The 112,506-nt window shown below is 55.3% G+C and carries 117 protein-coding genes and 1 tRNA gene (1 of these 118 only partly in view); 61 read left to right on the plus strand and 57 right to left on the minus strand.

Annotation, left to right across the window (positions count from 1 at the left end; genetic code table 11):
* Positions 1–127: 127 nt before the first annotated feature.
* From ABJ205_RS09585 to ABJ205_RS09595, 3 genes are all read left to right on the plus strand, one after another.
* Entirely contained in the window at positions 128–1,267 is a 1,140-nt protein-coding gene (locus ABJ205_RS09585) for an acyl-CoA dehydrogenase family protein (protein WP_348160088.1), read from the plus strand.
* Between the two features lie 71 nt (positions 1,268–1,338).
* Positions 1,339–2,118 carry a PH domain-containing protein gene (locus ABJ205_RS09590; RefSeq protein WP_348160087.1) on the plus strand — a complete coding sequence of 260 codons (780 nt, stop codon included), beginning with the start codon at positions 1,339–1,341 and terminating at the stop codon, positions 2,116–2,118.
* Positions 2,115–3,731 carry a PH domain-containing protein gene (locus tag ABJ205_RS09595; RefSeq protein ID WP_348160085.1) on the plus strand — a complete coding sequence of 539 codons (1,617 nt, stop codon included), beginning with the start codon at positions 2,115–2,117 and terminating at the stop codon, positions 3,729–3,731. Before ABJ205_RS09590 ends, ABJ205_RS09595 begins: the two co-directional genes overlap by 4 nt.
* Here ABJ205_RS09595 and ABJ205_RS09600 read toward each other — a convergent pair.
* Complete coding sequence (locus tag ABJ205_RS09600) at positions 3,728–4,033, minus strand: GNAT family N-acetyltransferase (protein ID WP_348160083.1); 306 nt, start codon at positions 4,031–4,033, stop codon at positions 3,728–3,730. The two genes, ABJ205_RS09595 and ABJ205_RS09600, sit on opposite strands and share 4 nt — an antisense overlap.
* 63 nt (positions 4,034–4,096) lie before the next feature.
* On the opposite strand from ABJ205_RS09600, the gene ABJ205_RS09605 reads away from it, so the two are divergent.
* Together ABJ205_RS09605 and ABJ205_RS09610 are read left to right on the plus strand one after the other, a co-directional pair.
* A complete protein-coding gene (locus ABJ205_RS09605; protein ID WP_348160082.1) occupies positions 4,097–5,116 on the plus strand; it encodes a beta-eliminating lyase-related protein in 1,020 nt (339 codons plus the stop codon).
* 10 nt (positions 5,117–5,126) lie between these two features.
* On the plus strand, positions 5,127–6,047 hold the full coding sequence (locus ABJ205_RS09610) for a DMT family transporter (RefSeq protein WP_348160080.1): 921 nt from the start codon (positions 5,127–5,129) through the stop codon (positions 6,045–6,047).
* Here the strand turns inward: ABJ205_RS09610 and ABJ205_RS09615 are convergent.
* A complete protein-coding gene (locus ABJ205_RS09615; RefSeq protein ID WP_348160078.1) occupies positions 6,030–6,824 on the minus strand; it encodes an SDR family NAD(P)-dependent oxidoreductase in 795 nt (264 codons plus the stop codon). The genes ABJ205_RS09610 and ABJ205_RS09615 overlap by 18 nt on opposite strands.
* Positions 6,825–6,877: 53 nt before the next feature.
* On the opposite strand from ABJ205_RS09615, the gene pepN reads away from it, so the two are divergent.
* The 8 genes from pepN to ABJ205_RS09655 all read left to right on the plus strand — a co-directional run bounded on the left by pepN (position 6,878) and on the right by ABJ205_RS09655 (position 16,439).
* Positions 6,878–9,514 (plus strand): aminopeptidase N, encoded by a 2,637-nt coding sequence (gene pepN / locus ABJ205_RS09620; RefSeq protein ID WP_348160076.1) that lies wholly within the window; start codon positions 6,878–6,880, stop codon positions 9,512–9,514.
* Positions 9,507–10,277 carry a peptidoglycan editing factor PgeF gene (gene pgeF / locus ABJ205_RS09625; protein WP_348160075.1) on the plus strand — a complete coding sequence of 257 codons (771 nt, stop codon included), beginning with the start codon at positions 9,507–9,509 and terminating at the stop codon, positions 10,275–10,277. The genes pepN and pgeF overlap by 8 nt, the downstream gene beginning before the upstream one ends.
* Positions 10,278–10,513: 236 nt before the next feature.
* Entirely contained in the window at positions 10,514–11,080 is a 567-nt protein-coding gene (gene petA, locus ABJ205_RS09630; protein WP_348160073.1) for a ubiquinol-cytochrome c reductase iron-sulfur subunit, read from the plus strand.
* A gap of 58 nt (positions 11,081–11,138) precedes the next feature.
* Positions 11,139–12,440, plus strand: a complete 1,302-nt coding sequence (locus tag ABJ205_RS09635) for a cytochrome b/b6 (RefSeq protein WP_348160071.1) — start codon at positions 11,139–11,141, stop codon at positions 12,438–12,440.
* Between the two features lie 39 nt (positions 12,441–12,479).
* Positions 12,480–13,352: a cytochrome c1 gene (locus ABJ205_RS09640; RefSeq protein WP_348160070.1), complete on the plus strand. Its 873-nt coding sequence runs from the start codon at positions 12,480–12,482 to the stop codon at positions 13,350–13,352.
* 90 nt (positions 13,353–13,442) lie between these two features.
* Positions 13,443–13,994: an adenine phosphoribosyltransferase gene (locus tag ABJ205_RS09645; RefSeq protein ID WP_348160068.1), complete on the plus strand. Its 552-nt coding sequence runs from the start codon at positions 13,443–13,445 to the stop codon at positions 13,992–13,994.
* Positions 13,995–14,133: 139 nt separating this feature from the next.
* Positions 14,134–15,855, plus strand: a complete 1,722-nt coding sequence (locus ABJ205_RS09650) for a sodium:proton antiporter (RefSeq protein WP_348160066.1) — start codon at positions 14,134–14,136, stop codon at positions 15,853–15,855.
* Positions 15,852–16,439: an OmpA family protein gene (locus ABJ205_RS09655; RefSeq protein ID WP_348160065.1), complete on the plus strand. Its 588-nt coding sequence runs from the start codon at positions 15,852–15,854 to the stop codon at positions 16,437–16,439. The genes ABJ205_RS09650 and ABJ205_RS09655 overlap by 4 nt, the downstream gene beginning before the upstream one ends.
* Here ABJ205_RS09655 and ABJ205_RS09660 read toward each other — a convergent pair.
* From ABJ205_RS09660 to panC, 16 genes are all read right to left on the minus strand, one after another.
* Positions 16,416–17,165, minus strand: coding sequence for a 3'(2'),5'-bisphosphate nucleotidase CysQ (locus tag ABJ205_RS09660; protein ID WP_348510050.1), 750 nt, complete (start codon positions 17,163–17,165; stop codon positions 16,416–16,418). The genes ABJ205_RS09655 and ABJ205_RS09660 overlap by 24 nt on opposite strands.
* Positions 17,162–19,078, minus strand: a complete 1,917-nt coding sequence (cysN, locus tag ABJ205_RS09665) for a sulfate adenylyltransferase subunit CysN (RefSeq protein ID WP_348160061.1) — start codon at positions 19,076–19,078, stop codon at positions 17,162–17,164. The genes ABJ205_RS09660 and cysN overlap by 4 nt, the downstream gene beginning before the upstream one ends.
* Positions 19,078–19,989 carry a sulfate adenylyltransferase subunit CysD gene (gene cysD / locus ABJ205_RS09670; RefSeq protein ID WP_348160060.1) on the minus strand — a complete coding sequence of 304 codons (912 nt, stop codon included), beginning with the start codon at positions 19,987–19,989 and terminating at the stop codon, positions 19,078–19,080. Before cysD ends, cysN begins: the two co-directional genes overlap by 1 nt.
* A gap of 192 nt (positions 19,990–20,181) precedes the next feature.
* The gene (locus ABJ205_RS09675) at positions 20,182–20,556 is read right to left on the minus strand and encodes a zf-HC2 domain-containing protein (RefSeq protein ID WP_348160059.1); all 375 of its coding nucleotides are present in this window, start codon (positions 20,554–20,556) and stop codon (positions 20,182–20,184) included.
* A gap of 66 nt (positions 20,557–20,622) precedes the next feature.
* Positions 20,623–21,228, minus strand: a complete 606-nt coding sequence (locus ABJ205_RS09680) for an RNA polymerase sigma factor (protein ID WP_348160057.1) — start codon at positions 21,226–21,228, stop codon at positions 20,623–20,625.
* 83 nt (positions 21,229–21,311) lie between these two features.
* Positions 21,312–21,713, minus strand: coding sequence for a hypothetical protein (locus ABJ205_RS09685; protein ID WP_348160055.1), 402 nt, complete (start codon positions 21,711–21,713; stop codon positions 21,312–21,314).
* Positions 21,697–23,328: a CRTAC1 family protein gene (locus ABJ205_RS09690; RefSeq protein WP_348160053.1), complete on the minus strand. Its 1,632-nt coding sequence runs from the start codon at positions 23,326–23,328 to the stop codon at positions 21,697–21,699. Before ABJ205_RS09690 ends, ABJ205_RS09685 begins: the two co-directional genes overlap by 17 nt.
* Positions 23,321–23,998, minus strand: coding sequence for a DUF6796 family protein (locus ABJ205_RS09695; RefSeq protein WP_348160051.1), 678 nt, complete (start codon positions 23,996–23,998; stop codon positions 23,321–23,323). Before ABJ205_RS09695 ends, ABJ205_RS09690 begins: the two co-directional genes overlap by 8 nt.
* Before the next feature lie 60 nt (positions 23,999–24,058).
* Positions 24,059–24,742 carry a hypothetical protein gene (locus ABJ205_RS09700; RefSeq protein WP_348160050.1) on the minus strand — a complete coding sequence of 228 codons (684 nt, stop codon included), beginning with the start codon at positions 24,740–24,742 and terminating at the stop codon, positions 24,059–24,061.
* A 1-nt stretch (position 24,743) separates the two neighbouring features.
* Positions 24,744–25,592, minus strand: a complete 849-nt coding sequence (locus ABJ205_RS09705) for a hypothetical protein (RefSeq protein WP_348160048.1) — start codon at positions 25,590–25,592, stop codon at positions 24,744–24,746.
* Between the two features lie 18 nt (positions 25,593–25,610).
* Positions 25,611–27,590, minus strand: a complete 1,980-nt coding sequence (locus tag ABJ205_RS09710) for a thiamine pyrophosphate-dependent enzyme (RefSeq protein ID WP_348160046.1) — start codon at positions 27,588–27,590, stop codon at positions 25,611–25,613.
* A 2-nt stretch (positions 27,591–27,592) separates the two neighbouring features.
* A complete protein-coding gene (locus tag ABJ205_RS09715) occupies positions 27,593–29,206 on the minus strand; it encodes a glutamate synthase-related protein (protein ID WP_348160044.1) in 1,614 nt (537 codons plus the stop codon).
* Positions 29,199–30,494: a cation:proton antiporter gene (locus ABJ205_RS09720; RefSeq protein WP_348160042.1), complete on the minus strand. Its 1,296-nt coding sequence runs from the start codon at positions 30,492–30,494 to the stop codon at positions 29,199–29,201. Before ABJ205_RS09720 ends, ABJ205_RS09715 begins: the two co-directional genes overlap by 8 nt.
* 325 nt (positions 30,495–30,819) lie before the next feature.
* Positions 30,820–30,893, minus strand: a tRNA-Gly gene (locus ABJ205_RS09725).
* A gap of 43 nt (positions 30,894–30,936) precedes the next feature.
* Positions 30,937–31,977: a DUF475 domain-containing protein gene (locus ABJ205_RS09730; RefSeq protein WP_348160041.1), complete on the minus strand. Its 1,041-nt coding sequence runs from the start codon at positions 31,975–31,977 to the stop codon at positions 30,937–30,939.
* Between the two features lie 24 nt (positions 31,978–32,001).
* Positions 32,002–32,859 carry a pantoate--beta-alanine ligase gene (gene panC / locus ABJ205_RS09735; protein WP_348160039.1) on the minus strand — a complete coding sequence of 286 codons (858 nt, stop codon included), beginning with the start codon at positions 32,857–32,859 and terminating at the stop codon, positions 32,002–32,004.
* Between the two features lie 135 nt (positions 32,860–32,994).
* Between panC and ABJ205_RS09740 the strand changes: the two genes are divergently transcribed.
* The 5 genes from ABJ205_RS09740 (at position 32,995) to ABJ205_RS09760 (ending at position 39,224) form a co-directional block, all read left to right on the plus strand.
* Positions 32,995–33,819: a division plane positioning ATPase MipZ gene (locus ABJ205_RS09740; RefSeq protein WP_348160037.1), complete on the plus strand. Its 825-nt coding sequence runs from the start codon at positions 32,995–32,997 to the stop codon at positions 33,817–33,819.
* A 3-nt stretch (positions 33,820–33,822) separates the two neighbouring features.
* Positions 33,823–34,155 (plus strand): molecular chaperone DnaJ, encoded by a 333-nt coding sequence (locus ABJ205_RS09745; RefSeq protein WP_348160036.1) that lies wholly within the window; start codon positions 33,823–33,825, stop codon positions 34,153–34,155.
* Positions 34,156–34,291: 136 nt separating this feature from the next.
* A complete protein-coding gene (locus tag ABJ205_RS09750) occupies positions 34,292–35,728 on the plus strand; it encodes a phosphomannomutase/phosphoglucomutase (protein WP_348160035.1) in 1,437 nt (478 codons plus the stop codon).
* A 194-nt stretch (positions 35,729–35,922) separates the two neighbouring features.
* Complete coding sequence (locus tag ABJ205_RS09755; protein ID WP_348160033.1) at positions 35,923–36,744, plus strand: DUF2059 domain-containing protein; 822 nt, start codon at positions 35,923–35,925, stop codon at positions 36,742–36,744.
* Positions 36,744–39,224 (plus strand): ligase-associated DNA damage response DEXH box helicase, encoded by a 2,481-nt coding sequence (locus tag ABJ205_RS09760; RefSeq protein WP_348160031.1) that lies wholly within the window; start codon positions 36,744–36,746, stop codon positions 39,222–39,224. Before ABJ205_RS09755 ends, ABJ205_RS09760 begins: the two co-directional genes overlap by 1 nt.
* Positions 39,225–39,417: 193 nt before the next feature.
* On the opposite strand, the gene ABJ205_RS09765 is transcribed toward ABJ205_RS09760, so the two are convergent.
* The 6 genes from ABJ205_RS09765 to ABJ205_RS09790 all read right to left on the minus strand — a co-directional run bounded on the left by ABJ205_RS09765 (position 39,418) and on the right by ABJ205_RS09790 (position 42,881).
* Entirely contained in the window at positions 39,418–39,591 is a 174-nt protein-coding gene (locus ABJ205_RS09765) for a hypothetical protein (RefSeq protein WP_348160029.1), read from the minus strand.
* A gap of 28 nt (positions 39,592–39,619) precedes the next feature.
* Positions 39,620–40,000: a biopolymer transporter ExbD gene (locus tag ABJ205_RS09770; protein ID WP_348160027.1), complete on the minus strand. Its 381-nt coding sequence runs from the start codon at positions 39,998–40,000 to the stop codon at positions 39,620–39,622.
* 239 nt (positions 40,001–40,239) lie between these two features.
* Positions 40,240–40,671, minus strand: coding sequence for a biopolymer transporter ExbD (locus tag ABJ205_RS09775; RefSeq protein ID WP_348160025.1), 432 nt, complete (start codon positions 40,669–40,671; stop codon positions 40,240–40,242).
* Positions 40,672–40,709: 38 nt separating this feature from the next.
* Positions 40,710–41,246, minus strand: a complete 537-nt coding sequence (locus ABJ205_RS09780) for a biopolymer transporter ExbD (protein WP_348160024.1) — start codon at positions 41,244–41,246, stop codon at positions 40,710–40,712.
* A 132-nt stretch (positions 41,247–41,378) separates the two neighbouring features.
* Positions 41,379–42,140 carry a MotA/TolQ/ExbB proton channel family protein gene (locus tag ABJ205_RS09785; RefSeq protein WP_348160022.1) on the minus strand — a complete coding sequence of 254 codons (762 nt, stop codon included), beginning with the start codon at positions 42,138–42,140 and terminating at the stop codon, positions 41,379–41,381.
* Positions 42,141–42,215: 75 nt separating this feature from the next.
* A complete protein-coding gene (locus ABJ205_RS09790; protein WP_348160020.1) occupies positions 42,216–42,881 on the minus strand; it encodes a TonB family protein in 666 nt (221 codons plus the stop codon).
* Positions 42,882–43,380: 499 nt separating this feature from the next.
* On the opposite strand from ABJ205_RS09790, the gene ABJ205_RS09795 reads away from it, so the two are divergent.
* Both ABJ205_RS09795 and ABJ205_RS09800 read left to right on the plus strand, forming a co-directional pair.
* Entirely contained in the window at positions 43,381–44,217 is an 837-nt protein-coding gene (locus ABJ205_RS09795; RefSeq protein WP_348160018.1) for a hypothetical protein, read from the plus strand.
* A gap of 101 nt (positions 44,218–44,318) precedes the next feature.
* Positions 44,319–45,626, plus strand: a complete 1,308-nt coding sequence (locus tag ABJ205_RS09800; RefSeq protein ID WP_348160116.1) for a homoserine dehydrogenase — start codon at positions 44,319–44,321, stop codon at positions 45,624–45,626.
* An 18-nt stretch (positions 45,627–45,644) separates the two neighbouring features.
* Here ABJ205_RS09800 and ABJ205_RS09805 read toward each other — a convergent pair whose 3' ends face one another.
* Complete coding sequence (locus ABJ205_RS09805) at positions 45,645–46,148, minus strand: hypothetical protein (RefSeq protein ID WP_348160016.1); 504 nt, start codon at positions 46,146–46,148, stop codon at positions 45,645–45,647.
* Entirely contained in the window at positions 46,145–46,816 is a 672-nt protein-coding gene (locus tag ABJ205_RS09810) for a hypothetical protein (protein ID WP_348160015.1), read from the minus strand. Before ABJ205_RS09810 ends, ABJ205_RS09805 begins: the two co-directional genes overlap by 4 nt.
* Positions 46,817–46,946: 130 nt before the next feature.
* Here ABJ205_RS09810 and glpX point away from each other — a divergent pair, with 130 nt between their 5' ends.
* The 4 genes from glpX (at position 46,947) to ABJ205_RS09830 (ending at position 50,739) form a co-directional block, all read left to right on the plus strand.
* On the plus strand, positions 46,947–47,912 hold the full coding sequence (gene glpX, locus ABJ205_RS09815; protein ID WP_348160114.1) for a class II fructose-bisphosphatase: 966 nt from the start codon (positions 46,947–46,949) through the stop codon (positions 47,910–47,912).
* Positions 47,913–48,075: 163 nt separating this feature from the next.
* The gene (locus ABJ205_RS09820; RefSeq protein WP_348160014.1) at positions 48,076–48,708 is read left to right on the plus strand and encodes a hypothetical protein; all 633 of its coding nucleotides are present in this window, start codon (positions 48,076–48,078) and stop codon (positions 48,706–48,708) included.
* Positions 48,709–48,816: 108 nt separating this feature from the next.
* The gene (locus tag ABJ205_RS09825; RefSeq protein WP_348160013.1) at positions 48,817–49,752 is read left to right on the plus strand and encodes a ribose-phosphate pyrophosphokinase; all 936 of its coding nucleotides are present in this window, start codon (positions 48,817–48,819) and stop codon (positions 49,750–49,752) included.
* 108 nt (positions 49,753–49,860) lie between these two features.
* The gene (locus tag ABJ205_RS09830) at positions 49,861–50,739 is read left to right on the plus strand and encodes an inositol monophosphatase family protein (protein ID WP_348158960.1); all 879 of its coding nucleotides are present in this window, start codon (positions 49,861–49,863) and stop codon (positions 50,737–50,739) included.
* A gap of 126 nt (positions 50,740–50,865) precedes the next feature.
* On the opposite strand, the gene ABJ205_RS09835 is transcribed toward ABJ205_RS09830, so the two are convergent.
* On the minus strand, positions 50,866–51,759 hold the full coding sequence (locus tag ABJ205_RS09835; RefSeq protein ID WP_348158962.1) for a hypothetical protein: 894 nt from the start codon (positions 51,757–51,759) through the stop codon (positions 50,866–50,868).
* 337 nt (positions 51,760–52,096) lie between these two features.
* On the opposite strand from ABJ205_RS09835, the gene ABJ205_RS09840 reads away from it, so the two are divergent.
* The 14 genes from ABJ205_RS09840 (at position 52,097) to ABJ205_RS09905 (ending at position 65,623) form a co-directional block, all read left to right on the plus strand.
* A complete protein-coding gene (locus tag ABJ205_RS09840) occupies positions 52,097–52,528 on the plus strand; it encodes a gamma-glutamylcyclotransferase family protein (protein WP_348158964.1) in 432 nt (143 codons plus the stop codon).
* A 290-nt stretch (positions 52,529–52,818) separates the two neighbouring features.
* Positions 52,819–53,022: a 50S ribosomal protein L35 gene (rpmI, locus tag ABJ205_RS09845; RefSeq protein ID WP_348158966.1), complete on the plus strand. Its 204-nt coding sequence runs from the start codon at positions 52,819–52,821 to the stop codon at positions 53,020–53,022.
* 22 nt (positions 53,023–53,044) lie between these two features.
* The gene (rplT, locus tag ABJ205_RS09850) at positions 53,045–53,404 is read left to right on the plus strand and encodes a 50S ribosomal protein L20 (protein WP_348158968.1); all 360 of its coding nucleotides are present in this window, start codon (positions 53,045–53,047) and stop codon (positions 53,402–53,404) included.
* A 198-nt stretch (positions 53,405–53,602) separates the two neighbouring features.
* Positions 53,603–54,538 (plus strand): AraC family transcriptional regulator, encoded by a 936-nt coding sequence (locus ABJ205_RS09855; protein WP_348158970.1) that lies wholly within the window; start codon positions 53,603–53,605, stop codon positions 54,536–54,538.
* A 14-nt stretch (positions 54,539–54,552) separates the two neighbouring features.
* The gene (locus tag ABJ205_RS09860) at positions 54,553–55,443 is read left to right on the plus strand and encodes a helix-turn-helix domain-containing protein (RefSeq protein ID WP_348158972.1); all 891 of its coding nucleotides are present in this window, start codon (positions 54,553–54,555) and stop codon (positions 55,441–55,443) included.
* Positions 55,444–55,521: 78 nt separating this feature from the next.
* The gene (pheS, locus tag ABJ205_RS09865) at positions 55,522–56,622 is read left to right on the plus strand and encodes a phenylalanine--tRNA ligase subunit alpha (protein ID WP_348158974.1); all 1,101 of its coding nucleotides are present in this window, start codon (positions 55,522–55,524) and stop codon (positions 56,620–56,622) included.
* A complete protein-coding gene (gene pheT, locus ABJ205_RS09870; protein ID WP_348158976.1) occupies positions 56,619–59,018 on the plus strand; it encodes a phenylalanine--tRNA ligase subunit beta in 2,400 nt (799 codons plus the stop codon). The genes pheS and pheT overlap by 4 nt, the downstream gene beginning before the upstream one ends.
* Before the next feature lie 20 nt (positions 59,019–59,038).
* Positions 59,039–60,559 carry a peptide chain release factor 3 gene (locus ABJ205_RS09875; RefSeq protein WP_348158977.1) on the plus strand — a complete coding sequence of 507 codons (1,521 nt, stop codon included), beginning with the start codon at positions 59,039–59,041 and terminating at the stop codon, positions 60,557–60,559.
* Between the two features lie 76 nt (positions 60,560–60,635).
* A complete protein-coding gene (locus ABJ205_RS09880) occupies positions 60,636–61,796 on the plus strand; it encodes a caspase family protein (protein WP_348158979.1) in 1,161 nt (386 codons plus the stop codon).
* A gap of 81 nt (positions 61,797–61,877) precedes the next feature.
* Positions 61,878–62,747, plus strand: a complete 870-nt coding sequence (locus ABJ205_RS09885) for an alpha/beta hydrolase (RefSeq protein ID WP_348158981.1) — start codon at positions 61,878–61,880, stop codon at positions 62,745–62,747.
* Positions 62,744–63,109 carry a GFA family protein gene (locus ABJ205_RS09890; protein ID WP_348158983.1) on the plus strand — a complete coding sequence of 122 codons (366 nt, stop codon included), beginning with the start codon at positions 62,744–62,746 and terminating at the stop codon, positions 63,107–63,109. The genes ABJ205_RS09885 and ABJ205_RS09890 overlap by 4 nt, the downstream gene beginning before the upstream one ends.
* Entirely contained in the window at positions 63,109–63,681 is a 573-nt protein-coding gene (locus ABJ205_RS09895; RefSeq protein ID WP_348158985.1) for a pyridoxamine 5'-phosphate oxidase family protein, read from the plus strand. Before ABJ205_RS09890 ends, ABJ205_RS09895 begins: the two co-directional genes overlap by 1 nt.
* Positions 63,682–63,925: 244 nt before the next feature.
* Positions 63,926–64,264 (plus strand): P-II family nitrogen regulator, encoded by a 339-nt coding sequence (locus ABJ205_RS09900; protein WP_348158987.1) that lies wholly within the window; start codon positions 63,926–63,928, stop codon positions 64,262–64,264.
* A gap of 18 nt (positions 64,265–64,282) precedes the next feature.
* The gene (locus tag ABJ205_RS09905) at positions 64,283–65,623 is read left to right on the plus strand and encodes an ammonium transporter (protein WP_348158989.1); all 1,341 of its coding nucleotides are present in this window, start codon (positions 64,283–64,285) and stop codon (positions 65,621–65,623) included.
* A gap of 148 nt (positions 65,624–65,771) precedes the next feature.
* Here the strand turns inward: ABJ205_RS09905 and ABJ205_RS09910 are convergent, their stop codons facing one another.
* Genes ABJ205_RS09910 through ABJ205_RS09925 form a run of 4 tightly spaced genes read right to left on the minus strand, consistent with a single transcriptional unit; the run spans position 65,772 to position 69,238 of the window.
* Positions 65,772–67,361 carry a GMC family oxidoreductase N-terminal domain-containing protein gene (locus ABJ205_RS09910; RefSeq protein WP_348158991.1) on the minus strand — a complete coding sequence of 530 codons (1,590 nt, stop codon included), beginning with the start codon at positions 67,359–67,361 and terminating at the stop codon, positions 65,772–65,774.
* Positions 67,362–67,371: 10 nt separating this feature from the next.
* Complete coding sequence (locus ABJ205_RS09915) at positions 67,372–68,358, minus strand: sterol desaturase family protein (protein ID WP_348158993.1); 987 nt, start codon at positions 68,356–68,358, stop codon at positions 67,372–67,374.
* A gap of 12 nt (positions 68,359–68,370) precedes the next feature.
* On the minus strand, positions 68,371–68,769 hold the full coding sequence (locus ABJ205_RS09920; RefSeq protein WP_348158995.1) for a hypothetical protein: 399 nt from the start codon (positions 68,767–68,769) through the stop codon (positions 68,371–68,373).
* Positions 68,770–68,806: 37 nt separating this feature from the next.
* Complete coding sequence (locus ABJ205_RS09925; RefSeq protein ID WP_348158996.1) at positions 68,807–69,238, minus strand: TIGR01244 family sulfur transferase; 432 nt, start codon at positions 69,236–69,238, stop codon at positions 68,807–68,809.
* Positions 69,239–69,530: 292 nt separating this feature from the next.
* Here ABJ205_RS09925 and ABJ205_RS09930 point away from each other — a divergent pair, with 292 nt between their 5' ends.
* The 7 genes from ABJ205_RS09930 (at position 69,531) to ABJ205_RS09960 (ending at position 76,485) form a co-directional block, all read left to right on the plus strand.
* Positions 69,531–70,307, plus strand: a complete 777-nt coding sequence (locus ABJ205_RS09930; RefSeq protein ID WP_348158997.1) for a cold-shock protein — start codon at positions 69,531–69,533, stop codon at positions 70,305–70,307.
* Between the two features lie 126 nt (positions 70,308–70,433).
* Complete coding sequence (locus tag ABJ205_RS09935; protein ID WP_348158999.1) at positions 70,434–71,630, plus strand: aspartate aminotransferase family protein; 1,197 nt, start codon at positions 70,434–70,436, stop codon at positions 71,628–71,630.
* Between the two features lie 4 nt (positions 71,631–71,634).
* Complete coding sequence (gene argF, locus ABJ205_RS09940) at positions 71,635–72,561, plus strand: ornithine carbamoyltransferase (RefSeq protein WP_348159001.1); 927 nt, start codon at positions 71,635–71,637, stop codon at positions 72,559–72,561.
* A 69-nt stretch (positions 72,562–72,630) separates the two neighbouring features.
* Positions 72,631–73,527 carry an Hsp33 family molecular chaperone HslO gene (locus ABJ205_RS09945; RefSeq protein ID WP_348159003.1) on the plus strand — a complete coding sequence of 299 codons (897 nt, stop codon included), beginning with the start codon at positions 72,631–72,633 and terminating at the stop codon, positions 73,525–73,527.
* Between the two features lie 85 nt (positions 73,528–73,612).
* Complete coding sequence (locus ABJ205_RS09950) at positions 73,613–74,026, plus strand: hypothetical protein (protein WP_348159005.1); 414 nt, start codon at positions 73,613–73,615, stop codon at positions 74,024–74,026.
* 58 nt (positions 74,027–74,084) lie between these two features.
* Positions 74,085–74,768, plus strand: coding sequence for a 7-cyano-7-deazaguanine synthase QueC (gene queC / locus ABJ205_RS09955; RefSeq protein ID WP_348159007.1), 684 nt, complete (start codon positions 74,085–74,087; stop codon positions 74,766–74,768).
* Positions 74,769–74,820: 52 nt separating this feature from the next.
* Positions 74,821–76,485: an MFS transporter gene (locus ABJ205_RS09960; RefSeq protein ID WP_348159009.1), complete on the plus strand. Its 1,665-nt coding sequence runs from the start codon at positions 74,821–74,823 to the stop codon at positions 76,483–76,485.
* A 267-nt stretch (positions 76,486–76,752) separates the two neighbouring features.
* Here the strand turns inward: ABJ205_RS09960 and ABJ205_RS09965 are convergent, their stop codons facing one another.
* The 18 genes from ABJ205_RS09965 to ABJ205_RS10050 form a co-directional block, all read right to left on the minus strand.
* Entirely contained in the window at positions 76,753–77,889 is a 1,137-nt protein-coding gene (locus ABJ205_RS09965) for an OmpA family protein (RefSeq protein WP_348159010.1), read from the minus strand.
* A gap of 172 nt (positions 77,890–78,061) precedes the next feature.
* Positions 78,062–78,529, minus strand: coding sequence for a DUF2793 domain-containing protein (locus ABJ205_RS09970; RefSeq protein WP_348159012.1), 468 nt, complete (start codon positions 78,527–78,529; stop codon positions 78,062–78,064).
* Positions 78,530–78,547: 18 nt separating this feature from the next.
* Positions 78,548–80,725 carry a phage tail protein gene (locus ABJ205_RS09975; RefSeq protein ID WP_348159013.1) on the minus strand — a complete coding sequence of 726 codons (2,178 nt, stop codon included), beginning with the start codon at positions 80,723–80,725 and terminating at the stop codon, positions 78,548–78,550.
* Positions 80,726–80,746: 21 nt separating this feature from the next.
* Positions 80,747–81,160 carry an NlpC/P60 family protein gene (locus ABJ205_RS09980; protein ID WP_348159015.1) on the minus strand — a complete coding sequence of 138 codons (414 nt, stop codon included), beginning with the start codon at positions 81,158–81,160 and terminating at the stop codon, positions 80,747–80,749.
* Positions 81,157–81,975, minus strand: coding sequence for a DUF2163 domain-containing protein (locus ABJ205_RS09985; protein WP_348159017.1), 819 nt, complete (start codon positions 81,973–81,975; stop codon positions 81,157–81,159). The genes ABJ205_RS09980 and ABJ205_RS09985 overlap by 4 nt, the downstream gene beginning before the upstream one ends.
* On the minus strand, positions 81,972–84,293 hold the full coding sequence (locus ABJ205_RS09990) for a DUF2460 domain-containing protein (protein WP_348159019.1): 2,322 nt from the start codon (positions 84,291–84,293) through the stop codon (positions 81,972–81,974). Before ABJ205_RS09990 ends, ABJ205_RS09985 begins: the two co-directional genes overlap by 4 nt.
* 18 nt (positions 84,294–84,311) lie before the next feature.
* Positions 84,312–84,896 (minus strand): tail tape measure protein, encoded by a 585-nt coding sequence (locus ABJ205_RS09995; protein ID WP_348159020.1) that lies wholly within the window; start codon positions 84,894–84,896, stop codon positions 84,312–84,314.
* The gene (locus ABJ205_RS10000) at positions 84,889–85,098 is read right to left on the minus strand and encodes a phage tail assembly chaperone (RefSeq protein ID WP_348159022.1); all 210 of its coding nucleotides are present in this window, start codon (positions 85,096–85,098) and stop codon (positions 84,889–84,891) included. Before ABJ205_RS10000 ends, ABJ205_RS09995 begins: the two co-directional genes overlap by 8 nt.
* Positions 85,095–85,409 carry a gene transfer agent family protein gene (locus ABJ205_RS10005; RefSeq protein WP_348159023.1) on the minus strand — a complete coding sequence of 105 codons (315 nt, stop codon included), beginning with the start codon at positions 85,407–85,409 and terminating at the stop codon, positions 85,095–85,097. Before ABJ205_RS10005 ends, ABJ205_RS10000 begins: the two co-directional genes overlap by 4 nt.
* Positions 85,406–85,813, minus strand: coding sequence for a phage tail protein (locus ABJ205_RS10010; protein WP_348159024.1), 408 nt, complete (start codon positions 85,811–85,813; stop codon positions 85,406–85,408). Before ABJ205_RS10010 ends, ABJ205_RS10005 begins: the two co-directional genes overlap by 4 nt.
* Positions 85,814–85,836: 23 nt before the next feature.
* The gene (locus ABJ205_RS10015) at positions 85,837–86,229 is read right to left on the minus strand and encodes a DUF3168 domain-containing protein (RefSeq protein ID WP_348159026.1); all 393 of its coding nucleotides are present in this window, start codon (positions 86,227–86,229) and stop codon (positions 85,837–85,839) included.
* A 165-nt stretch (positions 86,230–86,394) separates the two neighbouring features.
* Positions 86,395–86,955, minus strand: coding sequence for a hypothetical protein (locus tag ABJ205_RS10020; RefSeq protein ID WP_348159028.1), 561 nt, complete (start codon positions 86,953–86,955; stop codon positions 86,395–86,397).
* A gap of 174 nt (positions 86,956–87,129) precedes the next feature.
* Positions 87,130–88,290, minus strand: coding sequence for a phage major capsid protein (locus ABJ205_RS10025; protein WP_348159029.1), 1,161 nt, complete (start codon positions 88,288–88,290; stop codon positions 87,130–87,132).
* 76 nt (positions 88,291–88,366) lie between these two features.
* A complete protein-coding gene (locus tag ABJ205_RS10030) occupies positions 88,367–88,786 on the minus strand; it encodes an HK97 family phage prohead protease (protein ID WP_348159031.1) in 420 nt (139 codons plus the stop codon).
* Positions 88,786–89,091 carry a DUF6127 family protein gene (locus ABJ205_RS10035; protein ID WP_348159033.1) on the minus strand — a complete coding sequence of 102 codons (306 nt, stop codon included), beginning with the start codon at positions 89,089–89,091 and terminating at the stop codon, positions 88,786–88,788. The genes ABJ205_RS10030 and ABJ205_RS10035 overlap by 1 nt, the downstream gene beginning before the upstream one ends.
* Positions 89,088–90,245, minus strand: a complete 1,158-nt coding sequence (locus tag ABJ205_RS10040; RefSeq protein ID WP_348159034.1) for a phage portal protein — start codon at positions 90,243–90,245, stop codon at positions 89,088–89,090. The genes ABJ205_RS10035 and ABJ205_RS10040 overlap by 4 nt, the downstream gene beginning before the upstream one ends.
* Before the next feature lie 27 nt (positions 90,246–90,272).
* Positions 90,273–91,598, minus strand: coding sequence for a terminase family protein (locus tag ABJ205_RS10045; protein WP_348159035.1), 1,326 nt, complete (start codon positions 91,596–91,598; stop codon positions 90,273–90,275).
* The gene (locus ABJ205_RS10050) at positions 91,595–92,116 is read right to left on the minus strand and encodes a hypothetical protein (protein WP_348159036.1); all 522 of its coding nucleotides are present in this window, start codon (positions 92,114–92,116) and stop codon (positions 91,595–91,597) included. The genes ABJ205_RS10045 and ABJ205_RS10050 overlap by 4 nt, the downstream gene beginning before the upstream one ends.
* 219 nt (positions 92,117–92,335) lie before the next feature.
* Here ABJ205_RS10050 and ABJ205_RS10055 point away from each other — a divergent pair, with 219 nt between their 5' ends.
* Positions 92,336–92,980: a DedA family protein gene (locus ABJ205_RS10055; protein WP_348159038.1), complete on the plus strand. Its 645-nt coding sequence runs from the start codon at positions 92,336–92,338 to the stop codon at positions 92,978–92,980.
* Between the two features lie 156 nt (positions 92,981–93,136).
* Here ABJ205_RS10055 and ABJ205_RS10060 read toward each other — a convergent pair whose 3' ends face one another.
* Together ABJ205_RS10060 and ABJ205_RS10065 are read right to left on the minus strand one after the other, a co-directional pair.
* Positions 93,137–94,369, minus strand: a complete 1,233-nt coding sequence (locus ABJ205_RS10060) for an aminotransferase class I/II-fold pyridoxal phosphate-dependent enzyme (RefSeq protein WP_348159040.1) — start codon at positions 94,367–94,369, stop codon at positions 93,137–93,139.
* 12 nt (positions 94,370–94,381) lie between these two features.
* Positions 94,382–94,624, minus strand: a complete 243-nt coding sequence (locus tag ABJ205_RS10065; protein ID WP_348159041.1) for an acyl carrier protein — start codon at positions 94,622–94,624, stop codon at positions 94,382–94,384.
* Positions 94,625–94,763: 139 nt separating this feature from the next.
* Here ABJ205_RS10065 and ABJ205_RS10070 point away from each other — a divergent pair, with 139 nt between their 5' ends.
* Positions 94,764–95,345: a Pycsar system effector family protein gene (locus ABJ205_RS10070; protein WP_348159043.1), complete on the plus strand. Its 582-nt coding sequence runs from the start codon at positions 94,764–94,766 to the stop codon at positions 95,343–95,345.
* Here the strand turns inward: ABJ205_RS10070 and ABJ205_RS10075 are convergent.
* The gene (locus ABJ205_RS10075; protein ID WP_348159044.1) at positions 95,342–95,710 is read right to left on the minus strand and encodes a response regulator; all 369 of its coding nucleotides are present in this window, start codon (positions 95,708–95,710) and stop codon (positions 95,342–95,344) included. The two genes, ABJ205_RS10070 and ABJ205_RS10075, sit on opposite strands and share 4 nt — an antisense overlap.
* Positions 95,711–95,786: 76 nt before the next feature.
* Between ABJ205_RS10075 and ABJ205_RS10080 the strand changes: the two genes are divergently transcribed.
* From ABJ205_RS10080 to ABJ205_RS10100, 5 genes are read left to right on the plus strand one after another with little or no spacing between them, the layout of a single operon-like run.
* Complete coding sequence (locus ABJ205_RS10080) at positions 95,787–96,065, plus strand: DUF3572 domain-containing protein (RefSeq protein WP_348159046.1); 279 nt, start codon at positions 95,787–95,789, stop codon at positions 96,063–96,065.
* A complete protein-coding gene (locus tag ABJ205_RS10085; protein ID WP_348159048.1) occupies positions 96,065–96,685 on the plus strand; it encodes an HAD family hydrolase in 621 nt (206 codons plus the stop codon). Before ABJ205_RS10080 ends, ABJ205_RS10085 begins: the two co-directional genes overlap by 1 nt.
* A 4-nt stretch (positions 96,686–96,689) precedes the next feature.
* Positions 96,690–97,145: a RidA family protein gene (locus ABJ205_RS10090; protein ID WP_348159050.1), complete on the plus strand. Its 456-nt coding sequence runs from the start codon at positions 96,690–96,692 to the stop codon at positions 97,143–97,145.
* Positions 97,146–97,157: 12 nt separating this feature from the next.
* A complete protein-coding gene (locus ABJ205_RS10095; RefSeq protein ID WP_348159051.1) occupies positions 97,158–97,886 on the plus strand; it encodes a glycerophosphodiester phosphodiesterase family protein in 729 nt (242 codons plus the stop codon).
* On the plus strand, positions 97,883–99,019 hold the full coding sequence (locus tag ABJ205_RS10100) for a GNAT family N-acetyltransferase (protein ID WP_348159052.1): 1,137 nt from the start codon (positions 97,883–97,885) through the stop codon (positions 99,017–99,019). Before ABJ205_RS10095 ends, ABJ205_RS10100 begins: the two co-directional genes overlap by 4 nt.
* Positions 99,020–99,034: 15 nt before the next feature.
* Here ABJ205_RS10100 and ABJ205_RS10105 read toward each other — a convergent pair whose 3' ends face one another.
* On the minus strand, positions 99,035–99,361 hold the full coding sequence (locus ABJ205_RS10105) for a hypothetical protein (protein ID WP_348159054.1): 327 nt from the start codon (positions 99,359–99,361) through the stop codon (positions 99,035–99,037).
* Positions 99,362–99,679: 318 nt separating this feature from the next.
* Here ABJ205_RS10105 and dksA point away from each other — a divergent pair, with 318 nt between their 5' ends.
* The 4 genes from dksA (at position 99,680) to ABJ205_RS10125 (ending at position 102,810) form a co-directional block, all read left to right on the plus strand.
* A complete protein-coding gene (dksA, locus tag ABJ205_RS10110) occupies positions 99,680–100,138 on the plus strand; it encodes an RNA polymerase-binding protein DksA (RefSeq protein ID WP_348159056.1) in 459 nt (152 codons plus the stop codon).
* Positions 100,139–100,360: 222 nt separating this feature from the next.
* Positions 100,361–100,744: a PilZ domain-containing protein gene (locus ABJ205_RS10115; protein WP_348159058.1), complete on the plus strand. Its 384-nt coding sequence runs from the start codon at positions 100,361–100,363 to the stop codon at positions 100,742–100,744.
* A 92-nt stretch (positions 100,745–100,836) separates the two neighbouring features.
* Positions 100,837–102,306: a peptide ABC transporter substrate-binding protein gene (locus ABJ205_RS10120; protein ID WP_348159060.1), complete on the plus strand. Its 1,470-nt coding sequence runs from the start codon at positions 100,837–100,839 to the stop codon at positions 102,304–102,306.
* 18 nt (positions 102,307–102,324) lie between these two features.
* Positions 102,325–102,810 (plus strand): DUF4112 domain-containing protein, encoded by a 486-nt coding sequence (locus ABJ205_RS10125; protein ID WP_348159061.1) that lies wholly within the window; start codon positions 102,325–102,327, stop codon positions 102,808–102,810.
* Between the two features lie 153 nt (positions 102,811–102,963).
* Here ABJ205_RS10125 and ABJ205_RS10130 read toward each other — a convergent pair whose 3' ends face one another.
* Positions 102,964–103,572 (minus strand): HNH endonuclease, encoded by a 609-nt coding sequence (locus ABJ205_RS10130; RefSeq protein ID WP_348159063.1) that lies wholly within the window; start codon positions 103,570–103,572, stop codon positions 102,964–102,966.
* 138 nt (positions 103,573–103,710) lie between these two features.
* Between ABJ205_RS10130 and gluQRS the strand changes: the two genes are divergently transcribed.
* The 4 genes from gluQRS to ABJ205_RS10150 all read left to right on the plus strand — a co-directional run bounded on the left by gluQRS (position 103,711) and on the right by ABJ205_RS10150 (position 106,349).
* Complete coding sequence (gene gluQRS / locus ABJ205_RS10135) at positions 103,711–104,541, plus strand: tRNA glutamyl-Q(34) synthetase GluQRS (RefSeq protein ID WP_348159065.1); 831 nt, start codon at positions 103,711–103,713, stop codon at positions 104,539–104,541.
* Between the two features lie 25 nt (positions 104,542–104,566).
* Entirely contained in the window at positions 104,567–104,806 is a 240-nt protein-coding gene (locus ABJ205_RS10140; protein WP_348159067.1) for a hypothetical protein, read from the plus strand.
* A 12-nt stretch (positions 104,807–104,818) separates the two neighbouring features.
* On the plus strand, positions 104,819–105,394 hold the full coding sequence (locus ABJ205_RS10145) for a cob(I)yrinic acid a,c-diamide adenosyltransferase (RefSeq protein WP_348159069.1): 576 nt from the start codon (positions 104,819–104,821) through the stop codon (positions 105,392–105,394).
* An 85-nt stretch (positions 105,395–105,479) separates the two neighbouring features.
* Positions 105,480–106,349, plus strand: a complete 870-nt coding sequence (locus ABJ205_RS10150) for a 3-hydroxyacyl-CoA dehydrogenase NAD-binding domain-containing protein (RefSeq protein WP_348159071.1) — start codon at positions 105,480–105,482, stop codon at positions 106,347–106,349.
* 12 nt (positions 106,350–106,361) lie between these two features.
* On the opposite strand, the gene ABJ205_RS10155 is transcribed toward ABJ205_RS10150, so the two are convergent.
* Together ABJ205_RS10155 and mutS are read right to left on the minus strand one after the other, a co-directional pair.
* Positions 106,362–106,814, minus strand: a complete 453-nt coding sequence (locus tag ABJ205_RS10155) for a hypothetical protein (protein WP_348159073.1) — start codon at positions 106,812–106,814, stop codon at positions 106,362–106,364.
* 58 nt (positions 106,815–106,872) lie between these two features.
* Entirely contained in the window at positions 106,873–109,473 is a 2,601-nt protein-coding gene (mutS, locus tag ABJ205_RS10160) for a DNA mismatch repair protein MutS (protein ID WP_348159204.1), read from the minus strand.
* A gap of 224 nt (positions 109,474–109,697) precedes the next feature.
* Here mutS and ABJ205_RS10165 point away from each other — a divergent pair, with 224 nt between their 5' ends.
* Positions 109,698–111,959: an NADP-dependent malic enzyme gene (locus ABJ205_RS10165; protein WP_348159074.1), complete on the plus strand. Its 2,262-nt coding sequence runs from the start codon at positions 109,698–109,700 to the stop codon at positions 111,957–111,959.
* Positions 111,960–112,038: 79 nt separating this feature from the next.
* Here the strand turns inward: ABJ205_RS10165 and ABJ205_RS10170 are convergent, their stop codons facing one another.
* Positions 112,039–112,506, minus strand: partial view of a tRNA (guanine(46)-N(7))-methyltransferase TrmB gene (locus ABJ205_RS10170; protein WP_348159076.1) — the 3' portion only. The gene runs 237 nt beyond the window's last position; 468 of the gene's 705 nt are visible here — the last part of the coding sequence; the start codon falls outside the window, past its right edge; it ends in the stop codon at positions 112,039–112,041.

Raw genomic sequence — 112,506 nt, forward strand, 5'->3', positions numbered from 1 at the left:
TACAACGCTCGCGCCAGACCTTACCAAATTGAGGTCTTTGCAGAACGGCTCCTTGCCGATACCAAGCGCCCACACATCCAGTTCAAGAGGTGCCGCCATCAATTTCGAACTTCCCGAAGAGTACCAAATGCTCGAAGACCTTGTGCAAAGGTTCGTGCGCGATGAATTGATGCCTCTGGAAGCAGGCGTGTTGGAGCGCGATGCCAATGGCCAAGGCGGATATATCACGGCGGAAGAAAAGGCGCGTCTTGATACAGTTTCCAAAGACATGGGTTTATGGGCTCTTGATGCGCCGGAAGAAGTTGGCGGCATGGGATTGCCCCATGTGGCTCTCGTCGGCGTCAATATCGCCATGGGCAGCACAGTAGCGAAGTATAATTTGCCACCTGACAGCCCGAACCTTAAAATGCTTGCCGGCTATGTGAATGAACAGCAGCGCAAGGCCTATCTCGAACCGCATGTGAACGAAGGCACCTTGTCGGCGATCGGGATTTCAGAACCCGGTGCGGGCGCTGATCCATCGGGCATGACGACCAAGGCTGTGCTCAAGGGTGATAAGTGGATCATCAACGGCCGCAAGATCTGGATTACTTCGGCGAAAGAGGCGGACTTCACCATCCTGCTTGCCAGGACCGATCCAGAGGCAAAGGGTTCAGGCGGTATGTCATGTTTCCTCGTCGACCGCGACGCACCCGGCTTTAATGTAGTGAAGCAGGTTCCAATGCTGGGCGGCGAATACACTTACGAAGTCGCATTGGAAGATTGCGAGGTCGAAGATTGGAAGCTGCTGGGCAGTGAGGGTGAGGGTTTTGCGCCAATGCAATTGCGTCTCGGCACGCGGCGGATGCAGATGGCGGCATGGTGCATAGGAGCCGCGGAACGCGCGCTTTCCATTATGACGGAACACGCCCCGCAGCGTGTGACTTTTGGTCAGCCTTTGTCATCGCGCCAAGCGGTGCAGTGGTGGGTGGCCGATGCGAAAATGAAAATCCATGCAGCGCGCCTCATGGCCTATGACTGCGCATGGAAATTGGATGAAGGGCGCGATGTGCGTTCTGAAATTTCAATGATCAAAGTCTATTGCAGCGAGATGGCGCAGGAAGTGATCGACAACGCTATGCAATGCCTTGGCGGAATGGGCGTGACGAAAGAAATGCCGCTCCATATCCTTGCTGGGCGCGTTCGCAATATGCGCATTTATGATGGGCCATCAGAGGTTCACCGAATGGTGATTGCGCGCAATTCCATGGATGTTCCCCGGCGATAAATGCGCGCTATTCGCATACGGCGCGAGTTTGTGCTTGCGTCTAAGCGATGCTCTATCGCAAACTCTAGAGTATGAGTGATCGGGATCATGAGGGCCAGTCAGGCAAGAACGGTATCGGGGAGGGCAAGCAGGCCTCAGACCCGGCGCCTGCAAAAGGGCCGGGCGGTGCATCCGCCAGTCAATTGTTTGGCCATAAGGCCGGTGCAAAGCCATGGGAATCCGTGCAGCAAAATGCAGGATCTGCGGATGCAAACCGCCGTGTTCCCACAATATCAGCGCCCTATCCGCGTGACGCCCAATATGCGCCGCGCCCCATAGACCAGACGGCGACTTCTGATGAGCAATCGGCTCCCACCATCTTTGGCGAAGTCGATGACGAAGAAGAGCTCACCAAGCTGCACCCCAATTACAAGCTGTTGATGCGCATTGGCGCGGTATTCATCGGCTTTGTGATCCTGGTCGTAGGCCTTTCGATTGATGGGGCGATGCAAGCGGAAGAAGTTCCGGTTCCCTTTGGGGTTCTGACAGGCGTTGCGACCTTGCTCGCGCTGTTCGTTATCATCCGCATTCCTTTGGCTCGTTACAACGCGCGCGGCTATCAGATCAGCCTCGACCGGCTTCGGGTGGTGCGCGGCATTATGTGGCGAGCAGATACGATCGTGCCCTTTGGCCGCATTCAACACATTGACGTCGACCAAGGCCCGGTTGAACGTGCGTTGGGTATTGCGACTATGACTTTGCACACTGCGGGGAGCCATAACGCCTCGGTCAGCCTTCCGGGCCTTGGCCATGAGCTGGCGGTGCAAATGCGCGAAGAGATTCGCGGTTACATCAAGCGCGAGAGCATGTGAGCGACGTGCCTGAAGCAGGATCAGAGGCATTTCCAGATGTTGGGCCAGGGTCGGATGTTGAGTTAGCGGAGGCCCCCGATGCCGGGTCAAAGCCGCGCAATACTGATTCAAAGACGGTCCTCGTAGGGATGCTGTCGAGCGCGCAAAACGCGATCCTTCCTACTGCGGCAATCACTTTTGGTACCGCCGGGACAGGCCTTCTGGTCGCGATCCCCATCGCTGCGCTGATTGTCGCAGTTGGAACCTTCTTTTCCTACATCAATTGGAAGCGGCTCACCTATACGATTGGCGAGGCCGATATCCGCGTTGAAAGCGGGGTGTTGAGCCGGTCTGCACGCTCGGTCCCCTATGAGCGTATTCAGGACGTCAGCCTCGAACAAAAATTGATCCCGCGCCTGTTCGGTCTTGTCGCGGTCAAGTTTGAAACGGGTGCCGGCGGTGGTGAGGATTTGAGCCTCACTTATCTTGCCGAAGAAACCGGTGAGGAACTGCGGCGATTGGTTCGTGAACGCCGTGACAGTCAGGATGTAGCCGCTGTGCAATCTACTGGCGCCGCCGCAGGGGCAGCAGCAAGCATTGATTCTTCGGACAAAGCGGCGCCTCTCTTCACTATGGGACCAAAGAGGCTGTTCACATTCGGCCTATTTGAATTCTCGCTCGCGGTCTTCGCCGTGCTGGCAGGTCTCGCCCAATATGCAGACAGCTTCTTTGGCTTCGAATTTTGGGAGGTTGATGTATGGCGGGGGCTTATGACGGACTATGCTCCCGACATCGGAGCATTTGACCGCACCGCGCAGATCTTAGGCGTTATTTTAAGTCTTATTGGCCTATTTCTTGTGGGATCCTTTACCGGAATGGTCCGAGTATTCGCGCGCGAATGGGGCTTCTTGCTAGAGCGCACGGCGAGGGGGTTCCGCCGTCGCCGGGGTTTGTTCACAAAGACCGATGTAGTGATGCCTATTCACCGTGTTCAGGGCATCAAAATTGGAACTCGCCTGATCCGGTATCGCTTTGGTTGGCATTCTTTGAGTTTTGTAAGTTTGGCGCAGGATATGGGCGCATCGAGCCATGTGGTGGCCCCTTTTGCCAAGCTTGATGAGATTGCGCCTATTGCAGAGGCTGCGGGCTTCACATTGCCAGATGAAGAAACCGATTGGCGCCGCGCTTCGGAGAAATTCCTGTTTGATAGCGCCGTGCGAGATGCACTCTTTTTCCTTGTGCCAGCCATGCTGGGCGGGTTGGCGGCGAGCATTTATGCGCCCGAATGGACCTATTTTGTGGTGGGGGCATTGACGGTGCTTGCCGGTGTTTCTGCAATGCTCAACGTATTGGCTTGGCGCTATCAACGCCACGCGTTGGATGCTTCGCAAATTGTGTCCGCACGCGGTGTACTCTCCCCGCGCAGTCAAATTGCGACCCGGCTAAAACTGCACTCGGTTGAAATCTTGCAAGGCCCTATCGCACGTTTGCGTGGCTATGCAACGGTGCACCTTGGTCAGGCGGGCGGAACCTTCGCTGTTCCCGGTGTGCCGCTTGAAAGAGCCCGTGAAGTGCGCCGCAAAGTGTTGAAGACGATTGTCGCAACCGATTTTTCGCAGCTCGAAACCGCTTAAGCGCGTAACTCTGCCCAATCAGGGTTTTTATCGAACTTTTTGGCGACATACCAACATTGCGGAACGATTTTGAAGCCATGCTTGCGGGCATCAGCGATGAGGGCTTTGACCAAATGCGCCGCTACCCCGCGCCCTCCGATTTCCTTTGGTACAATCGTGTGCGTTGCGACCCGCACGCCTTCACCGCGTGGTTCCCATTCGAGATGGCCCGTGGCAATTTGCCCTTCGAGCTTGGCAATGTATTTTCCGCCTTTCCCGAAGGTACGATGCGTGATTGTAATTTCGTTTTCATTGTCGTTCAAAGAGCTGTCCCTTCCTGTCCATGATGCTAGACATGTTGGCCAAGCACATTAGAGGCGTGTTCTATGCCTCATCTCATGCCCTTCCTCTCTGACAATGCCGCGCCCGTCCACCCCCAAGTGTGGGAGGCGATGCGTGCCGCTGACAATGCCGATAACCCTTATGACGGCGATACGCTTTCCGCTCAGCTTGATGAGCGGTTCAGCGATCTGTTTGGCCGCGAATGTGCGGCGCTTTGGACGGCAACTGGCACTTCGGCCAATTGTCTGGCGCTCGCGACGATGGTCCAGCCCCACGGCGGGGTTGTGTGCCATGAAGAAGCGCATATCGAGGTTGACGAATGCGGCGCGCCGGGGTTCTATCTCCACGGCGCGAAATTGATGCTGTGCGGTGGGCAAAGCGCCAAGCTGACGCCCGAAGGCATTTCCGCGTTGATCGACCCGATCCGCGATGATGTGCACCAAGTTCAACCGCACGCTATCGCGATCACACAGGCGAGCGAATATGGTTGCTCTTATTCGAGTGAGGAGCTTACAGCGCTCAGAAAATTTGCATCGGCACGCGGCCTTGGCCTGCATATGGACGGTGCGCGATTTGCCAATGCGGCGGCCTTTTTGGATGGCTCCGCTTCTACTGCGGCGCGCGGTGCATCTTTGGGTGTCGACAGTCTTGCCTTTGGTTTTATCAAGAACGGAGGGATGAGCGCGGAGGCTGTTGTCTTGTTCGATCCGGGCCAAGCCGATCTGGTCAAATATCGCCGCAAACGCGCTGGTCATTTGCAGTGCAAGGGGCGGTATCTCGCGGCGCAAATCCTCGCGATGCTGGACGGCGATCTATGGCTTGCCAATGCAGCCCATGCCAATGCGGCAGCACAAGACATTGCAAGCGGGTGCGGCAGTCGCTTGATGCATCCGGTTGAGGCAAATGAACTGTTCGTGCAGCTCTCCTCTGGCGAACGAGAGGCCTTGAGAGCACAAGAATTCGCATTCTACGATTGGGGTGATGATGCGGCGCGCTTTGTGACTGCATGGGACACGCGTGAAGACCATGCGCAGGCCCTTGGAAAGGCAATTGCAGGGTTGTGAGTGCTTTTAAATGAGTTCTGAAAACCCATCCATGCTCAGCCTTCGGGTGCTAATCCCCTTCGTGCTAACCGGTACGATTTGGGGCTCGACTTGGTTCATCATCACCGGCCAGATCGACGGTGTTCCTGCGGCTTGGTCTGTATTTTACCGGTTTGCACTTGCGACCCCGGCTTTATTCTTGGTCGCGTTCTTGATGAAGCGACGATTGCGGTTGACGCGGCCAGAACACATGCTCGCAATCCTTGTTGGCCTGTTCCAATTTAGCGGCAACTTCCTCTTCGTCTATCACGCCGAGCTATATGTGACGTCCGGCATTGTGGCGTTGATGTTTGGCTTGATGATGGTGCCCAACGCTCTGTTTGCGCGGTTCTTTTTAGGTGAGCGGGTGCCGGCTGGTTTTATGATTGGAAGCCTCGTTGCGATTGTCGGCGTATCGTTCTTGTTGTTCCATGAATGGGATGCCAATCCGGACGCAGGCGTTATCGGGGGCAATGTGGGCCTTGGCATTGCGCTGGCTATGCTCGGCATATTGTCGGCTTCTATTGCCAATGTGATCCAAGCCAACCCCACCGGGCGGGCGGTTCCGATGGTAAGCTTGCTAGCGTGGGCGATGCTTTATGGCACGATATTCGATCTTGGGTTTGCATGGATAACAGCTGGCCCGCCGCCTTTGCCGACGGATGCATCTTATTGGGGGGGGATTGTCTATCTTGCGTTTATTGGATCGGTAATCACCTTCCCGCTGCACTATAATCTCGTGCGAGAGATTGGTGCGGGCAAGACGGCCTATAATGCTATCCTAACGATCTCGGTCGCAATGGCGGTTTCCACCGTATTTGAAGGCTATGGTTGGACTGGTCTAACTATCGCAGGGATGGGTTTGGCGGTTGCCGGCATGGTTATTGCGCTTCGCTCACGACAGGTTCGCTAGCCCTTCAACATAGGTTGGATAGGCGGGCTTCCATCCAAGTAGCCGCTTGGCCTTGCCGTTGGCGACCCGTCTGTTTTCGGCATAGAATCCGCGCGCCATCTCTGACAAATCCGCTTCTTCGAGCGTTTCAAGCTTTGGTGGATCGACCCCCAAAAGGGCGCAGGCATACTCGGTCACCGCATTGCCGCTGGCGGGGAAATCATCGCCTAGATTGTATGCACCCTTTGGAGCATTTCCCGTTAAAGCGGCCACCACGCCGCCGACGATATCATCGACATGGACGCGGCTGAAAACCTGTCCCGGCATGTCAATCCGGCGAGCTTTGCCTGTTTTCACCCGGTCCAACGCGCTGCGCCCTGGGCCGTAAATACCCGGCAAGCGGAACACCCGCGCACCCAGCTTCACCCACAAGGCATCCGCTTCGGCCCTTGCATTTCTGCGGCCCGCGCCCGTTTCGGCGATGGTTGGTGTGCTTTCATCCACCCACGCGCCTTTCTGGTCGCCGTAAACGCCGGTCGAGGAAAGATAACCGTACCAAGCTTTACCAAACCTGTGTCCATAGCGATCGAGCACTGGGTCAAACCCGCTTGCCCGGTCAGGTGGGACCGATGAGATCACATGGCTGGCGCGGCCGAGCACCCCCAACACCGTCGTACGGTCGGCAAAATCGATCGTGCCGCCGCTCCCTGTTGCCTCCACACTCCATCCAAGCGCCTCAGCTGAAGCGGCGATGCGTTTGGCGGTGTAGCCAAGCCCAAAGATCAACAAATGCGGCATGTTGGGCGCTGTGCCGCTGGACGCGGGCGCAAATCAACCTAAATCTTGTGCTTATGGATATTGCTCACGACTCGATTGCCGCCAACGATACCCCTGCAACACCGGCAGAGCCGCCGTTGATCCGGCGAGAGGATTACACGCCTTTTGCCTGGAATGTGCCGGAGACAAATCTGTCCTTCATTCTCGACCTGAAAGCGACGCAGGTGGTCGCGACCCTTCGTGTTGAGCGCAACTTGGATGCGGAAGCCTCTGACACAATCAGACTGAATGGTGATGGCCTGAGTGTTGACCTTGTAAGGGTCGACGGAGAAGCCGTGACCAATTGGACCATGGAGGCGAGCGATCTTGTGTTGCCGCTTTCCGGCGAGGCGCATACGGTCGAAATCACGACCACCAATGACCCCAGCGCTAACACCACGCTGATGGGGCTCTACGCCTCAAACGGCATGTTGTGCACCCAGTGCGAGGCCGAGGGCTTTCGGCGGATCACCTTCTTCCCTGATCGCCCCGATGTGCTCTCCACGTACAGAGTGCGGATGGAAGGCGACAAGGCCGCGTTTCCTATCCTTTTGTGCAACGGCAATAGCGAGGCGACTGGCGATCTGTCTGAAGGCCGTCATTTTGCTGAATGGTATGACCCCTGGCCCAAGCCATCCTATTTGTTTGCGCTGGTCGCAGGCGATCTCGTCGCAAAAAGCGGCCCCTTTACGACCATGTCTGGCCGCGAGGTGGAGTGCAATATCTGGGTGCGTGCGCAGGATTTGGATCGGACGACCCATGCTCTTGAATCCCTTCATAACTCGATGAAATGGGACGAGGAGGTCTTTGGCCGCGAATATGATCTCGATCTTTACAACATCGTCGCCGTCTCCGATTTCAACATGGGGGCGATGGAGAATAAAGGGCTCAACGTCTTCAACACGAAATATGTGCTCGCGGATGCTGATACGGCGACCGATGCCGATTTTGACGGCGTCGAAGGCGTGATCGCGCATGAATATTTCCACAATTGGTCGGGCAATCGGATTACCTGCCGCGATTGGTTTCAGCTTTCATTGAAAGAAGGCTTCACCGTTCTGCGTGATCAACTGTTTAGCCAGGATATGCGCGGTCAAGCGGTCAAACGGATCGAGGATGTGCGTATCTTGCGGGCTGCGCAATTCCCCGAGGACGCCGGGCCATTGGCGCATCCCATTCGCCCGGACAGCTACCGTGAAATCTCGAACTTTTACACTGCGACCGTCTATAACAAAGGCGCCGAAGTTATTCGCATGATGCGCAGTATGGCTGGACCCGAACGGTTCCGGGCAGGCACCGATCTTTACTTTGACCGGCACGATGGAGAGGCGGCGACCTGTGAGGATTTTGTCAAAGCGATCGAAGATGGTGCAGGGCTCGATCTTGAGCAATTCCGCCTTTGGTATAGCCAAGCCGGCACGCCTCGTATCGAAATGAGCGAGCGGGTAGAGGGCGGCGAATTGGTGCTCACTCTCAAGCAGGTGCTACCGGCGACACCTGGTCAAACTGTGAAGAGCCCCATGGTGATCCCTTTGCGTGTGGCTGTACACGACCGGGAAAGTTCAAAGATTGGGAGCGAGCAAACAATCGTTTTCTCAAAGGAAGAGGCCGACTTCCGCCTCCCTTTGATCGGTGCCAGCCCAGTGGTTTCGATCAATCGCGGCTATACTGCGCCTGTGATAGTTGAGCGTTCGCTGGACCGGGATGCACTGATGTTCCTTGCGGCGCACGATGATGATCCATTTGCACGGTATGAAGCCATGCAAGAGCTGGCCGTTGAGGTTTTGATTGCCGAAGCAACTGGCGAGGTGAATGAGGCTGGGCGTGAGGCCGTCGTTCAGGCAATGGGAGCGGTGATCACAGACGCGCAGCTAGACGATTCCATGCGCGGTGAATTGATGATTTTGCCAAGTGAAAGCTACTTATTTGAAGCGATGGCGACCGGCGATCGAAAGGCCGATCCGGGCGCGATCCATGACAGCCGCGAAGCATTGAAGGCGGCGATTGGTGACAATCTATCTCAAGATTTGCAGAGCGTTTATGAGCGCTGCGCGAAAGTGCCATTTGCCGAACCCGCCGGCGTGGGCGCGCGAAAGGTCAAGACGTTGACGCTTGGCTATATTGCAGCGACCAATGCAGAAAAAGCAGCTGAACTCGCGTCACGCCAGTTCGACACCTGCGACAATATGACCGACCGGCAGGGCGCGTTGATGACACTAACCAGTCTTGAGCATCCGGTACGCGAGGAACGGCTGGCCTCTTTCTACCAACATTATTGTGGCAATGACCTCGTCATCGACAAATGGTTCACGCTTCAAGCGCTTTCATTGCACCCTAATGTGCTTGCGCATGTTGAGGCGCTGGCGAAACACCCTGATTTCACCATGAATAACCCCAACCGCGTCCGCTCGCTTTACATGGCACTCGCGGGCAATCCGAGCGCCTTTCACGCTGCTGATGGTGCAGGTTATCGCATGATTGCCGATTGCATCATCGCGCTTGACCCGATCAATCCTCAGACCGCCGCGCGCTTTGTGCCAGCGCTTGGCCGTTGGCGGCGGATTGAACCGGGCAGGGCAGCGCTTATGAAGGCGCAGCTTGAGCGGATTGCGGCGCAAGACAACCTGTCCCGGGATACTTTTGAGCAGGTTAATCGGAGCCTTGATGGCTGAACACACCTTCTCGATTGAACGCGCCGCGATACTGGAGGGCGTACCTCACGGTTTCTTTGGCTCATGCTCAGGTGTGCACCAATTTGGCTTTGGCGGTCCGGGTGATGCAGAGGATATCCGCGCACTTAGAAATGCAGCTGCTGGGGCTATTCTCCCCGGAGCGCCGCTACAAACACCCCAGCAAGTGCATTCGCCCGAAGTTATCACACTCAGCCAGCCGCCCAGTAAGAAATGGCCGGATCATGCGACCGATCGTCCGGTCGCAGATGCGTTGGTGACAGATCGGACAGATGTGGTGATCGGGATTGTTACTGCGGATTGCGGGCCAGTGCTCTTTGCTGACCGCGGGGCAGGCGTTGTCGGCGCTGCCCATGCCGGATGGCGCGGTGCACATGGCGGGGTTTTGGAGAGCACTTTAAAGGCGATGGAAGGCTTGGGGGCCGAGCGCGCAAATATCGTAGCCGTTCTGGGCCCTATGATCGCTCAATCAAGTTATGAAGTGGATGCAGAATTCTGCGCCGAGTTTGGCCCTGCTGATGCGCTTCATTTTAAGGCGGCTGGGGTGCGCGAGGGAGCGGAGCGTTGGCAGTTTGATTTGCCGGGCTATATCCTTAAATGCCTGCGCCAATCGGGATTGACCACAATATCGGTGCTTGGCCGAGACACCCATCACGAATCGGATAGTTACTATTCCTATCGCCGAGCGGTGCAAAACGGCGCGCCCGACTATGGGCGACAATTAAGCGCGATTGCCGTGGGTTAGGGCACCGCATATGCCGGAGGGTTGCACGTAGTGGAACCATAAGTGTTTAAAACGGGATTGGCTTTATTCACAAAGGCACTATAGGGGCGCCATCCGTGGAACTGAAAATTCATTTCCAACGTTATGGTGCCGCGGGTAATGGGATAGTTTGCGCAAGCTGCGCAGTCCGTTAAGGTAAAATGAAAACCGCGCTGGGTCATCGCCTTTCTGCGGTTAAAAGAGCAGGGTATCGAATAATGGCTTCGACTGCAGATAATGTGACCGCCGGAGAAGGTGCCGAAGAAGGCGTACGTCGCCGCGACTGGATTCACATTGCCGCTGTAAGCACCGCAGGTGTTGGTGGTGCATCCGTTCTCTTTCCTTTGGTGAGCCAAATGGCTCCGACTGCTGATGTGCTCGCGGCGTCTACGACCGATGTGGACGTTTCGTCGCTTGAGCCAGGCCAGTCGATCAAAGGGGTGTTCCGCGATCAACCACTCTTCGTTAAGCGTATGACCGCAGAAGAGCTGGCAGAGATGCAAGAGGTTGATATCGCCAACCTTCGCGATGCTGAAACACTTCAACAGCGTTTGGGCGATGGCAACACGGAATTCCTGGTTCAACTTGGCGTTTGCACACACTTGGGCTGTGTGCCGCTTGGCGCTGGTGAGGGCGAGGACAAGGGCGAATTCAACGGATATTTCTGCCCGTGTCACGGTTCACACTACGACGCCGCTGGCCGTATCCGCAAAGGCCCTGCGCCAACCAATCTGGTTGTGCCGGAATTTGCATTCCCCACTGAGAACGTCATCCGCGTCGGATAACTTATCGTAATTCACTTCAGCATTTCGTCTTACAGCTGAGAATGAGCAAGAGAGCATTATGAGCTTCGCCTGGGCAAACTCTTACGAACCGAAAAACCCATTCATGGTTTGGATGGATGAAAAACTCCCGCTCCCGCGTTTGGTCTACAACGCGGTTGGTGCTGGCTATCCGGTTCCGCGTAACTTGAACTACATGTGGAATTTCGGTGTACTCGCCGGGTTCTTCCTGATGTTCCAGATTGTCACTGGTATCATCCTTGCGATGCATTATGCGGCAAACGCCGATGTGGCCTTTGCTCAAGTCGAGCACATTATGCGCAATGTGAACTACGGTTGGCTCATGAAATATGCTCACGCCAACGGCGCGAGCTTCTTCTTTATGGTGATATACCTCCATATCTTCCGCGGTTTCTATTACTCCTCATATAAAGCGCCGCGTGAGATGATCTGGTTGCTGGGTGTGGTTATCTTCCTGCTTATGATGGCGACCGCCTTCATGGGTTACGTTCTTCCGTGGGGCCAGATGAGCTTCTGGGGCGCGAAAGTGATCACCGGCCTGTTTGGCGCTATTCCGTTTGTCGGTGAACCGCTGCAGGTTTGGTTGGTTGGCGGTTATGCGCCGAACAACTCAACGTTGAACCGTTTCTTCTCGCTGCACTTCTTGCTGCCGTTTGTGATCCTTGGTGCAGTTATCCTGCACATCTGGGCGCTTCACATTCCGGGTTCGTCAAATCCGACCGGCGTTGAAGTGAAGAAAGAAAGCGACACGGTTCCATTCCACCCATATTACACCGCCAAAGACGGCTGGTTCTTGGGCCTGGTTCTGACGCTCTTCGCCGTTATCGTATTCTTTGCGCCAAATGTTATGGGCCATGCGGAAAACTGGATCGAGGCGAACCCGCTTTCGACCCCAGCGCTGATTGTTCCAGAGTGGTACTTCTATCCCTTCTACGCGATCCTTCGTGCATTCACGGGCGATCTCACCATTCCGTTTACCGGCATCATTCTGATCGAAGCTAAGCTGCTTGGCGTTATCGCGATGTTTGGTTCGATCCTCTTGTGGTTCTTCCTGCCATGGCTCGATAAGAGCCCAGTGCGTTCTGGTTCGTATCGCCCGATGTTCCGGATCTTCTTCTGGATCTTCGTGGTTGATATGGCTGCGCTGTTCTATCTTGGCGGTGCGAAGGCAGAAGAGCCTTACATCGTGATGAGCCAGATCGCGACGGCTTGGTACTTCCTACACTTCTTGGTGATCTTGCCGATCGTCAGTCAGATCGAAGTGCCAAAGGCGCTGCCCTTCTCGATTACCGAGGCTGTCCTTGGCAAAAAAGACGAGCCGGCTGCAGAGCCTGCTGAGTAAACCTGTTTAACTGACCCGATAACGAGAAAGAGTTAGGTCATGACCATTCGACTTGGAGCCATCTTGTTCGGCCTCGGCCTCACAGCAGTTTTGCTGCTGTGGTCGCTTGTTCCCGGTGTTGGGATTCTCGCAACCGACGGCTTTCCGGAGAAGCCCGACTATTACGCTTTTCAGGAAAAGAACATCGCCCCCGAGGGCGGTTTCTCGTTCGAAGGGCCGTTGGGCAAGTGGGATTACCAGCAGCTGCAACGCGGCTATCAGGTATATAAGGAGGTCTGCTCGGCCTGTCACAGTCTGAAGTTCGTTGCCTTCCGCAATTTGCAGGAGCTCGGCTACACTGAGGCGGAAGTTCGCAAAGAAGCTTCTGAGTGGCAGGTTCCTGGCATTGATCCCAAGGATGGATCAGCGATTTCGCGCCCTGGCCTTCCAACCGATATGTTCCCAAATCCCTATGCGAACGATGTCGAAGCGCGCGCGTTCAACAACAACGCCATTCCGCCTGATCTTTCGCTCATCACTAAGGCGCGCGGAGACGGCGTGCACTATGTCTACTCGCTGATGCAGGGTTACAATGAGGTCGATCCAGAAGATCAGGCCAAGTCTCCTGACTTTGAGACGCCAGATGGCCTCTATTTCAACGAGTATTTCTACAACATCAATATCGCCATGGCGCCGCAGCTTCCCAACGATCGGGTGACTTATTCTGACGGCACTGCGGCTACGACTGAACAAATGTCGCAGGACATCGCCGCATTCTTGACCTGGGCTGGCGAACCGTCACTTATCAAGCGCAAGCAAACCGGCTTGTTTGTGATTGGCTTCCTGCTGTTTGCGACCTTCCTTGGCTTTATGTCTTACAAGACAATCTGGGCCTCGAAGAAGCCGAAAAAAGGTGCAGTAGACCTCGTCTAATCGCCTTTTGATTGAATTTGAGAACGCCTCATCATCCCAAACCTTGGATGGTGGGGCGTTCTCGTTTACCCGCACCTTCTGGAGCCTATGATGAGCACTCCGCCACTTTCGCCTGACGCTCTCAAAGCGCTCGTGCGCACCGTTCCAGATTTTCCCGAGCCCGGCATTCAGTTTCGCGACATCACGACATTGATCGGTGATGGCGATGGGCTTGCCTCAAGCATCCATCATCTGGCGGAGTTGGCCCGTGCAAAAGGTGCACAGAAAATCGCTGGCATGGAGGCCCGCGGTTTCATTTTCGGAGCGGCGGTTGCGGTTCAACTGGGCATTGGTTTTGTCCCCGTGCGCAAACCTGGCAAGTTACCGGTCAAAACAATCGGGATTGATTATGCGCTCGAATACGGCACCGACCGGCTTGAAATAGACCCTGCTGCGGTCGCGCAAGGTGAACGTGTTGTTATGGTCGATGACTTGATCGCAACGGGAGGCACGGCCATCGCGAGCGCCAAGCTGCTGCGCGAGGCGGGCGCCGCAATCGAAGACGCCCTATTTGTGATCGACCTTCCAGACCTTGGCGGGGCAGATCGTTTGCGCGCCGCCGGTGTTAACGTTTGCGCTCTTATGGACTTCGAAGGCGACTAACCCTCCAACAGCCCTGCACCCTGAAAGGTTCTGAACTATCTCCCTCGAAAACCAAGCCATTACAATTGCAGCTGTCGGTGCACTTGGCATCGGCGCGCAATGGGCCGCTTGGCGTACGGGCTGGCCCGCGATTGTCCTTATGTTGGCCGCTGGCTTTATCGCTGGCCCGATAACCGGAATCATCGACCCAGAAGCAGCCTTTGGAGAATTGCTCGATCCGATGATCAGCATTGGGGTCGCGCTTATCCTGTTCGAAGGCGGGCTTAGTCTTGATCTGCGCGAACTCCGGCATTCGGGCAGAGCAGTATGGCGCCTAGCGACCGTTGGAGTGGTGGTGGGTTGGGCGCTCGGCGCGCTCGCAGGTTATTTTGTCGCCGGACTTGTTTGGCCGGTCGCGGTACTCTTTGGCGGCATCCTGATCGTCACTGGGCCAACGGTTGTGATCCCATTGCTTCGTCAAGCCAACATCCAAACGCGGCCCAACTCAATCCTCAAATGGGAAGGGATCGTAAACGATCCGACCGGCGCGCTGTGCGCGGTAACCGCCTATGAGTACTTTCGCCGCCTCAATGAGTTTCCCGACGCAAGCGTCTTTGATGTGGCGCCGCCTCTGGTTATCGCCGCCGTTCTTGCCGGGCTCATCGGCTATGCCGCGGCGCGGCTTATTGCATGGCTTTTCCCGCGCGGCGCAGTTCCAGAGTTCCTTAAAGTCCCGGTGCTCTTCATCACGGTGATCAGCGTCTTTGTCCTCACCAATCAGATCGAACATGAAGTTGGGCTTGTAGCCGTCACGGTTATGGGTGTGACCCTTGCCAATCGCGAAGTGTCCGGAATGCGAGCGATCCACCCATTCAAAGAGAACATCGCGGTTCTCCTTGTCTCGGGTATTTTCATCCTGCTGGCTGCGTCGCTGCGCTGGGAGGAGCTTACTTATCTTCAAACAAGCTGGCGGCCATGGGCTTTTCTCGCAGCGCTCCTGCTTTTGGTGCGTCCTATCACAGTTCTGGTCAGCCTTTTGGGTACCAATATCCCGTGGAATGAACGCCTCTTTGTCGCTTGGATTGCGCCGCGCGGCATTGTCCTCGTCGCGATTTCTGGTCTTTTTGCGCTGCGCCTGGATGATCTTGGCATTGCGGGTGGGCAAATCCTCATCGGCCTTAGCTTTGCTGTGGTTGTGAGCACTGTCATCGCTCACGGTTTTAGCGTCAATTTCGTCGCTCGGTTGTTGAAGGTAAAGGGCGATACAAGGCCGGGCCTACTAATCGTTGGCGCAACCGCTTGGACCATTGAGCTCGCGAAGGAGTTGCAGGCCGTCGGGACGCCGGTGCTCATCGTTGATCAAAGTTGGCAGCGATTGGGACGTGCTCGCCTTGAAGGGTTGCCTACCTATCATGGTGAAATCCTCAACGAGGCGACCGAGCACAATCTCGATCTCTCTCCTTTTCAAGTGCTGGTCGCAGCCACTGAGAATGAGGCGTACAATGCGCTGGTTTGCAACGAATTCGCCCATGAGATCGGGCGCGATATGGTCTATCAACTGGGCGAAAATCAAGGCAAAGAAAGCCGCCATGCACTGCCTGAAAGCATCAGGGGCCGCGCTCTGTTTGAAGATGGCTTTGGTGTTGATGAGGTGAATGACCGCATTCACGATGGTTGGGTCTTCAAAAAGACGAAATTGTCCGACGAATTTGATTTCGACGCTGCCCGTGAAAAGCTGTCGGATGATGCCAGCCTGCTGCTCATCGTTCGTAAAAACGGCACCTTACGCTTCTTCACCCACGCCGTGCGCCCTGAACCGCGCGCGGGCGATATCGTCATTTCCTACACTCCGCCAAAGATACCTGGAAAGGTCAGCTCATGAGCCTCAGATACGCATCGCCGCTTTTTCTCGTCCTGGGTCTAATACTGGCCGGCTGCGGTTCACCAAACGAAGCGCCTGAGACGTCTGTTGAGGCGCCCGCTGTTGGCGAAATCCCCGACGAAGAACCCGTCTCAATCCTACGGCCTGATGTGGAGGCTGAAACGAAGATCGACGATGAGAAACCCGCTGAGAGCTTTATGGCGACCATTGGATTTCCAGATGGCGGAGCCGAACTTGATGCGGACGCTCTGGCGACGCTTGAGCAGGTGATTGGCTCTGAACAATTCGCGAGTTCGGCCGCAATCGTCCTGCGCACGCACTCTGACAGCGCAGGAAGTGATGCCGTGAACGAACGTGCTTCGCAGGCGCGCGGGCTGGCTGTTGCGGAATGGCTGATCGCCGCAGGCGCCGAACCTCGCCGTATTGATGTGATTGTTTTTGGAGAGCAAAATCCGGCTGAGTCTAATGCTCTGCCCGATGGTTCTCCTAACGAAGATGGCCGTGCTGCCAATCGCCGGGTCGAGGTTGAAATTCTGGCCTCTGCTGCCGGTTCAGAACCCTCAGAGCCCAGCGACGAGAGCTAACACTTCCTCTGCATATTCCGGGCGGCAGATAAGCAGGTCGGGCAGATAGGTGTCCGTTTGGTTATAACGGATCGGCGATCCATCAATCCGCGAGCAATGCAGGCCGTGGGCCTGTGCCACGGCAACCGGAGCGCAGCTGTCCCATTCATATTGCCCGCCTGAGTGGAGGTAGATTTCCGCCTCTCCGCGCACGACTGCCATCGCCTTGGCGCCCGCAGACCCCATACCGACAAGCTCGCCGCCCATTGCCTCTGAAACGGCGACAGCCTCTTTTGCAGGGCGCGTGCGGCTGACAAGGAAACGGCGTTTGGCGGGGCTTTTGGTCAGGGGGGGTACGGCATCGGTGTGAAGGACAATTCCGCCATCAAGCCCGGGCAAAGCCACCGCGCCTGTGGTCGCCGCGCCGTCAATCGCAAGGCCCACATGCACCGCCCAATCTTCGCGCTGCTCGCCATATTCGCGGGTGCCATCGACCGGATCAACAATCCACACACGCGATTGATCGAGGCGCGCGGCATTGTCCTTTTCCTCTTCGGAAAGGAGCCCATCCTCGGGCCGAGCAGAGCGCAGCGCATTGCACAAGAACGCATTCGCCGTCTCATCGCCCGCTTTGCCAAGCGCCTTGCCTTCGAACACGCCGCTTGTGCGCACTTCGAGAAGAATGCGCCCTGCGGCCTGCGCCAGATGTGCGGCCAGTTCCGCGTCGGTGAGAGAAGCTATACTCATTTCAGAGGAAGTATCTGCGCAATGATGTGCTGGGCAGCCTCTTCGACGCTCATATCCACGGTGTTGACGCGAATTTCGGGCGTCTCGGGCGCTTCATAAGGGCTGTCGATCCCGGTGAAGTTCTTAAGCTCGCCAGAACGTGCCTTTTTATAAAGCCCCTTCACATCGCGCGCTTCGGCCACATCAAGCGGCGTATCGACGAAAATCTCGATAAATTCGCCTTCAGGCAGCATTTCGCGAACCATCTGCCGCTCTGCCCTGAAAGGCGAGATGAAGGCGGTGAGCACGATAAGCCCTGCATCAGCCATAAGCTTTGCAACCTCACCAATGCGGCGGATGTTTTCAATCCGGTCGGTTTCGGTAAAGCCCAAATCCTTGTTGAGGCCGTGGCGCACATTATCGCCATCAAGCAGGAAAGTGTGCCGGTTCATCAAGGAAAGCTGCTTTTCGACTTCATTGGCAATCGTCGATTTGCCCGATCCCGAAAGGCCAGTGAACCAAAGGATGCGCGGTTTCTGGTTCTTCAGCCCCGCATGATCGTCGCGGGTAATCGTGGTCGCTTGCCAATGGACGTTTTGTGCGCGGCGCAAGCTGAAATTGAGCATGCCCGCACCAACGGTTGCGTTGGTGAATTTGTCGATCAGGATGAACCCGCCCAGCGAACGCGAGGCGTCGTAAGGTTCAAATACGACCGGTTTGTCCGTCGCCAATTCCACTTCGCCGATGGCGTTGAGGCCAAGCGTCTTTGCCGCCAAGTGATCGAGCGAGTTTACGTCGATCTCAAACTTGGGGCTTTGCACTGTCGCGGTGACGGTTTGTGAGCCGAGTTTTAGCCAATAACCGCGCCCCGGTTTCAAAGCTTCTTCGTCGAGCCACACAAGCTTTGCGCAAAATTGGTCAGAGGCTTCTGGCGGATTGTCAGCGGCAGTGATCACATCGCCTCGGCTGCAATCGACCTCATCTGCGAGAGTAAGCGTAACCGATTGGCCTGCGACTGCTTCATCAAGGTCTCCATCGAAGGTGGCGATGGTTTTGATGGTGCTGGTCTTGCCCGAAGGCACCACGCGCACCGTATCGCCGGGCTTGATCGTGCCGCCCGCGACTTGTCCTGCAAACCCGCGGAAATCGAGGTTCGGGCGGTTCACCCATTGGACCGGCATGCGGAAAGATGCATCTTGCGCTGCCGTGCTTGAAAGCTCGACCGTCTCAAGGTGGTCTATCAATGCTGGACCGGAATACCACGGCGTGTTGGCCGAAGGTGCAGAAGTGATGTTGTCGCCTTTGAACCCGGAAATGGGGATGGGCGTGAATGCCTCAATCCCAACCTCTTTGGCAAAAGCGGTGTAGTCAGCGACAATCGCGTCGAAGGTCTCAGCCGCGTAATCGACAAGATCCATCTTATTCACCGCCAACACCACATGTTTGATGCCAAGAAGGTGCACAAGGAAAGAGTGCCGCCGCGTTTGTTGAAGCACGCCCTTGCGCGCATCGATCAAGATGACGGCGAGGTCAGCCGTGGAGGCGCCTGTCACCATATTGCGGGTATATTGTTCATGTCCCGGCGTATCGGCGACGATGAACTTGCGCTTTTCCGTCGTGAAGAAGCGGTAAGCGACATCGATGGTGATGCCCTGTTCGCGCTCTGCTGCAAGTCCATCAACGAGAAGGGCAAAGTCGATCTCTTGGCCCTGTGTCCCGTGCTTGGCGCTGTCTGCTTCAAGGCTCGCGAGTTGATCTTCAAAGATCATTTTGGAATCGTACAAAAGCCGCCCGATCAGGGTCGATTTGCCGTCATCCACGCTGCCGCAGGTGATAAAGCGCAAGAGGCTCTTGTTCTGGTGGGTTTCCAGATAGGCGCCAATGTCCTCGGCGATCAGAGAATCTGTTTCGTAGGCTGGGTGCGACTTTTCCATCAGAAATACCCCTCCTGCTTCTTCTTCTCCATGCCGGCACCGCCTGCATCCTTGTCGATCACGCGGCCCTGCCGCTCGCTTGTGGAGGTCAGCAGGGTCTCTTGTACCACTTCGGAAAGGGTTGATGCGGTGCTTTCAACCGCGCCCGTCAGTGGGAAACAGCCAAGCGTGCGGAACCGCACCGATTTCATGGTGATCTCAGGCTTTTTGCCCATCACCTTTTCCAGCCGGTCGATGTCGTCCGCCATAAACAACCCGCCTTCCCACTCAAACGTGGGGCGTGTCGCAGCGAAATAGAGCGGTACGATCTCGATATTTTCAGCCATGATATATTGCCAGATATCAAGCTCTGTCCAATTCGACAGTGGGAAGACGCGGATGCTCTCACCCTTGTTTTTCTTGGCGTTATAAAGGTTCCAAAGCTCGGGGCGCTGATCTTTGGGGTTCCAACTGTGCGAGGCGGTGCGGAAGGAGAAAACACGCTCTTTCGCGCGGCTTTTTTCTTCATCCCGGCGGGCTCCGCCAAAGGCAGCGTCAAAACCATAATGGTCGAGCGCTTGCTTCAGCCCTTGGGTCTTCCACATATCGGTGTGCAGCGGCCCGTGATCGAACGGATTGATACCGCGTTCGGCCGCCTCTTCATTGTGCCACACAAGCAGCTTCATGCCGGTCTTCTCGGTGACTGCATCGCGCAGCTTGTACATCTCCTGGAACTTCCAGGTGGTGTCCACATGCAGCAGCGGGAAGGGCGGGGGCGCAGGGTAGAACGCCTTGCGCGCCAAATGCAGCATCACTGCACTGTCCTTGCCGACCGAATACATCATGACCGGGTTTTCCGCTTCAGACGCGACTTCGCGCATGATGTGGATGCTCTCGGCCTCAAGCCGCTGGAGATGGGTAAGCGTTGTCATGGATGCGCAGCTAAGCCGAAGCCGGCTCCAAGCAAAACTAGAAAAGCTATTGCTAAGCAAATTTTTGGAGCGGGTAAGGGGAACAGAGTGTTAGAGTTAGTTGACGGGCTGCGGACGGACTGTCCGGTTTGAAAGGGGTGAAGTCGAATAGTCGACGTTCAGCTTTCGACCCAATTGCGGACGTTAAATCAGTTAAGCCCTGTAGATGGTGACATCCAAAATGGCGTCTATTAGCTGTTGGGGCGCACGGTCAAAGAGGTGGTCCTTCTCGTCCTCTGCGCACACGGCTTGTCCCATCTTTATGGTTTTCACATAGGCCGCCAAACTCGTTCGGCAGAAAGGGCAGACCGCCATGTGATGGTCGAACAGCTTGAGCTGCTTTTCGGTCAATCTACCTTCGACATAATCCGCCAGAAAGTCCTCGAACTCGCGGCAGGTTATTTGGCCGGGCAGGTATTTCAGCATCGCCCCGCCCATCGCCTGAACGACCTTCCTGCTAAAGGGGCGGCGTAATACCGCTCGGAACATTCGGCATCTGGGCGACACTTGGTGAGAATGATCATGCATGGCTGAATCCTCCCTGTTGATCGAAATGCGTTTCACGTGCGCGAGCTATCGAGATGAGCGGCGCCATCACAGGATATCATCCAGCGTTTTGGGGCTCATCGTCGGCAGGAGTTGCTTCTTCAGCTCGCTGCGCCCGCGGTGCAGGCGGGTGCGCACTGCGCTCTCGCTGATCGCCAAAGCCTCAGCCGTTTCACGAGTCGAGTAACCTTCGATGTCGCGCAACAGCAAAACTGCCCGATAACTGTCAGGTAACTCCGCGATAGCGACCCTAACAATGCTCGAGACCTCTCTCTGTGAAACCACCGCTTCAACCGGGTCATTTGCGATTGAAACGGGGCCAACGAGCAAGCCATCGCGATCAAATTCAGGGATGAAATGATCTAGAGACTGCTCATCGGACTGAGCGCTCTTGCGCAGCTTCATCAACGCTTGACTGACGACAATACTCCGTATCCATGAGCGTAGGGATGATCGCTCTTCGAAGTCCCCAATCTTGCGGAACACCAGCAGAAACGATTCTTGAACGCAATCGGCTGCAGTGGCTTCAGACTTGGTATATCGCTTGGCCAGTTGCAGCATCCAGCCAGCGTTCTCTTCGACGAGCGCCTTGAATGCCTGCCTCTCGCCAGACACCAATCGCGCGACGAATTGGGTTTCATTCTTGTTCGGCATTAGCGGGGACTTAGACCTGGGGCAGGTGAGTTAATTAATCGATGCATCAGAGCGGCACAGCTAGCAACCTACTGGTCACATTACTATCCTGCCGGAAACCTTGGCGCGCGAAAAACCGATACCCAACCGAGCATGCCTAGCGAGGCTGCAACCGCTAAAGAGATGTAGCACTTGGGAATACCGTTTGCAGTTTGCGGGCAAACCGGATCAACAGACAGCAGTTCGAACGATGCTCCTAATGCTGCCAACGCAAAAACCGGTATCCATCCTAGCAGAAGCATCGTTTTTTGCTTCGTGATCCCGGCCCATACGATTGCTGCATATCCAGCCAACACGACGAAGCAAGCCGGTATGGAACCAAGCTCGGGGCAAGTCTCTTCGCCAAAGAGGTGCTGGTAGGAAATTTCTCCTGCAGACCAAGCTCCGAGCAGCGCCAAAAGTACCAGCGCCGCTTGGGCAAGCTTTCGACTACTCGCCTGCAACATTAGGCACGCTTCTGAAATCAGCTATGCCGGTTTCGAAAGGACCATCTGCTTGCGTGTCGTCACCTGCCAAATAGTCGATTTCAATACTAGCGGCTTGCTGGTCTCCCAGACCGAATATCAGGATAGGTGAACTGTCTGAAGATAGCCCTTCGCCGCGTATGAACCATTTGCTCCTGATCTCACCATTCGTGAGAGTGACACTGACCTTGGCGCCGATGCTCTCGATACGATTATCAAGAATGACTTTCAGGCCATTCCCCGAACCAGGCTTGGAAAGAAACGCCTGTGATCGACCTGCAATGTTGACGTGCACAAAATCAGGCCTGCCATCTCCGTTGAAGTCGGCAGTGATCGGCGAGATTGAATAACGGCGATTGGATACACCGGCTTGTTCTCCGACAGCAGCGAATTCCCCATCCCGATTTTGGATCAGAAAACGTCCCGGCGCCCGCAAGAACGCAAATTTGTGGAACGGTAGGCCAACATAATTTTCCGATACGATCAGATCTTCACGCCCATCGAGATTCATATCCTCGAATACTGCCCCCCAGCTGAACTCGTAATCAGCGACTTTCGCCTCTGCTGCCTGATCGGAGAACTGAAAACCGCCGTCATTGCGGAAGAGCATCCACTTCCAATGCGTGGTTTGATCATCGGTGGTGTCGCCTCGGATCAGGAAATTCGGCGGCGTGCTCCCGACGTTCGAAAAGAAGAAGTCGACGCTGCCACTATTGTCGTAATCGCCAACTGCAATGCCCATCGGATAGCTATTAAAGTCGCTGTTTGGATTGGGCATATTGGTGAAGGTCAGATCGCCATTGTTCTTCCAAGTCCGCACCTGACCTGTATCGTGAACAACAACGAGATCCTCAAAGCTATCCTCGTCAACATCAGCGAAGATGCCGAAGAATGTGTTGTGCTGGAATTCCAGTCCGCTTTCTTTGGTGATGTTTACGAAGCTGTTGTCCCCATTGTTGAGGAACATTTGGCTGGTTCCGCCGTAGTTTGGCCGGTTGAAGATATTCTGCCCTTCGACGAGATCTTTGCGGATGTAACCACCAACGTACATGTCGAAATGGCCGTCTCTATTGATGTCAGCCACACCGATCCCCAGAGGTGTGGTGTCTTCGGGCATGGTTGCATCGAGCAGTGTGTTTGAGAATGTTCCGCCATCATTCAGATGGAGCCAGATCCCGTCCGTTCTAGCGACCAAAAGATCGTCATCGCCGTCCTTATCGACGTCTAGCACGATAGAGCCGTGGCTGGCTTCTCCATCAGCCTTCGAAAGGCCGGTGCCCGCAACGGCAACAAACTCGCCTTCCTCGAAACGGAAAAAACCGTCTTGCTGGCTACGGCTGCCGCCGAGAAACAGCTCCTCGGTTCCGTCTCCATCGATGTCTATTACTCCACTGGCCGCGAAGGGCAGTGTGATGCTGTTATCATGCGCTTGATCATAGGGGACGTCGATTGCGGTGTAGGTCGGGATGTCGACACCATCAGTGGAAACATCATAGTCGATTTGCGTATCCAGTCTTTGCATGATCACGACCACCAGCATCAGCATGACGATCAATCCAAGAATGCCAAACAGGCCGAGTTTTAGAGCTCTAAGCATCAGTAGGTTCCTTCGTATCGGTGCGTAGGCGGTGGACGTGGAAAAGGGAAAGCGCAAAGAAAATTGCAAACCCAATATTGAGGGCGATTGGCATCATGAACTTGCCGATGTCGGGCACGGCCAACCAAACTGCAAAGCTGAACAAGAGCAGGATGATCGGATTGAAGAACGCCATCCACTTCGGATAATCGCTGCGACCGCTGGCAGTTAGCCAGATGTAGATGATCGAGATCGCCAATATCCCGAAGCGCGTGACATTGAGCAGCGATTCATAACGCAGATCATACAGAGCCACCAAGTGACCCAGATCAGCGTATTGCGGAGCATTTACGATTGCACTGATCGAGGCGCGTGAACCCATCCAAACGCCGCCAAGAGCACAACCATATGCCATCACGATGAACAGAATGAACGCCCAGCGGTGATTGGCTGACCGGAGCATCAAATAGATATGATAGGCACCAACAGCATATAGCGGCGCGCCCAATACCCCGATGAAGTGGCCCCAGTTCGAACGGGTTTCGGAGATGCCCTCAAAGAAGGCCAGCCCGTCAGTAAATCTGGCCTGAGGATCAAAATGAAGCAAGAATTCACCAGTGCCGGTAATCACCGCGGCCAACAAACCTACTACCCCAGTAAGCCAGCGAATTTGCTGATCAGAAATGTCCATGTTCGCCTATTTCCTATCATCCAAGGTCCGTTCCTCCAATTGCTTCAAGCGTTCCAATGGTCAAGCCAAAGCTATGATTTTCTCCGAAAAGGACCGATGATCGGCCACTGAAGCAAAACAGATCACCGTCTCGTTGGGCCCAATGCGTGTCTCATGCTGATCAATATCACCTAGGCGGTGCTCCAAACCCATAACCGCCATAATCGAAATGCTTCTCAGATCGCCGAGCAAGTCATAGGCAGAAATGTCGTTCCTTCCTCGATATACATGCGCGGCAACGCAATGATCCGGCCCCAATGCCAGCAAGACATCAAAGTGCTCGACCTTCGCGCTCATGAAATAGCGGAGCACGCGCGCTGCTGCGCCGCACAACAACCGATCAAGCGTTTTGCTGAGCATGAAGAGAGCGATCACTGCAATCGTCGCAGCCATTTGCGCCACTTGTAGCAGCAATCTGTCGGTATCACCTACCGAATCCGCCAGCGCGACAATAATCGTCGAAGCAACCGAGACGAGACCCAAATTCCCTAAGACCATCAAGGCGACAACGACTTTGCGCCGTATAGGAAAATTGACGATCGCTTCAGATTCTGTGGTTGTGAACCCCGCGCCGGTTAGGGCCGAGATGCTCTGAAACCTCGCGACGTGGTCGGGCAATCCAGTGAGCCTCAAGACTACCGATGCAATTCGGACAATGACCAGCGAGCCCGCCAGCAAGATCAATAGAGCCAGTGCCGCAGTCAAATCAATCGGCCCATTGCGCGTCGAACGCTGTTCTGAAGCCGTAGTTTATGAAGTCAGATGTGCTCCCCGCAACGAAACCTGTGGCCTGCAAGCTGGTAGCGGTTGCGACCAAACCGACATATCCGTCAACATGCCAATAGCCGGGAGACGTTGGTTCCGGCAGAGAAGCTTTGTCGAGATGCGGCCATGGATTGATGTAGAAATAAGGTTCGTCGTGGCCTTCATCGCCTGGCGACATTCCTACACCGATGCCTCGCGCCGTTTCTGGATCGCCTTCTTCAAGCGCAACATAAGTTGCGATGTCGAAATGGTGAGGCCAGCAGCGCACCGGGCTGGGCCCGGGCTTTCGACCTGCCTCAGCTGCGGCCAATGCTTCCAGAACACTTGCTGCAAGGTTGAACCACTCGCCGACGGCCCTCAATTGTTCAGCTGCGTCAACTGTATCGTAAGTTGAGATCGTGGCGACATCATCTGGAAGATCGTAGGGAATTGTTGCGGCCGAGGCTGCGCTCAGACCGAGGGAGAGGGCCGTTTGATCGGTCCATTCTTCAGCTTGAGCGACCGTCTTGCCATGGAGCAACAACTCTTCAACCGGCTCACCGTCTTTTAGGGCAATAAGCGCAAGCGGCGAAAATTTCAAAGCCATCACGACATCACCGATAGCGTGAGTCCGCAATCCGCCAATTGCCTGATCCCAGCCTAGGTTCGAGTGACTGTCGTCCGGCTTAGCTTCGATGTTCGCGCGTGCCAGCCCGGTGAGATGTTGTGCTGCACGGTGTGTCAGTGCCCGCGCATGTGAAAGCTCGGAAGGTTGCAATTCCTGCAGCAGTTTCGAGTTCGCATTGGTCATTTCGTTGAAGTTCCTACGTTAGATAAGTTCTGCGTCAGCCATCACTTCGACCAAAGCTGGTCCCTCGACAGTGAGTGCTGCCTGCAATGCATCGCGAAGTTGGTCGCTTTTCGTCACTCGTTGGCCATGCCCGCCGCACAATTTGGCGAAGGCTGCGAAAGACGGGTTGTGCAGTTCGGTTTCCCAAACCAGCCATTCGCCTGCTTTTTGCTCTTTGGTGATCTTACCCAATTGGCCATTATGCAGCAGCACGTGGGTTATATCCATTCCGTGCTTCACTGCAGTAGTGAAATCCATCGGATATTGGCCGAAGCCACCATCACCCGAGATTGAGATGACTTTGCGCCCCCTGAACGCCTCGAAGTCTTGCGTGGCTGCCCAGGCTCCCATCGCGGCCGGGAAACCGAACCCGATTGATCCAAGGTAACCGGACATCAAAACGCGCTGCGTCCCCTTGGTCTCAAAATAACGGCCAAAGCTGTAGGTGTTGTTGCCGACATCAACGGCTATGATTGCGTCTTCCGGTGCAAACTCGCTGAGAGCTGCGAAGATGGAGGCGCTATGGACGCCGCTATCAGCCTCCTCCGAAATACGGCGGGTTTTCTCATCGCGCCACATTCCCCAGCGGTCCGCCAGTTCGGTAATCTGATCGACGGCATCGCGAGCACGCTCAACGCTAGATGAAATTGCTTCACAAAATGCTCCGATCTCTCCCCAAACCGGCAGCTCAACAGCATGAAACTTGCCCAATTGTGATCGATCGAAATCGACCTGAATTATCGGTTTGGATGGTTCGATCCCCGTGTGATTTGCGAAGGAAGACCCCAATGCCAAAATTAAATCAGCTTCGTTCATGAACCAACTGGCGATTGGCGTTCCCGAACGCCCCAGCACACCGCCTGCGTTGGGATGTGTGTCGGGGATCAAGCCCTTGGCTTTGAAAGTCGTCATAACGGGAGCGCCCAAGCGTTCGGCCAAGGCGATGATCTGCTCACGTGCGCCATGTGCGCCGTGGCCGACGATGATTATTGGACGTTTCGCTGCGTTGATAAGTTTTACTGCCGCTGCCTGATCTGCTCCGTCCGGGATGACAGAGCTTCCTCCCATGCGCCCTAGAGGCGTCTTAGCCGGGACTTCGCTTGGCAACGTCTGTACATCGTCAGGGAAAATTAGGTGCGACACGTGTTGATGATCAAGCGCATTTTTGCAGGCTAGCGACATCAGTTCACCATGCTTCGATGTTGGTAAAACTGTTTGTGAGAAATGTGCGACTGCATCGAACGCTGCTGCCAGATCGATGTCCTGGAAGGCTCCCGGCCCGAACACTTGTGTTTGAACCTGGCCGGTCAATGCTAGCACTGGCGCTCGGTCGACATGCGCATCCCATAGGCCGGTGAGAAGGTTGGTCGCTCCAGGTCCGGCAATGGTCAAGCAAGCTGCCGGCTGGCCGGTCAATTTGCCATAGGCGGAGGCGGCAAAGGCACCCGCGCCCTCGTGGCGAATACCAATATAGCCAATTTCGCCATCCATTGCGCGCAGTCGCAGCGCATCGGACAGGCCAAGGTTGCTATGGCCAACCATGCCGAAGACGCGTTTGACGCCCCAATTCACCATCGTTTCTGCCATTTCATCGGTGACTGTGCGCTCATGCGGTGGCTCTGGCTCAAGCCCGACAGAGATTTCACCGTCTTCGATCTTGATCGGATAGATTTCCTGACCAGAATCCTCATGACCGCCCGGCGACCTGCCGGTCAGCGGATCAAAGTCCCATCCGTGCCATGGGCAGCGGATCCAGCATTTCCCATCCACGCCCTTTTCGATGGAGCCCTCTCCGAGCGGTCCGTTCTGGTGCGGACAGTGATTGTCCATTGCAGAGAACTGACCGTCGAAATGCGATAGGCAGATCGAAGTTGTACGAGCAGTAACAGTTTTGACGCGGCCTTCGGGCAGTTCATTGACCCGAGCAACTTTGATCCAGTCTAGCTTTTCTTCAGCCATGATCAGTTCACTCCGCCAAAGCTGACGCCGGACAGTTTCGCCATATCGGGCTTCCAGGTGGTCAGATCGTCAATGTTGAATTTACTAAGATGGTCGTGACCACATGCACGTGCCATCACCTCCATCAGGCCGACACTGGCCTCAAAGAAATTGCGCAGCTGTGCGGCTGAACTATTCGCAAGCAGGCGATTTTCCAGATGAGGCTTCTGCGTGGCAATCCCGACCGGGCAATTGTTGGTATGGCACGCTCGCATCGCCACGCAGCCAATTGCCTGCATCGCAGCGTTGGAAACGGCAATGGCGTCGGCGCCCATCGCCATCGCTTTGACGAAATCCACCGGTTTGCGGAGGCCGCCGGTGATTACCAGCGTGATGTCTTTGCGGCCGAGGCTATCGAGATGCCGCCGCGCTCTCGCCAGAGCGGGAATGGTTGGCACCGAGATATTATCCCGGAAAATGACCGGAGCAGCGCCGGTGCCGCCGCCGCGCCCGTCGAGGATGATGTAGTCGACGCCAACAGCCAGTGCGGCATCGATATCCTTTTCGATATGTTGTGCAGAAAGTTTGTAGCCAATTGGAATTCCACCTGTCCGCTCACGAACTTCGTCGGCAAATTCCTTGATCTGGCTAACCTCGGTCCATTCCGGGAAGCGGGGCGGCGAAACGGCCGCTTCGCCTTCATTTAACCCGCGTACCTCGGCGATTTTCCCCTGCACTTTGTTGCCGGGCAGGTGCCCGCCAGTGCCGGTCTTCGCGCCTTGTCCGCCCTTGAAATGAAACGCCTGTACACGGTCCAGCTTATCCCAAGAAAAGCCAAATCGCGCCGATGCGAGCTCATAAAAATAGCGACTGTTTTCCGACTGCTCGTCCGGTAACATCCCGCCTTCGCCCGAGCAGATGCCGGTCCCAGCCATCTCAGCACCGCGCGCAAGCGCGACTTTGGCTGTCTCCGACAATGCGCCAAAGCTCATATCCGAAACGAAAAGAGGGATTTTGAGCTTCAATGGCTTTTTCGCATTCGGGCCGATTACGACCTCGGTACCAACGCCGTCTTCATCGAGAAGTGGCGGCTTGTGCAGCTGGGCTGTAAGCAGTTGGATGTCGTCCCAAGTTGGCAGCTCATCGCGCGGCACGCCCATCGATGTCATTGCACCATGATGCCCAACCTTGGACAAGCCTTCGCGAGCATATTGCTGGATCAGCCCATTATGAGGCTCTTCAGCGGTCCCATGACTGGTGTCGGCATATTGGCCAAGATAGGCATCGCGGTCGAAGGGTTGCGGATTGGTATCGTGCCAGGCGGCGACTTCGGCTTCGTCGACTAGCACATTACCATCTGCCACTCTCGAATTGAATTTATGAAGCGCTTCTTCATTGGCGTAGCTCGATACGCCGGTGTCGAGCCGATAATCCCAATTGTGAACTCCGCAAATGAGGTTGTCGTTCGCGTCGACAAATCCGTCTGACATCAGCGCACCGCGGTGCAAGCAGCGACCGTAAAACACAGATACGGTCTCATCGAATCTGACAATTACGAGATCCACATTGGCGACCAAGGCATGCGCTGGCTTGCGGTCTTCTAGTTCATCGATTCTCGCAATAGCGACGTCAGTCATGCGTTTCTCCGGTTTGATCTGAGGTTTTGGGTTCTGAAATTGTGGGGCTATCCGTTTCGAATGGCATGGGCACAGGCTCTTGCTCCGCGCAGGACCCCATATTTGAAACGGAGTTTCCGTAAAGTTTGCTTAACGGCGTCGCGCTCACGCCGTGCAGAATGGCGCTTATCCAAACGGCGTTGATTGCGATGGCCAAAATTATCTCTTCATATTCACCGCCGATTTGCGGAAGAATCAGCAGTGCAAACAAAGCGGTGGCAAGGCCGCGCGGTCCAAACCACCCCATGAACAGTTTTGTAGATGCGGCCGTTTTGGTTCCGATCAGGGATAGCCAAATCGCTAACGGTCGCACGAGGAATAGGCTCAGCATGATTAGGCCAAAGATCGGCCATGTGAGATTCTCTAGGGCCTCTGGTACGAGAACCAGACCGACCAAGAAGAATGCAGCCCACATGAAAAGCTGACCCTCGCTTTCGGCGAACTCGAACAGGAATTTGCAGCGACCTTTGACGCAATTGCCGAAAGTCAGCCCGGCAACGAACGCTGAAATAAAGCCGTTCCCACCAATTTCGCCAGCTGCAAGATATGCAATCGCAGCCAAGCTGAGCGCTGCAATGCCTTCGAATGAGGCAGAGGTCAGCTTATGTCTCACGGCGCGCAGCATAATGACCGCGCCAACCCAGCCCACGATTATACCGGCTAGCGGGCCCAAGAGAATTTGAGCGAACCCAAAGGCAATCCAATCTTGCGTACCGCGCCCATCTACCTCGCCTACCAGGCTTGCAAAGAGCAAAATCAAGGGCAAGGCCATGCCGTCATTTAGCCCGCTTTCGACCGTTAACCCGCGGCGGACACTTTGCGGCACTGCTTCATTTGTGACCACCGATTGGCCCAGCGCTGCGTCGGTCGGAGCCAATATTGCCGCGACCAAAGCAAGTGCGACGAGCGGCCAGTCTGGTAGAATAAGTCCAGCGACGAATGTTCCGATCAAAACGCTCAACGGCAATCCGAGCATGAGCATCCGCTGCGGCCAGACGTGGTGCTTCTTGAGTTGGCGCAAATCAATTTGCGATGCATCCAGAAAAAGCAAGACCACCAGAGTGGCCTCAGCAACCAAATGTAGAGTCTGCTCCGCCGCTTCCAGTTCGATCCAGCCAACCTTTGCGAGGAGCAAACCAAGCGCAATGAAATAGATCGGTGCTGTCAGAACCGAACTCGCCAACCGGCGCGCCAGCATCGCGAATATGAAGGCGGCGACAAACGCCCAGAGCAGTCCTGCTTCAATCATTTCGTTTGCTTCCTGCTTATGCGCATCTGCGCTACAAAATTTCAGCTCTCGACAGCAATGATGCAATCCGCATGAGAAACGTTACATGCTCGCGAGAATTTTCTCAAAAATACGATGATCTTGAGGAACAGTTCGAATGGCAGCTTCCCACCCAATTTCGGGCGTTCAGTTCCGAATGGCCCACGTTCGCCTTTGTGCACTGGTTCAGCTACTTTGAATGATCGAGATTGGGGCGCGAAGCTGCTGGGCAGGCATCGTAGTTCCGATCCAAGAAAAGAACATCGAAACCTAGTCGAACTTCTTTACTATCCAGAAATTTAGGGAATGGAGCGGGTAAGGGGAATCGAACCCCTCTAGCTAGCTTGGAAGGCTAGAGCATTACCACTATGCTATACCCGCCCGCTCTTGGTGGCGCGCCTTTGCCACTAAAGCCGCCAATCCGTCAAGCGGCTTGCGCTGTGCCTTCTGCTCGATTGGCGCGAACTGATGACCAGAAGGCCAAGCCGATAAGTACGGCGCCGATCAGTCCGGTGATGACTTCTGGGATATGGGCAAAGGTGTTGATGTACATGATGATCGCGAGCGCAAGGATCGCGTAAAACGCGCCATGCTCAAGATAGCGATATTCCGACATAGTGCCTTTGCGCACGAGGAAGATCGTCATTGAACGCACAAACATCGCCCCAATGCCAAGGCCAATCGCGATAATGATGAGATTGTTGGTAAGCGCGAATGCTCCGATCACGCCGTCAAAAGAGAAGCTTGCATCGAGCACTTCGAGATAAAGGAATGCGCCAAACCCAGCCTTGGCGACTGTGCCTGTCGAAGGCGTTGGCGGCTCAAGCACATGGTTGACGATCTCCACCGCAAGATAGGTGAGAAGCCCGCCAATTGCGGCCATGATAAAGGTGAGAGCGTCTGAGTCCGCAAGCATGGTCGATGCCGCCCATGTGCCAAGCAAAATTAGGCCAATTGAAATCGCCTCAATTTCGGCGACTTTGGCCAATGGACGCTCGATCGCGGCGATCCAATTGAGTTCTTTCTCTGCATCGAAGAAGAATTTGAGCCCAACCATCCCCAGAAACGCGCCGCCAAACCCCATCAGGCCGATATGCGCGTCGCTGACGATCCGTTGGTACTCTGCTGGCTCGCTAAGCGCGAGGCTGACTGCGTCAATGGGACCAAGCGAGGCGGCCACCATTACGATGACGACCGGGAACACAACCCGCATGCCAAACACTGCAATCGCAATTCCCCAGGTGAGAAAGCGCTGCTGCCACACCGGGTCCATGTCTTTCAAAACCGAAGCGTTGACGGCGGCATTGTCGAAGGACAGCGAGACCTCAAGCACGGCCAGAACTGCGCAAATCCAAAGGATCGAAAGCGTGCCTTCAACCGTTCCGGAAATGGTCCAACCATACCACCCGCCCAGTGCCATGCAGATGGCGGTGAAGACAAGAGAGCCCCAAAAGTGCTTCAACATAGTCGTGTTAATCCTTGCGGCGCTTCAAGAAGAGACAGCCATATTGTCGATAAGGCGCGTGCCGCCGATACGTGCAGCGACCAAAAGCCGCGCCGGTTTGCCGCCTAGGCGCTCCAAGGCTTTTAGGGAAGTGGCATCGGCGAGCACGGCATAGTCCACGCTGTCAAAACCGGCCTCTATCAGAGCGCCTTCAAGCTGGGTCAGGCAGGAAGCGACATCGCTGCCCGCCTCGATTGCTGCGATTGCCGATTTCATCGCACGCGGCAGGATCGCCGCTGCTTGACGGTTCGCTTTAGACAAATACCGGTTGCGGCTCGACATAGCGAGGCCGTCTGCCTCGCGCACGGTGGGCACCCCGATGATTGAATGCACATGAGGCAAGCTCAGATTGAGATCACGGGCCATTGATCGGATCACGGCGAGCTGCTGGAAATCTTTCTCGCCAAAGAAAGCCATATCGGGAAGCACTTGATTGAACAGCTTGTTGACCACCGTTGCGACACCATCGAAATGACCGGGTCTGTCCGCGCCGCATAACCCCTCGCTTACACCGGTAACTGCGATATTGGTGACAAACCCATCAGGGTACATTTCACTCGCCTCGGGAGCCCAAAGGAGCGCGCATCCTTCCGATTCCAACATAGCGGCATCCTGCGCCAATTGGCGCGGATAGGCATCTAGGTCTTCATTCGGACCAAATTGTGTGGGGTTTACGAAGATCGAGGCAACAACCGCATCGCACTCTTCCAAGGCGCGGCGAACGAGCGTCAAATGTCCCTCGTGCAGCGCGCCCATGGTTGGCACCAATCCAATGCGGGCTCCCCCGGATCGCAGCTTTGAAACGTTTGTTCTCAACACATCGAGAGAGTGTGCCGTTTGCACGCAGGGTTCCCCTTAGATAAAATTCGCGAGGAGTATCGATAGACCCTCGCGCTATGAGCAAACAAGGCGTAAAGCAACGAAACCGGGGCGCTCAATCGGTCAACGGATGCAAAAACTCAATAAGGATAACATTCGATGGTCGCCGTCCCTGCAAGACACCGCACACACCGGATTGTTTTTGCCAATGAGAAGGGTGGCACGGGCAAATCCACCACGGCAGTCCATGTCGCAGTAGCACTTTCTTATTTGGGTGCCCGCGTGACGATGCTGGACCTTGATCCGCGCCAACGCACCTCGCACCGCTATATGGAAAATCGGTATAACACGATGCAGCGGCGCGGGCTGCACCTGCCGACGCCGGCATGCGAAGTGTTCAAGGGTCGCAGCGATTCTGCGCTAAACCTCAAGATTGAAAAGCTTGAGAAAGACTGTGATTTTCTCGTCATCGACAATCCAGGGCGCGATGATCCGTTGGCGCGCTGCGCAGTGGAACAGGCCGACACTCTGGTCACGCCTATGAACGACAGTTTTGTTGATTTTGACCTTATTGGCCAGGTCGATCCGGAGAATTTCAACGTCAAGAAATTATCCTTCTTTGCCGAGCTTATCTGGGAGGCGCGGATAAAGCGTAGCCGGGCAACCGTCAGTGGTGAGCGAATGCAGATGGATTGGATTGTTGTACGCAACCGCACAGGACACACCGAGGCGCGCAACATGGCGCGCATCAATAAGGCGCTGACAGAGATGTCTAAGCGGGTGGGATTTCGCGTAACGCCTGGTCTTTCCGAACGTGTGATTTTCCGTGAACTCTTCCCTTCGGGGCTCACCTTGCTCGACAAAGGCCACTTGGGAGATCTTGGCACCAGCCATTTGGTTGCACGTCAGGAATTGCGCACTTTGGTGATGGCGCTAAACCTACCGGAGATCGTCAAATCAAAACCCTCCTTGGAGCCTACCTGATCCATGCTGAAATTTGCTGTCATTCTTACTGTGGTGTGCCTGCTTTGGCGATGGGCTCTTGGCAAATGGCCTTGGGAATATCTTCAGTCTAAACCGACGCGTTCACAGGCCGTGTTTAAGGCGCGTAAGTTGTTGGCGGTCGAACAACACGCCACTCGTGAGCAGATTATGGCTGCGCATAAGCGTTTGATTTCGATGGTGCACCCTGACCGCGGTGGGAGCAATCAACAGGTTCACGAAGCCAACGATGCGCGCGACCTGCTTTTGGATGAACTTCCGCGCGAAGGTGTTAGTTTGGATGATAATACGCCTGACGACACCGGTTCGTCGCAATAATATCTCCGGCTATGGTTAGTCCAATAACAACCCAATGATTCTAGCGGTGTTGGCGCTATGAACTATAGTATCTGAAAGGCGCTTCGGCAGAATTGCGATGCGGATACTGAAACGTACGACACAAGGCCCCTAATTTATGTCCCACACATTCGATTCTACAGTGCTTCGCGAATACGATATTCGCGGTATTATTGGTGAAACCCTTGGTGCAGATGATGCGCGCGCTATTGGCCGAAGTTTCGGCACATTGCTTCGCCGCGCAGAGGAGGCCGATGGGGCCGACGGCGCACCCAAGGTCGCCGTTGGCTATGACGGACGCGTAAGCTCGCCCATGCTCGAACACGCGCTGGTCGAAGGGCTCGCGGCAAGCGGCTGTGATGTAGTAAAAGTCGGCATGGGGGCGACCCCGATGCTGTATTACGCAGAAGCCTCAGCCGAAGACGTGCAGGGCGGCATTCAGATAACTGGCAGCCACAATCCCCCCAATTATAACGGCTTCAAAATGGTATTTCAGGGACGACCCTTTTTCGGAGCTGATATCCAAGGGCTTGGAACCATGGCGGCGGCCGGGGACTGGGCCGATGGAGCCGGGGAAGTCTCCTCGCGCGACATCCTTGGCGAGTATGTCGAGCGCATGCTCGAGGGATTGGCCGGTATCGACGATGCGAAACTCAACGGCCTCAAGGTTGGCTGGGATAACGGGAACGGCGCGGCCGGACCTGCTCTCGAAGCGTTGGCGGCGCGATTGCCGGGTGAGCATCATTTGCTGTTTACTGACGTTGATGGACATTTTCCTAATCACCATCCTGATCCAACTGTTGAAGAGAACCTGACGGATCTGCGCGCGCTCGTCGCTGCCAAGAACCTCGATTTTGGAGTTGCCTTTGACGGTGATGGCGACCGTATCGGCGCGATTGATGGTGAGGGCCGAGTGATTTGGGGCGATCAGCTGCTGATGATCTATGCTGAGGACGTCCTAAAAACCCATCAAGGTCAAACGATTATCGCCGATGTAAAGGCAAGCCGCGCTCTGTTTGACCATGTTGCCAAGCACGGCGGCAAGCCGCTCATGTGGAAGACAGGGCACTCGCTCATTAAGTCCAAAATGAAGGAAACAGGCTCTCCGCTGGCCGGCGAAATGAGCGGGCACGTCTTCTTTGCAGACACCTATTACGGGTTTGACGACGCGCTTTATGCAGGTGTTCGCTTGCTTGCGGCCACTGCACGCCTAGGCAAATCTGTGACGGAATTGCGCGGCAGTGTTCCTGATATGCTCAACACGCCGGAAATGCGATTCCAAGTCGATGAGGCCCGCAAATTCCCGGCCATGGCCGAGATCACTGAGCGGCTCACCACCAATCCCGGCGATGGTGTGGAAGAGGTCAATGCAACCGATGGCGTGCGGGTCAACACCGCTGATGGTTGGTGGCTGCTTCGCGCTTCCAACACGCAGGATGTCCTCGTTGCGCGGGCAGAAAGCGACAGCGAAGCCGGCCTTGAGCGCCTGATCGCTCAGATCGACGAACAATTGACGCTTTCCGGACTGGAACGCGGGGAGAGCGTTGGACATTAAGGGCCAAGGCTGAGTTTAGGCCAAGCTGGGGATTGCACAGACGCCCGATATGGATGCGATCCTTACGGCTTTTGGCGCTTTTAATTTGGTTTGCTCCTGCACTTGAAGTTGCCGGGCGTTTGCAAGAAATGGGCTGGAACGCATCGTCTGGGTAAGGCATTGGTGCTCTTGAGATCTCGAAAAGGACCGCAATCATGAAACGCTTGTTTTTGGCCGCTACTACAGGGCTTGCTTTGTCGTTCACTGTCCCTGTCGCTGCGCAAACAGAAACATCAGCGCAACCATCCCAGGAAGAAATCGACGCTATTGCTGATCTGTTCGGTGATATGTTTGTCACGCCAGATCCGCTGTCACCTGAAGAAGAAGCGCGCCTTGGAGAGGCGATGATTGTCGTCACAAAGCTCTTCCCCGAAGGCACATATTCACGGATGATGGAAGAGACCATGGCGCCGATGCTCGAAGAGATGATTGGCGGTCTTGGTGGTTCGCCTGCGCTTGCCTTGAGGGGTCTTACCGGCGTCGACTCGCTTACATTGGGCGCGATTGATGATGACAAGCTCAAGGCAGCTGTAGCACTGCTCGATCCTGCTGCAGCAGAGCGTAATGCCGCGATGGGTGCCAAATTGTTTGAGCTTATGAGCGAGGTGGTGGTCGAGATTGAGCCTGCTTACCGGGCTGGTCTTGCCCGTGCATACGCCGTCCGCTTTTCTCAGGAGGAACTGGCTGACCTTTCAGCCTATTTCGATACGGCTGTTGGTAAGAAATACGCTGCTGAGAGCTTTGTTATCTTCGCCGATCCTCAGGTTATGTCGGCTATGAACGAGCTCATGCCAGCGATAATGCAGCGTATGCCCTCAATGTTTGAACTGATGGGCAGCATTGGTGCTGAGTTTCCGGAAGGTCGCAGCTTTTCTGCGTTAGATGCGCAAGAACGCGCCAAACTCGCTTCACTTTTGGGCATAAGTGAAGAGGAACTCGCCGAGGTAGAGCCAGCAGCGATGGGCGATGGATTCTAATGAACTTGGATGCCGGGCAGGTCCCGGCTGAAATCCAAGGCTGGTTCGATACGCGAGGTTGGCGCGTCAGGCGGCACCAATCAGACATGCTCACCAAAGCGCGCGAGGGACGCGATGCCTTGCTTGTCGCTGATACCGGTGCGGGCAAGACGCTTGCGGGGTTCCTGCCAACCCTATGTGATTTCGTGCCTTCGATTGATGCAGCCCCAGAAGATGGTCTTCATACCCTCTATGTTTCACCGCTGAAGGCGCTTGCGCATGATGTGAAGCGCAATCTGCTTACCCCGATTGAAGAGATTGGACTGCCCATCCGGGTTGAGACCCGCTCGGGCGACACATCATCAGATCGCAAGAAACGCCAGCGTAGCAAGCCGCCTCATGTGCTTCTCACTACGCCTGAGAGTCTGTCGCTGCTGCTTTCCTATCCGGAGAGCATGGAGATGTTCCGCACCTTAAAGCGTGTCGTTATCGACGAGGTGCATGCCTTTGCGACCGGAAAACGCGGAGACCTTCTGGCGCTTTCCTTGGCGCGGCTTCAAACCCTTGCTCCTGATATGCAGCGCGCGGCGCTTTCGGCAACGCTGGCCAATCCTTTGAGCTTTCAAGAATGGCTTGCCCCTCAACCCGCCGATGCTGAGGGCGAAATTCGTACAGCCGATCTGGTGCTGGGTGAAGACGGGGCTCCGGCTGAGGTGGATATTCTCCTGCCGATAGAGGAGCGCGTCCCTTGGGGCGGGCATGCAGGGCGCTGGGCGGTGGATCAGTTGATGGAGGCGATCTGTGAGAACCGCACGACGCTGATCTTTACCAATACGCGGTTTCTGGCGGAGTTTATCTTTCAATGCCTGTGGGAGGTGAACGAAGAGAACCTGCCCATCGGTGTGCATCACGGGAGCCTTTCCAAGGAAGCCCGGCGCAAGGTCGAGGATGCAATGGCAGCAGGAGAGCTGCGCGCGCTGGTGTGCACGGCCAGCCTCGATTTGGGGGTCGATTGGGGCGATATTGATCTGGTGGTGCAGATGGGCGCGCCAAAGGGTTCCTCGCGCCTTCTCCAACGCATCGGACGCGCTGGCCATAGGCTGGACACGGCAAGCCGCGCCATGCTGGTGCCGGGCAATCGCTTTGAATTTCTCGAAGCGATGGCGGCGAAAGATGCGGTCGATGAAGGTATGCGCGATGGCGAGGATTTCCGCGCAGGCGGTCTTGATGTGCTGGCGCAGCATGTGATGGCATGCGCTTGTGCAGGGCCTTTTCACGAAGATGATCTGCTCGCCGAAATCCGCAGCTCGCTGGCCTATGCCTGGGTGGATGAAACGGCGTTCCAGCGCATACTGCATTTCGTTGAAAGCGGCGGATATGCGCTTAACGCCTATGACAAATTTAAGCGCATCACGCGGGATAGGAGCGGTGTGTGGCGGCTTACCCACCCCAATCAGGCCCAGCGCCACCGCATGAACGCTGGCATCATTGTCGATAGTGAAATGCTCCAAGTGCGTTTCAAGAACGGACGCAAGCTGGGCAGGGTGGAAGAGCGCTTTGCGGCGCAATTGTCGAGCGGCGACACCTTCTTCTTTGCGGGCATGAGCCTTGAGGTTGAGAGCATCAAAGACATGGATGTGATCGTACGCGCAGCGAAGAATTCGGCGACGATCCCGTCGTATGGCGGGCTTCGCCTGCCGCTCACCACGCATCTGGCAACACGCGTGCAAGCGATGCTCGATGACCGTGCGGGCTGGGGGCGGTTTCCCGATGATGTGCGTGAGTGGCTGGAGGTGCAGGACTATCGCAGCCGCCTGCCAAAACCGGGCGAACTGCTGGTCGAAAGCTTCCCGCACGCCAAGAAGCATTACACGGCCTATTACACCTTTGAAGGGTGGAACGCGAACCAGTCGCTGGGCATGCTTATCACGCGGCGGATGGAGAGCCTTGGCCTGATGCCGGGCGGTTTTGTGGCGAATGACTACACGCTTGCGGTGTGGGGTCTAAAGCCGGTTCTCGACCCCAAGCCGCTGCTCTCACCCGATATCCTGACCGAGGAATTTACCGAGTGGGTGACCGAAAGCCATCTTTTGCGCCGTGCTTTCCGAGAGGTGGCCGTGATCAGCGGCCTGATTGAGCGTCAACATCCGGGAAAACGCAAGACGGGCAAGCAGGTGACCTTCTCTACCGATCTCATCTACGATGTGCTCAGGAAATATGAGCCGGATCATGTGCTGCTTGAGGCAGCATGGGCCGATGCGCGTGCCAATATGACTGATGTGGGGCGGCTTGCCGATCTGCTTGAGCGTTCGCAGGATGAGCTAGTACATGTCGAACTTGAGCGGGTTTCACCCTTGGCCGTGCCGGTGATGACCATGATTGGCCGCGAGGCGGTGCCGCAGGGCGAAGTGGATGATGAGCTTTTGTTAGAGGCGGAGACGCTGGCTGGCGAAGCTATGCGGATTGAGCCGCGAGAGGCTGAGCATTTGGACTGGGACTAATAAAATTCGAGTGGCTTGTAGAACTGCTCGCAACCACCTGGCTCGAAGATATTAATTGACGCGTCCGCTAGGATCTCAGTCGACGAATCTGGGGAGCAAAAGGACAATGGGTTGGACCATGTTATAGGCAATGATGCTCTCAGAGAGTTGTTCGAGCGTAACCAAGGCATCCTCTAACCTGATTTCTCCTTGTTCATTCAATGACACCGTGAGGTTTGGAGGAGGGTGCTTCTGGGGGGAAACCCTCTGGCAATTCAATGATGAGTGCGTGAACCCGCGTTTGGTTTGCAACAAACGCCAAAGGCCGCGTATCGATCTTGGCGATTGGTTCGCCGTGATCGAAGCGCTTCCTTGGGCGCTTGCGCATGACCCGTCCATTCAGTTCGTTCGCGGCTCTAGTCAAAGTCCCGATATCTCTCATTCCCGACGAAGCCGAATTTGGTCACGCCTGAAAACTTGATGGTCCGCATGATCTCAGCCGAGGCCTGATAGCTCGCTTGGGCCTCTGGTTCGAACTGCAGTTCAGGCTCCGGAGCCATTGCCGAAGTGGCGCGCAAGAGCGCCATTAGCTGAGCTTTGTTGATCTGATTGCCATTCCAAAAAATCGCATCTTCGTTTGAAACGACAAGCTTATTGGTGACAGGATGAGGTTTCGTAGTGGGCTCAATTGGGACACTGGGCAGATCAAAATCCATCGAATGGGAGGCGATGGGGATTGTCACGACAAACATGATGAGCAGCACCAGGAGCACATCGATGAGCGGGGTCATGTTCATGGAACTGACGGGCTCATTACCGGATCTATTACCGGGGGCATCGCCTATAGGGGTTAGCGAAGTAGCCATATTTTCTCACCTCTTGTGATCAGGACAGAACTTGACTCTACAGCAAACCCAATAGGTTGCCTAACGCACACGGGTGTGCGGGCAGCAACTGACCGCGGTTTAGGCAAAGAAAAAGGGCGCTCCGGTTTCCCGTGAGCGCCCTCTTGCTTGATCAATCAGATCGTGGCCGTTTACTTGCCAAAAACCCGATATCTGTCGTTTCCGACAAAACCAAATTTGGTCACGCCAGACTTCTTGATGATGTCGAGCGTCTTCGCAGACTTGTCATAGCTTGCTTGACCAAACGGTTCGTATTGCAGTTCAGGCTCGACTGGCAATGCCAATGTCTGAGCAAGAATTGATACCAAGTTTCCTTCCGTGATCGGATCGCCGTTCCACAGAAGTTGATCATCATCGGTGATCACCAACTTGTTCTTGTCCGGCTCGATATCAACTGGGTTATCAGGCGGATCGCCTGATGGAAGGTCGATATCGACCGAGTGTGTCGCCACCGGAATGGTGATGATGAACATAATTAGCAGAACGAGCAAAACGTCGATCAGCGGGGTCATGTTCATATCGATCATCGGTTCGCCGTCGAGTTTACCTCCAGCCATACCCATGTCAGTTACTCCTTAAATTCGTCAAACAGACTTTGGGATCAACCATTCGGATCAACCGGGTTGGAAATGAACCCAACCGTCGGATAGCCCGCTGCCTGAATGTTGTAGATCGCACCCGCAACACAGCGCCATGGAGCTTCAACGTCAGCCCTAATGTGCACTTGTGGGATCAAGTCCGGATCTTCCATGATTACGTCAACACCGCCTGCACGCTGAACGATCGCATCGAGGCGGTCGAATGCCTGCTGACGAAGTTCTTCGGAATCAACCGGAGTGATGTTGTTGAAGTAGACCCGGCACTCGCCGCCCCGTATCGCACCACCGAAGCCAGAACGGATGATCCCTGCGGTGTTACCATCGGCATCAGTCGTGCTGATGGTAAGCTGCAGGTTTTCCACCTTATCCTTGGACTCTTCGGATGCGAAGACTGGGATTTCAAGCTGTTCGATCGTTTGGATCGCCACCGGAACCGCGATGAGGAAGATGATGAGGAGAACCAGCATCACGTCCACCAGCGGCGTGGTGTTGATGTCGGACATTGGGGTATCGCCCCCGCCTCCCGTCGAAATCGCCATTGTGAATTCCTTCTCTGCTCAAATTTGAGCGTTTCTCAAATCAGGCACCTGATATTCAGGTGCACTACGAAGATTGGATTTGACGGCTAGGAGGAGGCACCCGTGTGAATGCCCCCGTTAGCCATCAAAATCTTACTTCTTCGCAGCCGGAGCCGGCTTCGCAGCAGGCTTCTTCGCAGGACCAGCCACAGCAGGCTTAACCACACCGTTTGAACCGATGTAGGCAACGATGTTGTTTGAGAAGTCGGTCATCAAAGCGTCGATGCGACGGTTACGCGACTGGAGCCAGTTAAAGGCAAGCACAGCAGGCACAGCCACAAGCAGACCAATAGCGGTCATGATGAGCGCCTCACCAACTGGGCCAGCAACCTTATCGATCGAAGCCGAACCCTCGATACCGATGTTGATCAGAGCACGGTAAATACCGATCACGGTACCGAGCAGACCAATAAACGGAGCCGTCGCACCAACAGATGCGAGGAAGGAAAGACCGCCAGACAAAGACTGGTTAATGGTGTTTTGTGAATGAGCGAGTTCCTCTTCTACGAAGTGGATCTCGTTTGCTGCACCTTCCATTTTGGAGTGGTGGTCTTGAGCAGTGACAGCATCGTCAGCGAGCTGACGCCATGCTGAGTTCTTCTCAAGCTTGGTTGCACCTTCTTTGAGCGATGCGGTGCGCCAAAACGCGGTTTGAACGCCTTTGTACTGACGCATCACTTTGGCTTGCTCGAAGTATTTGGTGAAAAGAATGTAGAACGAGCCCACAGACATAATGACCATGACAGCAAGGATCGACCAGGCAACTGGGCCGCCTTCTTCCATAGCTTTCATGAAGCCAAACTCGTTGACTGGTGCTTCGGTGGCAGCGCTGGCTGCAAGATAGTAAAGGTTCATTGCGAGTAATCCTCTTGAAATAGTTTTGGTCGGAAACCTGCGGACCCTCTCGTCCCCAGGCTTCCATCAATTCGATCAATTCAAACGGTAAGTGATCCGTGTGTTGTATCTGCCACTGGTCTCATTCCCTGCGGCATCAAGCGCCGGGTTAAAACGTGCGTAACGTTCCATCCCGCGGCATGCTGCCCGGTCAAGGATAGTTGAACCGCTTGATGCGGTAACTTGGCAGTTGGTCGCGCGGCCTCTGGCCGTCACGACGACACTGACACCAACCGTACCTTCAACTTCTTCGCGAAGTGCACGCGAAGGATAGTTTTCTTGAATACGGCCTGCCCAACGACGTTCGTTGCGAGTGGTTGCACCCCGCGCTAGCGATGGCGGAGCTGGCTCCGGCGTCGCTGTTGCAGTTGGCCGAGGTTCCGGATCTGGCTCTGGACGAGGCTGAGGATCAGGATCTTGCTCACGCTCCACAGTGTTATTCTGATTCAGCTGAGGAATCGGTGGCGGCGGCACGGTGGGCGGCGGCTCTACAATCTCTTCAGGGGGAGGCGGTTCCTCCTCTGGCTCAGGGGGTTCCTCGGGCTCTTCCACATTGACCGCAGTAACCCGCTCCGCGATTTCCTTGACCGCCGAAATGGCGAGCCCGGAAATGAGCAGGTAACCAACGGCTACGTGGATCAGCGCGACGAAAATAATGGAAGTAACTCTACTTCCACCCATTTGTTGGTCAGCGTAGGCCATCCAGTCGCTTTCACTCCATAGTCTTGGCCGAACCGGGGCGTTCGACACACAATTTCACACCCTAAGACTTGCTCATCCAATTCGATTCGCACCCAAGAAAGGTGCACGTCCCGATGACTTCAGTCCTAGGTAGTGACTCCCAGAATCTTGAACTTCCGACTGAGATGAGTTTTTGCAAAGCCACACCCGGCAAGCCGTGCGGTGTTTGGCAAACAATTCTTCCCAACCGACCTTGCATTTTTGGTTCATTACGGACTCAAAAACACAAAGGCGCTCCACGTGCTGAATTTGTCCCCAACCTCAACACGAGCAAACGGCTTTAACGGTCAACCTTTAGGCAATCAAACGCTTTATCCATTCAGGAGCGATTCATTGCGATGGACTTGCAATAGGAAAGCCTCGAATATGGTCTCAATGTATTTGGTAGGATTCGGTGATGAAGCTTATAGTTAACGGAAATTTAATCCCTTGTTTCAAGCGACTAACAGTTCCCTCCATTGTGGCGGCATCACTGTTTGCGGGCGCTGTTCCTGCCCTTTCGCAAGGCCCTGTCTCAGAAGCGATTAGTGCGGCTGATCGGGCCACATATGCCGACCTTGTCGACCTTGCGGAGCGCAGTGACATGGTGATCAAGGTGGAGATTCGCCGCCAAATAGCTGTCGAACCAGAGCGCGCACCCGGATTAGAGCCCGGATTCACGAGGCTCTACATCGAAGCGCGCACATTGGCGCTCATCTCTGGCTCTTCGGCGCTCGGCGAATCGCTCGTGTTCCTTGTTGACGTCCCGCTCAATGCCAAGGGTAAACCGGAGAAGTACAAAAAACGCGAAATGATACTGTTTGCGGATCAGGTTCCCGGTCGGCGGGGGTCCGTCAGGCTAACGGGTAAACAGGCGATGCTTGATTATTCTCCTGCGCTTGAGGCGCGTCTTCGCCCGATTCTGACCGATTTGGCGGGGCGTGATGTGCCCCCTTTGATTTCTGGCATCGGTGATGCGCTTGCGGTGCAGGGGACATTGGTCGGCGAATCAGAAACGCAAATTTTTGTTGAGACAAAGGACCGTTCGCCGGTGTCGATCACGGTGCTTAGGCGACCGGGTCAGCCTATTTCTTGGGGCGTGTCTTGGGGCGAAATCATCGATTCGGCGGCACGCGCCCCTGCGCGTGAGACTTTACGTTGGTATCGCCTTGCCTGCTCACTTCCTGATTCGCTTCCCTCCAGCGCCAATCTCGCGCGCGATCCCGAAACGCGGCGTCTTGCCGAGGCTGACTATCGCTTTGTGCTCGAACAGCTGGGTCAATGCTCAAGGGTTATTACGCAGGCTGATGAAGCCTAACGGGACTAACTTGAGCAATGCGAGGGGCTTGACCTGCGTGCGGGTGCTCTTAAGCGGGGCGCTTCTTTGGTGATCAACACGAACGGAGCCTCCCTTTGGGCATAAACGCACCTCTTCGCATTGGAATTGCAGGTCTCGGAACAGTCGGGGCGGGCGTCATTCGCTTGCTCGAAACCAATCGCGATCTGATTGCGGCGCGCGCTGGCCGGGCAATCGAGGTCACAGCGGTAAGCGCGCGTGAGCGAGGCAAGGACCGGGGCGTCGATATCAGCGGTTTTGCATGGGAAGACGATATGACCGCGCTTGGTTTGCGCGAGGATGTTGACGTTGTTGTGGAATTGGTCGGGGGCTCTGATGGTCCTGCACTCACGCTTTCTCGTGCGGCGTTTAAAGGCGGCAAAGGTTTTGTAACGGCAAACAAGGCAATGGTGGCACACCACGGCCTTGAGCTTGCTGAGGCGGCCGAAGCCGGCGGCCTTGCGCTCAAATTCGAAGCGGCGGTTGCAGGCGGCATACCGGTGGTCAAAGGCCTTCGCGAAGGCACCAGCGCGAATGAGCTGACCAAAGTGTATGGCATCCTGAACGGCACCTGCAATTACATCCTTACTACGATGGAATCGACTGGCGCTGATTTTGCGGAGACCCTTTCTGAGGCGCAGGCGTTGGGATATGCGGAAGCCGATCCGACCTTCGATATCGAAGGTGTGGATGCAGCGCATAAGCTGGCTATCCTTGCGACCATTGGTTTCGGGGTGGAGCTTGATTTTGCGAATGTCACGACCACTGGAATTGTCGCAGTTCGCGCCGCTGACATCGCTCAGGCAGACGCATTAGGCTTTGTTATTCGCTTGATCGCCGAAGCCGATGTTCAGCAAGATGCCGACGGTCCAAAGCTTCTCCAACGCGTGCGCCCGTGCCTTGTCGCAAAGGATCACCCGCTTGCCCCGGTTGATGGCCCTACCAATGCAGTGGTGGCCGAAGGGAATTTCGCAGGCCGGCTGTTATTCCAAGGTGCAGGTGCAGGCGATGGCCCAACCGCCAGCGCAGTGGTGGCCGACCTCATCGATATTGCGAGAGGGGACGTGGGCGCGCCTTTCTCTATGCCGGTTACGCAATTGGCGAGCCTTGGCCCAGCCGAGCCCGGTGGCCGTACACAGCGCACCTATTTGCGCTTTACGGTGAACGACCGTCCCGGTGTACTGGCCGAAATCACTGCTGCGATGCGCGATGCTGATGTTTCGATCGAAAGCCTCATTCAACAAGGCCGTGCTGGCGAAGACAGCGAAGTTCTGGTGGCTATGGTTACGCACGAAGGGCTGGAGGCAAATGTTGTCCGCGCCATGGAGCTTCTGGAGGGATCAGACAGCCTAACGGGCGAGCCGTTAGTCCTGCCGATTTTGCCGAGCTAGTTTCTTGCGCCCCAGCGCTCAGTCGTCTTTCAATGGTGGAAGCCCGCGCGCAATCCGATCAGCATCTGACCCTGAAGGCGGTCCGGGAAGCGTATCAAAATCGACCGTTACGGGCGCTTGCGAGGCTTCGCCGAGTTCGGCGGTAACGGTCATAGTAATGACTGATCCTTCTGACGGCAATTGTATGCCGCTGCCATCCACATCGGGCGCTTTGGGACCCTGCGTTCGCTCAGCGTAGCTACGCTCAAAGTCTTGCGCATTCCAAGAGCCATCGGACGCTTCGCCCAAGCTGCGGCACACGACAATCTCACCTGCAATGCGCGCGGCATCGGTTTGGGCTTCGCATTCATTATAGCTCCCTTGAGCGGGAAGCGTACCGGGCAGGGTTAGGTCAAGGACGAATTCAGCCTCATCGTCCTCGTCCACTTCTTGTGCCGATAGAGGTGAGGTGAACAACGCTAAACCAGTTAGAGCTGATCCAAGTGCAAGAGTTTGCGCTGTAAAATGCCCCCTTTCGGTCATTGGACATCTGGCGCGTCCAATCCCGCAGCACGCCTCCGCCGTTGAATCTCTTCTGGGCTCAACTCTTCATCTTGGCCCAAGGGTGGAAGCCCTCTGGCAATTCGGTCAGCGTCCGAGCCTTCTGGCGCTTCGGGCAGGGCCTCGACATCAATGATAAGAGCCGCTTCGCCCGGGCAAGGCGGGATTACGCAGAGCCCGCCGAGTGTCGCGGGGCCCTTGAAAATGCCGCCGCCAGCGACATCGACCGGCTTCTCTCCTTGGGTGCGTTGAGCATAGTTGCGCTCAAATTCTTCCTTGTTCCACGATCCATCCGTCTCTTCACCCAATTGGCGGCACACGACAATCTCGTTGGCAATACGCGCTGCATCCGCCTCTTCCTCGCAATCCTCAATCAACAGCTGGTCCGACTGACTGCGCGGCTTGGTGATGATCAAGTCAAGGACGACGCGTTCTTCGGGTTCAGGGGCAGCAGGTGCTGCAACCTCGGCTGCCTCATTTGGCCCTGTTCCATTCGGTTCATCTTGTGCTGACAAAGGGCCGCCAAGAGCCGCAAGGCACACGCCAATGCTCACCAAACCGAAGCGGTGCAAAAGAGTTACATCTGTTGGGTACTGTATACCAATGCTCGACAAGCCTATATCCTCATGGCTAAGCGCGACTAAGGACATATAAGGCCCCGATTACCGTAATGGGCGCATAAGGACTGAATTCCCGATGAACACTCCAAACATACCGCACGCTTCTGGCACAGATGTACTGGCCACAAAAGAGGAAGGGAGCAAAAGTGCGATAGACCGCATGCTCGTCCTTGAAATGGTGCGCGTTACCGAAGCGGCTGCTGTTGCTGCGGCACAATTGATCGGCAGGGGCGATGAAAAAGCAGCCGATGCCGCTGCGGTCGAAGCTATGCGGCGTACGTTCGATTCGCTCTATATGGACGGCACAGTGGTGATCGGTGAGGGCGAGCGCGACGAAGCGCCAATGCTCTATATTGGAGAGAAAGTCGGCGGCGCGCCGGGCAAAGGTCCCAAGATCGACATCGCACTCGACCCATTGGAAGGCACGACAATCACCGCCAAAGCAGGACCCAATGCGCTTGCTGTATTGGCCGCGTCCGAAGAGGGTGGTTTGTTGAATGCGCCGGACGTTTACATGGACAAACTTGCAGTGGGCCCCGGCCTTCCAGCCGATGTGATCGATCTTGCCAAAACGGCGACGGAAAATGTCGAATCTGTCGCAGCGGCCAAAGGTGTAAAACCGTCCGAAATCAATGTCTGCGTCCTCGATCGTCCGCGCCACTCTGATCTTATTGCTGAACTTCGCAGCATCGGATGCGGTGTGCACCTGATCGGCGACGGTGATGTGGCGGGTGTGATTGCGGTGACCGATCAAGACACCACCATCGACATCTATATGGGCCAAGGCGGCGCACCTGAAGGGGTGCTTGCCGCTGCTGCTCTGCGCTGTGTCGGAGGACAGTTTAACGGACGCCTGCTCTTCCGCAATGACGATGAGAAGGCGCGGGCTCGCAAATGGGGCATCACTGACCTTGATAAGATCTACAAGCTGGAAGAGCTTGCGAAGTCAGATTGTATCTTTGCCGCAACCGGCGTGACATCAGGTTCGCTTCTTGAGGGCGTCAAAACCCGAAGGAAGAGCACTGGTGCAATGATCATGACGACCGAGAGCGTCGTGATGCGCGCATCGAGCGGCACCGTGCGCTGGATCCAAGGCGAGCACAGGGTTGCGCCGCACCGGGTGTAGTTTTCGCGCATGTAGCCGCTCTCGCTGGGAAAGGCATTCTGCCCGTGCAGCTTTGCTCAGCGCGCGTTCATCGAGATTGCACAAAAGAGCGGGCGACGTTGCAAACATCAAACGGACCTGACCTGTGCTTGGCGCCCGCGCATTCTTGGTATCAATGTTGCTCATGCAAACCTCTGTGTTGGGTGCAAGGACGCCCAGCATTCTGGTCGACCCTGAAATTGATGCCCGACTGACAGAGCTGGCGCAGCAAGACGCGCCCCTAAACACCGCAATAGAACATTCACCCGATTGCGAGACAGGCTGCATTACGCCTGTCCAAGCATTGAAAATGGCCTTTGAAGCAGGCGAGGGCGAGGCGCGCGCAGGCCGCTTCCTGCTCGACATTAAGGGTGGCGGGCAGAGCATAAGCGGCTCTTTGGAACAGCTTTTCTTCGTAAGCTCGCGCCGCGACTACGCACGCTTTGGGACGCTCACCATCGCGATAGAGCCCGATGCACTGTACAATCTGCTGCGCCGTGCAACGGTCTGCAAACCGCGCGATTTTACGCCGGGCAGGATCGATGTGAAAGGGTGCCGTCAGGACACGAATTTTGACCTCAACATGTTCACTATGATCCAGCGCCTGGGTGGTCGCCGAATCGCAGTGGATGGAGAGGTGCGCTTGCAATGGATTGATGCGCGCACGGGCCTTCCCAAACCGGCTGCCAACAAACGCGGTGAGCATGAGGCGGGCTATTATCAGGTCTGGGTCCGGGTCGATAACGCCGATCAGGTGATCTTCGTTCACGACGAGTAATCTTCCCGACCCTGCACGGAGGTGACGACAAGCCCAATCTCGCATGTTGCAATTCAATGACGCTCCATTAGGCGGGGGACAGCACCATCCATACGGGGATTCGCGAAGATGAAGATCATGTCCGGCAACTCGAACTTGCCGCTCGCCCGGGCTATTGCTGCCTATCTTGAAATCCCTTTGACCGATGCGAGTGTTCGCCGGTTTGCGGATGAAGAAATCTTCGTTGAAATTCATGAGAATGTCCGGGGTGAGGATGTCTTTTTGGTTCAGCCCACGGGTTATCCGGCCAATGACAACCTCATGGAGCTGCTCATCTGCATTGATGCGTTGAGGCGCGCGTCGGCCAAACGGATTACGGCGGTTGTGCCGTACTTTGGCTATGCCCGCCAAGACCGCAAACCCGGCCCGCGCACGCCGATCTCTGCCAAACTGGTTGCCAATTTGATCACTGAGGCAGGCGCGGACAAAGTGCTCGCTGTGGACCTTCACGCTGGGCAGATTCAGGGATTCTTCGATATCCCAACCGACAATCTCTATGCAGCGCCCGTAATGGCCGCCGATATTCAAGCGCGCTACGGCGACCATGATCTTATGGTCGTCTCGCCCGACGTAGGCGGCGTGGTCCGTGCCCGCGCTCTGGCCAAACGCCTCGACAACGCGCCGCTCGCCATCGTCGACAAACGCCGCGATCGCCCTGGCGAATCAGAGGTGATGAACATCATCGGCGATGTCTCTGGCCGTCACTGCATCCTAATCGACGATATCGTCGATTCGGGCGGGACGCTGTGCAATGCCGCCGAAGCGCTGCTGGAAAACGGGGCAAAGTCGGTTGCCGCATACATCACCCACGGTGTGCTTTCGGGCGGCGCAGTTGCGCGGATCGACGGCTCGAAATTGAAAGAGCTGGTAATCTCCGATTCGATCCAGCTTACTGAGGCCGCCATAGCCTCAGAGAAAATCCGCGCGCTTCCCATTGCCCCGCTTGTTGGCGAAGCGATTCGCCGGATTGCGGATGAAAGCTCCGTCTCCAGCCTGTTTGATTGACGCTTTGTATTGCGCACCCGCCCAGCAAGGACGCACCCGGGTGCGTCCTTGCTGGGCGGGTGCGCAGTTGCCCTTGCGGTCTTGCAGACCGTTTCGTAACGCGCGTGCATGACTCCTGCTGATCTAGAATTCGCCAACCGCCTTGCTGATGCTGCCGGTTCCGTCATCCGCCCGCTGTTTCGCGGAGATGCAAAGGGCGATTGGGAAGCGGAGACCAAAGAGGATTCCTCCGCCGTCACCGAAGCGGATCGCGGCGCAGAGGCGGTCATGCGCAAAATGATCGAGGAAGAGCGCCCCGGCGACGGCATAATCGGCGAGGAGTATGGCCGCACGAACGAAGGCGCAGGCCGCCAATGGGTGCTCGACCCGATCGACGGTACGCAAAGCTTCGTCGCAGGCCGCGCGATTTTCGGCACTCTGATTGCGCTAATGCAAGACGGCTGGCCCGTCCTTGGCATTATCGACCAGCCGGTTCAGCGCGAACGCTGGGCGGGCCGCGTGGGTGAGACCACGACCCTCAACGGACATGCTGTAAAAACCCGTGCCTGCCGCGCGGTTGAAGGCATGAGCATGGCCACCACCTCGCCCCATTGCTTTAGCGCGGATGAAGCGGACGCATGGTTGAACGTCGTCACCAACGCATACCCTAAGAAACCATGGCCGATCTATGGCGGCGATTGCTATAACTATGCCTTGCTAGCGAGCGGCCATATCGACCTCGTGATGGAAAGCGGCCTTAAGCTGCATGACTATGCGGCATTGGTCCCTGTGGTCGAAGGCGCAGGCGGCATGATGAGCGATTGGCAAGGCAACCCATTGGACGCGGATAGCGATGGTTCGGTGATTGCCCTTGGCGATCCGGCGAGGCTCGAAGATGTGCTGGCGGCGATGGGGTCAAGCGAGATGCCCGCCAATGTCCGGGAAGCGAGCGACACTTCGATCCTTCCGAGTTCAGGTGGTTTCAGCTTTCCTTTGGGGGATGATTGATGCCTTTGCATCGCCGTCGGTGATGGCAGTGCGTGCGGCTATCGTTAGTTGGGCTTCAAGAGCCGCCATTCCGCATTCGACCCAAAGCCGGACAACCAGCTTGGCAGTTTTGGATGTGTTCCAAGCTTACCTCTGGGGCCTGAGGTTTTCGATGATCTGCGCGTCGACCCAAAATATGTCTATGTCGGAATATGGGTTGTCGTCTGTTGTGCCTACAACTCTTACGAAGAACAGATATTTTCCATCAGGCGTAACCTTTGGTCCTGCTTCGTATGCATCCGTGTTTATTGCCGCGCCCATATTGATAGCTGACCCCCAAGAGCCATCCGGGTGCCGAAAACTGATGTACAGATCGACATTGCCAAAACCGCTATCTTTTATGCCGTCCCAAATGATGTAGGATTCGTCGGGAGCGATGAAGGGGTGGGCATTCCGTGTTCCGCTGTTGATTTCACTGCCAAACGGTTTCGGCGTTTCACGCACGCCATCAATCAGCCGCGAATATCTGAGAAGGCCGTCCTCGTCCTCACGCCTTTCGTCGATCGCATAAGTCCCCCGCGATGAGGCAGAAAGGCTCATGATGTTTATGTCTTCGAAGGCAGGTCCAAGACTTTTGGTTTCTGACCAACCATCAACGGTGCGCTCCTTATACAGCTTGCCGAAGTGCATCGTCTTACCATCGGGCGCGAAGTATCTGTAGAATGGTTCAGCATCTTCTCCCTCCCTCACTGTCATGGCCCAACGACCTTCTTCTTGTGAGAAGATGATTGTTTCAAGCTCTCGATCCTGCGGGCGCTGCCTAACAAAATAGAACTCATCCATATCACGCGAAAAGACGCCGCCATCCTCAAATGCGCTTGTTGTCACAAGCCCTGGCGCGAAGGGGATTGGTGTCAGGCCGGGAGGTTCCTGTCCCAAGTAGGGGCCTGTGAGCTCAGGTGCTTCATTCTGGTCTTGATTTGTGCAGCAGACGGACAAAGAAGCGAGCAGCAGGGCGATCGACGATGAGAGAAGTTTCACTGTTTTCCTTCACAAAATTGGGTTGTCGGTCTTTGTTCAGTGACAAGCTTGCCAATGGCTATATGAAAGATTGAGCGGAACAAATGGTAGACGACCAACCACTTGAATCACTCGATAAACCTCAACTCGGCATGCCAAAAAATGCAGGCTCGAGCGTTTGAAGTGAAGATTTCGACTGGCGTTGCCCTCTGCTCCAACTAGGATCAATGACCCACGCTAAATGGTACGCCCGCAATGCTGCTCCCACCTCCAGTCCCGGCCATCTACGCAACGCTAGCTTTTGTCTAAAAGCGGTCTTCTTTAGACAGGTTCGAGCTAAGCGGATATGACTTGGACCATGACCAACCCCGCCCACCTCTTCTTCTACGGCGTCCTCCAAGAGGGGCTTGGCCCGGACGGCGGCGATTGGCCGTTCTTGAAGGGGCTCGGCATGGGTGCACCTGCGACAACGCAAGGGGCGCTTTATGCGATTCCGACGCCGCATGGCTGGCATCCCGCACTTATCCTGACGCAGGCGCGTTATTCCGCCATCGTCCACGGCGCGATCCATGAGGCGTCCCATGTGGACATGGGCCCGGTCGATGAATTCGAAGGGCCGAGTTACACCCGGCAAGCTGTACCGGTCGATGGCTGGGATGGTTACGGCGACACCTGCGCAGATGCCTATATCTGGACCGATGACCTGCCCGAGGATGCAGAGCTGATCGCGAGCGGAGACTTTGCGCAGTGGCTCCAAGAGAAAGGTCGCCCGATCTATTCTGGCGGCTAGCGGCCCGTTTCCTACTGTCCCGCGGTCCGCTAAAAGGGCTGGCTATGAACTTGTTTGAAACGCCGCTTTTGCCTCTCGAATTGCTACGCTTTTCCCGAGGAAGCGATTTTTGCCCTTGGACAGTGTGTCATGTGTGTCAAATCTTTTAATTCCTCGAGGTTTTCGAATCACTTGCACTTCTGCGTCAAATCGCTATGTGCCCCGCTTCACCGACACGTATTTGCGCGTTCGGCCTGGCGACATAGGGCTGCCAGGGCTGAGCCAATGTGTCTCTGACTAAGGAGATGAAAATGCCCAAGCTTAAGACCAAAAGCGGTGTGAAGAAGCGCTTCAAAATCACCGCAACTGGCAAGGTTAAGCACGGCGTCGCTGGTAAGCGTCACCGTCTGATCAGCCACAATGCAAAGTATATCCGCCAGAACCGCGGCACCTCGGTTGCGTCTGACCCTGATGCACGCACGATCAAAAAATGGGCGCCTTACGGCCTCGATTGATTGAATAGTCAGGAGATAAGATATGCCACGCATTAAACGCGGCGTTACAACACGCCAGAAACACAAGCGTCTTCTCGATCAGGCCAAAGGTTACCGCGGCCGCCGCAAGAATACGATCCGTATCGCCCGTCAGGCGGTCGAAAAAGCAGGCCAATATGCCTACCGTGACCGTAAAGCGAAAAAGCGGTCTTTCCGCGCGCTTTGGATCCAGCGCATCAACGCTGCGGTTCGCGCTGAAGGTCTGACCTACTCGCAATTCATGCACGGTGTGAAACTCGCCGGGATCGAACTTGACCGTAAAGTCATGGCTGATCTTGCAATGCACGAAGAAGCGGCATTCAAGGCGATTATCGCTCAAGCGAAAAGCGCTCTACCAGCGTAAACGCGATTACAATTGGCGAGCTACGCCGATTTTGACTTACTGTGAATGGGCAGTAAGCGCAGTCAAAGTAAAAGGGCCCGGCGCTAACATTGGCGCTGAGGCCCTTTTTGCTTCCTATGTAGAAGGATCCGCAATTTGTATATTTGCGCCTAAAATCTTGTAGTTTTTCGACAACTGCGCCAAATGGCAACTATGTCCATGGGGGAACACATAGATGGGCGAGTTGCGTCCGCTGCTGTTGAGGGCAACCGGAGTCATTCGGCCCAAGCTGTGTTTCACCCGGCTCCTTCCCAATTCGAAGGCTGCTTTACGACCTTCTACCAGTTGAAACTGGAAGTTGAGAACGATGGGCTTTTGGAAGATTATCTGCAGCCGGAATGGGCCAATCTGAGGTTTTTTGCAGGGTCCCACCCCAGTTCCCAAATTGCCGGGCACAGCCTGTCAGGCGCCCGCTTTGTCGTCACAGGTCCAAGCTCTCTCGCCTGCAAGTTTAGCGTTGGAACGTCTCGGTTATGGGGCATCGGCATCTTGCCATTGGGCTGGGCCCGTTTGATTGATGCTGAAGCTTATGACTATCGCAATGCTCTGTTTGATGGCGGCCAGGATAAGGTGTTTGCGCAGTTTGATGGCCTCTCGGACCTGCTTTGCAATCCAGACGCTGACGTTGAAGAGCAGGTGCTGGCAATAAGCCAAACGATGGAAAGGTTGATGCGACCATCGCGCGATGAAGACAAAATCGTGCGGGTACATGACGCGTTGGTCAACGGTGATCACCTTGCGGTTGCTAGTCTTGCTGATGATTGCGCGATGAGCGTTCGGACGCTCGAGAGGGTTTGTCGCCGCTACTTCGGCTTCACCCCAAAGCGCCTCATGCGCCGCCAACGTTTCACTCGAAGTCTGACCAGTTACATGCTTCATCAAGGGGCCTTGTGGACTGAGGCAATGGACGAAGAATATCATGATCAAGCCCAATTCACTCGGGAGTTCACGGAGTTTATGACCATGACCCCGAGCAAATATGCAAGCTTGGCGCACCCTGTTCTTGCCTCCTTTATGGAAGCGCGTGAAAAGATCTGGGGTAGTGCGGCGCAGGCGCTTGATCGGCCGCGCAAAGCTGATGATCATGTTGAATAAGAACAGGATCTGGGGTGCATACTGAATCGGGCAGTTCGGTTTCGATCCGCTTCGCGCTTCCCAGCGCGAAACTCAGCCCCTTCATTACCACCTATTATTGCACAAAAGTTGCCGCTTCAAACGGTCAGGCTATGATCGAAGACCGCCTTCATCCCGAATGGGCCAATCTGCGGTTTATGGATGAAGACATGTCGCAAAGCGCAATGGGATCCGCACCTTTCGAAGCTGTGCCTCGGTTCGCTGTGGCAGGGCCAACGGCGACGGCCTTAAGGTTCCGCATGAAGCCGGGCAGAAGTTGGGGGATTGGCCTTATGCCTTTGGGCTGGGCAGCTTTGTTCGATGCACCTGCAAGCGATTACTCAGATCGGGTGGTTGATGGGAATCAGGACTCTGTCTTTCGCGCCTTTCATCCACTTGCACGTATACTGTCCAACAGTAACCGCGATTTTGCCGAGGAGCTGGCTCTAATTGAAGCGCATATGGAAGGGCTCATTTTGCGAGACACTGATGAAATGCACGCGATCGAACAGTTGAATGCGGCCCTTGTGGACCCCAAAATTGCTACCGTTACTGAGTTGGCCGAAGAGGTGGCAATGAACGTGCGCTCACTTGAACGCCTTTCCAAGCGCGCATTTGGATTTTCGCCTAAACTCTTGCTCAGGCGACAACGTTTTTTGCGCAGCCTCTCGAAATTCATGCTGGACCCATCGATGAAGTGGCTTAATACTCTGGATCAACAATATCACGACCAAGCTCATTTCGTCAGAGATTTCAAACAGTTCATGGGCATGATTCCGAGCGTTTACGCTAAATTGGATAAGCCGATATTGATGGCTGCAGCACAGGCGCGGATGGCGATTGCAGGGCAAGCGGTGCAGGCTTTGCACGGCGCAAATGCCGACTAATCGCGCACGGTTGCGAAACGTGCTTTGCATGTGGGCGCAATTCTCGCTAGCGGACCGGCCAATTGGAAAGCGGAATTGATGACCGAATTGACAGATCAAAAGCAGGCAGCCCTTGCCGCCATTAGCGCGGCAACCAACCTCGACGCACTAGAAGAACAGCGCGTGGGCGCTCTGGGCAAAAAAGGCTGGGTGAGCTTAGCGCTCAAGACGCTTGGCCAGATGAGCCCGGATGAGCGCAAAGAAGCAGCGCCTGCGATCCAGGCTGTGCGCGGCGAAGTGGCAGAGGCGATCGATGCCAAGAAGGCGGAACTGGAAACGGCCGCGCTTGAAGCGCAGCTTGCCAGTGAAACGATAGACCTGACGCTTCCTGCGCCCGATCAACCTAAGGGATCGATCCACCCGGTCAGCCAAGTAATGGACGAGTTGGCCGAGATTTTTGCCGACCTTGGCTTCTCAGTTGCCACCGGTCCAGAGATTGAGGACGACTGGCACAATTTTACCGCGCTCAATATGGATGAAAGCCATCCTGCGCGCGCGATGCACGACACGTTCTATTTCCCGGACAAGGCAGAAGATGGCGCGTCGATGCTCCTCAGGACGCACACATCGCCGGTGCAAATCCGCTCGATGAAGGCCCAAGGCGCGCCAATCCGCTTGATCGCGCCGGGCCGTGTGTACCGCTCTGACAGCGATGCGACCCACACGCCGATGTTCCATCAGGTCGAAGGGCTTGTGGTGGATGAAGACATTCACCTCGGTCACCTCAAATGGACCCTGGAGACCTTCTTCAAAGCCTTCTTTGAACGAGAAGATATCGTGTTGCGCCTGCGCCCATCCTACTTCCCCTTCACTGAGCCTTCGGTCGAAGTGGATGTAGGTTACTCCAACGAAGGAGACCGCCGCGTTGTGGGGGGCCACGGCGATGCGCCGGGCCATGATTGGATGGAACTTGGCGGCAGCGGGATGGTCAACGCCCGCGTGCTCGAATTTGCTGGCATCGACGCTGACAAATACCAAGGGTTCGCCTTTGGCCTCGGCATCGACCGGATTGCTATGCTCAAATACGGGATGAACGATTTGCGCGCCTTCTTTGACGGCGATCCGCGCTGGCTAAATCACTATGGCTTCTCACCCTATGATCAACCGACGCTTTCTGCTGGTGTGGGGGTAAGGCCATGAAGTTCTCACTAACTTGGCTGAAAGATCACCTCGAAACCGAGGCGAGCCTTCAAGAGATCACCGATGCTCTCAACGCGATCGGGCTTGAGGTTGAGGGTGTTGAAGACCCTAGCGAACTTCTCGCCGGTTTCCGCGTGGCATATGTCCTGACGGCTGCAAAGCACCCGGATGCCGATAAGCTTCAGGTCCTTAGCGTTGATACAGGTGAAGGCGATCCGGTGCAGGTTGTCTGCGGCGCTCCCAATGCGCGCGCTGGCATGAAGGGCGTTCTGGGTCTTCCCGGCGCGGTTGTACCGTCCAACGGGATGGAGCTGCGCAAAGCGGCTATTCGCGGGGTTGAGAGCACCGGCATGATGTGTTCGGCGCGCGAGCTTGACCTTGGCGAAGATCACGACGGCATTATCGAATTGCCAGAGGATGCAAGCGTTGGTCACAGCTTTGCCGATTTCCAAGCTTCCTCACCCATCATCGAAGTGGCGATCACACCTAACCGTCCCGATTGCATGGGCGTTTACGGCATTGCCCGCGATCTGGCGGCCGCTGGTTTGGGCACGCTTAAACCTATCGCATTGCCAAAGTTCGAAGCCTCTGGCGCGTGTCCCGTCGACATTCGCACAGACGATGCCAAAGGGTGCCCCGCATTCTTTGGCCGCGTTATCAAGGATGTTAAAAACGGCCCTTCGCCTGACTGGATGCAAGCGCGTTTGAAGTCGGCTGGGCAAAAGCCAATCTCGCTTTTGGTCGACCTCACCAACTATCTGATGCTGGCCTTTGGCCGCCCTTCGCACGTCTACGATCTGGCGAAGCTTGAAGGTGCGATTTTCGCCCGCAGCGCTGTTGCTGGTGAGGAAGTGCTGGCGCTCAACGAAAAGACCTACACCCTCGATGAGACGATGACGGTCATTGCCGATGATGCAAAGGTCCTTGGGATCGGCGGCATCATGGGCGGCGAGGATACCGGGGTGCAAGATGACACCAAGGATGTGCTCCTAGAGATCGCTTACTTCGACCCTGCCCGCAGTGGTGTCACGGGCCGCAAACTTGGGCTTGCGACAGACGCACGCACACGCTTTGAGCGCGGTGTTGATCCTGAGTTTCTGGGCCAAGGTCTGGACCTGTTGACTGGGCTCATCACGCAGCTCGCAGGCGGCTCGCCCAGTGAGGCGGTTCATGCAGGCTCCCCTCCGAGTGAAGCGAAAGTCGTCGCATTCGATACCGCTTTGACCAAACGTTTGGGCGGTGTCGATGTCTCGGACGACGAACAGCGCACAATTCTAACAAGCCTTGGCTTTGAGGTCGCGGGCGATTGGCAGGTGACTTGCCCGCTGCGCCGTAATGATATCGAAGGTCCAGCCGACCTCGTCGAAGAGGTCGTGCGCATTCACGGCCTTGATAAGGTCGAAAGCGTGCCGCTTCCCCGCGTGGACGGCGTTGCGCGTCCAACTGCCAGCCCGCAGCAAATGCTGGAGCGCAAATTGCGCCGTGCGGCCGCTGGCAGCGGTTTGGATGAGGCGATCACTTGGTCGTTCTTGCCCGAGGATGTTGCCGAACACTTCACCGCGACTGATGACCTTTGGAAGCTCAGCAATCCGATTAGCGAAGACATGAAAGTCATGCGGCCTTCGCTTGTGCCGGGATTGTTGCTGGCTGCTAAACGCAATGCTGATCGCGGTGCAGGAGCCACGCGTGTGTTCGAGCTGGGCCGTCGATATTTCAAAGGAAAAGGCGGCGCGAGCGATGAGCGGGCGACCCTTGGCATCGTGCTGGCAGGTGAGAAAACCGCGCGCGGCTGGGCAAATGGCAAAGCGGTCAGCATTGACGCCTATGACGCAAAAGCGGCTGCGTTGACGCTGCTCGAAGCAGCAGGGGCTCCAACGGCTCGCTTGATGGTGATGGGTGAGGCAGGGGATCAATTCCACCCGGGCCAATCGGCCACCTTGCGCCTTGGTCCTAAGAACGTCCTTGCCCGTTTTGGCATGGTCCACCCTGCAACGCTCAAGGCGTTTGATATGGATGGACCGGTGGCGGCAGTTGAGCTGTTCCTCGATGCCATCCCGGCGAAGAAAGCGAGTAAGGGGCCGGCGAGCTTTGCCCGGCCGAGCTTTACCCCGCCTGCACTGCAAGCGGTGACGCGTGATTTTGCGTTCTTGGTGCCTGCTGATCTTGCGGCTGAGGATTTGCTCAAATCGGTGCGCGGTTCGGACAAGGTGAACATCACCGCCGCGCGTGTCTTTGACGTATTCACCGGTGAAGGCGTGCCCGACGGGCAGAAATCGATCGCGATCGAAGTGACGCTGCAACCGCAGGAAAAGAGCTTTAAAGACAAAGAACTGAAGGCCATTGCCGATACAGTTGTCGGCGCGGCAACGAAACTGGGGGCTGAGCTGAGGGGGTAACCCCGGGCGCTGATCTTCCCATGTCCAACAGACGCACCTTCGCGATCATCTCGCACCCTGACGCCGGTAAAACCACGCTTACCGAGAAGCTCCTCCTGCAAGGCGGGGCGATCCACTTGGCGGGCGAGGTTAAGGCGCGCGGCGACCAAAGGCGCGCGCGTTCTGACTGGATGAAGATCGAGCAGCAACGCGGCATCTCGGTTACTTCCTCGGTGATGACGTTTGAACGGCAGGGCGTGACCTTCAATCTGCTGGATACGCCGGGTCACGAGGATTTTTCCGAAGATACCTATCGCACTCTGACCGCGGTGGACTCCGCAGTCATGGTAATCGACGCTGCGAAAGGCATTGAGCCGCAGACACGCAAGCTTTTTGAGGTCTGCCGCCTGCGCAATGTGCCGATCATCACCTTCGTCAATAAGGTCGACCGTGAGGGCCGCGATCCGTTTGAGACATTGGACGAAGTGGCCGATATGCTCGCGCTCGATGTTAGCCCTCAAGGCTGGCCCATAGGCATGGGCGGACAGTTTGAGGGCATCCTTGATTTCGCTACCGGCGAAGTCAGTCGCCCGGAAGGCCCGTCCAAGGAATTTCTCGGCAAGCGCGACGCCAATCCAGAAATCCCCCCTGAGTTCGCCGAAGAGGCGGAGCTCGCACAGGTCGGCTATCCCGAATTTGACCTAGAGGCCTATCGCAGCGGCGATTTGACCCCTGTGTACTTCGGCTCTGCGCTTAAGAACTTTGGCGTCACTGAGCTGATCGAAGCCATTGCTCAGATCGCTCCGCCGCCGCGTGCGCAGCCTGCTGGCGGAGAACAGATTGAGCCCGATCACAATGAAGTTTCAGGCTTCATCTTCAAGGTTCAGGCCAACATGGACCCCAACCACCGTGACCGTATTGCCTTTATGCGCCAGGTATCGGGCACGTTTAAGCGCGGTATGAAGCTGACGCCGTCTGGGCTGGGTAAACCGATTGCGATCCACTCACCCATCCTGTTCTTTGCGCAAGACCGGGAGATCGCAGACACAGCCGAAGCAGGTGACATCATCGGCATCCCCAACCACGGAACCTTGCGTGTCGGCGATACGCTTTCCGAAAAGAACCAGCTGCGTTTCACAGGGCTTCCCAACTTCGCGCCGGAGATCTTGCGCCGGGTGCAATTGAAAGACCCGACCAAAACCAAACAGCTTCGCAAAGCGCTCGATGACCTTTCCGAAGAAGGCGTAATCCAGGTATTCTATCCTGAGATCGGCGCGCAGCATATCGTTGGCGTTGTCGGACAGCTCCAACTGGACGTGCTTATCTCGCGTCTTTCGGCTGAATATAAGGTCGAGGCAGCGCTTGAGGCTTCGCCTTTCGCGACCGCCCGCTGGCTTAAAGGTGATGCAAAACTGCTGGATGAGTTTGAAGGCTTCAACCGCGCCAATTTGGCCCGCGACCGGGACGGTGATCTTGTCTTTATGGCCAAGTCACCTTGGGACGTGAATTATCAGGTTGAGAAAAATCCAGAGCTGACTTTCTCGGCGACAAAAGAGCGATAAAACACCGCGTTACTTGAGCGATTTTGACCGATTTGGCCCAATAGTCTAGCATCCTCCAATACAACGGGGGGAGTATATGGGGCGGCATCTTTTTTCCAGAAACGCGTTTTTCCTTGTCTTTCTGGCAACTTTGACTTTTGCAGCGCCCGCGCAGGCGCGCAAAGTGGCGCTGATCATTGGCAACTCCAATTACGAATACACAGGGCAACTACCCAATGCTGGTAATGATGCGACACTGATCGCTAGCGCGGCAAGAGACGCTGGTTTTGAGGACGTTGTCGTTGGCAACAATCTGGGCGTTGATGGTTTCCGTGCCGCCCTCCGTGAGTTTCGCCAGAAGGCAGACGGCGCGGATGTGGCGATGGTCTATTTTGCTGGACATGGCATTGAGGGAAGCGGCAAAAACTGGCTGATCCCGACCGATGCTAAGTTAGAGGCGGCGCTCGACCTTCCCTATGAGAGCATTGATCTTGATTTGGTGATGCAATCCTTGTCGGGCGCGCAGGTTCGAATTGCTGTTCTTGATGCATGTCGCAACAATCCGTTCGGGCGCACTTGGAACTCGGGCTCTCGCGCGGTGACGCGCGGGCTGGTTGGTGTGGAGGCTGATGATGTGCTCGTTATTTACGCAGCTGCTCCGGGACAAACCGCAAGCGATGGCGAGGAGGGAAACAATTCTCCCTTTGCCGAGTCTTTAGCGCGCCGACTGCCTGAACCCGATGTGCCAGTGCAGCTGCTGGGCGGCTTGGTGCGTGACGACGTGCTTTCCATTACTGACGGTCAGCAGCGTCCCTTTATCAGCGCCAGCATCACCGGCACGCCAGTCTATCTGGTGCGCGAAAACACTGGTGTGCTCGTAGCTGGCGCTTCGACGGCGCAGCTCACCTTGTCTGGAAGATCGGTGCGGGTGACCGATGTCACGATCGAAACGATCAAGCTGACGGGCTTTTTTGGGCAGCCGGATAACCTTTTTATCGAATTTTCCGACGGTTCGCGCTTTCCAGAGGGCAAGGGAGATTCCTTCCGGGTCAAGAAGGGCGATGTTTGGGAGCCAAAAGGCGACTTCGTTTTTGAATCCGATGCCAGTTTCCAGGTTATGGAATTCGATGATATCGGCGGGCATGATCTGATCGGTTCGGTTCAACTTGCGCAAACGGCAGGTGTCCACACGGTCACCCTCAACGGGGACCGTAGTGAATACAAAGTGACATACCGTCTGGTCGCTGCATTTGAGTGACCTTTGGGTGCTGTATGATACGCGCGGAACACGCCCATTCAGCCTTGCATCGCGCAACGCTCTGGCGCAAAGCCGTTGGCTATGACCTCCATAGGCCCCACCTCTCAAAGCTTTATCTCCCAACGTCTTAAATTGAATTATGTCGATTGGGGCAATCACGACGCGCCGCCACTTGTTTTGGTTCATGGTGGCCGCGATCATGCGCGCAGCTGGGATTGGACGGCTGAAGAGCTTGCGAAAGACTATCATGTCGTTGCGATGGATCATCGTGGGCACGGTGACAGCGAGTGGGTGTCTGATGGCAATTACACATCCAATGATATGGTCTATGACCTTGCGCAATTGGTGCATCAGCTTGGGCGGGGCCCTGTCACAATCATCTCCCACTCCATGGGCGGAAATGTGGCGCTACGCTACACCGGCATGTTCCCCGATATGGTGACAAAGCTGGTTGCGATCGAAGGTCTTGGCCCATCGTCCGAGTGGAAGGAAGAACAACGCAAAACGCCTTATCCAGAGCGCATGCGTGAATGGATCGAGAAGAAGCGCAAGGCCGCTGGGCGCACCCCGCGTAAGTATGAGAGCATCGAAGCCGCCTTTGCCCGGATGATTGAGGAAAACTCTTACCTCACCGAGGAGCAGGCGCGCCATCTCACGATCCACGGGGTCAATCGCAACGAAGACGGCACATATAGCTGGAAATTCGACCCGCACCTTAATGTGTGGCAGGTCGAAGACGTTGCAGACGAGTTTATGGAGGCGGTTTGGGGCGCAATCGCATGCCCGACCCTGCTGCTTTATGGAGAAAAGAGCTGGGCCTCCAACCCTGAGAAGGACGGGCGCCTAAAGCACTTCAACACTGCGAGCGTGATTGAATTTGAAGAGGCAGGCCACTGGCTCCACCATGATCAGTTCGACAGGTTCATGTCGGTCCTTCGAGAATTTCTGTGAGCACATCGCGTCCAAGACAGAGGTATGAGGGGAGCTGTCATTGCGGCGCGGTTAAGTTTGCTATCACAACCAATTTCCCAGAGCTTACAACCTGCGATTGCTCAATTTGTGTTCGCAAGAATGCGGTGATGGTAAAAGTCCATGAGACTGATTTCGAGCTGATTGCAGGCGAAGGGACACTGTCAGAATACAAGTTTCACACAATGACCGCTCGGCATTTCTTTTGCTCCAATTGCGGGATATATCCCTTTCATAGAAAGCGTGTAACTCCCGGTTTTGTGGGCATTAATGTTTTCTGCCTCGATGGCGTGGACCTCTCGAATGTTCCCGTAAGAGCAACTGTTGGCAAGGGTATGGACTGATGGCTGAATTTTTCGACGGGTTGAACGAAAAACATGTGGCCATGATCGAGGCGCAGGCGGTCTTCTTTGTCGCGACTGCGGCAACCGACGGACGGATCAATCTGAGCCCTAAAGGTTATGACGCTTTCCGCGTCCTTTCGGCAAAGCAAGCGGCCTATCTCGATCTGGGTGGGTCGGGCAATGAAACCCATGCTCATGTGATGGCCGATCAGCCTGATAAAGGTCGGATCACCATCATGTTCTGCAACTTCCAGCAGCCTGCACTGATTTTGCGTATCTATGGCAAAGGTCGCCCGGTTTTGCCGCAAGATGAAGAGTGGGAGAAGTTGGCGGCAAACTTCACCTTGCTTCCGGGCACTCGGCAGATCTTCGTGATTGATGTTGAAAGCGTGCAGACTTCATGTGGTTGGGGCATCCCGTTCATGACACTCGAAGGTGAGCGCAATACGCTCCAGAAGGCACACCGACAGTCAGATCCAGCCGAATGGGAAGCAAAGATGGCGGGTCGCACTTCAAGCATTGATGGCCTACCCGTTCGGCCAACACAGCGTTATATTGCTGGCGATTCCTGATACCCGTTAGATTGTTACGCCTCCCCCGACAAACAGGCACCAAGCGAACGATTGTGCCTAAAAAATAGGCAAACGACTAATTTTGAGGCATGCAAATTTGTGCAACTGCACAATTTGCATGACTCTAAGGCGTGTTTCTGTCCCGATTCCTCTACGTAAGGTTCCTTCCGCAATAAATGGCACGCTCCTTGCTATGTGTTCCAGCGAGCCGGATTGGCCGGCTGGAACCATAAAGGGGGCAAGGATGAAGTTCATCATCGCCATCATAAAACCATTTAAGCTCGATGAGGTGCGCGAAGCATTGGGCGCTATCGGTGTCGCTGGAATGACCGTTTCAGAGGTCAAAGGTTTTGGCCGTCAAAAAGGTCAAACAGAGATTTATCGCGGAGCCGAGTACTCCACCAACATGCTTCCGAAAGTGAAGTTAGAGATCGCAGCCAGCGACGATGTCGCTGCTCAAGTTGTTGAGACGATCCAGCAAACGGCCAACACCGAGGCAATCGGCGATGGCAAAATCTTCGTGCTCGACCTTGCATCCGCAACGCGCATTCGTACCGGCGAAGCCGGCGAAACCGCGCTTTGATCTGAGGGACTAAGAAAAATGAAATCCACTCTCTCCAAAATCACCGCTGTTGGCCTTGGACTGGGCCTTCTGGCTCAGCCTGCCTTGGCAGCGCCGGTAGCTGAGGCTGCCGCAGCAATTCCTAATCCGGGCAATAACGCTTGGATGATGACGGCGACAATTCTTGTCCTGCTCATGATTATCCCTGGTCTCACGCTGTTCTATGGCGGTCTTACCCGTTCCAAGAACATGCTCTCCACCATGACACAGATTGGCGCGACAGCATGTCTTGCCATGCTGGTTTGGGTGATGTGGGGCTACTCCCTCGCGTTTGGTGACACGTCTTACGAGGGCACTTTGGGCTCGTTCATCTCTGGTGGCAGCTATTTCCTAGCTGGTACTGACATGAGCAGCACAGCTGCGACGTTCACTGACGAGGTTATCTCGAAATATGTGTTCATCAGTTTCCAAATGACCTTTGCAGCCATCACAGCGGCACTGATCCTGGGCTCGACCGCTGAACGTATGAAGTTCAGTGCGGTAATGATGTTTGTGCCGATCTGGCTGACAATCGTCTATTTCCCGATCGCGCACATGGTGTGGGCGGGCGACGGCCTTCTGTTTGCAGCTGGTGCTCTGGACTTTGCTGGCGGTACGGTGGTGCACATCAACGCCGGTGTATCGGGTCTTGTGCTTGCCTATCTCCTCGGCAAGCGCCGCGGTTACCCGCAAGAGCCAATGCCTCCGCACAGCCTCACGCTGACTATGGTCGGTACAGGTCTCCTGTGGGTTGGCTGGTTCGGCTTTAACGCTGGCTCTGCGCTTGAGGCGGACGGTTCAGCTGGTCTTGCAATGATCAACACCTTCGTCGCTACCGCAGCAGGCGCTCTGACCTGGATGGTTGTCGAACGTCTCGCAGGCCATAAGGGTTCGGCGCTCGGCTTTTGCTCGGGTGTGATCGCTGGCCTTGTCGCTGTCACACCAGCCGCTGGTAACGCAGGGCCATTCGGCGCGATTCTGCTCGGCATTCTCTCGTCAATTGTCTGCTACTTCGCGGTTTCTAAGTTGAAAGCGAAGTTCGGCTTCGATGACTCACTTGATGCCTTCGGCATTCACGGCGTTGGCGGGATCGTCGGCGCGATCGGTACCGGGGTTGTCTATCAGGCATTCCTCGGCGGCCCTGCTGGCGAAGACGCGGCGTCAATCGGAGCGCAGCTTTTGATCCAGATTGAGGGCGTTCTTGTCACAATCGCTTGGGCTGGCATCGGCACTTTGATCGCTGGCTACGTCGTGAAGCTGACGGTCGGTCTTCGGGTCGATGAAGAAACCGAAGTCGACGGGCTCGACATCGCTGAACACGGCGAACGCGCCTACAACTAACACCCAGTTTGGCGGGGGCGGAGTATCTCTCTCCTCTCCCACTCTTCTCCCGCCAACCAATGTTCCTCCTGCGAACAATCAAACTAGCGAAGGCCGGAGCGGCGTGGCTGCTCCGGCCTCTTTTTTGCTAAGTTGTTCCGGCAGACGGTTAAGCGTTCTCGGCAGCTTTGATAAAGTCTGCGCAGCGTTCACCAATCATGATGCTGGGCGCGTTGGTGTTGCCGCTAACAAGCTTCGGCATGATGCTCGCATCGGCGATCCACAAACCCTCGAGGCCGCGCATTTTGAGCGTGGCGTCGACGACCGCATCATCATCAGCACCCATGCGGCAGGTGCCAACAGGGTGATACACCGAATCCGAGCGTTCCCGGATCAGGTGATCGAGCGCTTCATCATCATTCAAGTCGACAGGGTGGCGGTCGGTTGGGCCGAAGGCCTGCAATGCAGGTGCATCTGCAATCCGGTGAGAAAGCCTGACCCCTGCGCGCATCACTGCAATATCGCGGTCGTCATCCAGAAAGTTAGGATCAATAACCGGAGCTGCGGCCGCGTCATTTGAGCCAAGCCGAACGCTGCCGTGGCTCTCTGGGCGCAGTACGCATGCATGAAGCGAAAACCCGTGGGCGTTAACCCGTTCGCGCCCGTGATCTTCAAGGACTGCTGGAACAAAGTGCCATTGCACATCTGGCGCAGGCGCTCCTTCGGTCACAGTCCAGAAACCGCCCCCCTCGGCGTAAGGCGTGGTCATACGGCCCGTGCGCTTGCGCCGATGTTCGATCACCGCAGCTGCCATTTGGAGTGTTCCTTTGAGCGTTCCCCCGATGGGCACATCGCTTTCGGTTTCCCAGCCCGACACGTAGTCAATGTGGTCTTGCAGGTTTGTTCCAACGGCAGGCTTGTCGAGGACCACCTCGATACCCTGCTCCTTCAAATGATCTGCGGGACCAATCCCGGAAAGCATCAGGATTTGTGGCGAATTGAACGCACCAGCAGATAGCACCACACCGCGGCGGGCACGGATCGTCTCCGATTTTTTGCCGCGACGAATTTGAACACCAGTGACCCGCCCGTCTTCCACGACGAGTTTTTCAACCAAAGTGTTGGTGCGAATGTCGATATTGCCTTGCTCACGGATGGGTTCGACATAGGCGCGCGCTGCGGACCACCGCTCACCATCGCGCTGGGTCACTTGGTAGAGGCCAAATCCGTCTTGGTCCTCGCCATTGAAGTCCTCATTGCGCTTTAGCTGCAGCTCGCCGGCGGCTTCTACAAAAGCATGGCTTGCCGGGTTTGTGCCTCGCTGGTTCGAAACAAAGAGCGGGCCGCCGCCGCCGTGATATGCGTTCGCGCCGTTTTCATTGCTTTCCGCTTTTCGGAAATAGGGAAGGACATCATCGTAGGCCCAACCCGAGCAACCCAATTGGGCCCAATTGTCATAGTCCCATCGATTCCCACGGATATAGACCATCGCATTGATCGCGGATGAGCCACCAAGGCCTTTGCCGCGCGGTTGATAGCCGATCCGACCGTTCAACCCTTTTTGGGGAACCGTATCAAATTTGTAGTTGGACGAATTTCGGATGAAAGGCATGAAACCGGGCGTCTTGATCAGCACATTGTTGTTGTGCCCGCCCGCCTCCAACAAGCAAACTCGGCGTGTGCCATCGACGCTCAATCTACCGGCGACCGCGCTTCCTCCGCTGCCACCGCCAATGACGATGTAGTCAAAACTATCCATGATCTCTCCTTCAGATAGAAGAGTTAGCAGCTTCCGCAGCGCCTGCAATCGGGTTTCGATCTGCCACTTGATTTACCCCGGTTGCCGCAGCCGCTTCTTGGCGTTCGCGCCACTTTGCACGAATGGTGTCGGAGGTCTCGCGGCTTCCGTCATGCGTCCAGCCGGGCTCGCGCAAAAGATAAGAGAGTTTGTGCCGCCAAGGGCTGCGCCAGATGTCGCTCACCATGCCGATCCATTCATGGAAGACGGCGTAGAGAAGATTGAAGCTGCCCAATTGTTTGACGATCCCATAGCGGATTGGTTCTGCTCCACCTCGCGCAGACAGCTCTTCCTCGAAAGTACCAAACATCTTGTCCCAGATGATGAAAACGCCTGCATAATTGCGGTCAAGGTAGCGCGGATTGGTCGCGTGATGGACCCGGTGGTGACTGGGCGTGTTCATCACCGCCTCAAACCAGCGCGGCATGCGATCAATCGCCTCTGTGTGGATCCAAAATTGATAGACGAGGTTAAGCCCGCTGCAAATTCCAATCATCACCGGGTGAAAGCCCAAAAGCACCAGCGGCAGTGCAAAAAGCAGCCCAAAGGTAAACGATCCGGTCCAGCTTTGACGCAAGGCGGTGGACAGGTTGTAATGTTGGGAAGAGTGGTGATTGACGTGGCTTGCCCACATCCAACGGATCCGGTGCCCTGCGCGGTGAACCCAATAATATTTGAGGTCATCAAGCACAAAGCAAAGCGGCCAAGCCCACCAAAGGCTCCACCATTCTGGCCCCATATCAAAGATGCGGAATTGATAGGCCTCGATGAAGACATAAGCAGCAAACCCGCCAAACAGCGCCCCGGCCACGGTTGAGCCTAGCCCAAAGGCAAGGCTGACCAGTGTATCCATAGGCTCATAGGCGGCTGGGTTGCGCAGTCGTGCCCAAATCATCTCAGCAAGAACGGCGACCACAAAAAATGGCACGGCATATTGGGTGGGGGAGAAGTCTGGCATGTCAGCTCTGCTCTATAACCGGTTGATCGCATCCACCCAAATGCTGGGTTGATCGAGGGAAAGTCGCACGCTGCCGAACTGGGTATCGCCGCAATCGACAATGATTGCGGCGACTTCTTCTCGGACAAGAGTTTGATCGCTGAGAATTCGTCCGGCAAAACGATTGCCGTGCCGTTTGATGACCATGATCTGTGCATTGGCATCGCGGGCGAGGGCTGTATCGCCAGGCTTAGAAATTGCAATTCTCTCTGCGACGAAACCATCTTCGACTTCGCCTGCTGCGAATCTGACCGAAGCTTCATCGACAAGCTTGGGCTTGCTTCCAAATCCTAGCATCCGTGCAAGTCCGTAGAGCGCAAGAATTGCCGTGAGCGACACAAGAAACTGCAAAAGAAGAGGGGGAATTACCATTCGTGAGGACCAATCGAAAGATAGAGCAAGGAAGGCCCTAACGGGTTGCTAGCATGTCCATCATTGGTCGAACTGGGCTCACATCAAAGCCCGCAGCCAGAGCGGCTTGAGTGATCGCATCAGGATTGGCTCCCATTTTGGCGCTTGCCAGCGCCCACAAAAAGGTCGAGCGGGTGCCGGAGCGGCAATAAGCAAGCATGCTGCCTTTGGCGCCTTTCATGGCTTCGACCATGGCGTCAACCTGCACTTCGCTAAAGCCAGAATGTCCAATAGGAATGGAAATATAGTCCAAGCCTGCGGCCAATGCCTCTGCTTCAATCGCCTGACTTTGCGGAGCGCTCGGTTCCTCCCCATCTGGGCGATTATTGACTATTGTTGTCACCCCGCTGGTTTTCGCAAACGCAACATCGGGAAGCTCAATCTGTGGGCTGGCAAATACCGTTTCGGAAAGTGGTTTGAAATCTGGCACAGTATCCCCGCTCCGTTCCCATTTGCTCAGCTACGCTCTGTTCGCTCGATTGCGCTAAGCCATCAATTGACCCCGTTAGCAACACTATTTGACCTCTGGTTCGGTCATATTTTTAACACAATGACCGTAAACAGCTTAAATTGTTCGCAAACAGCGATTATCTGCGCTATGTGGATAAATTGGAAGAGCGGGGTCAGATTCTTTAGCACCCCTCTCAACGTCTGATACGGCTCGTTGCCCTCGTCGTCGGCGTCTTTGAAGTTGGGCAGCGTAATAAGGTATATGCTCAGTTATGGGATACGACAGGGGACGTCGACGCGGCCGGGATAAGCGCGACGGATTCGGCGAAGATAGCTTCGATCCATTTGGCGGCGGTGACGGATATTCCCCACCGCGCGATTTCGGAAATGACCGTGGCGGCGACCGCTTTGGCGGCGGTGGCGGCGGTGATCGCTTTGGCGGCGGAGGCGGCGGTGACCGTTTCGGCGGCGGCGGCGGCGGTGGACGCGGCGGCCCAGGCGGTAGCGGCGGCGGTGCCGGCGGTGGCGGTGGCGGTGGCGGTTTTAACCGCATGCCTGCTCAAGTCGTAGGAACCGGGAAAGGAACTGTGAAGTTCTTCAATGGTCAAAAAGGCTTTGGCTTCATCCAGCAAGAAAGCGGCGGCGAAGATGTGTTCGTGCACATCAGTGCCGTTGAACGTGCTGGCCTCGAAGGTTTGGCTGAAGGCCAAGAGCTTGAATTCAACCTCGTTGATCGCGGAGGCAAAGTGTCTGCGCAGGACCTGCAAGTCGTCGGCGATGTTATCGAAGTTCAGAAAGCTGATGCTGGCCCACCTAAGCGCGAGCTTACCGGTGACAAGGCAACAGGAACTGTCAAATTCTTCAATTCGATGAAGGGTTTTGGCTTCCTCGTACGTGATGACGGTGAGCCAGACGCATTTGTTCACATCAGCGCGGTTGAGCGTTCAGGTTTGACCGAGATCAACGAGGGTGAACGGTTTGAGTTTGACCTAGAAGTTGATCGACGAGGCAAGCATTCTGCGGTCAATTTGGTACCTGTGCAGGAGTAGTTTCCTCTAGCACATTGTCCGTTTGACCAATTGTTCGAGCGGCCTTCTTTGATTTAGCATGGCGGCTCAGGTTTGGGCCGCCATTTGCTTTTGGGGCTCGTTCTTAAGAGATTCAGGAAAATTATTATGACGATTTCGCCGCTTATGCCCGTTTACCCGCGTTGCGGAGTCCGGCCTGTCAAAGGGGAGCACTGTCACCTGATTGATGAGGACGGCACACGCTATCTCGATTTCGCTAGCGGAATTGCGGTCAATTTGTTGGGGCACTCGCACCCGGGATTGATCGAAGCGATCCAAAGTCAGGCTGCGCAGCTCATGCACGTCTCGAACCTTTATGGCAGCCCGCAGGGCGAGAAATTGGCACAGCAATTGGTCGATGCGACATTTGCGGACACCGTCTTTTTCACCAATTCAGGCGCAGAAGCGGTCGAAGGTGCGATCAAGGCCGCGCGTGCTTATCACCAAAATGTTGGTGATGCGGGTAATGCTGAGCGATTTGAGTTGATTACCTTCTCCAACGCTTTTCACGGCCGGACGATGGCCACGATTAGCGCGTCGAATCAAACCAAGATGCACCATGGCTTCTCGCCGCTGCTTGATGGCTTCAAATATGCTGAATTTGACAATCTGGCATCCGCAAAAGCTCTAATGGGTCCAAATACTGCGGGCTTCTTGGTCGAGCCGATCCAGGGCGAAGGCGGTATTCGCCCCGCGTCGGATGAGTTTATGAAGGGCCTTCGTGCTCTTGCTGATGAGAATGATCTCATGCTTGTGTTGGATGAAGTTCAATGCGGAGTTGGGCGGACCGGCAAGATGTACGCTTATGAGCATTACGGCATAGAGCCCGATATTGTCGCGACTGCCAAAGGCCTAGGTGGTGGTTTCCCAATCGGCGCCGTTTTGGCGACAGAAAAGGCCGCGCGCGGCATGACATTTGGGACCCATGGTTCAACCTATGGCGGAAACCCACTTGCTATGGCGGCAGGGAGTGCCGTGCTCGATGCGGTTGCTGATCCAGAATTTCTTGCGGAAGTGACTGAGAAGGGTGAGCGGATCCGGACCCGCCTTGAACAGTTCATTGGCAATTATCCCGACCTGTTTGAGCTTGTACGTGGGAAAGGCCTTATGCTGGGGGTTAAAATGAAGGTCGAAAGCCGCCCGTTCTTCGTACATCTTCGTGACAACCACCAGCTTTTGACTGTTGCTGCTGGCGATCAGACTCTCCGGGTTATCCCGCCGCTCGTGATCGGTGATGCGGAAATCGACGAATTTTTCGAGAAACTCTCGGCGGGTGCCGCTAGCTTTGAAACACAGGCGGCCTAATCAGATGCAACATTTTCTTGATCTGAGCGATGCCGGAGCTGATGCAATTGCCGCGATGGTAGCTGACGCGATTGACCGTAAAGCTGCACGGGGCGGAGCGCCCAAGGGCCAAGCCGACAAAGATGCGCCGCTGGCGGGCCATGTATTGGCGTTGGTCTTTGAAAAGAACTCCACCCGTACAAGGGTCAGCTTCGACGTCGCTATGCGCCAACTCGGTGGAACGGTGCTCATTCTTGAAGCGGGATCAAGCCAGCTTGGGCGCGGCGAAACGATTGCTGATACGGCCCGAGTGCTCAGCCGAATGGTTGATGCGATTATGCTGCGTACCGATGATCATGCAAAGATTGAGGAAATGGCGCGCCATGCAACTGTACCGGTCATCAACGGTCTAACCGATCGTTCGCACCCATGCCAAATTGTCGCCGACTTGCTGACCGTTGTTGAACACGCAAAGGCCCTGCCGGGGCTTGAACTCGCGTGGTTTGGCGATGGAAATAACGTTTTGCATTCTATTCTTGAGGCCGCGGGCCTGATGAAATTTAATGTCCGTATTGCTACGCCGAAAGGCTATGAGCCGGAACAAGAATTCGTCGACATGGCGCGCGCTGGCGGAGCGCAAGTGACATTGACGAGTTCCGCGTCGGAAGCAGCGGCAGGTGCCGATGTTTTGGTCACAGACACATGGATTTCAATGGGGCAGGCTGACGCAGACGAGAAACGCCGTGCGATGGAGCCCTTCCAAGTCAATCGAACGCTAATGAAAATGGCGAAGCCTGATGCTGTGTTTTTGCACTGCCTGCCCGCCCATGTTGGTGAAGAGGTGAGTGAGGAAGTGTTTGAAAGTTCGCAATCGGTTGTTTTCGACGAAGCAGAAAACCGCATTCATGCACAAAAGTCGGTTCTCTTGTGGTGCTTTGAACAGCTGGGTTGATTGTCTTTGCGAGAATGGCAGTGGGTTAGGCCTTAACGCAGAGTGCTCCAGCCACCATATGGTGAAGCCATGATGACAACATCTGAGACATTTGAAGACAAAATCCTGGGTTTTACCTTGTCCGATCGCAGTGCGCGTGGCCGTTTAGTGCGGCTCGATCAGGTGATCGATAAAGTGCTTTCAGCCCACGATTACCCGCCACCGGTGACCCACCTTTTAGAGGAAGCCTTGGTCTTGGCCGCCTTGATGGGCGGACTCCTGAAAAACGATGGCGAAGATGCGCAGCTTACAATGCAGGCGCAAACGAAGGTCGGCGCAGTATCGCTTTTGGTTTGTGATTTTCGTGGAGGAAGCCTGCGCGGATATGCCGAATATGACGCTGGAAGGTTGGCGCAGCTGGGTGCGAACCCTTCGCTCTCCTCGCTGTTTGACGAGGGTTTTCTTGCGATCACCTTTGAAACAGGGAAAGGTCAACGTTATCAGGGCATTGTACCGTTAGAAGGGGATAGTCTTGCCCAGGCTTGCGAGACCTATTTCAGCCAATCAGAACAAATCCCCACTTTGATCAGAGTGGCCAGCCGATCCGATTCAAGCGGAGAAATGGCTGCAGGTTTGCTTGTCCAGCATTTAGCAGATGGCGAAGAAGGCCGCGAGCGGCTTCATGTTAGAATGGACCATCCTGATTGGGAACATATCGCGACTATGGCAGGCTCGATTAGTCACGATGAGCTGCTCGATGCCGAGCTATCGCTCGAGGCGATAGTCTGGCGTTTATTCCATGAAGAATCCGAAGTTCGGGTCCAGCCGGGCAGCGAGCTTACGCGCGGGTGTCGGTGTAGTGCTGAGTATTATGCCTCCGTTATATCGCGTTTTCCAGTTAGTGAACAAGATGAAATGCGCAACGAAGCAGGATCGATTGCAGTCGATTGCGCTTTCTGCGCCAAGACCTTTGTGTTAACGATTTAGCGGCTCACCGCCGTTCAGGAACGGCTCATCGCACAAGTGTACGAATGTACATGTAATCATCACGGGACTAGCGGAGAAAGTACGCATGAAATCGCGCGTAAAATTTTCACCAATCGGAATTGTCACCGCCCTGGGAATGGTGGTGTTTGGGCTTGCACTTCCGGCTGCCGCTCAGTCAGATGGATTGTCAATGCTCGCAGGGCTGGCCAAGGGCGAGTGGACGATCAAGCATCGCGATGGTTCGGAAGATCGCAAGATCTGCGTAAGAACCGGACGAGAGCTTATCCAGCTTCGACATGAAGAACCGGAGTGCAGCCGCTTTATCGTCGAAGACGCGGCGAACAAAGTGGCAGTGCAATACACTTGCCCTGGCAATGGGTACGGCCGGACAAACATTCGCAAAGAGACGGGTGCTCTGGTTCAGATCGAGAGCCAAGGTATTGCCTCTGGGCTTCCCTTCCAGTTCGCTGCTGAGGCTAGGCGGACCGGTGATTGCTAAGTGGTGCGGCATGCCGCTGATTATTGCTAATCTGCGGATTGGTGATTAGCTGCCCCACATGCTTTCCTCAAAATCTCCAGCAATAGTTCTCTTGTCGGGCGGCCTTGACTCGATGGTCTCAGCCGCGAGAGCCTTAGAAGACGGCTTTGCTGTGCACGCATTGACCGTGAACTATGGGCAAAGACATCGGGTTGAGCTCAACCGCGCTAAGATGATTGCAACAAAATTGAAGCTTGCAAGCCACACAGAGATCGCGCTGGACCTCAGGGCATTCGGTGGATCAGCTCTAACGGATGAAATCGATGTACCAAAAGACGGCGTAGGTGATGAAATTCCCGTTACCTATGTGCCTGCGCGAAACTTGGTCTTTCTGGCGCTCACAACGGCTTGCGCAGAGGCAAAGTCGGCACGAGACATTTTCATCGGTGTGAACGCATTGGATTATTCAGGTTATCCTGATTGCCGGCCTGAGTTCATAGAGAGCTTCGCTGAAAGCGCGCGTTTGGGCACGAAGGCCGGTGTAGAAGGAACTCCCCTCACCATTCATGCGCCGCTCCAGCATATGACCAAAGCTGACATTGCGAAGGAATGCGTCAGACTGGGCCTTGACCCTTCGTGGAGTTGGTCGTGCTATGATCCAACAGCTAAAGGCTTGCCCTGCGGAGAGTGCGATTCGTGCCGCCTACGAAAAAAGGGTTTTGCGGAGGCGGGAATTGTCGATAGCACCGCTTACGCGCAATAGAGCTGCTGTTTGACGTAGCTCGCATGCAAAGCAAAGTCTTGGGAGATACGCGTTGAGTGATAAAACCGCGGAGCAGGCGGAATCGAAAGCTCAAGGTTCGGCTGACGCAGGCGATGCGCCAGTCCCTACATATAGTTGGTATGCACTAAGTGTCTTGGTTCTCGTTTATGTCTTGAACTTTATCGACCGGCAGATTCTCTCAATCCTTGCAAACGACATAAAGGCGGATCTTGGCGTTGATGATGCTTATCTAGGCTTCCTGTACGGAACTGCCTTCGCCATATTCTATGCGCTGTTTGGTATTCCGCTGGGCAAGCTGGCTGACAGTTGGAAACGCATTCGATTGATGACCTTGGGACTTAGCCTTTGGTCGGCGATGACGGCGCTTTCCGGCCTTGCACGCGATGCGGGACAATTGACGATCGCCCGGATCGGGGTGGGAGTCGGCGAAGCGACTGCTAGTCCTTCTGCATACTCTTTGATCTCTGATTGGTTTCCCGCGCGCCTCAGAGCAACAGCTTTGGCAATCTACAGCTCGGGTCTCTATATTGGAGGAGGGATATCACTCGCGATCGGTGGCTTGGTTGTTGACCGTTGGAATACAGCGTTTCCTGAAGGTGGACCGCTCAACCTAGCGGGTTGGCAGGCCGCATTCATTGCAGTGGGGATCCCGGGATTGCTACTTGCAGCTTGGGTGATGACCCTACGCGAGCCGGTTAGGGGAGCGATTGATGGATTGCCAACCGCCGAAGACCCGGCGCCTTTCAAGGGATTTGTCGGAGAGCTGACTACGGTCATCCCGGGTTTTACGTTCTTCGGCGCGGCATCGCGCGGTGCAATGGCGCTAGCTATCAATATTGGCGGATTGGTTTTTGCATTCCTGATCGCATGTGCCCTCACCTTAGTCCTTGGGACGGGGCAGGGCTTCATAATGGAGGCTTTAGAGGGCGCCACTGGCTCAGCACTGCCATTGATTAGCGATCAATGGTTTTTGCTCGCCTTTGGGTATTATGCTGTCTTTAGTTGGGCGAGTGCCTTACGCGTCCGCGATTATCCTACGTTCGTGCTGACCTGGGGTTCGCCGGCATTCCTGTGCACTATCCTTGGGTACGGGACGGTCGCATTTATGGCGTATGCAGCGAGTTATTGGGGCGCGCCATACGCTGAAAGGGTCTTCGAGGTCTCAAAAGTCAGCTTGGGCTTTTGGCTTGGTGGCGGCGGGGCGGCAGGCGGGTTTCTTGGAGTGATATTGGGCGGCCGCATGGCTGATGCGCTGATGAATAGGACAAGCTCGGGAAGAGTTTGGGTAGTTCTGTTTGGCCTTCTTAGCCCCATCCCCTTCGCAATCGTGCAATACACTACAGACAGCTATTGGCTGTTCATCGTGCTCAATGTGGTGGTTGGGGGATTGGCCGCATCGGCATTGGGCGCGGCTGCTGCGGCGAGCCAAGCACTTGTCCTCCCTCGTATGCGGGGAACAGCAACCGCGACCTTCTTCCTTGCCACGACACTGGTTGGACTTGCTTTAGGACCATTCACTGCGGGCTATGTCTCAACACAGAACAGCGATGACTTGAGTGTTGGTGTCCTGTCGACGCTCTGGATTGTGCCGATTGGGCTAACCTTGCTTATCGCGGCCATTCGGTTGACTGGGAAAGCGAGCGGCAGTGTCGTTGAACGGGCTAAGGCAGCGGGCGAGAAGTTCGAGGATGAATAAGCTTCATCGGTAGTCGTTTAGAAAAGCCTGCGCCTTTGCCGTCGGCTGTTGTCGAGAGGCTGTCTTTCTCGTGGCGTTTCGCTGCCTAAGTAGCTGGAACACTTCTCAATGATCGGTAGCGGCTGCTCGTGGCGGCTTTGAGACCAATCGGCCTACGGTCTACCTTGCTTAGTTGATCGCATCGTAGATGTGCCTTGCACTCAGCTCACAAAAAAGGGGCCGGATTGCTCCGGCCCCTTTCGAATGGTTTGCTTAGGAAGCTTAGCCTTAAATGCCCGAACCCGGACCGTAAGTTACTTCCACGCGGCGGTTTTGCAATTCACGTACACCGTCTTCGGTTGGTACGCGGTTCTGCGACTCGCCGAACGCTTGGCTCGAGATACGGCCCATCGGGACACCTCGACCAGTTAGGTACTCGGACACACTCACGTTACGACGCTCTGCCAATGCTTCGTTGTAGGAAACACTACCGGAACGGTCAGTGTGACCAGCAAGCATTACAGCTGCAGTTCCGCAGTTTGCATAAGCCGTCACCGCGTTGTCCAGAATCGTCGCTGCATCCGCAGTGATCACTGACTCATCGAAGTCGAAGAAGACGATGTATGGGCCAGTATTGCACGGCGGCGGAGGCGGCGGCGGTGGAGGCGGTGGAGGCGGTGGTGGAGGTGGAGGCGGTGGAGGCGGTGGAGGCGGTGGTGGAGGCGGTGCTTCGCCACCGAAGTTGTATACCACTGAACCCAAGATCGAGTGCGTTTTCAGCGTAGCACCGAGATCACGTCCCAGCGGATCAACGATATCCACGCTTGTGGCATTGAAGAAACGATACTTCAGGCCGACATCCCAGTTATCGCTGATCGGCGCACGCAGACCCGCAATAGCTTGCCATGCAAGACCGGTGTCAGAATCGTTCCAAAGGCCTGGGCCATTCGAATTGACACGTCCTTCAAGGTCAACCCGAGCGACACCAACGCCGCCTCCGAAGAAACCTTGCACACCGTCATCTGGGCCAATATCAAAAAGTCCGTTCAGCATGAAGCTGAGCGTGTCAGTGATACCAGCAGCAGGACGGACTTCAGATTGAAACAGGTTAAAACCGGTTGAGCTTGGGTTGAGCGGCAAACCTGGCGTAGGGCCAGCAATTACCTCGTCGAGCCCAGCACGGCGGTAGCTTGTCTCAGCTTCGAGACGGAAAGCACCGAAGTCGTGGCCAACAGCAACGCCGGCGTCCCAGCCAGCATCGTGATCTGCAATAGCAGCGTCTTCAGTAGCATTAATATCAAAGTCGACACCTTCAACGACCATCGCACCGGCATCACCTTGGATGTACCATTGACCCTCGCGGGCCATGGCCGGTGTTGTCAGAGCCGTCGAAGCCATCGCCAAGCCAATGACGATATTGCGCATTATGGAATTCCCCTTTTTCGAGTTGAGGCGCTAGGGCTGTCTAACTTCTTGGTATTGCACAAGCAAGCTTCAATCGACCTTACTGTTGCAAGTTTGCCTCTAATTGGGTCGTGATTCTCGAAAAGTGGCCCCTAAACATGCAATTGTAACATCTTTTTGGGGTCGACTAGTATCAAGTTGAGGTCGGATTCCCGAAAATGCCGACAGTCCGAAGTTCTTCGATCAGCGATTCAATTGCTGCCCGAGATTCAGCATCAATGGTTGATCCACCAGAGGGCGCAGCAGGTTCGATTGCCGCTTGCCACCCTTCGTTGTAGACCAAGTTCAATCCTGCTGTCTGATCGAATATTGCCATTCCGTGCTCTGGGGGGATGAACTCCCAGCCACCGCCAATCCAGATTGCAATGCTGCCATCACGGCCGTTCCAACCGCCTACAGCATTGTCCAGAATTCGGTACGATTCCCCGTCCATAGGATTGCTCGGGGGCGTATCTAGCGAATCGGCAATAACGCGGCACATAAGCGCGTCGACCAAGGAAAACGCTTGGTTGATGAAAGGCTCCTTTTGCGCTTGGCCAGCAAATAGGAGTGGAAGCGAATAGCGTGTTGTTGTTGAGGGGAAAACTATCGGGTCGGCCATAATTCGGTCTCCAGGAAATCAAGAAATGGTTGCGAGTCTCAAAGCAGGGGATTCGCCGTAGGAACCGACTTGCTTGACCCACAAACTGCCAGGCCCGTGCTCAGCGAGAAGGTTCGCTCGCGCAGTTACTGACAACACAAATTGAGGCTCAACTGCCGACCACATGCCAAACGGCGCATCGGTTGGCCCGTAACCAATCCGGTAGAGCTCTTGCTCTTCGACAAGAGGCACCTCTACATCTTCAGGCCAGGTCCATTGCCCTCTTGCTCTCCGGGTCCAACAAAATTGCCACGCGCCATCCAACAACACGCTCTTGATTGGCGCGATCGGCATTAGAGCCCTTCGCGAAAGACCGACATTTTGAATATCATTGAAGACGGGTTCATCATCAGCAAGACCAATTGCCGCCAATCTTATTTGTGGTCCCGCTGGGACATCTGTCGGATCAAGGTCGGTTAATCGATCATCCAAAAGAGTGACGCAGGTGCCGATCGGATGCCCTTGGCTCGCGGCGGGTTCGGTACCCGCACGACCACGCAACAAACCAGACAGTCGCCAGCTTCCATCGCCTAGCGATTGCGCATCGAGAAACTGCACGAGCTCGCCGCCAACCATAAGTCGGTTCGCGCCGTTAGCTAGGCCTTGCACATCCGTACTTTGAAACGAGAGGTCAGAAGCAAAAAGATCAACTGACAGCTCTGCGTTTCTTTCGATCAATCGGCAATTAGAGCCGCCAATTGGCCTGCTTAATAGGCCGGTTACTGCCCGGACATTGCCTGTCGTCCCCAATTCGGAAAGGGTACCGCCTTGCTCTACGAAAAGCGTAGCCCCGCGCCAACCTGTGCCTTCGGATGTCACTGCCGCGACAATTGTTTGAATGGATGAGCTTGCGCCTGCTTGGGCGGGTGTTTCGAAGGCGCAGAACTGAGTTGCAGTGATAGGGTTATCTGCCGGCGCGTTTGACAGCCCGGCATCACCTACGATCTCACCCGCAATTTCTGGAGAGATACGCTCAAGTCCAAGTTCAACACCTTGCTCTGACCACTCCCAACTTCTTATGAGCCAAACTCCAGCAGCATCCGGGACGCGCACGAGCTTACCCGGGCAAATCTCAGGGTTGAGTTCGCCTGTTCTCCAGGTGATTCGTTCGTTGCTCCAGCGCGCTCTATGAGCGTTGGAGTTTGCCAATTGTCTTGCGCCTTGCGCATTCATTGCCGCAGGTAAGTCGATCATGATTTCACGACCATCCGGACGCAGTCCTAGCGCGCGTTGAACGCTGGGCTGATAGTCACGCTCTTCATCGTAGTAACGCAATGCAAGAGGCTCAGCGCCAAGCCTTTCGCCGCGGCGTTTGTGCTTTTCATCCGCATCCTCGCTGTCTCGCACTGAGACTTGAGGAGGAAGAATAGGGATTTCCGGGGCAACGGAGTAAGCTGCAGCTATTTGCAGTCCCTGCGCGTTTGTGGTGCAAACGAGCGGGAATACTTGGTCAATTGTCGCAAGTGTAGAACCGATAGAACCGCCTTCATCAGAGAACCCGCGCGCATCTTGAAGGACAACATTTGCCGCGCCCGGCTCAGCTTCGGGCACAAGCTCGCTTATCGATACAGTAGCATCGTCTGGCGTAAAAACTTCAAACGTCAAAGCTGGGATGCGATTGCCAAAATCCGCCAACTGGAGATCTTCAAAAACCACATAGGCGATATCTCGAAAGGCAGGTGCCAGGGGCCCTTGATCGGCTGCAATCAGTGGATCGACTTCAGTGTCCCCAGTCCCCTGATAGATGCGCAATTCCCCTCCTACTTTCAGATCATCAGCTTCGCCGCGTAGCAAATTCCCGTCAGCCCAAATTCTACCAACACGGTCGATGGGGGTACTGGATAAGGCGACAGCGAACGAGGCGGAATAGGAAAACGTTGTCGTCGAGGGCTGACCTTTGCTGCCGCCTTCTTTGTTTGATGATTCCTGCAGCTCGGTCGCCCATATGATCGATCCAGCGACCCGCATCCGACCGAAGTTCCTCGGCAATGGTTGGCCGTAGCTAGAGGTAGTTACGGTTAGCTCTTTGAGGCGTGGACCTTGGCGGCTGGAACCGAAAACCGCCTGATCAACTTGTTGCCCAATAAATGCCCCGATCGCCCCGCCGATTGGGCCGCCTACGGCGGTGCCAACTGCGGTCAAAAGCAGAGTTGCCATCTTGCGTTCCTTTTTGGGTATTTAGCGAAGGCGCCAGCGCGCCAACCTTTTTTCAGCGAAGATCATGGATTGCCTAACGACTTTGCGAAGGCCCGCATGAGCGTGGATCATCGAAGTTGTGCTCTCAACAATAACAAGGTGATACTGCCCAGGACCTGGTTGCACCAAGACGATGTCGCCAATGGTGATCTGATCATCGACAGGCACCAACCCTGAACGTCTGACACATGCAATCCAGCGAGAATGGTCAATATTACGCAGTCGATACCCTTGAGGGACATCTGGCAGGCGACCCACCGCCTTAAGACTGCATGCAACAAGGCCTATACAATCCAGACCGACCTTGGGATCGCGCCCGTGCAATTGAAACCGAGTTCCGATGAGCAACGATGCAGCCCTCGCCAGCTGTTCGCCCGGTTTGTTGCCTTGGCTCACCCGAGTCCCTGACCGTATCGAGCCAATAGATCATTTCCTGGAAGGAAAGGCTCCCCGCGAAAGTTAAGGGCGTTGCCAAAACGGTTGGCGCATGTGGTCAAAGTATGGTCGCACCCTTCCAAAAGCTCGGCCGGTGTGCCGCCGGAAAGTGCCCCGCTTAAAGGTCGATCAAGGGTAAGCCAGTCACCTTCAGCCCCAACGATTGCAAAGGCAATACCAGTTTGCGACCCCTCCAAGAAACGGATCTGACCATCACGATAATCGTCTTCCGAAATCCCTGAAATTCGAATTCGATTGAGGTCAAGGTCGACTTCATCGACAAGGACCCGCTGCATAAACCGGCTGGCAGAAAGCCCGCAGCCACGACCACAAAATACCGCTCGGCATGTAGGACTTGTCCGCGGGACAAGATCCTTTTCCAACACACTCTTGGCAGACCTTAGTTCGCCTGAGAAACCCCTGCGATCATCGGTGATTTTGCCTAATGTGCCGCTGTAAAGGACGGTATGATCGAGCGCATCCCAATCGACTATACCGACCTCAATCGCCGCTTCATCATAGAGACCTGCTGAGAGATCGTTTTCACTGATTGCATCGTGGCTGAGCGCTCCATCGACCCCGGCATTCTCTTCTGAAAGATCCGAGGTCAGTCGGATTGCACTGGGGACCATTCCGGGTGCTGCGCGGTGAAGAACTCCGCCGAAGGCTAAGTCGCGATCGTGGCTTGTAAAGCCTAGAGCCAACCCATCCTTCCGAAAAACGCGCCAGAATGTGGCCGCTGTCTCGAGCTCGCGGTCGAAAAAGACCCGCGTCATATCTCTTCTCTGATTTCGATGAGCGGAATACTTGGAGCCTCGCCCGCTTCGAAATTCACGCCCGAAATGTCCACGCGATCCTCAGCGAAACGGACAGGCACATCAAAAAGGAACCCTGCGCGAACCTCTGCACTGGAGGCTGGTGCCGTGTTGAATATGAGTCTCCCTTTCTCTCCAAGGAACCAATCGGAAGAGCGAGTGCCATCAACACTGACAAGCAGCGTTTCGGCACGAGGCCGTGTGATCGGACGTATTTGTGGTTCGTCATTTGTGCCATAGGTTTTGACCAGCTGAAATTCTGCAGCCAGTCCGTTCCCTGTGCCAATCAATTGATCGAACATCGTTGGTGAACCAGTCATACCGCTCGAACTATGGTCTGTAGGGTCGCTTATCCTAAAACCGCGCGCTGCACCGCGCCGTGCTCTGAAGAAGCTGATAAGTTCGCATAGTTCGTGTTCGGAACGAATGCCTGGACCCACATCAAAGTGAATCCTCGCATCTGACCAAAGAGAGTTGCGACGTTCGTGGCCAGAGGATGCGACCGTGATAGAGGTCGAAAATTCAGGCGCAACCGACGCGCTTCGGCCAAGAGCGAAAGGGTAATTTACATCATCAAAGGCTTCCATTTCGACCTCTTGGCTTGGCGGTATGCGGGTGTATCCATCGCGGTTAACTTGGGGCTGTGCCCAGACATATCTGCGTTGAATGCCGCGCGAGGTGGATTCGTCGAGCCCGCGATCAATGCGCGCCCAATATTGCTCGTCGTCTTCGGCTTGAAGAACAAATCCGGCGAGATAATCTTGTTTGTCTAACGGATACTGGAGGCGCGCGTTCACATAGATATAGGCTTCGCGGCGAAGCGCGTCGGCGCCATCAGTTAGCCAATCATAATCTTCGAGCTGCAAACGATCGAATGCTGGCCGCGCCCAACCTGTCGGCAGATTGGCACGGTACAATTCGGGCATCTCTGGATTGAGTATTGTCGGCGTGAATGCAAGAAGCAGGACTTCGGCTGTCCCGGGCGCGCGAGCCCGAATTGACGCCGTCAGATCGGCAGTTGACTGGGCTAGCAAGGCACCTGCTTCATCAAGCAGTGCGACTTGCTGTGGATCGAGTGGCTGACGCATATCGGGAATATCGGGCGGGTCTCCGCCAAAGGCCTGACGCGCTGCATCATCATAGATGCAGACTTTTCCTTGGGCCGTTGTCCACCACCAAGGCTCACCGATTTGGAAACGGACGGGTAATGGGGATGCGGTCAAAAGCGTAACAAAGGCGGCTGCACTTGATTGCAGCCATGCCATTGCTTCAACATTTGCGGGCGAGAGCAGGCTTGATGGGGGAACCCACCCGGTGAGTGCAGGATTGCCATTCAGGTCGCGTTGCTTCCAACCTTCCGGGCAGTACGCATTGAAGAGCTCGTATGAAATTGAAGTGACAACCTCGAGGTCGTTCTTATTTGCTAGAGCAAAGAAACTTTGATGCCATTCAATGCAAGGTTGGCAAAGTTCACCATTGGGAACAGCTAACAAATTGCCGCTTTGTAATCCAAGCCGCATAAAGTGGCTCATTCCGACATAGTGGATCAGGTCTTCGCGGTACCCCAGACCGATGAGATTCCGCAAAATGCGGGCTGGGGTTTGATCATAGGCATCATCATATGCGGTGGCGAGCCGGTCCCCATGAACCGGCAGGCGTACGTCCCCGGTTTCCAGCATACTGTATCGGCCATCCGCAACTATGTCGGAGACAAGCACCCTTCCGTTGAACCGTTCGGGCAATGGCAAATTGCTGCCCGCCGCAAAACCTGGCGCAACAAGCGAGATGAACATCCGGTCAATATCACCAGCAAAGATGGGGACGCCTGGCAGTGAGAAACCGCTTTCAATTTCGGAAAAGGGGAGGGTGATCATCGCATCCGTGGGTGACCCTTCTGCATAGTTCCAAAGCCTAATAAACCAGGCTTGGGGATTGCCGGCTGCATCGCGACCCTCGATTGTCAGGGTTGGCCCGTTAACTTCATCAAGCGCAATTACACCTTCAGACTGCCAACGAAACCTTAGCGAAGTGTTCGAGTAGTCGCGGTTTGTTTCATAAGCGAGCAAGGGGTGATCAACATTATCTTCGCTTTCCCAGATAAGGCCGACAAGCTCGCCCTCATGGTGAAGCTCTACATCGATTTGCATAGAATCCGCGCTTGTGGTCACGACTGACGCCATTGCTGGACGAGGAAAGTTCACACGCCAAAAACGGGGGTCAAACCGTTGGATAAAGCTGGATTCTTGCCCGCGGCGTTCGCGAGCTAGCCAATATGCCATTGTCGGGATTATCCTGTTTCAGCGGTCTTGGAGTGCACGGCGCACCGCGCTTGCGACTTGCCGCGAAGAGCGTTGCATTGCGGTGGGGGCAGCTGTCCCGCGCGGTGAAGCGAGCTGTATCGCCACTCGAACGTCGCGGCCTCCAGCAACCGTACCTTGATTGGCGTTGATGCGACCAGCGGAAGAGGGGACGAAGAGTTCTGGACCATTTTCACCCACTAAGTAGCCGCGACCTGGCGAAACAGGGCCGCCAGTTGCACGGCCTGGAACGCCGAGCAGCGAGCCAAATGCCTGACTTAAAAGGTTTCCAAACCCAGAGTCCGACCCCGAACCTTGCCCGCCAAACAGCGACCCAATTCCGGAGCTAATGGCCCGCGCTGCGATTGCATCCAAAGCGCTAAATGCTACTCGTTGGAGGTCATCAAAACCCAAAGAACCGCGCCTGACCGCCGACAGGAGGCCCCTTTCAAGCACTGAACTGGCGCGATCAAAGCTGCCGATCAGTGTGGTGTCAATTGTACCGCGTACGGCCTCAAGATCAGCACTGAAGCCGTCGGTTGTTGCCCGTACATCGATCACCAATTCTTCAAAATTGTCATCCATTCTCTTCGCGCTCCAACATCTGTGAAATCAAATCCATTGACGGGGCCTGCATGCTCTGAGGCGCATTCGGATCAGACAATGCGCCCCTCAATTCGCTTGGAGTGGCTGACCAGAACTCTTCTGGCCTCCAAGCAAGCCATTGGGCAGCGATCCCCCACCACCGCGGGGCGGCGGCGGAAAAGCCGTCTGTATTGTCGGTCACGACTGGCCTTGCAGAACTTGGGAAAGGATGGTCCTTATTGGCTTCGTCGTATCGATGAGACCTTGTTTAAGGACAGCCTGCCCCACTTCTTCGCGTGAAGGCCTCGGATCAGCATCAAGGCAATGCCAGAGCAATGCGCTGACTTCTGCGAGAGTTAAGGAACCCCCGGAGGCGCGTTCAACCAACGCAAAAAGTGAGCCGATCTCCGCTTCGGCTGCGACAAGGTTTTCAAAGCTTGGACGCAAGCAGTACTTGCGCTCGCCAAGCTGAAATTGCGCCTCTCCTCGCAGCGCATTGGCAGGCTTGTTCATGCAGGTACTACCGGTCCAGAGCTTTCGAGTTGCAGCGTGTAATTGCGCTCACCATTGAAATCGCCGGAGTAATCAAGGCGCTGGACAAGGAAGCGGCCGCGCAGACGTTCGCCATCTTCGAATGACAACTCATAATCATCAAGTGTGCCGGCCAACGCGTGGGACCGTACCGAGTTTTCCGCATTGCTGCCCAGAAAAATCCCAGCGGCGTTGACGGATACTGACCGTGTGCCAGCACCTGAAAGGAGGTCGCGCCAGCCGCCTGATTCCTTGTTTGTGACGGCTACTGGGTCGCCGTTGATCGACAATTGCGTGGTCCGCATACCGGCCACGGTTTCATAGGATACGGGAGAACCACCGTCTCCGATTTTGAGCAAAAATGCAGATCCGTTCTGCGCTGGCATAGCTTCTCTCCGTTTGTGAAAGGTCAGGTTTGAGGGGTGAAAATTCTGAAGCGAAATTCGAGCAGAGCACCGCGTAAGTTTCCTTCGCGCTCCTCACTACGGGCGCGAAGCAAACGTACTGATGCAAGCTCGAAACTGTTGTGAAACGGGGGCAGGTCCAGCACACGGCGCTCGATTGCACTGACTAATGGCCCATCAGCATCAGGCTCGTCAGCGCGGCTCTCAAGCTCCAAGGCTATGCGCACTTCGCGGCCGGGCCGTTCCTTTGCTCCCCAATCGGTTGATGCACTTGCCGCAATGCCAAGCCATGGCGCGCTTGCGCGTACCGGAGCCTCCTCCTCAATCGCATTGATTGGGGCAAGCTCAGGGGCTTCGCGAAGCCAAGAGATTAACTCCGCGCGCAGATGATTTTCCATAGGGTCAGCCTTCTGTGAAGTTTGGCCAAAGCGACTGTGCAGAATGCCAATCGATTGCGCTTGTTTGGCGGTCTAAACGGCGTTCCTGCGTGTACTGAAGGCTCAGTCGTTAAGCGTGTGCTGCCAGTCTGCGGATCAAGGTGTCGCTCGACGCTTTTGCGTTGATCATGTGAGCCGACGCTCCTGCCAGGGACTCCAGAGAGCGCTTACAATGGTAGGGGGCGATGAGGCGGCTTTGTTCGTATCGCCAGGGCGATCTCTGTCGCGGTAGTGATGTGCGCACAGCTTGATTATGCCCTGCTTTAGAGGAGGCGGAACCTCGTTCCAGCTATTGGCTATTCCCGCTTGGGCTGTGACTAGAACCGCCTGCGCATCCTGGGGATCGAGCAATCGAAAGTTGAGCTCGCCTTGGGAGGTGATCTCAGCGTCAAACTGGGATGATGCAAGTTCGCTCCGTTCTCCGGTTTGCGAAACAATCTCTACCTTTGAAACAGCAGTTACTGGACGCGAGCAAAGCGTTGATTGCTTAGCTGAGGTTGATAACCGCTCTTCGATACGCTGCGATAAAGGGGCTTGGCCTGTAAAGCTCTCACACATCGCAAGAGCCATGCGCAAAAGATCGGTCAAGAGGGGGTCCTCATTGGGCCGGGTTATTCCAAGCCAGCTTTTCAATTCCGCAAGCGCGCTGCCGCTTACATCTGCCGGCTCCACAATTTTCCGCTCCATTGCGGTCTCCCGAGTTCGAATTTGGTTGAAGGTGCGCCCGCACCGTTCGCAGCCAGCTGGAGTGAAGCGTGGTCTGAGAGGGTGCGGGCGCGAGGTACCGACAAGGGAGTAAAGGGGGGGCTCGACCTTGCCGGGAAAATATTGTGCCGCGTTTCCGCGACACAAATCGATGCGTTAGGATTCGATTTTCAGAAGCTTGATCGCGTTTGAATCGAGCACTTGGCCGCCCACACGCTTCGTTGCGTAGAAGTGGACGAACGGCTTGTTTGTAAACGGATCGCGGAGGATCTTGGTCGCGCTGTGTTCGGCGATCAGATATCCGTGACGGAAGTTACCAAAAGCGATTGGGAATTCACCGGAGGCCACATCAGGCATATCTTCCGCTTCAACCACCGGATAACCCATGAGGCGGTCCGGTTGACCTTCGACCATGCCCGGTTGCCACAAGAACGCGCCATCTGTTGTCTTTAGCTTGCGAACTGACGCTAAAGTTGCCGAATTCATCACAAAGCTCGCGCCTTGGCGGTGACCCGATTTCAATGAATGAATGAGGTCAATGAGTTTGGCTTCTGGGGCGCTATCAAAACCGTTTGCGTCGCCTGAACCGATATATTGTACGGTTTTAAATGCGCGCACCCCGTCTTCTGCGGTGCTGGTGGGTGAGCGAAGGAAGCCTTCGGGTTGATTGTTGCCGGTGCCGTCTACGAAGGCAGATCCTTCTGCACGGGCAAACTCAATCGCGATTTCGTTGGCAAGCCAAGTTTCAAGGTCAAATGCCGCGTCGTCGAGCATTGCTTGGCTTGCGGCAGGGTTGGCGAATAGATCGCCCGTTGGCGGTGCGATTTCAGCAAAGTTTGGTGCATCGGTCTCAGGGCGCGGTGCCACTTCGCTAACCCAACCTGAGGCTGTGCCACCGGTTGCGACCAGCTTTCGATAACCAGAAGTTCCGGTTTGTACGACCTGTGCAATTGCGCGGATTGGGCTGATTTCTACGAGCTCACTTGCGATCATCGCATCAATCTTTGGTGGTACCGCAAAGCCGCCATCTGAAGGTGATGCGCCATTGATTGACTTAACTTCGGTCTCACGGCCTTTGCGCAAATAGCCATCGACGAAGCCTTTGACTTCTGTGTCGTTACTCATTGCACCGCCAATCGCTGGACGGGATGCAGCACGCGAAACCTTGTCGAGGCGGGCTTTAACCTCATTAACATCGGTGCGAAGCGTTTCGATGTCGGATTCTGCTTGATCTTGGCGCGACACAATATCGAAGCTTTGTTCCATTTGATCGTCCAAGGCTGCAGGAGCTGCAACAGGGGTGGTGTTGGTATCCATGGGGTAGTTGGCCTTTCTGTTGGGCATAAAAAAGGCCGCCCTGCATGGCGGCCCGTCGGGGGTCTGTTGTTGGCGCTCAAGACACGAAATGGACCCGGGCGCCGTGTTGAAGAGGATGGGTGACTAGGCTGACTTCGAACAGGTCGATTTCGGCCAGTTCGCGGCCATTGTCGCTGTGGTGTGCTTGGCGTGCGCGATATCCAAAGCTGAGGCCTGACACCTCGCCTTGCGAAAGCAGATGTGCTGCCTTGCTACTTGTACGATCGATCCGCCCGATTATTCGCAGGCCTCTTTCATCTTGTGTGACGCTTTCGACTTCCCCGATCTGTTGATCAGGGCGGTGCTGCCACAAAAGGGGTAGAGCTTTTGTTTTTGCGGCCAATGTTGCGGTGAAGGCGCCGGGAAGGATCGTATCACGATCAGCATCGGGTATGTTGAACAACCCAGCATATCCGGCGAATCGCAAAGGATTGTCCGTTCGGGGGTGAACGTACATCACAAGATCTCCCAAACACCAAGGCGCACGGCGATCCCGATCAAGAGCGCTGCAAGAAGGCCGCGAATGGCCCACTCGATAAGAGCTTTCCATGCGCTAGCCTTGGCATCGCGCCACGCTTGCAAGAGTTCGCGTAGCTCATCGAGATCGTTCACGGCGTTGGGGTCTGTGAGGCCAAACCGTTCTAGCACCCGGTCGCTTGCGACTTCCGTCGTTTCTTCGACAATGGCGCGTAATGTTACGATATCGGCTCCACCACGGTTGGCCTGTGCCATAAGACTAGCGAGGGTATCGGTAGGGTTCATTGGACATCTTCCTGCGGTTCAAAGCCAAGCAGTTCGCGCTTTTCCGCGCGGGTGAGGAAATCGGCGTCGGACACTTGCTTCCAAAGCCGTTCGCGATCTTCAGACAGGGCAGTAATGCGGTCCAAATCTACCGAGATCGAACTTCCCGAAAACCAAGGAGAAAGCCCTTCCTGCAAAGCGGAGAAGAGCTTTTCAGCCAGCGGCAGCAAGGTAAGACGCCAGAGTGCTCGATTGGCTTCGCGGTAGTTTGAATAAGTGTTGTCTCCAGGCAGGCCGAGCAACATTGGCGGCACCCCAAAGGCGAGCGCGATGTCTCTTGCAGCGGCGCTCTTAAGGGTCGCAAAATCCATGTCGGCAGGTGACATGGCCATCGATTGCCAACGCAAGCCGCCGTCAAGAAGCATTGGTCGTCCGGCGTTGCCAGAACCCGAGAATGCGGCCTCGAGCTCGCTTTTCAACCGTTCAAACTGCTCGTGGGTTAAGCCGGAATTGTCGCCTGGTTCGTAAACAAGGGCGCCGGATGGGCGAGCCGCATTCTCAAGAAGCGCTCGGTTCCATTCAGAGGCCGCATTGTGGATCGCAACCGCTTGGCGCGCCGCGGCTAGGGCGCTCGTGCCCAGATGGTCATCCAATGGATGCATGGTTTTGATCTGGATAACGCTGGGCCAGCCGTCTTCATCCTCGATAGGCAGGGTGATTTCTTCACCAACAACCGAGTATGTGTATGCGCAAGGCCAACCATCTTGTCCGGCGAGCACTTTCACCCTGTCAGGTCGCAGAGCAAACAGTTCGATTGGCTGACCGCTTGCATCTTTTACGATTTGGACGAACCCATTGCCGTGGAGCATCAGGTGGGCTGCCAATGTCTCGATCAAGGACTGACCTGCACTGGTTGCGTTGATTAACGCTGCGAGTTTGTCGTCATTGCTACTGATCGGGGCTTGGCCGACACCTTCAGCAACAATGCGTACGGCACGCTGTGCAATAGGGTTGCTGAGAAAGCCCTCCCTTACGCAGCGTTCATATTGATAGGGTTTTGACCCGCCCGCATCAGCAAAAGCGGGCGTCCACCCTTGCATGATACCCGGCGCAAGAGGCACGCGGGTTTCCTCCCCGCCCTTGAAGGCGGAGAGTAGCTGTTCGAGCAATGCCATTGAAAAGTTCCTTTGTTTTTCCCAGCGCTACATCGAACGCACACTTGGATTGGCCACAGGGCCAAGCATCAATTCTGTCAGCGCCCAAACCAGAGCGTCAGCGCGGTCGGGCGAACGACCGGGGCCAGCATAATCGCCCCCGATAAGCATTCCGCACATTTGGTCTTCGAGCTGCGGGAAAGGCCCGCAATGGCGCACTTTGCTTGCTTCGTAGAGCGCTGCGACAGGCTCAGCTCTTGCGATCTTCCCGCGGCTCGCGTGAACTAGTTTCACCGGCAATGTTGCGTTTGCTGCGCGAAGCACGCTTTCAACCATTGCCCCGCCCTGATTGGCTTCGGCGATAACTCTGTCGGCGTTCCATTCTTCAGCTGCAATCGATACCGCCCGCGCCCAATCACCCGGCTTCGCTTGGCCAAGTGAGTAATCCGCGAGCAGATAAGCCATGCCATCTTCACAAAGCCCAGCCACGACAATGCCGCATTCATCCCCCGAAGAGGAGATCGGCGGATCAACGGCAACGACCACTCTGCTCCAGTGTTTTTCGGCGGTATCAACCCGAGCTCGTTCTATTGTTGCACGAGGCCACAAAGTTCCTTCGAGGTCAGCAAGCATTTCACCTGCGATTTCTTGACGCGCTAGCCGGCTGCCCCCGAACTCGCTCTCAATTGCACTCAGGAATTTCTTAGGCAGATTGGCTGCATTGTCATAAGTTGAGCCGCGAGTGATCACGACATTTTTGGGTTCTTCCATCTTCAGGAGGCGCTGTACAATCGGTACAGCGCGCGGCGTTGTAGTGACCGCAATTCGCGGATCATTCCCAAGCCGCAGCCCAAGAAGAAGGTTGTCCCAAGCGCGAGTCGCGCGATCATGCGAGAGCGGCCATTTCCCAATTTCATCACACCAGGCGTGGCTAAACTGGGGCCCTCTTAAGCTCTCCGGTTCAGCTGCTGAAAACAATTGAGCTTGGGCCCCATTAGGGAAACGTACTCGCCTTAGAGAGGCTTCGAACATCGGCCGTCGTTCAGGCGGGCAGCACGCCAAAAGGCCGCTTTCACCTTCGACCATCACCGAGCGCGCTTCTGTCAACGAAGAGGACACCAATGCAATCCGGGCCTCGCAGTTGTTTTCTGCAATCATGCGGACCCATTCAGCGCCAGCCCGGGTTTTTCCAAAGCCGCGACCTGCAAGAATAAGCCAGCTGCGCCATTCACCTAAAGGGGCGAGTTGTGATTTGCGAGCTTGGAGGCCCCAATGGAATCGCCATTCATTGCGTTCCTCCTGATTTAGCGATTTGACGATCCGTTCGCGAACCGATGTGCCTTCATGGGCGAGCCAATCGAGTGTTCCCGTCAACGGGAGTTGCCTTCACGGCTCTTTTCAAATTGAACCTGTTGACGAATGTCTTCGATCTTGCGGTCAATTGATGCACGGACAGCTTTGGCGTCCACATTGCGCTGCTCTGCTTGAGCTCTGGCTGCGTTTTCGCGGTGTACCGTTAGTAGCCTGATGGCATTGGCGAAGTCATATTTATCCTTGCCCCTACCTTGCATTTCGCCTTCGCGAAGCCTTCTGACGACCTCCATCTCCAAATGAAGGTACCCTTCATAAAGAGCGGCGAGCCATTTTCGGGCGAACGCCGGGTCTTGGCGCCTTTTCTGATAAACAGTGCTTGCTCCAAGGCCTGCCAGATCTGCCGATTGCCTGACATTGGAACTCTCGGCCAAAAATGCCAAAAATGCATCCAACTTCTCTTGCTTTGCGCCTGGTGTATCGCACTGATTCTGGACGGGTTCATGCGTATTTAGTTTGTTGTGCGATGTAATTGTTCGTCTCCTGTCGAAGGACGACCAGACAAGACCTACCCCGTTCATGGGGAAGCCTTGCCTGGTTGATCCCAAACCACTCAAAAGGGCGAATCACAATTTCTAGATGTTGATCTATTAGTACCATATAGCGTCACGGTGTCAAGAAAAATAACCAAATAGGTTTTAAGTTTTAGATTGCGCGCTCTTCTTTGCTGACCTAGGGCGCCAACAAGTTTGGCTCGGCTCATCAATGAATATGAGCTTTTGCAAAGGGATTGAGCTTCGTTGGCTTGGCTGCGCGCACTCTACGAATGGACGATCGATAAGGCAGCGCATCCCTATGCGGTTTGGTGGCTGGCCTTTTTCAGCTTTATCGAATCAAGCTTTTTTCCGATCCCGCCTCATCCATTGCTAGGCTTGATGTGTCTTGCTGAACCTAAGAAGGCGATCAAGTTTGCGGCCATCGCAACCATCTCTTCTGTGGTGGGTGGAATATTCGGTTATGGGATCGGATACTTCCTCTACGAGACATTGGGCGCCTGGGTCATCGGCCTCTTGGGTCTGACGGAAAGCTTCCCAGTGGCTGCGTGCTATATACGCGAGCAAGGAGCCATGGCGGTTTTCTTTGCCGCAGGCACACCGGTCCCATTTAAGTTGATGACAATCACAGCAGGGTTCATCGAAATGAACCTTTTGACCTTCACGCTAGCCGCGCTTGCAGGCAGGGCGCTTATTTTCATGGTCGTAGGGATATTGTTTCAAATTTTCGGCGCTCCGATCAAGCGGATTATCGACAAATACCTTGGCTTGCTCACTACACTATTCGTAGTTCTGGTCGTGGGAGGCTTCATCGCATTCACCCAGCTCGCGAGCGGCGAGGAAGAAGCGGATGGCCACATTTGTGACCAAGCTGCCGATGTGCGCGGCTAGGCCTTTTGGTTTGGCGGCACACAGATATTAACCATTTTGGCACAATCGACAAAATTCGACCTGAGGCCGCGATATCGGGTGTGCGATTCTTCAAGGAAGCGCGCTGGCAAAACCCGATGCCAACGCTCATCCAGTACGAATAACGGCTTTCTTGCTTTATACGATGCCGACAGCCTTGCCGGCTCGTTCAAACATGGCGAGAATGGTTTGAACTTCATCGGCCGAATGTTCCGCACATAGCGAGCAGCGTAGCAAAGTCATGCCAGCTGGCGTTGCCGGTGGGCGCGCAAGATTGACATAAAGACCCTCCTTCAAAAGCGCCTCCCACATCATTGCGCCGCGCTCTAGGTCTGGCATTATGACGGCGATAATGGCGCTTTCAGGCTTCTCAGTGCCGAGCTTGAAACCCAATTCGGTGAGACCTGCATGAAGCGTCTTTGAATTCTCCCACAAATGCGCGCGCTTGTTAGCGCCATGCATCAACTTGCGGATCGAAGTCGCCGCTGTGGCCACAACGCTAGGCGGGAGGCTCGCGGTGAAAACATAGGGGCGGCAGACAAGCCGCATGATGTCGAACTTAGGGTGATTGGAGACACAGAAACCACCTACCGTGCCCACGCTCTTCGAGAAGGTGCCGATGATGAAATCAACGTCGTCAATAACACCTTGTTCCTCGCACACACCGCGCCCGTTTTCGCCGATGAAGCCCATGGAATGCGCTTCATCGACCAACACCATCGCTCCATACTTCTTAGCGATTGCGATCATCTCTTTCAGCGGCGCAACATCGCCGAGCATGGAATAGACACCTTCGAGCACAACGAGTTTGCCTGCGCCTTCTGGAATACGGCGCAAGCGCTTTTCCATCGCTTCGATATCGTTATGGCGAAAGGGTACAATCTCGGCGTTACCCATCGCGCAGCCATCATATATCGACGCGTGGCTGTCGATGTCGAGGATGACATAATCACCTTTGCCAGCGATCGTGGAGATGATCCCAAGGTTTGCTTGATAGCCGGTCGAGAAGACCATCGCATGGTCCATGGCGTAGAATTCTTTGAGGGCATCTTCGCATTCACGGTGACCTTGATAGGTGCCGTTCAGAACTCGGCTTCCGGTGGTCCCGGACCCAAAATTGCGAAGCGCATCCTCTCCTGCCTCCAGCACATCCGGATCGAATGTCATACCCATGTAGTTGTAGGTACCCAGCAGAATCGTGTCGCGTCCATTGCAGATCGCGCGAGTAGGCGAGACCACTTTTTCCATGACCAAGTTGTAGGGATCTTCAACGCCGGTCGCGAGAATCGTTTCACGTAGTTCGATCATGCCGTCAAATTTAGAGAACAGATCGCCTGCTGGAGCCTGAGTGGTAGAAGCGGTGTCGGTCATAAAGGGCTTTCTTCAGCTATCCTGGAGTTTGTGGACAGCAGCAATGAGCTGGCCGTAGTTCTCGATCTCGGCCTGCTGATTCATGCTTATGATGATATCAAACTCGTCTTCAATCTCGGCAACGAAATCCATCACAGTTAGGCTGTCAAATTCGAGATCATTGGCAAATGATGTCTCTTTTTTGATTTCAACACCCTTTTTGTTGAAGGGCTCTATCAACGCGCGGATGCGCTGATCAACGTCGTCTTCGGTCATGATTTTGAATGTGCTTTCTATCTATGGCGCAGCATCCTGCACGTTCGGTTGCATTTGCCAAAGCTGAGGCGGGGCACGCTTGTCAAGCTCTTGCCTAAATGGCAGATCAGTATGGCAATATTATGAGGGGGGAGCAATCATGGCACAAGCTGAGGTTAAAAATGTTGCGAAGGCGAATGATATAAAGACGGCTGGATCGACTGAGCCTGCCGTAGCGACGCGCAAATTTTCCAATCATTCGATCCATCTTGTACGTACTGCGCAGACACAGACTTTGTCCTTGTCCTCGATGGCGGACAACAAGGCGTCGATCTTAATTGGTGCCACATTTCTCGTTTTTTCAATGTCTATCACCAACCTGTTTGGTGGAGGGGCGACATGGGCCGTACTAACATTGGCAGCGACCGCATTTGTTTCATCGCTGTTCGCGGTGCTTTCCGTTATCCCAACAGTGCCTGTTGCTCCTAAAGACCGCAGCAAATTCAACTATCTTTTCTTTGGCCATTATGCCGCGCTTGAAACTGATGAATGGATCGATGAGCTGCTGGACAAGTTTGAGACGGATGAGACGCTCTTTCGGACTATGTTGACCGATATCCATCAAGGTGGACAGGTCTTGGCGACCAAAAAATATCGGTATCTGAATTACGCTTACCGCACGTTCTTGTGGGGTGTTTTCCTGACCTGGATCGTCTTTGCTTGCGAGAACCTGCTGCTCTAGTCGGGCAGCAACTCCTTCACTGCGTTCATAAATGGTATGATCGACACAGGTTTTGATAGATAACCCGCAGCGCCCGCTTCGCGGATCTTGTCTTCGTCGCCCTTCGCGGCGAATGCAGTAACCGCCAACACGGGAATGTTTTGCAGCGACGCCTCTTTCTTAGCGGCTTCAATCAAATCAACCCCGGATACTCCGGGTAATTGAATGTCCATGATAATCAAATCGGGTGTGATCTCGCGCGCAGCAGCTAGGACAGCATTACCATCCGCAATGGGGTCAACCTCAAAACCTTGAGCTTTTAAGACATCACAGAACAATTTCCGGTTGAGGTCATTATCCTCAACAACCATAATTCGCTTTGCCATAAGGGCGCCCGCCTGTTTGAAACTAACCCACACCTAATCGCACGGAAGAACCATCACAATCCCTGATACCAATGATATGACTGGCGCCAACGGCTCGTCCGAAGACATCAGCCGAGCCAAAACCCTTGCGCTTGCTGTGCTGGGCTGGATTTTGCAGGACACAGACCGGGCTGAGAGATATCTCGACCTGACCGGCCTTGACCCCGATACATTGCGCAGCGGTTTGGATGATGTGGGCGTTCTGGGGTCGGCTCTGGATTTTCTAGCCAATTACGAACCAGACCTTATACGCGCAGCCGAAGCTCTGGCTGTGACGCCCGAAGAGTTGATTGCCACCCGAAGGAATTTGAATTGATGAGCCGCCCTCTTGTGATCAGTGATTGTGATGAAGTGATTTTGCACATGGTCGCCCCCTTCAAGGTGTGGCTCGAAGCAAGCCAAGGCATTGATTTTGACCTCAGCGACGGAGATTTCGGCAAGGCGCTTCGCTGGAAAGAAAGCGGCGAGCCCCTTGCCCCTGACGAGATCTGGAAAAAGCTCGGTGGATTTTTCGATACGCAAATGGACAGCCAGTTGCCGATTGCAGGGGCGATCAATGCTCTGAATACCCTTGCGCAGGACGCTGATCTTGTGGTGCTCACCAATTTGGTGGATTTTCGCCGCGACCACCGGGCCAAGCAGTTGGCTGGCCACGGGCTTCATGCAAAAGTTTACACCAATCAAGGGCCCAAGGGGCCTGCGTTGGCGAAGATCATTGAAGAATTTCGCCCGAGCAAGGCCCTCTTTATCGACGACCTTGCGCAGCATCATGCATCAGTTAAAGAAACGACGCCTCATGTCACCCGGCTTCATCTTTGCGGAGAGCCGATGATTTCAAGCGCGATCCCTTGCGCGCATCAAGCGGGCGATGCCCATGCACGGATCGATCAATGGAGCGAGGCCTTGCCCTGGCTCACACAGCAATTGAAGGACTAACCTTATGACAGTTGAAAATCGGCTCAACGAGCTTGGTATAACCTTGCCGGATGCCGCTGCGCCGGTCGCAAGCTATGTGCCAGTGGTTGTACAGGATGGACTTGCTTATGTTTCGGGGCAATTGCCGTTCATTGATGGCGTTCTTGCCAAAGGAAAGCTCGGCGATGATGTCGAGCTTGCTGAAGGCATGGACGCTGCACGCGCCTGCGGTCTGATGATCTTGGCGCAGTTAAAAAATGCGGGCGTTTTGGAAGATGTAGAGCGCGTCGTGAAACTTGGCGCGTTTGTGAATTCTACTCCTGATTTCACCAATCAACCGAAGGTCGCGAACGGTGCATCTGATCTCATGCTTGAGGTGTTCGGGGATGCAGGGCGTCATGCCCGCGCTGCTGTGAGCGCTCCATCGCTGCCGCTGGGTGCTTGTGTCGAAGTTGACGCGGTGATTGCGCTTGCGGACTAAGGTGAAGCTGTGATGGGGCCGCGTCTTGTGCCGGACTGGTTGACCCAGTGGGAGTACGCACATCGGGGACTCCATTCCTCTGGTGTGCCGGAAAACTCACTTGCAGCGGCACGTGCGGCGATTGATGCAGGGATGGGTATCGAATGTGATATTCAACGCAGCTTCGATGATCAGCCAATGGTGTTCCATGATTGGGAGCTGGACCGATTGACGGCTCGCGCAGGGCTGGTCGAAGATCGGACACGCGCTGATCTGGAAATGACAAATTTGCAGGGGAACGGTGAGCCCATTCCCAGTCTCGCAACCTTTTTGGATATCGTTGATGGACGGGTGCCGCTCCTAATCGAGATTAAGTCAAATCCTGGCTACGATGTTGAGTGGACCTGCATATCAGCCGCGCAATTGCTCAAGGACTATTCTCACGAATTTGCGGTTATGAGCTTTGACCCTCGTGTCGCCATGTGGTTTCGGCACAACTTACCGCTATCTGTTTGCGGGCTGGTTATGCGCGAAGACGAAATGGGGCACACCCCAACCAAAACGGCGCGGCGCGAAGCGTTTGCGGCAGCGCATCCCGATTTCCTCGCATATGACATAGCGGCTCTGCCGGGGCCGTGGGTTGCGGAATTGCGAGCGGGAGGCCTTCCGGTTCTTACTTGGACTGTGAACTCTGAGGCGAAACGCAAGACTGCCCTCCAAAACGCCGATGCGCTTATCGCGGAAGGAGCAGGGCTTGCATGAATGATCGTGAGCTCACGGTCCGTTTGGCCCCGGGCGTTGGGCACTTTGATGCTGACCAATGGAATGCGCTTGGGGGAAGCCGAAATCCCTTTGTGAGCCATCAATTTCTAACCGCACTGGAAGATTCCGGGAGTGTGGGCTCCGGAACCGGCTGGGACCCTGCGCCCATCGCGATAATTGACGAGCAGGACCGTTTACTTGGCGCACTTCCCAGCTATGCCAAGGGCCACAGCCAAGGCGAATATGTGTTCGATCACGCATGGGCGGATGCGCTGCATAGGGCGGGACGAAGCTATTATCCCAAGCTTCAAATCGCAGCTCCATTTACTCCTGCAAATGGTCCGCGTTTGCTACTGTCTGATCCAACCTTGGCCTCGCATCTTCTGAAAGGCGCTGAGGTTGTGTGTGAGCAAAATGGCCTCTCGTCCGCCCATGCGACCTTTGTCAAACCTGAGCAATTGCGGTTCTTTGAGGCAGAAGATTGGCTTATTCGAACTGATATCCAGTTTCATTGGCTGAACCGCGGCTATGATAACTTCGATGGGTTCCTTAACAGTCTTGCATCGCGCAAGCGCAAAAACCTTCGCAAAGAGCGCGAGGCGGCAAAGGCTGGTTTGAGGATCGAACGCCTTATGGGCGATGAAATCAAGGCTGATCATTGGGATGCGTTCTGGAATTTCTATCAGGATACTGGCGCGCGCAAATGGGGCACGCCTTACTTAACGAGAGACGCGTTCACTCTCTTGGGGGAGCGTATGGGTGAGCGAATGGTGCTCATTCTTGCCTACGACTGTGACGAAGCAATCGCAGGTGCACTCAATTTCATTGGGGACGATGCCATTTATGGGCGGTACTGGGGCTGTACCGCAGAGGTGCGTTTTCTGCACTTTGAGCTGTGCTATTACCAAGCGATAGATATAGCGATCGAATTGGGATTGTCCCGCGTAGAAGCAGGGGCGCAAGGCGGGCACAAGCTTGCCCGAGGCTATGAGCCTGTCCAGACTTATTCAGCGCACTATCTGGTCGATGCGGGCTTTCGCGCGGCCGTAGCCGACTTTCTGGAACGCGAGCGCGAAGGCATCGCAGCAGATCAGCTTTTCTTGGATCGAAGAACCCCCTTTAAGAAAGGGTGATCACGATAAGGATGACTATGCAGCGCGCCGTTCTTCTGAAAGCCATTGGCGAGCGCGGCGCTGTGCTTCGGCAATTTCCCGTGCTGTCATTTCGTCGGAAACGTCAGCGCGGCAGAAAGCTGCGTCTTCGTGACCTCTTGAAGCGGCGAGATTGAACCACTTGTGCGCCTCGACAAGGTCGCATTCGACCCCATTGGACCCTGTGGAATAGGCAACACCAAGATTGAATAGAGCCGCCACATCACCGGCAACGGCGTCTGCAAGGTAACCAGCAATCGCGATGTCGATTTCACCGCTCTCTACGGCTTCACTTGCGACCTGATCGATATATTTTAGTTCCATTTCTCTTTCCCCGTTGTCTTCATGACCCAAACTCCGGTCCCCCGTTTCGGTTTGGGCATTGCTAGACCTCAATGATCATGGTCAACAAATCGTTAACAACGCGGAACTTTCTTCTCTGACTACGAGGATTTACAAGGGTAAGATCACACGTTTTTCTGTCGCATCAGCGTTAATCGGGGGGCGGAGCTGTAAACTGTCTTGCCGGGCCCTATGTGCTTGCCTATAGCGCGCGCAGCAAGGGATTGCTGGGTACGCTGCGACTGGAAGCGCAGTTACGTCTAGCCGTCTGCAACACGGTTTTTGGAATTAGAGGACCACATGTCAGCGGCGGCGTCCGAAGAAATTGAAATCATTGAAAAGGCGAAGAGCCTTTTGGGCGAGAGCTACGTTCCAAGCGACGATGAAGAGTATATGGATGAGCGCCAGCAGGCGTATTTTCAGATGCTGCTTCTCGAATGGAAGCGTTCGATCCACAGTGCGGCGGATCAAACCCTCGAATCCTTGGCCAGCGGACCGATCCGTGAGCCTGATTTGAATGATCGAGCTTCGAGCGAAACCGATTGGGGAATTGAACTTCGAACTCGTGACCGCCAGCGCAAACTCATTTCAAAGATTGATTCGGCGCTGCGCCGTATCGCTCAAGGCGAATATGGCTATTGCGAAGTCACAGGTGATCCCATCGGGCTCAAGCGCCTGATCGCAAGACCAGTGGCAACTATGACCGTCGAAGCGCAAGAAGCGCATGAGCGCCGGGAAAAGATCTCACGCGACGACTAAACTGGCCCCGGAAAGCCGCTAGCTAGTGAAAATGGCCAAGTCTTGTACCAGTTTGGGACGCAGTTAGCTTTCGTCGTCATTGCGGCAGCAAATTTTACGACCCTTTAACTGGGCCCACGTACCTATCCCTTCATAGCGCATCAGGCGATGTGACGCTTCAGGCGTGCCAAATCGCTTAGGATGAACCCATAGGCCACGATGAAAGTCGGAGACGTTAAGACAATGACAGGTGTCGAGACGAGAAGTGTATCACGAGACAGCCTCTTTTTGCTGGCGAATGTTTCGGTTGAGCAACAAAGCGCGCAGCACCGCGTGCGCGTCCGCAACTTGTCGGATGGCGGCATGATGGGCGAGGGCACGATGAAGGTTAACCGAGGTAACCGGGTCGATGTTGAACTGCGCAATGTCGGGTCTGTCAAAGGCACAGTCGCTTGGGTTCAAGATCAACGTTTCGGCATCGCATTCGATGAAGAAATAGATTCTCAAGCAGCTCGCGCGCCTTCTAACTCGGCAGGAGCTCATGGGGGTGCGGATGCAAACCCTGTCTCCTACGCGCACCGTGCGCCGCCCACTCCCAAAGACTCAAACAATCTTCGTAAGATATAAGACAGCAGGTTCGCGCCAGTATTCAGATGGCTTGAACCTTTAGGCTCGACAAGACTCTGTTCTTAGGCTGATTAGATGCTAATCGTGCATCTGTGATCCGTACAACAATCCTTTGTGCCTTATCGGCGTTGCTCATCGCATGCGGGACCGGAGCAGACCGCGGACCGGTCGATGTCGCCATTATCGGCGATGAGGAGGAGTTGTTTACAACGGGAGTGCGGCTGTCACCGGGGGCACAGCATTTGCGTGCCGCGTCGCACGAAGGATTGGTGGCACTTGATCAGTCCGGGCAGGTCGTGCCGGCCCTTGCCGAACGTTGGATCGTTACCGATGATGCAATGAGCTACATCTTTCGTTTGCGCAATTCCAACGGTCCAAATGGTGAACCGATAACGGCGCCTCAAATCAGGAGTTTGCTTCGAGAGAGAATTCGCCAACTTGAAGGTACGTCTCTTGGCTTAGACTTTGCCAAAGTGGTGGAAGTGCGGGCGATGACGGGACGTGTGATTGAACTGCGTTTGTCAGGGCCGATGCCTGATTTCCTCCGCCTCCTAGCGCAACCTGAACTTGGGATAGCAATTGACGGCAGTGGATCTGGGCCGATGAGTCTGGAGCGTGAGGATGAAAGCGCCATCGCCCTTCTTAGCATGCTCCCTCCCGAAGCCCGCGGATTACCGGCGCGTCGAGCGTGGGAAGATCTAACCCGAGACCTCACACTACGAAACCTCTCAGCGCGCGATGCAATTGATGCTTTTTCGAGAGGTGAGCTGGACCTGATAATGAACGGGTCGATCGCGGAATTTCCGATGGTTGAACTTGGCCCACTGTCGCGCGGAGCAGTGCAGGTCGATCCAACGCTGGGACTATTTGGCTTTATCGTTCGAAGTGATGCCGACCTTTTGGAGAGCCCCGCGCGGCGAGAGGCGCTCTCTATGGCAATAGATCGGTCGACTTTGCTCCAAACTATTGGGATCGGCGGCTTTGCGCCAACCTCATGGATAGTTCCCAACAATTTGTTCGTTCCAACCATTTATCAAACCACCAGATGGCCAGATCTTACATTGGAAGAACGCCAAACAATCGCACGCACGCGCGTTGCGCAATGGCAGGCAGAAAGCGGCGAAGAGCCGGTGGTTCGCGTTGGCCTTCCAGAAGGGCCGGGAAGCGACCTGTTATTTGCCGCTCTTGCACGAAATTGGCAGCAGATTGGTGTCCGAGCCGAGCAAGTTGGCCTCGGCCGCGGGGGTGATCTTGAGCTGCGAGATCGTTTGGCGCGTTATTCATCACCAAGGTGGTTTTTGAACCAGCTCAATTGTTCAATCGCTATCGGCCTTTGTTCAGAAGAGGCGGACGCATTGGTGAGCAGTTCTCTGGCGCTTCGAGACCCTGTGAGCAAACAAGCTCTATTGATCGAGGCCCATGAAACATTGACCCAAGCAGAGGTGTTTATTCCGCTCGGCAGCCCCGTCCGCTGGTCTCTGGTTAGGGGGGCGGTTGATGGTTATCAGGCCAACCCTTGGGGGCTACACCCCTTGCCTGCATTGGCCGAGACCCCCAATTAGGAGGGGTAGGAGTGCAAAATGACGACATCTGGAAACAGGCCAACCATCCTCTCTCGTCCGTCTGATCGCAGCAGATCGGGCTTTGAAAATGCCGGTGCTGCTGGTCCCGAAGGGCAAAGTTTCGCAGTGCCGACCGGAAGCGATCCGCATTCGGTTCGAGCGCGCGTGGAGGCGGTCGAACTGCTGTTGGAGCGCAGCTTCCGCGTTCCCGGCGTCAACATGCCAATCGGACTGGATGCACTTATCGGGCTGATCCCGGTGGTCGGCGATATCGTCACCACCGCCCTTGGCGCTTACATCGTTTGGGAAGCGCGCAATCTGGGGCTTTCCAAGTGGCATTTGACCCGGATGGGTGCCAATGTTGCGTTCGATACGCTTCTCGGACTTGTGCCAGTGGTCGGCGATGCGGCGGACTTTGTGTTCCGCTCAAACACTCGGAATTTGCGCATCATCAAAAAGCACCTCGACAAACATCACCCAGAAACGAAGGTGATCGAAGGGTAGGAGCACGCCAACGTTGGCACTGGTGCCATCTCTTCCCAACTGGAAATTGCATTAAGCTGCTGATTTTGTACAATTTGATGTATTAGGAGAAGTGACGCCTTTCCAACGTGCCTTCGCGAGGGGAGTTCATTTTTTGAAAGAACCGTGCAGGCTCTAGGCTTCCAGCTCAATGTCCCAGTAAAGCCAGTCGCGCCACGTTTCGTGCAGGTAATTGGGCGGGAACATCTTGCCTTGTTGCTGCAATTGCCAACTGGTGGGGCGGATTGGCTTCATCTGCACTGGCATATTTGCCTGTTTTGGCGTTCGCCCACCCTTTTTCATATTACAAGTGCCGCACGCGGTGATTATGTTCTCCCATGTAGTTTTCCCGCCAAGGCGGCGCGGGATTACATGGTCAAAGGTGAGCGTATCCTTTGATCCGCAATATTGGCACTCAAACTTATCGCGCAAAAACACGTTGAAGCGGGTGAAGGCGGGAAACTCGCTCGGTTTCACATACTGCCGCAGTGCAATCACACTTGGGATCTTCATATCGAGGCTGGGTGAGTGCACTTCGCGGTCGTAGCTTGCGACAATATCCACTCGGTCCAAAAACACGGCTTTGATCGCGGTTTGCCAAGGCCAAAGGCTTAACGGGTAATAGGATAGCGGGGTATAGTCGGCATTGAGCACAAGCGCAGGGCATGCCGAAAGATGGCTGTTCGCATCCTTTTCGGCGCTGCGATATCGCGCTGCCTGTTCGATCAGCTCGGCTTTGAACATCGTTCGCATTCCCTCCTGATTGACACGAACATGGCTTAGGCGGGCTAAGAGTCAAAGCGGCGGCATGTGGGTATCCACAGGTGCAATTTGTGGGCATCATCCGAATAGTCAGCGGCTAACTCCTGTGGCATTAGGTGCATGATGCGCTCTTCGCCAATCACGACACGGTTCGCACCAAGCCCCAATGGCCCTTTGCATTTGGGGCATGCGTTTGCCGCGATTGTCGCTCATGATCTGGCAAAGGAACAAAGGGGGCGTTTCCTCCTGAGAATAGAAGATATCGACGGAGCAAGATCGCGCCCCGAATTGGCCGATGAATTTCGACGTGATTTGGAATGGCTGGGGCTCGAATGGGATGAGGTTCTTCCACAATCAACTCGGATTGCATCATACGAAAAAGCGTTCGCACAGCTTAAAGAGGCAGGCGTGATTTATCCGTGTCAGTGTTCGCGGACGGATATTCAAGCAGCAGGGGCAAAGCCTGGACCAATGGGTGCGATCTATCCGGGCACATGCCGGCACTTGGATGCGGCTTGCGATGGTCCGGTTCAATGGCGGCTGAATATAACGCGCGCTGATAAGATCGCCGGACAATTGAAATGGTATGATACCTTCGATGGCACTCAGTTTTGCGATCCATATGAACTTGGCGATGTTGTGATTTGGCGCTGCGATGAGCCAGCAAGTTATCATTTGGCAGTCACACTAGACGATGCTGTAGATGGCGTGACATTGGCAACGCGGGGGCGCGACCTTTTCGCGGCGACGCATATCCATCGTTTGCTGCAAGCTCTTCTAGACCTGCCAATTCCTGCCTATCATCATCATCCTCTTTTGCTGGATGAAACGGGTCAAAAGCTTGCAAAACGCCGCGGTTCTCCTTCGCTTTCTGACCGCAGATTGGCTGGCGAGGATGGCCTGATGCTTGCAACGCAATTGCGCTTGCAAAAATTCGAGCTTGGAACTTGAGCGCAATGCGACCATTTAGCTTTGTATGAATTACATTCTCATCCCTGTGCTCATCATCCTGTGCATTCTCGTCGTGGTTTCGCTTGTTCGCGGGATCATTGCTTTCCTCAAGACGACCAAAATCGACCTTGAAACGGGTGAGGCAGAAACCCTCACCGAGATGCAAGAGATGCAGAACAAGGCAATGTTTAGCCGGATCAAATACCAAGCTATGGCTATTGCGGTTGTCGCGGTGATCGCCGTTTTGGCTGGCGCTAGCAGCTGACGCTCGCGCAACATGGTCAAGATCAACAAGATTTACACGCGCACTGGCGATGACGGCACGACCGGCCTCGTTGATGGATCACGAACGGCGAAACATTCTGCGCGGATATCTGCGGTGGGTTTGGTGGATGAGGCAAATTCGGCCATTGGATTGGCGGTTTGCGCCATAGAGGATGATACCCATCGCGCTCTACTTATCCGCATTCAAAATGATCTTTTTGATCTGGGTGCCGATATTGCGACGCCCGCTGACGATGGCGATTTTGCCCCTAAAGAGATGGCTTTGCGCATTGCCGCCTCGCAGTCTCAGTGGCTTGAACACCAGATTGATGCACTTAACGAACATCTTGAGCCTCTGAACAGCTTTGTCCTGCCTGGTGGCAGTGAAGCGGCGGCGCGCGTTCATGTGGCCCGCGCATCTGCCCGCGCTGCCGAACGCGCGATGACCCTGCTTGCAGGCGAAGCGCCAACGAATCCTCAAGCGATGACATACATGAACCGCTTGTCCGATTTCCTCTTTGTTATGGCGCGCGTAGTCAATGACAATGGACGCGCCGATGTGAAATGGGTGCCCGGCGCAAATAGGTAGCCTGCAAAGGTCAGGTGAATGGCCGCTAGCCACGCCGCAACTTCCCCGCTAGGAGCTTTTGCTGCACTTGCGAAGGGAACATCACATGCAAAAAATCGCTGTTATCGGGGCCGGACAAATGGGCACAGGGATTGCCCAAACAGTGGCAGCCCACGGCATGCAAGTGATGTTATCAGATGTCGATCAGGCCACTGCTGAGGCTGGTAAAGGTAAGGTCGACAAGGCTGTCGCCAAACTGGTCGGCCGGGGCAAAATCGAAGCGGACGCAGCCGAGGCATTGCTTGCCCGGATTACGCCTGTTGGCGATTATTCCCCGATGGCTGAGACTGACCTTATCATAGAGGCGGCGACCGAGCGCGAAGAGATCAAGAATATGATTTTTGAGGCTGCTGGCAAAGTACTGGCAAAAGATGCGATCTTCGCGTCCAACACCAGCTCTATCCCGATTACACGCATGGCGAACCATTCACCTGATCCTGCGCGCTTTATTGGGTTGCACTTCTTTAATCCTGTGCCCGTGATGGGCCTTATCGAAGTGATACCAGGGCTTGCGACGGCCAAGGACACGACAGACCGTGTGACGCAGTTTGCCAAAGGGTTGGGCAAAGAAGTTGTGCTTAGCCAGGATGAGCCGGGCTTTGTTGTGAACCGCATCCTCTTGCCGATGATCAACGAAGCGGTTTTTGTGCTTGGCCAATCTACGGCTGGCATTGAAGATATCGACAAGGGCTGCTTGTTGGGTCTGAATCACCCGATGGGACCGCTGCAATTGGCAGACTTTGTTGGGCTCGACACCTGCCTTGATATTATCAATGTATTGTACCGAACCACACGCGATAGCAAATATCGCCCCGCGCCTTTGCTGGTGAAATATGTCGAAGCTGGATGGCTTGGCCGCAAGACAGGCCGCGGTTTCTACGATTACAGTGGTGAGGCACCTGTCCCCACACGTTAAAAGGCTCAGGCTTTAGTTATCCACGACCTGAAGTTCTGGCTTGAACCCGGTTTCAGGCGGGCGAACTTTTGGTGCGCTTGGAGCTGAGCTTGTAGTGACCCTAGAGCCGCTCGAACGGCCTGCACCGCTGCCATATGTTCTCTTTGAAGCGTGATCGGTAAAGACGGGCGTACCAACGGTCGCCTCTTCGATGTCGCTGCTCTTTGTCGAAACGCTTGGCGCGCCCCAATCATCGGTGGCGCCCGCATCACCGCCCCAGCCTGAGTCTGCACTTGGCGCGAAACCAGCAGCTTGTGTTTGTTGTGGGGCAGGCTCTGCCACGGTTGCGTCAGCGATTGTACCTTGTGGGGCTTTATCGCTGCCTGAGAACTCTTGGAAAGCAACGCTTGCTACCAATGCGACAGCGACGACGACGCCGGAAAAGCCGAGCGCAACCTTGGGGTTTTCAAAGAGTTGATTAGACATGGGCGTGATAATACCCAGATAGAGTTAAGGATTGGTTGGTTTCACAGGTGAAGGGAAATTAATCGAGTGAGTTCTTAAGCTCGTAGAGCAGATCGAGCGCATCACGCGGTGTAAGGGCATCAAGATCCGCCTCGCGCAGCTTTTTCGCCAAAGCTTCTTCGCGCGTCTCTTCAGGCGCCGCCTCACCAGCAGCAGCTGCAAACAATGGCAATTCGCCCAATCCAGCCGCAAGCCCGCCTGTTTCATTTCGCGCAGCTTCAAGCTTTTCGAGAACTTGTCCTGCCCGTTTGATAACGGGCGCAGGCACACCAGCGAGCTTTGCAACGGCAAGGCCATAGGACCTGTCCGCTGGCCCTTCGGCGAGCTCATGGAGCAGCACCAAATCGCCTTTCCATTCTCTAGCCCTCACATGATGCAAGGAGAGCTGCGGACAGCTTTCAGCCAGTCGCGATAACTCATGATAATGGGTTGCAAACAAACAGCGACACTCGATCTTGGAATGCACCGCTTCAACCACAGCCCATGCCAGTGCGAGCCCGTCATAGGTTGATGTACCCCGGCCAACTTCATCAAGGATAACCAGACTTTTTGCTGTTGCTTGTGAAAGGATCGCTGCGGTTTCGACCATCTCAACCATGAAGGTTGAACGACCCTTGGCAAGGTTGTCTGAAGCCCCAACTCGGCTGAATAAGCGGTCGACAAGCCCGATATGTGCCTCGCTTGCTGGCACGTAGGACCCTGCTTGAGCCATCAATGCGATCAGAGCATTTTGGCGCAGAAAAGTCGATTTACCGCCCATGTTTGGCCCGCCGATGAGCCAAAGCCGATCGTCGGCCTGCAAGGTGCAATCATTGGCCACAAAGCGCTCACCCTCTCTGGCGAGGGCTGCTTCGACAACTGGGTGACGCCCGTTAGAGATAGCGAGCTTGCCAGCGTTTGAGATCGTTGGCTTACACCAGTCACCCTCGCTTGCGCGTTCGGCATTGCCCGAGGATACATCAATCCTTGCCAGCGCGGCCGCCGTCGCGGCAATGGCCTCGCGCGCTGCGCCAACAAGCGCGGTCAATTCTTCAAAATGCGCCTCTTCTGCCGTGATCGCGCGCCCGCCTGCTTCCGATACGCGTGAAGCCTCCTCATGAAGTGTCAGCGAGTTAAACCGCACCGCGCCCTTCATCGTTTGACGGTGCGTGAAACCGCTATCTGGAGCCATCAGGCTATCTGCATGGCGGCTGGGCACCTCGATGAAATAGCCAAGCACCCCGTTATGCTTGATCTTGAGCGAGCTGATCCCGGTTTCATCACGGTAACGCGCTTCCATGGCCGCAATGGCGCGCCTCGCGCTGCCCGACATCTCGCGCAGTTCATCAAGGCTCGCATCATACCCTTCAGCGATAAAACCGCCATTGCTGCGCTCAGTTGGAGGTGATGCCACAAGGGCACGTGCAAGCTGATCGACAAGCGCGCCGTGCCCGGTCAATTCAGGCAAAAGCATATCGAGCAGAGTTGGACGATCCGCTTCGCCAACCAGCCATTGATGAATGCGCGCCGCTTCACCAAGACCATCGCGCACTTGCCCAAGGTCGCGCGGCGAACCGCGCCCTGCCACAATGCGTCCAAGCGCGCGGCCAAAATCTGGAAGAGCTCGAAGCGCATCGCGGAGGTTCGCCCGTTCAATCGGGCGTTCCAACCAAAACTGCACCAACGTTAGGCGGTTTTCGATCCCAGATTGATCGAGGAGCGGCGCGGATAGGTCTTCGGCCAAAAGCCGCGAACCTGCGCCGGTCGAACACCTGTCCAGCGTCGCGACAAGGCTACCATTACGCCGACCATTCGTTGCCTCAAGGATCTCAAGGCTTGCGCGTGTGGCCTCATCCATCGCCATCCCGCGCGATTGCTCTCGCGCGGTTGGGGGAAGGAGGAAAGGCAATTCCCCGCGCCCCACATGGCCAAGATAGGCGATGAGCCCTCCCGCGCTGGCCAGCATTGCTCGCGAGAATTCGCCAAAACCATCAAGAGTTGAGACACCGTGGAGAGACTTTAGCCGTTCCGCTCCGGCATCGCTGGAAAAGGCGCTTCGGGCATGGCGCGCTGGATCCTCTGGCCCAAACTCCCAGTTTTCGGGAACCACCACCTCGCTTGGCCCGAGCCTCGCAAGTGTTGCTCCAAGAAGCTGCGGCGAACATTCCTCCAACACCATGAGGCCGGTTGAGATATCGCAAGCGGCAAGCCCGATTGTCCCGCGCACCTCAGCCAAGGCGACCAGCAGGTTGGCGCGGCGCGGTTCGAGCAAAGCCTCTTCAGTCAGTGTTCCAGCGGTCACAAAACGCACGATGTCCCGCGCGACCAGAGCTTTTGACGCTGGCCTTCCTTCGCGTTTGGCGCGAGCCTTTGCTTCGTCGGGTGTTTCTGTTTGCTCGGCAATAGCGACGCGCTGTCCGGCCTTAATCAACCGCGCCAGATACCCTTCTGCCGCGTGTACAGGAACGCCGCACATGGCCACCGGTTCACCATCATGTTCGCCGCGCGCGGTCAGGGCGATATCGAGAATATCCGAAGCTACCTTCGCATCATCAAAGAACAACTCGAAAAAGTCGCCCATCCGGTAGAATAGCAGCGAACCTTTTGCCTCACGCTTAAGCGCAAGATACTGCTCCATCATGGGAGTGGGTTTGCCCGAGGATGCCATTGGGTTTGAGGTGCCAGCAGGTGCCCGATTCGGAAAGAGCGCGCACAGACTTATCCGCCCCCTTTATGTTTGCCGTTATCCGCCGCTGCAATCCAATGTGCATTCGCCCACTTTCATCTGAGGCAAGGGCGGGCTAAGGCCTTGTAGACATGGCACTTGTAAGACAGTGCATTTGAGGATCATTTGAGGGGCCCGACATGACGGACGAACCTAAGGCCGGCTTTACCAGCCGCGAGGCGCTATTTTATCACGAGACTATTCGCCCCGGTAAGCTGGAGATCGTCGCAACCAAGCCAATGACTTCGCAGCGCGATTTGTCGCTTGCCTATTCGCCCGGCGTTGCAGTCCCCGTTGAGGCAATTGCAGCCGATCCGGCTTTGGCTGCGCGCTACACCGCCAAAGCCAACCTTGTCGCGGTGATTTCCAACGGAACGGCCATTTTGGGTCTGGGCAACCTTGGTGCGCTGGCGTCCAAGCCAGTGATGGAAGGCAAGGCGGTTTTGTTCAAACGCTTCGCCGATGTGGACTCGATCGACATCGAGCTTGCGACCGAGGATCCGCAAGCGTTCATCGAAGCGGTGGCTTTGATGGAGCCCAGCTTTGGCGGGATCAATTTGGAAGACATTAAGGCGCCCGAGTGCTTCGTCATTGAAGCCGCCTTGCGCGAACGTATGAACATTCCGATCATGCACGATGATCAGCACGGCACCGCGATTATTACCGCAGCTGGGCTTTTGAACGCATGTTACCTTACCGACAGAGACATCAAGGGCGTCAAGGTTGTGGTGAACGGCGCTGGTTCGGCTGCGATTGCGTGTACGGCTTTGATCAAATCCATGGGTGTGCCCCATGACAATGTGGTTATGTGTGATCGCTCTGGTCCGATTACGATAGGGCGCGATAAGGTCGATCAGTGGAAGAGCACACATGCGGTCGCCACCGATGCGACGTCGCTTGAAGAAGCGCTGGACGGCGCTGATATTTTCTTAGGTCTCTCGGCTGCTGGCGCGCTTAAGCCGGAATGGGTCACTAAGATGGCCAAAAACCCGATCATTTTTGCAATGGCAAATCCAACGCCGGAAATCATGCCTGATGAAGCCAAGGCTGTTCGCCCCGATGCGATTATCGCGACCGGGCGCAGCGATTTTCCTAACCAGGTCAACAATGTGCTTGGTTTCCCCTTCATCTTCCGCGGCGCGCTCGACGTGCAGGCGACCACTATCAATGAAGAGATGAAAGTGGCCGCTGCGACCGCGATCGCTGAGCTTGCCCGTGAGCAAGTGCCTGAAGAAGTGGCGAGCGCATATGGCAAGAACCAGAAGTTTGGGACCGACTATATTATCCCTGCACCGTTCGATCCGCGCTTGATCGAAGTGGTATCCTCTGCCGTGGCAAAAGCGGCGATGGATTCAGGCGTTGCGCAAACCACCATCGAAGATTTCGATGTTTACAAGCACTCGCTCAAATCGCGGCTTAACCCAACCACTTCGGTACTCACCGGAGTTTACAATGAAGCCCGCGCCAATCCAAAACGCATGGTGTTTGCCGAGGCGGAAGAGGAAGTGGTGCTGCGCGCCGCGATCCAGTTCCGTGATTTTGGCTATGGCACACCAATCCTTGTGGGCCGGACTAAAGCGGTGTTGGACAAACTTCATCAGCTTTCGGTCTCTGATCCGAGCAGTTTCGAGATCCAGAACTCAGCTGACAGCGAACATGTTCCCGCGATGGTCGATTATCTCTACAATCGCCTTCAGCGCAAAGGCTATACCGAGCGTGATATTCGCCGGATGGTCAATCAAGAGCGTAATGTTTTCGCCGCTCTTCTCGTGGCGCTCGGCCAAGCGGATGGGATGATCTCAGGGCTTACTCGCACCTATGCGCAGACAATGCGCGAAGTGAACTTGGTGCTGGATAAGAAGGAAGACGCGCTTCCGTTTGGCATCCATATGATGATTGGTAAGAACCACACAACATTCCTTGCCGACACCACGATCAACGAACGCCCAAGCGCAAGTGAGCTTGCCTATATCGCTCGCGAAACCGCGGCGGTTGCTCGCCGCATGGGTCATGAACCGCGCGTTGCATTCCTGTCCTATTCAACTTTCGGCAATCCTTCTGGCCAGTGGCTAAGCGATATTCGCGCAGCTGTCGGCATTTTGGATGAAGAAGGCTGCGACTTCGAGTACGAAGGCGAAATGGCACCCGATGCAGCGCTGAACCCGGCGGTGATGAAACTTTATCCATTCAGCCGTCTGTCTGGCCCTGCCAATGTGTTGATTATGCCGGGTCTTCAATCCGCAAATCTGTCGGCAAAACTTTTGCGAGAGCTTGGCTCCAACACCACCGTTGGGCCGATGCTTTTGGGCATGGAAAAGCCTGTGCAGATCGCGCCGATGACTGCGGCGGCTCCCGATGTTTTGACTTTGGCAGTGCTCGCCAGCGCTGGGATTGTGACTTAGGATTGGATCGCGGCATTGTTTGGCACGAGCCAGACAATGCCGCTTCCCCTTTTGGCCTGTGCTACCGGCCTAGTTTAGTTCAAGATTTCCGCCGAAAGCGGAAATACCAAACCTCGTGCCCGAACACGTTGCGGGCCTTGGTCTCATAGCGGGTTTCGCACCAGCCCGAGGGTCGGTTTTGCCAATCGCTCGGGCCGTCGGCGATCCACTCAAATTGATCGGTGAACCGCTGCATTACCATCATGGCATGGCGCACATAGATCGGGTGATCAGTGCCGAAACGAAATTCGCCGCCCGGTTTTAGCTTGTCCGCGATCATCTGAACCGGCCCATCATTCATCATTCGCCGCTTGGAATGTTTGTTCTTGGGCCAGGGGTCAGGATGCAGCAAATACGCCATCAACAGCGATCCATCCGGAATGCGTGATAAGACCTCCAACGCATCGCCGTTGTGCAGGCGAACATTCGAAAGTGGTCCATCATCCACATGGGTCAGAGCCTGTGCAACGCCGTTTAAATAAGGCTCTGCACCAATAAAACCATGATT

Source organism: Erythrobacter sp. (assembly GCF_039988855.1).
Classification (GTDB): domain Bacteria; phylum Pseudomonadota; class Alphaproteobacteria; order Sphingomonadales; family Sphingomonadaceae; genus Erythrobacter.

Excerpts from the sequence above, each read along its gene's own strand:
- ABJ205_RS09585 (WP_348160088.1), top strand. The coding sequence starts at position 128 with ATGCTCGAAGACCTTGTGCAAAGGTTCGTGCGCGATGAATTGATGCCT.
- ABJ205_RS09590 (WP_348160087.1), top strand. The coding sequence starts at position 1,339 with ATGAGTGATCGGGATCATGAGGGCCAGTCAGGCAAGAACGGTATCGGG.
- ABJ205_RS09605 (WP_348160082.1), top strand. The coding sequence starts at position 4,097 with ATGCCTCATCTCATGCCCTTCCTCTCTGACAATGCCGCGCCCGTCCAC.
- ABJ205_RS09610 (WP_348160080.1), top strand. The coding sequence starts at position 5,127 with ATGAGTTCTGAAAACCCATCCATGCTCAGCCTTCGGGTGCTAATCCCC.
- ABJ205_RS09615 (WP_348160078.1), bottom strand. The coding sequence starts at position 6,824 with ATGCCGCATTTGTTGATCTTTGGGCTTGGCTACACCGCCAAACGCATC.
- pepN (WP_348160076.1), top strand. The coding sequence starts at position 6,878 with ATGGATATTGCTCACGACTCGATTGCCGCCAACGATACCCCTGCAACA.
- pgeF (WP_348160075.1), top strand. The coding sequence starts at position 9,507 with ATGGCTGAACACACCTTCTCGATTGAACGCGCCGCGATACTGGAGGGC.
- petA (WP_348160073.1), top strand. The coding sequence starts at position 10,514 with ATGGCTTCGACTGCAGATAATGTGACCGCCGGAGAAGGTGCCGAAGAA.
- ABJ205_RS09635 (WP_348160071.1), top strand. The coding sequence starts at position 11,139 with ATGAGCTTCGCCTGGGCAAACTCTTACGAACCGAAAAACCCATTCATG.
- ABJ205_RS09640 (WP_348160070.1), top strand. The coding sequence starts at position 12,480 with ATGACCATTCGACTTGGAGCCATCTTGTTCGGCCTCGGCCTCACAGCA.
- ABJ205_RS09645 (WP_348160068.1), top strand. The coding sequence starts at position 13,443 with ATGAGCACTCCGCCACTTTCGCCTGACGCTCTCAAAGCGCTCGTGCGC.
- ABJ205_RS09650 (WP_348160066.1), top strand. The coding sequence starts at position 14,134 with ATGTTGGCCGCTGGCTTTATCGCTGGCCCGATAACCGGAATCATCGAC.
- ABJ205_RS09655 (WP_348160065.1), top strand. The coding sequence starts at position 15,852 with ATGAGCCTCAGATACGCATCGCCGCTTTTTCTCGTCCTGGGTCTAATA.
- ABJ205_RS09660 (WP_348510050.1), bottom strand. The coding sequence starts at position 17,165 with ATGAGTATAGCTTCTCTCACCGACGCGGAACTGGCCGCACATCTGGCG.
- cysN (WP_348160061.1), bottom strand. The coding sequence starts at position 19,078 with ATGGAAAAGTCGCACCCAGCCTACGAAACAGATTCTCTGATCGCCGAG.
- cysD (WP_348160060.1), bottom strand. The coding sequence starts at position 19,989 with ATGACAACGCTTACCCATCTCCAGCGGCTTGAGGCCGAGAGCATCCAC.
- ABJ205_RS09675 (WP_348160059.1), bottom strand. The coding sequence starts at position 20,556 with ATGCATGATCATTCTCACCAAGTGTCGCCCAGATGCCGAATGTTCCGA.
- ABJ205_RS09680 (WP_348160057.1), bottom strand. The coding sequence starts at position 21,228 with ATGCCGAACAAGAATGAAACCCAATTCGTCGCGCGATTGGTGTCTGGC.
- ABJ205_RS09685 (WP_348160055.1), bottom strand. The coding sequence starts at position 21,713 with ATGTTGCAGGCGAGTAGTCGAAAGCTTGCCCAAGCGGCGCTGGTACTT.
- ABJ205_RS09690 (WP_348160053.1), bottom strand. The coding sequence starts at position 23,328 with ATGCTTAGAGCTCTAAAACTCGGCCTGTTTGGCATTCTTGGATTGATC.
- ABJ205_RS09695 (WP_348160051.1), bottom strand. The coding sequence starts at position 23,998 with ATGGACATTTCTGATCAGCAAATTCGCTGGCTTACTGGGGTAGTAGGT.
- ABJ205_RS09705 (WP_348160048.1), bottom strand. The coding sequence starts at position 25,592 with ATGACCAATGCGAACTCGAAACTGCTGCAGGAATTGCAACCTTCCGAG.
- ABJ205_RS09710 (WP_348160046.1), bottom strand. The coding sequence starts at position 27,590 with ATGGCTGAAGAAAAGCTAGACTGGATCAAAGTTGCTCGGGTCAATGAA.
- ABJ205_RS09715 (WP_348160044.1), bottom strand. The coding sequence starts at position 29,206 with ATGACTGACGTCGCTATTGCGAGAATCGATGAACTAGAAGACCGCAAG.
- ABJ205_RS09720 (WP_348160042.1), bottom strand. The coding sequence starts at position 30,494 with ATGATTGAAGCAGGACTGCTCTGGGCGTTTGTCGCCGCCTTCATATTC.
- ABJ205_RS09730 (WP_348160041.1), bottom strand. The coding sequence starts at position 31,977 with ATGTTGAAGCACTTTTGGGGCTCTCTTGTCTTCACCGCCATCTGCATG.
- ABJ205_RS09740 (WP_348160037.1), top strand. The coding sequence starts at position 32,995 with ATGGTCGCCGTCCCTGCAAGACACCGCACACACCGGATTGTTTTTGCC.
- ABJ205_RS09745 (WP_348160036.1), top strand. The coding sequence starts at position 33,823 with ATGCTGAAATTTGCTGTCATTCTTACTGTGGTGTGCCTGCTTTGGCGA.
- ABJ205_RS09750 (WP_348160035.1), top strand. The coding sequence starts at position 34,292 with ATGTCCCACACATTCGATTCTACAGTGCTTCGCGAATACGATATTCGC.
- ABJ205_RS09755 (WP_348160033.1), top strand. The coding sequence starts at position 35,923 with ATGAAACGCTTGTTTTTGGCCGCTACTACAGGGCTTGCTTTGTCGTTC.
- ABJ205_RS09760 (WP_348160031.1), top strand. The coding sequence starts at position 36,744 with ATGAACTTGGATGCCGGGCAGGTCCCGGCTGAAATCCAAGGCTGGTTC.
- ABJ205_RS09765 (WP_348160029.1), bottom strand. The coding sequence starts at position 39,591 with ATGCGCAAGCGCCCAAGGAAGCGCTTCGATCACGGCGAACCAATCGCC.
- ABJ205_RS09770 (WP_348160027.1), bottom strand. The coding sequence starts at position 40,000 with ATGAACATGACCCCGCTCATCGATGTGCTCCTGGTGCTGCTCATCATG.
- ABJ205_RS09775 (WP_348160025.1), bottom strand. The coding sequence starts at position 40,671 with ATGGGTATGGCTGGAGGTAAACTCGACGGCGAACCGATGATCGATATG.
- ABJ205_RS09780 (WP_348160024.1), bottom strand. The coding sequence starts at position 41,246 with ATGGCGATTTCGACGGGAGGCGGGGGCGATACCCCAATGTCCGACATC.
- ABJ205_RS09785 (WP_348160022.1), bottom strand. The coding sequence starts at position 42,140 with ATGAACCTTTACTATCTTGCAGCCAGCGCTGCCACCGAAGCACCAGTC.
- ABJ205_RS09790 (WP_348160020.1), bottom strand. The coding sequence starts at position 42,881 with ATGGCCTACGCTGACCAACAAATGGGTGGAAGTAGAGTTACTTCCATT.
- ABJ205_RS09805 (WP_348160016.1), bottom strand. The coding sequence starts at position 46,148 with ATGACCGAAAGGGGGCATTTTACAGCGCAAACTCTTGCACTTGGATCA.
- ABJ205_RS09810 (WP_348160015.1), bottom strand. The coding sequence starts at position 46,816 with ATGTCCTTAGTCGCGCTTAGCCATGAGGATATAGGCTTGTCGAGCATT.
- glpX (WP_348160114.1), top strand. The coding sequence starts at position 46,947 with ATGCTCGTCCTTGAAATGGTGCGCGTTACCGAAGCGGCTGCTGTTGCT.
- ABJ205_RS09820 (WP_348160014.1), top strand. The coding sequence starts at position 48,076 with ATGCAAACCTCTGTGTTGGGTGCAAGGACGCCCAGCATTCTGGTCGAC.
- ABJ205_RS09825 (WP_348160013.1), top strand. The coding sequence starts at position 48,817 with ATGAAGATCATGTCCGGCAACTCGAACTTGCCGCTCGCCCGGGCTATT.
- ABJ205_RS09830 (WP_348158960.1), top strand. The coding sequence starts at position 49,861 with ATGACTCCTGCTGATCTAGAATTCGCCAACCGCCTTGCTGATGCTGCC.
- ABJ205_RS09840 (WP_348158964.1), top strand. The coding sequence starts at position 52,097 with ATGACCAACCCCGCCCACCTCTTCTTCTACGGCGTCCTCCAAGAGGGG.
- rpmI (WP_348158966.1), top strand. The coding sequence starts at position 52,819 with ATGCCCAAGCTTAAGACCAAAAGCGGTGTGAAGAAGCGCTTCAAAATC.
- rplT (WP_348158968.1), top strand. The coding sequence starts at position 53,045 with ATGCCACGCATTAAACGCGGCGTTACAACACGCCAGAAACACAAGCGT.
- ABJ205_RS09855 (WP_348158970.1), top strand. The coding sequence starts at position 53,603 with ATGGGGGAACACATAGATGGGCGAGTTGCGTCCGCTGCTGTTGAGGGC.
- pheS (WP_348158974.1), top strand. The coding sequence starts at position 55,522 with ATGACCGAATTGACAGATCAAAAGCAGGCAGCCCTTGCCGCCATTAGC.
- pheT (WP_348158976.1), top strand. The coding sequence starts at position 56,619 with ATGAAGTTCTCACTAACTTGGCTGAAAGATCACCTCGAAACCGAGGCG.
- ABJ205_RS09875 (WP_348158977.1), top strand. The coding sequence starts at position 59,039 with ATGTCCAACAGACGCACCTTCGCGATCATCTCGCACCCTGACGCCGGT.
- ABJ205_RS09880 (WP_348158979.1), top strand. The coding sequence starts at position 60,636 with ATGGGGCGGCATCTTTTTTCCAGAAACGCGTTTTTCCTTGTCTTTCTG.
- ABJ205_RS09885 (WP_348158981.1), top strand. The coding sequence starts at position 61,878 with ATGACCTCCATAGGCCCCACCTCTCAAAGCTTTATCTCCCAACGTCTT.
- ABJ205_RS09895 (WP_348158985.1), top strand. The coding sequence starts at position 63,109 with ATGGCTGAATTTTTCGACGGGTTGAACGAAAAACATGTGGCCATGATC.
- ABJ205_RS09900 (WP_348158987.1), top strand. The coding sequence starts at position 63,926 with ATGAAGTTCATCATCGCCATCATAAAACCATTTAAGCTCGATGAGGTG.
- ABJ205_RS09905 (WP_348158989.1), top strand. The coding sequence starts at position 64,283 with ATGAAATCCACTCTCTCCAAAATCACCGCTGTTGGCCTTGGACTGGGC.
- ABJ205_RS09910 (WP_348158991.1), bottom strand. The coding sequence starts at position 67,361 with ATGGATAGTTTTGACTACATCGTCATTGGCGGTGGCAGCGGAGGAAGC.
- ABJ205_RS09915 (WP_348158993.1), bottom strand. The coding sequence starts at position 68,358 with ATGCCAGACTTCTCCCCCACCCAATATGCCGTGCCATTTTTTGTGGTC.
- ABJ205_RS09920 (WP_348158995.1), bottom strand. The coding sequence starts at position 68,769 with ATGGTAATTCCCCCTCTTCTTTTGCAGTTTCTTGTGTCGCTCACGGCA.
- ABJ205_RS09930 (WP_348158997.1), top strand. The coding sequence starts at position 69,531 with ATGGGATACGACAGGGGACGTCGACGCGGCCGGGATAAGCGCGACGGA.
- ABJ205_RS09935 (WP_348158999.1), top strand. The coding sequence starts at position 70,434 with ATGACGATTTCGCCGCTTATGCCCGTTTACCCGCGTTGCGGAGTCCGG.
- argF (WP_348159001.1), top strand. The coding sequence starts at position 71,635 with ATGCAACATTTTCTTGATCTGAGCGATGCCGGAGCTGATGCAATTGCC.
- ABJ205_RS09945 (WP_348159003.1), top strand. The coding sequence starts at position 72,631 with ATGATGACAACATCTGAGACATTTGAAGACAAAATCCTGGGTTTTACC.
- ABJ205_RS09950 (WP_348159005.1), top strand. The coding sequence starts at position 73,613 with ATGAAATCGCGCGTAAAATTTTCACCAATCGGAATTGTCACCGCCCTG.
- queC (WP_348159007.1), top strand. The coding sequence starts at position 74,085 with ATGCTTTCCTCAAAATCTCCAGCAATAGTTCTCTTGTCGGGCGGCCTT.
- ABJ205_RS09965 (WP_348159010.1), bottom strand. The coding sequence starts at position 77,889 with ATGCGCAATATCGTCATTGGCTTGGCGATGGCTTCGACGGCTCTGACA.
- ABJ205_RS09970 (WP_348159012.1), bottom strand. The coding sequence starts at position 78,529 with ATGGCCGACCCGATAGTTTTCCCCTCAACAACAACACGCTATTCGCTT.
- ABJ205_RS09975 (WP_348159013.1), bottom strand. The coding sequence starts at position 80,725 with ATGGCAACTCTGCTTTTGACCGCAGTTGGCACCGCCGTAGGCGGCCCA.
- ABJ205_RS09985 (WP_348159017.1), bottom strand. The coding sequence starts at position 81,975 with ATGACGCGGGTCTTTTTCGACCGCGAGCTCGAGACAGCGGCCACATTC.
- ABJ205_RS09990 (WP_348159019.1), bottom strand. The coding sequence starts at position 84,293 with ATGGCATATTGGCTAGCTCGCGAACGCCGCGGGCAAGAATCCAGCTTT.
- ABJ205_RS09995 (WP_348159020.1), bottom strand. The coding sequence starts at position 84,896 with ATGGATGACAATTTTGAAGAATTGGTGATCGATGTACGGGCAACAACC.
- ABJ205_RS10005 (WP_348159023.1), bottom strand. The coding sequence starts at position 85,409 with ATGAACAAGCCTGCCAATGCGCTGCGAGGAGAGGCGCAATTTCAGCTT.
- ABJ205_RS10010 (WP_348159024.1), bottom strand. The coding sequence starts at position 85,813 with ATGCCAGCGCAGAACGGATCTGCATTTTTGCTCAAAATCGGAGACGGT.
- ABJ205_RS10015 (WP_348159026.1), bottom strand. The coding sequence starts at position 86,229 with ATGGAAAATCATCTGCGCGCGGAGTTAATCTCTTGGCTTCGCGAAGCC.
- ABJ205_RS10020 (WP_348159028.1), bottom strand. The coding sequence starts at position 86,955 with ATGGAGCGGAAAATTGTGGAGCCGGCAGATGTAAGCGGCAGCGCGCTT.
- ABJ205_RS10025 (WP_348159029.1), bottom strand. The coding sequence starts at position 88,290 with ATGGATACCAACACCACCCCTGTTGCAGCTCCTGCAGCCTTGGACGAT.
- ABJ205_RS10030 (WP_348159031.1), bottom strand. The coding sequence starts at position 88,786 with ATGTACGTTCACCCCCGAACGGACAATCCTTTGCGATTCGCCGGATAT.
- ABJ205_RS10035 (WP_348159033.1), bottom strand. The coding sequence starts at position 89,091 with ATGAACCCTACCGATACCCTCGCTAGTCTTATGGCACAGGCCAACCGT.
- ABJ205_RS10040 (WP_348159034.1), bottom strand. The coding sequence starts at position 90,245 with ATGGCATTGCTCGAACAGCTACTCTCCGCCTTCAAGGGCGGGGAGGAA.
- ABJ205_RS10050 (WP_348159036.1), bottom strand. The coding sequence starts at position 92,116 with ATGAACGGGGTAGGTCTTGTCTGGTCGTCCTTCGACAGGAGACGAACA.
- ABJ205_RS10060 (WP_348159040.1), bottom strand. The coding sequence starts at position 94,369 with ATGACCGACACCGCTTCTACCACTCAGGCTCCAGCAGGCGATCTGTTC.
- ABJ205_RS10065 (WP_348159041.1), bottom strand. The coding sequence starts at position 94,624 with ATGACCGAAGACGACGTTGATCAGCGCATCCGCGCGTTGATAGAGCCC.
- ABJ205_RS10070 (WP_348159043.1), top strand. The coding sequence starts at position 94,764 with ATGGCACAAGCTGAGGTTAAAAATGTTGCGAAGGCGAATGATATAAAG.
- ABJ205_RS10075 (WP_348159044.1), bottom strand. The coding sequence starts at position 95,710 with ATGGCAAAGCGAATTATGGTTGTTGAGGATAATGACCTCAACCGGAAA.
- ABJ205_RS10080 (WP_348159046.1), top strand. The coding sequence starts at position 95,787 with ATGACTGGCGCCAACGGCTCGTCCGAAGACATCAGCCGAGCCAAAACC.
- ABJ205_RS10085 (WP_348159048.1), top strand. The coding sequence starts at position 96,065 with ATGAGCCGCCCTCTTGTGATCAGTGATTGTGATGAAGTGATTTTGCAC.
- ABJ205_RS10090 (WP_348159050.1), top strand. The coding sequence starts at position 96,690 with ATGACAGTTGAAAATCGGCTCAACGAGCTTGGTATAACCTTGCCGGAT.
- ABJ205_RS10095 (WP_348159051.1), top strand. The coding sequence starts at position 97,158 with ATGGGGCCGCGTCTTGTGCCGGACTGGTTGACCCAGTGGGAGTACGCA.
- ABJ205_RS10100 (WP_348159052.1), top strand. The coding sequence starts at position 97,883 with ATGAATGATCGTGAGCTCACGGTCCGTTTGGCCCCGGGCGTTGGGCAC.
- ABJ205_RS10105 (WP_348159054.1), bottom strand. The coding sequence starts at position 99,361 with ATGGAACTAAAATATATCGATCAGGTCGCAAGTGAAGCCGTAGAGAGC.
- dksA (WP_348159056.1), top strand. The coding sequence starts at position 99,680 with ATGTCAGCGGCGGCGTCCGAAGAAATTGAAATCATTGAAAAGGCGAAG.
- ABJ205_RS10115 (WP_348159058.1), top strand. The coding sequence starts at position 100,361 with ATGACAGGTGTCGAGACGAGAAGTGTATCACGAGACAGCCTCTTTTTG.
- ABJ205_RS10125 (WP_348159061.1), top strand. The coding sequence starts at position 102,325 with ATGACGACATCTGGAAACAGGCCAACCATCCTCTCTCGTCCGTCTGAT.
- ABJ205_RS10130 (WP_348159063.1), bottom strand. The coding sequence starts at position 103,572 with ATGTTCAAAGCCGAGCTGATCGAACAGGCAGCGCGATATCGCAGCGCC.
- gluQRS (WP_348159065.1), top strand. The coding sequence starts at position 103,711 with ATGATGCGCTCTTCGCCAATCACGACACGGTTCGCACCAAGCCCCAAT.
- ABJ205_RS10140 (WP_348159067.1), top strand. The coding sequence starts at position 104,567 with ATGAATTACATTCTCATCCCTGTGCTCATCATCCTGTGCATTCTCGTC.
- ABJ205_RS10145 (WP_348159069.1), top strand. The coding sequence starts at position 104,819 with ATGGTCAAGATCAACAAGATTTACACGCGCACTGGCGATGACGGCACG.
- ABJ205_RS10150 (WP_348159071.1), top strand. The coding sequence starts at position 105,480 with ATGCAAAAAATCGCTGTTATCGGGGCCGGACAAATGGGCACAGGGATT.
- ABJ205_RS10155 (WP_348159073.1), bottom strand. The coding sequence starts at position 106,814 with ATGTCTAATCAACTCTTTGAAAACCCCAAGGTTGCGCTCGGCTTTTCC.
- mutS (WP_348159204.1), bottom strand. The coding sequence starts at position 109,473 with ATGATGGAGCAGTATCTTGCGCTTAAGCGTGAGGCAAAAGGTTCGCTG.
- ABJ205_RS10165 (WP_348159074.1), top strand. The coding sequence starts at position 109,698 with ATGACGGACGAACCTAAGGCCGGCTTTACCAGCCGCGAGGCGCTATTT.